Source organism: Parafilimonas sp. (assembly GCF_051953455.1).
Classification (GTDB): domain Bacteria; phylum Bacteroidota; class Bacteroidia; order Chitinophagales; family Chitinophagaceae; genus Parafilimonas.
In genome coordinates, this window is the sequence record NZ_JBQCIT010000055.1 from 57,672 (window position 1) to 173,014 (window position 115,343).

The 115,343-nt window shown below is 40.0% G+C and carries 95 protein-coding genes, 1 tRNA gene and 1 riboswitch (2 of these 97 cut by a window edge); of the genes, 57 read left to right on the forward strand and 39 right to left on the reverse strand.

Features of this window, described 5'->3' with window-relative positions; genetic code table 11:
- On the forward strand, nt 1-1,411 hold the 3' portion of the coding sequence (gene mutS / locus ACTHN6_RS19560; protein ID WP_440437466.1) for a DNA mismatch repair protein MutS. 1,190 nt of this gene lie to the left of the window's left edge; the window shows 1,411 of its 2,601 coding nt (coding positions 1,191-2,601); its start codon lies off the left edge, out of view; it ends in the stop codon at nt 1,409-1,411.
- 34 nt (nt 1,412-1,445) lie between these two features.
- On the opposite strand, the gene ACTHN6_RS19565 is transcribed toward mutS, so the two are convergent.
- Complete coding sequence (locus tag ACTHN6_RS19565; RefSeq protein WP_440437467.1) at nt 1,446-2,081, reverse strand: carboxypeptidase-like regulatory domain-containing protein; 636 nt, start codon at nt 2,079-2,081, stop codon at nt 1,446-1,448.
- 180 nt (nt 2,082-2,261) lie between these two features.
- Here ACTHN6_RS19565 and ACTHN6_RS19570 point away from each other — a divergent pair, with 180 nt between their 5' ends.
- The 7 genes from ACTHN6_RS19570 (at nt 2,262) to ACTHN6_RS19600 (ending at nt 10,679) form a co-directional block, all read left to right on the forward strand.
- Nucleotides 2,262-3,353 (forward strand): Mrp/NBP35 family ATP-binding protein, encoded by a 1,092-nt coding sequence (locus ACTHN6_RS19570; protein WP_440437468.1) that lies wholly within the window; start codon nt 2,262-2,264, stop codon nt 3,351-3,353.
- A gap of 317 nt (nt 3,354-3,670) precedes the next feature.
- Entirely contained in the window at nt 3,671-5,038 is a 1,368-nt protein-coding gene (locus ACTHN6_RS19575; RefSeq protein ID WP_440437469.1) for a glycosyltransferase, read from the forward strand.
- Nucleotides 5,039-5,058: 20 nt separating this feature from the next.
- On the forward strand, nt 5,059-5,742 hold the full coding sequence (locus tag ACTHN6_RS19580) for a hypothetical protein (RefSeq protein ID WP_440437470.1): 684 nt from the start codon (nt 5,059-5,061) through the stop codon (nt 5,740-5,742).
- 254 nt (nt 5,743-5,996) lie between these two features.
- On the forward strand, nt 5,997-7,169 hold the full coding sequence (locus tag ACTHN6_RS19585; RefSeq protein ID WP_440437471.1) for a PepSY-associated TM helix domain-containing protein: 1,173 nt from the start codon (nt 5,997-5,999) through the stop codon (nt 7,167-7,169).
- Between the two features lie 209 nt (nt 7,170-7,378).
- Nucleotides 7,379-8,836, forward strand: coding sequence for a gliding motility-associated C-terminal domain-containing protein (locus tag ACTHN6_RS19590; RefSeq protein ID WP_440437472.1), 1,458 nt, complete (start codon nt 7,379-7,381; stop codon nt 8,834-8,836).
- Nucleotides 8,837-8,863: 27 nt separating this feature from the next.
- A complete protein-coding gene (locus tag ACTHN6_RS19595) occupies nt 8,864-9,289 on the forward strand; it encodes a YybH family protein (RefSeq protein WP_440437473.1) in 426 nt (141 codons plus the stop codon).
- A 202-nt stretch (nt 9,290-9,491) separates the two neighbouring features.
- A complete protein-coding gene (locus ACTHN6_RS19600) occupies nt 9,492-10,679 on the forward strand; it encodes an acetyl-CoA C-acyltransferase (RefSeq protein WP_440437474.1) in 1,188 nt (395 codons plus the stop codon).
- Between the two features lie 515 nt (nt 10,680-11,194).
- Here ACTHN6_RS19600 and ACTHN6_RS19605 read toward each other — a convergent pair.
- Entirely contained in the window at nt 11,195-11,749 is a 555-nt protein-coding gene (locus ACTHN6_RS19605) for an NUDIX domain-containing protein (protein ID WP_440437475.1), read from the reverse strand.
- Nucleotides 11,750-12,255: 506 nt separating this feature from the next.
- Between ACTHN6_RS19605 and ACTHN6_RS19610 the strand changes: the two genes are divergently transcribed.
- From ACTHN6_RS19610 to ACTHN6_RS19620, 3 genes are all read left to right on the forward strand, one after another.
- Entirely contained in the window at nt 12,256-12,693 is a 438-nt protein-coding gene (locus tag ACTHN6_RS19610; protein WP_440437476.1) for a hypothetical protein, read from the forward strand.
- Nucleotides 12,694-12,817: 124 nt separating this feature from the next.
- Nucleotides 12,818-14,506 (forward strand): helix-hairpin-helix domain-containing protein, encoded by a 1,689-nt coding sequence (locus ACTHN6_RS19615; protein ID WP_440437477.1) that lies wholly within the window; start codon nt 12,818-12,820, stop codon nt 14,504-14,506.
- Between the two features lie 67 nt (nt 14,507-14,573).
- Entirely contained in the window at nt 14,574-15,704 is a 1,131-nt protein-coding gene (locus ACTHN6_RS19620) for an alpha/beta hydrolase (protein ID WP_440437478.1), read from the forward strand.
- Nucleotides 15,705-15,800: 96 nt separating this feature from the next.
- Here the strand turns inward: ACTHN6_RS19620 and ACTHN6_RS19625 are convergent, their stop codons facing one another.
- Together ACTHN6_RS19625 and ACTHN6_RS19630 are read right to left on the reverse strand one after the other, a co-directional pair.
- Entirely contained in the window at nt 15,801-16,700 is a 900-nt protein-coding gene (locus tag ACTHN6_RS19625; protein WP_440437479.1) for a ribonuclease Z, read from the reverse strand.
- A 126-nt stretch (nt 16,701-16,826) separates the two neighbouring features.
- Nucleotides 16,827-19,103 (reverse strand): aconitate hydratase, encoded by a 2,277-nt coding sequence (locus tag ACTHN6_RS19630; protein WP_440437480.1) that lies wholly within the window; start codon nt 19,101-19,103, stop codon nt 16,827-16,829.
- A gap of 204 nt (nt 19,104-19,307) precedes the next feature.
- On the opposite strand from ACTHN6_RS19630, the gene ACTHN6_RS19635 reads away from it, so the two are divergent.
- Nucleotides 19,308-19,529: a PspC domain-containing protein gene (locus tag ACTHN6_RS19635; protein ID WP_440437481.1), complete on the forward strand. Its 222-nt coding sequence runs from the start codon at nt 19,308-19,310 to the stop codon at nt 19,527-19,529.
- Here ACTHN6_RS19635 and kdsA read toward each other — a convergent pair.
- On the reverse strand, nt 19,524-20,354 hold the full coding sequence (kdsA, locus tag ACTHN6_RS19640; protein WP_440437482.1) for a 3-deoxy-8-phosphooctulonate synthase: 831 nt from the start codon (nt 20,352-20,354) through the stop codon (nt 19,524-19,526). The genes ACTHN6_RS19635 and kdsA overlap by 6 nt on opposite strands.
- Before the next feature lie 66 nt (nt 20,355-20,420).
- Between kdsA and ACTHN6_RS19645 the strand changes: the two genes are divergently transcribed.
- Nucleotides 20,421-20,493 (forward strand) — tRNA-Thr (locus tag ACTHN6_RS19645).
- Between the two features lie 127 nt (nt 20,494-20,620).
- Here ACTHN6_RS19645 and ACTHN6_RS19650 read toward each other — a convergent pair.
- The 7 genes from ACTHN6_RS19650 to ACTHN6_RS19680 all read right to left on the reverse strand — a co-directional run bounded on the left by ACTHN6_RS19650 (nt 20,621) and on the right by ACTHN6_RS19680 (nt 26,486).
- The gene (locus ACTHN6_RS19650; RefSeq protein WP_440437483.1) at nt 20,621-21,208 is read right to left on the reverse strand and encodes a DUF3109 family protein; all 588 of its coding nucleotides are present in this window, start codon (nt 21,206-21,208) and stop codon (nt 20,621-20,623) included.
- An 89-nt stretch (nt 21,209-21,297) separates the two neighbouring features.
- Nucleotides 21,298-21,939 carry a gliding motility lipoprotein GldD gene (gene gldD / locus ACTHN6_RS19655; RefSeq protein WP_440437484.1) on the reverse strand — a complete coding sequence of 214 codons (642 nt, stop codon included), beginning with the start codon at nt 21,937-21,939 and terminating at the stop codon, nt 21,298-21,300.
- Nucleotides 21,932-23,269, reverse strand: a complete 1,338-nt coding sequence (gene gldE / locus ACTHN6_RS19660) for a gliding motility-associated protein GldE (protein WP_440437485.1) — start codon at nt 23,267-23,269, stop codon at nt 21,932-21,934. Before gldE ends, gldD begins: the two co-directional genes overlap by 8 nt.
- 57 nt (nt 23,270-23,326) lie before the next feature.
- Nucleotides 23,327-23,776, reverse strand: coding sequence for a single-stranded DNA-binding protein (locus ACTHN6_RS19665; protein WP_440437486.1), 450 nt, complete (start codon nt 23,774-23,776; stop codon nt 23,327-23,329).
- Between the two features lie 154 nt (nt 23,777-23,930).
- On the reverse strand, nt 23,931-25,001 hold the full coding sequence (gene mutY / locus ACTHN6_RS19670) for an A/G-specific adenine glycosylase (protein ID WP_440437487.1): 1,071 nt from the start codon (nt 24,999-25,001) through the stop codon (nt 23,931-23,933).
- A gap of 13 nt (nt 25,002-25,014) precedes the next feature.
- Nucleotides 25,015-25,758, reverse strand: a complete 744-nt coding sequence (locus ACTHN6_RS19675; RefSeq protein ID WP_440437488.1) for an MBL fold metallo-hydrolase — start codon at nt 25,756-25,758, stop codon at nt 25,015-25,017.
- 74 nt (nt 25,759-25,832) lie between these two features.
- Nucleotides 25,833-26,486: a hypothetical protein gene (locus ACTHN6_RS19680; RefSeq protein WP_440437489.1), complete on the reverse strand. Its 654-nt coding sequence runs from the start codon at nt 26,484-26,486 to the stop codon at nt 25,833-25,835.
- Between the two features lie 170 nt (nt 26,487-26,656).
- Here ACTHN6_RS19680 and ACTHN6_RS19685 point away from each other — a divergent pair, with 170 nt between their 5' ends.
- A complete protein-coding gene (locus tag ACTHN6_RS19685) occupies nt 26,657-27,358 on the forward strand; it encodes a CoA transferase subunit A (RefSeq protein WP_440437490.1) in 702 nt (233 codons plus the stop codon).
- An 80-nt stretch (nt 27,359-27,438) separates the two neighbouring features.
- On the forward strand, nt 27,439-28,095 hold the full coding sequence (locus ACTHN6_RS19690) for a 3-oxoacid CoA-transferase subunit B (protein ID WP_440437491.1): 657 nt from the start codon (nt 27,439-27,441) through the stop codon (nt 28,093-28,095).
- On the opposite strand, the gene ACTHN6_RS19695 is transcribed toward ACTHN6_RS19690, so the two are convergent.
- On the reverse strand, nt 28,096-30,072 hold the full coding sequence (locus tag ACTHN6_RS19695) for a KUP/HAK/KT family potassium transporter (RefSeq protein WP_440437492.1): 1,977 nt from the start codon (nt 30,070-30,072) through the stop codon (nt 28,096-28,098).
- Between the two features lie 47 nt (nt 30,073-30,119).
- Nucleotides 30,120-32,105: a KUP/HAK/KT family potassium transporter gene (locus ACTHN6_RS19700; protein ID WP_440437493.1), complete on the reverse strand. Its 1,986-nt coding sequence runs from the start codon at nt 32,103-32,105 to the stop codon at nt 30,120-30,122.
- A gap of 157 nt (nt 32,106-32,262) precedes the next feature.
- Here ACTHN6_RS19700 and ACTHN6_RS19705 point away from each other — a divergent pair, with 157 nt between their 5' ends.
- The 7 genes from ACTHN6_RS19705 (at nt 32,263) to ACTHN6_RS19735 (ending at nt 42,925) form a co-directional block, all read left to right on the forward strand.
- Nucleotides 32,263-33,801: a hypothetical protein gene (locus ACTHN6_RS19705; RefSeq protein WP_440437494.1), complete on the forward strand. Its 1,539-nt coding sequence runs from the start codon at nt 32,263-32,265 to the stop codon at nt 33,799-33,801.
- A gap of 9 nt (nt 33,802-33,810) precedes the next feature.
- The gene (locus tag ACTHN6_RS19710) at nt 33,811-34,782 is read left to right on the forward strand and encodes a hypothetical protein (RefSeq protein ID WP_440437495.1); all 972 of its coding nucleotides are present in this window, start codon (nt 33,811-33,813) and stop codon (nt 34,780-34,782) included.
- Between the two features lie 78 nt (nt 34,783-34,860).
- Entirely contained in the window at nt 34,861-35,520 is a 660-nt protein-coding gene (gene purQ, locus ACTHN6_RS19715; RefSeq protein WP_440437496.1) for a phosphoribosylformylglycinamidine synthase subunit PurQ, read from the forward strand.
- 4 nt (nt 35,521-35,524) lie between these two features.
- Nucleotides 35,525-35,983 (forward strand): protein-disulfide reductase DsbD domain-containing protein, encoded by a 459-nt coding sequence (locus ACTHN6_RS19720; RefSeq protein ID WP_440437497.1) that lies wholly within the window; start codon nt 35,525-35,527, stop codon nt 35,981-35,983.
- A 41-nt stretch (nt 35,984-36,024) separates the two neighbouring features.
- On the forward strand, nt 36,025-37,959 hold the full coding sequence (locus ACTHN6_RS19725; RefSeq protein WP_440437498.1) for a protein-disulfide reductase DsbD family protein: 1,935 nt from the start codon (nt 36,025-36,027) through the stop codon (nt 37,957-37,959).
- 269 nt (nt 37,960-38,228) lie between these two features.
- Nucleotides 38,229-41,669 (forward strand): leucine--tRNA ligase, encoded by a 3,441-nt coding sequence (locus ACTHN6_RS19730; RefSeq protein WP_440437499.1) that lies wholly within the window; start codon nt 38,229-38,231, stop codon nt 41,667-41,669.
- Between the two features lie 62 nt (nt 41,670-41,731).
- Entirely contained in the window at nt 41,732-42,925 is a 1,194-nt protein-coding gene (locus ACTHN6_RS19735; RefSeq protein ID WP_440437500.1) for an NAD(P)-dependent oxidoreductase, read from the forward strand.
- 23 nt (nt 42,926-42,948) lie between these two features.
- Here ACTHN6_RS19735 and mtaB read toward each other — a convergent pair whose 3' ends face one another.
- Complete coding sequence (mtaB, locus tag ACTHN6_RS19740; RefSeq protein ID WP_440437501.1) at nt 42,949-44,220, reverse strand: tRNA (N(6)-L-threonylcarbamoyladenosine(37)-C(2))-methylthiotransferase MtaB; 1,272 nt, start codon at nt 44,218-44,220, stop codon at nt 42,949-42,951.
- Between the two features lie 362 nt (nt 44,221-44,582).
- On the opposite strand from mtaB, the gene ACTHN6_RS19745 reads away from it, so the two are divergent.
- From ACTHN6_RS19745 to ACTHN6_RS19770, 6 genes are all read left to right on the forward strand, one after another.
- On the forward strand, nt 44,583-46,979 hold the full coding sequence (locus ACTHN6_RS19745) for an ABC transporter permease (RefSeq protein WP_440437502.1): 2,397 nt from the start codon (nt 44,583-44,585) through the stop codon (nt 46,977-46,979).
- A gap of 75 nt (nt 46,980-47,054) precedes the next feature.
- Nucleotides 47,055-47,687: an FMN-binding negative transcriptional regulator gene (locus ACTHN6_RS19750; protein ID WP_440437503.1), complete on the forward strand. Its 633-nt coding sequence runs from the start codon at nt 47,055-47,057 to the stop codon at nt 47,685-47,687.
- 85 nt (nt 47,688-47,772) lie between these two features.
- Nucleotides 47,773-48,594: an orotidine-5'-phosphate decarboxylase gene (gene pyrF, locus ACTHN6_RS19755; RefSeq protein WP_440437504.1), complete on the forward strand. Its 822-nt coding sequence runs from the start codon at nt 47,773-47,775 to the stop codon at nt 48,592-48,594.
- Between the two features lie 273 nt (nt 48,595-48,867).
- Entirely contained in the window at nt 48,868-49,929 is a 1,062-nt protein-coding gene (locus ACTHN6_RS19760; RefSeq protein ID WP_440437505.1) for a sensor histidine kinase, read from the forward strand.
- Nucleotides 49,926-51,017, forward strand: coding sequence for a sensor histidine kinase (locus ACTHN6_RS19765; protein ID WP_440437506.1), 1,092 nt, complete (start codon nt 49,926-49,928; stop codon nt 51,015-51,017). Before ACTHN6_RS19760 ends, ACTHN6_RS19765 begins: the two co-directional genes overlap by 4 nt.
- Before the next feature lie 16 nt (nt 51,018-51,033).
- Nucleotides 51,034-51,813 carry a LytR/AlgR family response regulator transcription factor gene (locus ACTHN6_RS19770; protein WP_440437507.1) on the forward strand — a complete coding sequence of 260 codons (780 nt, stop codon included), beginning with the start codon at nt 51,034-51,036 and terminating at the stop codon, nt 51,811-51,813.
- A gap of 105 nt (nt 51,814-51,918) precedes the next feature.
- Here the strand turns inward: ACTHN6_RS19770 and ACTHN6_RS19775 are convergent, their stop codons facing one another.
- Together ACTHN6_RS19775 and ACTHN6_RS19780 are read right to left on the reverse strand one after the other, a co-directional pair.
- On the reverse strand, nt 51,919-52,962 hold the full coding sequence (locus ACTHN6_RS19775; RefSeq protein WP_440437508.1) for a sensor histidine kinase: 1,044 nt from the start codon (nt 52,960-52,962) through the stop codon (nt 51,919-51,921).
- A gap of 60 nt (nt 52,963-53,022) precedes the next feature.
- Nucleotides 53,023-53,727, reverse strand: coding sequence for a response regulator transcription factor (locus ACTHN6_RS19780; protein ID WP_440437509.1), 705 nt, complete (start codon nt 53,725-53,727; stop codon nt 53,023-53,025).
- A 155-nt stretch (nt 53,728-53,882) separates the two neighbouring features.
- On the opposite strand from ACTHN6_RS19780, the gene ACTHN6_RS19785 reads away from it, so the two are divergent.
- Nucleotides 53,883-56,072, forward strand: a complete 2,190-nt coding sequence (locus ACTHN6_RS19785; RefSeq protein WP_440437510.1) for a hypothetical protein — start codon at nt 53,883-53,885, stop codon at nt 56,070-56,072.
- A 53-nt stretch (nt 56,073-56,125) separates the two neighbouring features.
- Here ACTHN6_RS19785 and ACTHN6_RS19790 read toward each other — a convergent pair whose 3' ends face one another.
- From ACTHN6_RS19790 to ACTHN6_RS19800, 3 genes are all read right to left on the reverse strand, one after another.
- On the reverse strand, nt 56,126-58,036 hold the full coding sequence (locus ACTHN6_RS19790) for a RecQ family ATP-dependent DNA helicase (protein ID WP_440437511.1): 1,911 nt from the start codon (nt 58,034-58,036) through the stop codon (nt 56,126-56,128).
- 142 nt (nt 58,037-58,178) lie between these two features.
- Complete coding sequence (locus ACTHN6_RS19795) at nt 58,179-60,323, reverse strand: heavy metal translocating P-type ATPase (RefSeq protein WP_440437512.1); 2,145 nt, start codon at nt 60,321-60,323, stop codon at nt 58,179-58,181.
- Between the two features lie 312 nt (nt 60,324-60,635).
- Nucleotides 60,636-61,508, reverse strand: coding sequence for an energy transducer TonB family protein (locus ACTHN6_RS19800; protein WP_440437513.1), 873 nt, complete (start codon nt 61,506-61,508; stop codon nt 60,636-60,638).
- A gap of 231 nt (nt 61,509-61,739) precedes the next feature.
- Between ACTHN6_RS19800 and ACTHN6_RS19805 the strand changes: the two genes are divergently transcribed.
- Nucleotides 61,740-62,846 (forward strand): ABC transporter permease, encoded by a 1,107-nt coding sequence (locus ACTHN6_RS19805; protein WP_440437514.1) that lies wholly within the window; start codon nt 61,740-61,742, stop codon nt 62,844-62,846.
- 17 nt (nt 62,847-62,863) lie between these two features.
- On the opposite strand, the gene ACTHN6_RS19810 is transcribed toward ACTHN6_RS19805, so the two are convergent.
- Nucleotides 62,864-63,076, reverse strand: coding sequence for a hypothetical protein (locus tag ACTHN6_RS19810; protein WP_440437515.1), 213 nt, complete (start codon nt 63,074-63,076; stop codon nt 62,864-62,866).
- Between the two features lie 177 nt (nt 63,077-63,253).
- Between ACTHN6_RS19810 and ACTHN6_RS19815 the strand changes: the two genes are divergently transcribed.
- Nucleotides 63,254-63,700, forward strand: a complete 447-nt coding sequence (locus ACTHN6_RS19815) for a hypothetical protein (protein WP_440437516.1) — start codon at nt 63,254-63,256, stop codon at nt 63,698-63,700.
- Nucleotides 63,701-63,765: 65 nt separating this feature from the next.
- Here the strand turns inward: ACTHN6_RS19815 and ACTHN6_RS19820 are convergent, their stop codons facing one another.
- The gene (locus ACTHN6_RS19820) at nt 63,766-64,851 is read right to left on the reverse strand and encodes an ABC transporter substrate-binding protein (protein ID WP_440437517.1); all 1,086 of its coding nucleotides are present in this window, start codon (nt 64,849-64,851) and stop codon (nt 63,766-63,768) included.
- 326 nt (nt 64,852-65,177) lie between these two features.
- Here ACTHN6_RS19820 and ACTHN6_RS19825 point away from each other — a divergent pair, with 326 nt between their 5' ends.
- The 5 genes from ACTHN6_RS19825 to ACTHN6_RS19845 all read left to right on the forward strand — a co-directional run bounded on the left by ACTHN6_RS19825 (nt 65,178) and on the right by ACTHN6_RS19845 (nt 73,895).
- Nucleotides 65,178-67,325, forward strand: a complete 2,148-nt coding sequence (locus ACTHN6_RS19825; protein ID WP_440437518.1) for a M43 family zinc metalloprotease — start codon at nt 65,178-65,180, stop codon at nt 67,323-67,325.
- A gap of 98 nt (nt 67,326-67,423) precedes the next feature.
- Entirely contained in the window at nt 67,424-69,520 is a 2,097-nt protein-coding gene (locus ACTHN6_RS19830) for a S41 family peptidase (RefSeq protein ID WP_440437519.1), read from the forward strand.
- 83 nt (nt 69,521-69,603) lie between these two features.
- Nucleotides 69,604-70,659: an LIC11966 family surface protein gene (locus ACTHN6_RS19835; RefSeq protein WP_440437520.1), complete on the forward strand. Its 1,056-nt coding sequence runs from the start codon at nt 69,604-69,606 to the stop codon at nt 70,657-70,659.
- Nucleotides 70,660-70,792: 133 nt separating this feature from the next.
- A complete protein-coding gene (bglX, locus tag ACTHN6_RS19840) occupies nt 70,793-73,078 on the forward strand; it encodes a beta-glucosidase BglX (protein WP_440437521.1) in 2,286 nt (761 codons plus the stop codon).
- Nucleotides 73,079-73,190: 112 nt separating this feature from the next.
- Entirely contained in the window at nt 73,191-73,895 is a 705-nt protein-coding gene (locus ACTHN6_RS19845; protein WP_440437522.1) for an ROK family protein, read from the forward strand.
- A gap of 6 nt (nt 73,896-73,901) precedes the next feature.
- Here ACTHN6_RS19845 and ACTHN6_RS19850 read toward each other — a convergent pair whose 3' ends face one another.
- Nucleotides 73,902-75,170: a D-arabinono-1,4-lactone oxidase gene (locus ACTHN6_RS19850; RefSeq protein WP_440437523.1), complete on the reverse strand. Its 1,269-nt coding sequence runs from the start codon at nt 75,168-75,170 to the stop codon at nt 73,902-73,904.
- 111 nt (nt 75,171-75,281) lie between these two features.
- On the opposite strand from ACTHN6_RS19850, the gene ACTHN6_RS19855 reads away from it, so the two are divergent.
- Both ACTHN6_RS19855 and folP read left to right on the forward strand, forming a co-directional pair.
- Nucleotides 75,282-75,833: an AAA family ATPase gene (locus ACTHN6_RS19855; RefSeq protein WP_440437524.1), complete on the forward strand. Its 552-nt coding sequence runs from the start codon at nt 75,282-75,284 to the stop codon at nt 75,831-75,833.
- A 149-nt stretch (nt 75,834-75,982) separates the two neighbouring features.
- Nucleotides 75,983-76,858 carry a dihydropteroate synthase gene (gene folP, locus ACTHN6_RS19860; protein ID WP_440437525.1) on the forward strand — a complete coding sequence of 292 codons (876 nt, stop codon included), beginning with the start codon at nt 75,983-75,985 and terminating at the stop codon, nt 76,856-76,858.
- Here the strand turns inward: folP and clpX are convergent.
- From clpX to ACTHN6_RS19875, 3 genes are all read right to left on the reverse strand, one after another.
- On the reverse strand, nt 76,855-78,090 hold the full coding sequence (gene clpX, locus ACTHN6_RS19865; protein ID WP_440437526.1) for an ATP-dependent Clp protease ATP-binding subunit ClpX: 1,236 nt from the start codon (nt 78,088-78,090) through the stop codon (nt 76,855-76,857). The genes folP and clpX overlap by 4 nt on opposite strands.
- Nucleotides 78,091-78,184: 94 nt before the next feature.
- Nucleotides 78,185-78,817, reverse strand: a complete 633-nt coding sequence (locus ACTHN6_RS19870; RefSeq protein ID WP_440437527.1) for a ClpP family protease — start codon at nt 78,815-78,817, stop codon at nt 78,185-78,187.
- A 51-nt stretch (nt 78,818-78,868) separates the two neighbouring features.
- Entirely contained in the window at nt 78,869-79,558 is a 690-nt protein-coding gene (locus ACTHN6_RS19875) for a ClpP family protease (protein WP_440437528.1), read from the reverse strand.
- 362 nt (nt 79,559-79,920) lie between these two features.
- Between ACTHN6_RS19875 and ACTHN6_RS19880 the strand changes: the two genes are divergently transcribed.
- Together ACTHN6_RS19880 and ACTHN6_RS19885 are read left to right on the forward strand one after the other, a co-directional pair.
- On the forward strand, nt 79,921-80,898 hold the full coding sequence (locus ACTHN6_RS19880; protein ID WP_440437529.1) for a hypothetical protein: 978 nt from the start codon (nt 79,921-79,923) through the stop codon (nt 80,896-80,898).
- Nucleotides 80,899-81,000: 102 nt separating this feature from the next.
- Nucleotides 81,001-81,513 (forward strand): acyl-CoA thioesterase, encoded by a 513-nt coding sequence (locus tag ACTHN6_RS19885; protein WP_440437530.1) that lies wholly within the window; start codon nt 81,001-81,003, stop codon nt 81,511-81,513.
- Between the two features lie 48 nt (nt 81,514-81,561).
- On the opposite strand, the gene pyrH is transcribed toward ACTHN6_RS19885, so the two are convergent.
- A complete protein-coding gene (pyrH, locus tag ACTHN6_RS19890; protein ID WP_440437531.1) occupies nt 81,562-82,281 on the reverse strand; it encodes a UMP kinase in 720 nt (239 codons plus the stop codon).
- 162 nt (nt 82,282-82,443) lie between these two features.
- Here pyrH and ACTHN6_RS19895 point away from each other — a divergent pair, with 162 nt between their 5' ends.
- Entirely contained in the window at nt 82,444-83,526 is a 1,083-nt protein-coding gene (locus ACTHN6_RS19895) for a tryptophan 2,3-dioxygenase family protein (RefSeq protein WP_440437532.1), read from the forward strand.
- Here the strand turns inward: ACTHN6_RS19895 and mnmD are convergent.
- Entirely contained in the window at nt 83,516-84,250 is a 735-nt protein-coding gene (gene mnmD / locus ACTHN6_RS19900) for a tRNA (5-methylaminomethyl-2-thiouridine)(34)-methyltransferase MnmD (protein WP_440437533.1), read from the reverse strand. The genes ACTHN6_RS19895 and mnmD overlap by 11 nt on opposite strands.
- Before the next feature lie 24 nt (nt 84,251-84,274).
- Here mnmD and ACTHN6_RS19905 point away from each other — a divergent pair, with 24 nt between their 5' ends.
- The 7 genes from ACTHN6_RS19905 (at nt 84,275) to ACTHN6_RS19935 (ending at nt 90,705) form a co-directional block, all read left to right on the forward strand.
- Nucleotides 84,275-86,626, forward strand: coding sequence for a M4 family metallopeptidase (locus ACTHN6_RS19905; protein ID WP_440437534.1), 2,352 nt, complete (start codon nt 84,275-84,277; stop codon nt 86,624-86,626).
- Nucleotides 86,627-86,764: 138 nt separating this feature from the next.
- The gene (locus ACTHN6_RS19910; RefSeq protein WP_440437535.1) at nt 86,765-87,352 is read left to right on the forward strand and encodes a cytochrome c oxidase subunit 3; all 588 of its coding nucleotides are present in this window, start codon (nt 86,765-86,767) and stop codon (nt 87,350-87,352) included.
- A 72-nt stretch (nt 87,353-87,424) separates the two neighbouring features.
- Nucleotides 87,425-88,096: a cytochrome c oxidase subunit 3 gene (locus ACTHN6_RS19915; protein WP_440437536.1), complete on the forward strand. Its 672-nt coding sequence runs from the start codon at nt 87,425-87,427 to the stop codon at nt 88,094-88,096.
- A 19-nt stretch (nt 88,097-88,115) separates the two neighbouring features.
- The gene (locus tag ACTHN6_RS19920; RefSeq protein WP_440437537.1) at nt 88,116-88,535 is read left to right on the forward strand and encodes a cytochrome C oxidase subunit IV family protein; all 420 of its coding nucleotides are present in this window, start codon (nt 88,116-88,118) and stop codon (nt 88,533-88,535) included.
- An 89-nt stretch (nt 88,536-88,624) separates the two neighbouring features.
- Nucleotides 88,625-89,464 carry an SCO family protein gene (locus tag ACTHN6_RS19925; RefSeq protein ID WP_440437538.1) on the forward strand — a complete coding sequence of 280 codons (840 nt, stop codon included), beginning with the start codon at nt 88,625-88,627 and terminating at the stop codon, nt 89,462-89,464.
- Nucleotides 89,427-90,020, forward strand: coding sequence for a DUF420 domain-containing protein (locus ACTHN6_RS19930; RefSeq protein WP_440437539.1), 594 nt, complete (start codon nt 89,427-89,429; stop codon nt 90,018-90,020). Before ACTHN6_RS19925 ends, ACTHN6_RS19930 begins: the two co-directional genes overlap by 38 nt.
- A 103-nt stretch (nt 90,021-90,123) precedes the next feature.
- The gene (locus ACTHN6_RS19935; protein ID WP_440437540.1) at nt 90,124-90,705 is read left to right on the forward strand and encodes a nitroreductase family protein; all 582 of its coding nucleotides are present in this window, start codon (nt 90,124-90,126) and stop codon (nt 90,703-90,705) included.
- 10 nt (nt 90,706-90,715) lie between these two features.
- On the opposite strand, the gene ACTHN6_RS19940 is transcribed toward ACTHN6_RS19935, so the two are convergent.
- Nucleotides 90,716-91,588, reverse strand: a complete 873-nt coding sequence (locus tag ACTHN6_RS19940; protein ID WP_440437541.1) for a transglutaminase family protein — start codon at nt 91,586-91,588, stop codon at nt 90,716-90,718.
- A 159-nt stretch (nt 91,589-91,747) separates the two neighbouring features.
- Nucleotides 91,748-91,857, forward strand: a riboswitch (TPP riboswitch).
- Between the two features lie 30 nt (nt 91,858-91,887).
- Between ACTHN6_RS19940 and pnuC the strand changes: the two genes are divergently transcribed.
- Together pnuC and ACTHN6_RS19950 are read left to right on the forward strand one after the other, a co-directional pair.
- Nucleotides 91,888-92,502: a nicotinamide riboside transporter PnuC gene (gene pnuC / locus ACTHN6_RS19945; RefSeq protein ID WP_440437542.1), complete on the forward strand. Its 615-nt coding sequence runs from the start codon at nt 91,888-91,890 to the stop codon at nt 92,500-92,502.
- Nucleotides 92,483-93,574, forward strand: a complete 1,092-nt coding sequence (locus ACTHN6_RS19950) for an acyl-CoA dehydrogenase family protein (protein ID WP_440437543.1) — start codon at nt 92,483-92,485, stop codon at nt 93,572-93,574. Before pnuC ends, ACTHN6_RS19950 begins: the two co-directional genes overlap by 20 nt.
- Nucleotides 93,575-93,587: 13 nt before the next feature.
- Here ACTHN6_RS19950 and topA read toward each other — a convergent pair whose 3' ends face one another.
- On the reverse strand, nt 93,588-95,927 hold the full coding sequence (gene topA, locus ACTHN6_RS19955; RefSeq protein ID WP_440437544.1) for a type I DNA topoisomerase: 2,340 nt from the start codon (nt 95,925-95,927) through the stop codon (nt 93,588-93,590).
- 422 nt (nt 95,928-96,349) lie between these two features.
- On the opposite strand from topA, the gene ACTHN6_RS19960 reads away from it, so the two are divergent.
- Together ACTHN6_RS19960 and ACTHN6_RS19965 are read left to right on the forward strand one after the other, a co-directional pair.
- The gene (locus ACTHN6_RS19960) at nt 96,350-97,663 is read left to right on the forward strand and encodes a Gfo/Idh/MocA family protein (protein WP_440437545.1); all 1,314 of its coding nucleotides are present in this window, start codon (nt 96,350-96,352) and stop codon (nt 97,661-97,663) included.
- A gap of 10 nt (nt 97,664-97,673) precedes the next feature.
- The gene (locus tag ACTHN6_RS19965; protein ID WP_440437546.1) at nt 97,674-98,390 is read left to right on the forward strand and encodes a YqjF family protein; all 717 of its coding nucleotides are present in this window, start codon (nt 97,674-97,676) and stop codon (nt 98,388-98,390) included.
- Nucleotides 98,391-98,590: 200 nt separating this feature from the next.
- Here the strand turns inward: ACTHN6_RS19965 and ACTHN6_RS19970 are convergent, their stop codons facing one another.
- The 6 genes from ACTHN6_RS19970 to ACTHN6_RS19995 form a co-directional block, all read right to left on the reverse strand.
- Nucleotides 98,591-99,193 carry a superoxide dismutase gene (locus ACTHN6_RS19970; RefSeq protein WP_440437547.1) on the reverse strand — a complete coding sequence of 201 codons (603 nt, stop codon included), beginning with the start codon at nt 99,191-99,193 and terminating at the stop codon, nt 98,591-98,593.
- 150 nt (nt 99,194-99,343) lie between these two features.
- The gene (locus ACTHN6_RS19975; protein ID WP_440437548.1) at nt 99,344-99,787 is read right to left on the reverse strand and encodes a nucleoside deaminase; all 444 of its coding nucleotides are present in this window, start codon (nt 99,785-99,787) and stop codon (nt 99,344-99,346) included.
- A gap of 12 nt (nt 99,788-99,799) precedes the next feature.
- Nucleotides 99,800-102,295: an AsmA family protein gene (locus tag ACTHN6_RS19980; protein ID WP_440437549.1), complete on the reverse strand. Its 2,496-nt coding sequence runs from the start codon at nt 102,293-102,295 to the stop codon at nt 99,800-99,802.
- 48 nt (nt 102,296-102,343) lie between these two features.
- Nucleotides 102,344-103,072 carry an esterase family protein gene (locus ACTHN6_RS19985; protein ID WP_440437550.1) on the reverse strand — a complete coding sequence of 243 codons (729 nt, stop codon included), beginning with the start codon at nt 103,070-103,072 and terminating at the stop codon, nt 102,344-102,346.
- 99 nt (nt 103,073-103,171) lie between these two features.
- Nucleotides 103,172-103,909: a ParA family protein gene (locus ACTHN6_RS19990; protein ID WP_440437551.1), complete on the reverse strand. Its 738-nt coding sequence runs from the start codon at nt 103,907-103,909 to the stop codon at nt 103,172-103,174.
- 130 nt (nt 103,910-104,039) lie between these two features.
- Nucleotides 104,040-104,804: an ABC transporter ATP-binding protein gene (locus ACTHN6_RS19995; RefSeq protein WP_440437552.1), complete on the reverse strand. Its 765-nt coding sequence runs from the start codon at nt 104,802-104,804 to the stop codon at nt 104,040-104,042.
- A 78-nt stretch (nt 104,805-104,882) separates the two neighbouring features.
- Here ACTHN6_RS19995 and ACTHN6_RS20000 point away from each other — a divergent pair, with 78 nt between their 5' ends.
- From ACTHN6_RS20000 to ACTHN6_RS20010, 3 genes are read left to right on the forward strand one after another with little or no spacing between them, the layout of a single operon-like run.
- Complete coding sequence (locus ACTHN6_RS20000; protein ID WP_440437553.1) at nt 104,883-105,776, forward strand: sulfotransferase; 894 nt, start codon at nt 104,883-104,885, stop codon at nt 105,774-105,776.
- Nucleotides 105,777-106,538 carry a sulfotransferase gene (locus ACTHN6_RS20005; protein WP_440437554.1) on the forward strand — a complete coding sequence of 254 codons (762 nt, stop codon included), beginning with the start codon at nt 105,777-105,779 and terminating at the stop codon, nt 106,536-106,538.
- A gap of 38 nt (nt 106,539-106,576) precedes the next feature.
- Nucleotides 106,577-107,335 carry a sulfotransferase gene (locus ACTHN6_RS20010; RefSeq protein WP_440437555.1) on the forward strand — a complete coding sequence of 253 codons (759 nt, stop codon included), beginning with the start codon at nt 106,577-106,579 and terminating at the stop codon, nt 107,333-107,335.
- 82 nt (nt 107,336-107,417) lie between these two features.
- Here ACTHN6_RS20010 and ACTHN6_RS20015 read toward each other — a convergent pair whose 3' ends face one another.
- From ACTHN6_RS20015 to ACTHN6_RS20025, 3 genes are all read right to left on the reverse strand, one after another.
- On the reverse strand, nt 107,418-109,868 hold the full coding sequence (locus ACTHN6_RS20015) for an outer membrane beta-barrel protein (protein ID WP_440437556.1): 2,451 nt from the start codon (nt 109,866-109,868) through the stop codon (nt 107,418-107,420).
- A 212-nt stretch (nt 109,869-110,080) separates the two neighbouring features.
- On the reverse strand, nt 110,081-112,132 hold the full coding sequence (locus tag ACTHN6_RS20020) for a putative porin (protein ID WP_440437557.1): 2,052 nt from the start codon (nt 112,130-112,132) through the stop codon (nt 110,081-110,083).
- Nucleotides 112,133-112,259: 127 nt separating this feature from the next.
- On the reverse strand, nt 112,260-113,294 hold the full coding sequence (locus ACTHN6_RS20025) for a 2-oxoacid:ferredoxin oxidoreductase subunit beta (protein ID WP_440437558.1): 1,035 nt from the start codon (nt 113,292-113,294) through the stop codon (nt 112,260-112,262).
- Between the two features lie 117 nt (nt 113,295-113,411).
- Here ACTHN6_RS20025 and gndA point away from each other — a divergent pair, with 117 nt between their 5' ends.
- The gene (gene gndA / locus ACTHN6_RS20030) at nt 113,412-114,887 is read left to right on the forward strand and encodes an NADP-dependent phosphogluconate dehydrogenase (protein WP_440437559.1); all 1,476 of its coding nucleotides are present in this window, start codon (nt 113,412-113,414) and stop codon (nt 114,885-114,887) included.
- A gap of 98 nt (nt 114,888-114,985) precedes the next feature.
- Nucleotides 114,986-115,343 carry the 5' portion of a glucose-6-phosphate dehydrogenase gene (gene zwf, locus ACTHN6_RS20035; RefSeq protein WP_440437560.1) on the forward strand. The gene runs 1,163 nt beyond the window's last position, so 358 of the gene's 1,521 nt are visible here — the first part of the coding sequence; the start codon lies at nt 114,986-114,988; its stop codon lies off the right edge, out of view.

The following is a 115,343-nucleotide window of genomic DNA, read 5'->3' on the forward strand; positions in this document are numbered from 1 at the left end:
ATCAATTAATCCCTGTAATTATATAACTGAAAAAATTTTTAAGGAGATAACGGAAACGCCGCCGGTGGCAGTAAATAAAGGCGGCGCTATAAAAAACGGCGTTAATACAGAACTGGATGAATTGCGCAATATTGCCAGCGGGGGCAAGCAATACCTTATAAATATTCAGCAAAGGGAGACAGAGCAAACCGGTATAACAACTTTAAAAATTGGTTTTAATAATGTGTTTGGCTACTATCTTGAAGTAACCAATTCGCATAAGAACAAAGTGCCTGTTTCCTGGATAAGAAAGCAAACGCTTGCCAATGCTGAACGTTATATAACACCTGAGTTAAAAGAGTATGAAGAGAAGATAACCGGTGCTGAAGATAAAATTCTGCAGCTTGAAACAGCATTGTATGATAAGCTTATAAGCGAACTGCAGGATTTTATTGCGCCTATTCAAAACAACGGGAGTGTTTTGGCGGTTCTTGATTGCCTGTGCTGTTTTGCGCAAAATGCCATTCAATATAACTATAAAAAACCGCAACTGCATGAAGGGCTTGAACTGGAGTTGAAAGCCAGCCGCCATCCTGTTATTGAGCGAAATTTATCTGCAGGTGAGCAATATATTTCAAATGATATTTTGCTTGATCCTTCATTACAGCAGATCATTATCCTTACCGGTCCAAACATGAGTGGTAAAAGTGCCTTGCTGCGGCAAACAGCATTGATCACATTGCTCGCACATATTGGAAGTTTTGTTCCGGCAGATGATGCAAAAATTCCATTGACTGATAAAATTTTTACACGTGTTGGCGCCAGCGATAATTTAAGCGGTGGTGAAAGTACTTTCATGGTAGAGATGAATGAAACGGCAAGTATCATCAATAATATTTCGCAGCGCAGTTTGATATTGCTGGATGAAATCGGCCGCGGAACATCTACGTATGACGGCATTTCCATTGCCTGGAGCATCGCTGAGTTTTTGCATAATTCAGGCTGCGCCCCTAAAACATTGTTCGCTACGCATTATCATGAATTGAATGAACTGGAAGTTAAATTTCCACGCATTAAAAATTATCATATCACCAATAAAGAGGTTGGTAACAAGATCATCTTTTTACGAAAACTTGCACCGGGTGGCAGCACGCATAGTTTTGGTATTCATGTAGCGAAAATGGCCGGTATGCCGCCGCAGCTTATTGACCGCGCCAATGATATTTTAAAACAACTGGAAGCGAAGCAGGAAGGAAGCCATAACATCAACACTAAAAAGATTACAGCGCCTCAAATGCAGCTTTCTATTTTTGATGAACACTCCACCACATTTGCCACCATAAGGGAGCTGCTGGAAAACATCGACATCAATCGTTTAACGCCTGTAGAAGCGCTGATGAAACTGAATGAGATTAAGGGCTTGCTGAAGTAAGAATGCCTTCAATTGAAGCTTCAGTTATTGCCGCCTACTTTCGCTTAAAATCTCCCCGCTTCCAGGCTTGTATAAATTCTGCCCAGGCAACAGGGTTGAATATGTTTTGCGGCTGCAATTGTCCTGAATAATAATAGCGCTGCGCCTGCTGGCGTATTTGTGTATTCATGGCTTCTGTACCGTCAACCGGCAGGGTTAACATTAAGGCTTTGCGGGTTGCTTCATCATTATTGCGGCGGGCAATTTCCAAAGCATCTGCAGGTACATCTGTATTCACAAAATCCCTTTCAAATTGAGAGCGGGTTGGCCTGGGCTTTAGAATGGTGGAAGGCAACCAGGCTGTATCGTTCACCATTAACTGGATAACATAATATTGATTGCTTTTAAGCGTGTCGGGAATGGTAAGCGTTTTATCTTTAAACCCGGTGCTGGAGAACCGGATTTTATCTCCTTTTAAAGCGGCTATGGAAAATACGCCCTGGCTGTTGGTAATAGTGCCGCGGCCGGTACCTTCCACAATAACGCTTGTTGCATCCAAACCACGCAAACTGTCTGCACTCATTACCACACCATAAAACTGAACCACAGAATCCTTGCGGGTTTGAGCCTGTCCTGTAAGTGATAAGAATATCAATATTGCAAAAAGAAAATATGGTAGAAGTTTATTCATGCAATAAATTTAAAACAATCAATTTTTATGCAAATAAAATGATCACTTAACAAATAAACCATAAGCAGGGTTAACTTTGCGGGCCGTACATGGTTTTTAACAAAAAAATGAGATGCACTGTAATATTTTAAAATAAAAGATTACAGCGGCTGATTGTGATAAAGAAAAACGCAAATTAACATGACTGAAAATGATATTCTGAAGGCTTTAAGTAAAGTGAATGAACCCGATTTGGGAAAAGATATTGTAACCCTTAACATGGTAAAAGACCTCTCGGTGAAAGATAATGTGGTTGCTTTTACCATAGTACTTACCACACCAGCCTGCCCGTTAAAAGAGGTGATGCGAACAGATTGCATCAATGCGATTCAGCAATTAGATGAAGGCTTTATTGTAAATGTGAATTTTACTTCACACACAACCAGTAACCGTATTGATCCCAAAACAATTTTGCCCGGCGTAAAAAATATTATTGCTGTTGTAAGCGGTAAAGGTGGCGTTGGCAAAAGCACCGTTGCCGCTAATCTTGCATTGGCTTTAAGCCAGCACAATGCAAAGATTGGTTTGATGGATGCCGATATTTACGGCCCCAGCGTGCCTATTATGTTTGGCATTCGCGGTGAGCGGCCTATGATGCGGGATGTGAATGGCAAGGGCATGATTGTTCCCATTGACCGTTATGGCATGAAGCTTATGAGTATTGGTTTGCTGGTGGATGAAAAAAGCGCTGTGGTTTGGCGCGGGCCAATGGCCAGCAGCGCCATTAAACAATTTGTAACCGATGTTGACTGGGGTGAACTCGATTATCTTGTAATTGATATGCCGCCCGGCACCGGCGATATTCACCTTACCTTAATGCAGACAGTGCCTGTTACCGGCGCCGTGATTGTTACAACGCCGCAAACAGTAGCACTGGCCGATGCCAAGAAAGGTATTGCCATGTTTGCACAGGCGCAGCTCAATGTGCCTATCATTGGCCTGGTGGAAAATATGGCTTACTTCACGCCGGAAGAGTTACCCAACAACAAGTATTATATTTTTGGAAAGGGTGGCGGAAAAAATTTAGCCGAAGAATATGATCTTCCTTTTCTCGGGCAGATACCATTGGTGCAAAGCATTCGCGAAGGCGGCGACCAGGGCGTGCCGGTTATGATGAGTGATGATGCAGTCTCCCGCAAGGCATTTGAAAATTTTGCCAACCTTGCCACCCGCAGTATATCTATGATTAATGCTGATTTTTCTGTGGAAAAAGTAGCCGACGTGGTGGATTGATTTTAGGCAGTTGATAAGATATAATGCTTCATTCTTCTTTTACGTTATTTGATTATTTTGAATAATCAATACGCAAAACATTTTCAGGTTCTTAATTGAACATTGTGTATTGTATTGTTGAATATTGCGTGTTCCTTAAATAACAATATTTGCTTCTTCTTTGTTCACCAGCTTCAACACCGCCCACAAACTATGATTGCTTTTAAACAATTCTTCCTTTAAAAAATACAATTGCCGCATACTGTGCTTGACTTCGCTTTTGTGGTGAAGTAACATTGCCTTGTCAATTTTGAAAAACACCTTCAACACACAAAGCAATGAGAACGGGTATTATTAATACGATGGTAACGAAAGAAATTTTGGCGGCTCAGCCAAAACGCATATTGTTTGCCAACTTTCCGGCCGACGGGCATTTTAATCCTTTAACAGGCCTTGCTGTTTATTTAAAAGAACTGGGTTATGATGTACGCTGGTACACATCGGTTACCTACACTGAAAAATTAAGAAAACTGAATATTCCTCATTACCGTTTTATTAAAGCCAAAGAAGTTATCAATAACAATTTCGATGAGGCTTTTCCTGAACGTACCAAACTCAACAACAATATCAAGAAACTCGTGCATGATATTATTCATGCCTTCATTCTTCGTGCGCCTGAATATTATGAAGACATGCTGGAAATAAGAAAGACGTTTCCGTTTGATATGGTAATATGCGATTGTGCTTTTTCCGCCATTCCTTTTATAAAAGAAAAAATAAATGTTCCGGTGGTGGCTGTAGGCGTAATGCCATTAAATGCTACTTCAAGAGATTTACCGCCATCTGGTTTGGGCTTAACGCCATCCGATAGTTTTTTTGGCAGAAGAAAACAGGCACTATTGCGCTTTGTTGCCAGCAAAATATTATTTGCAAAACCTGATAAGGTAATGCAGCAGCTTTTTACTAAATATGGCATTCATGCAAAAGGCATTAACCTCTTTGATGTATTCATCCGTAAATCAACCGTTGTGCTGCAGAGCGGCACACCAGGCTTTGAATATAAACGCAGCGACCTTGGTAAAAACATTCATTTCATAGGTGCTTTGTTGCCCTTAACGATAAGAGAAGAAAAGCGCTGGTATAACAGCAAGATTATGGAGTATGATAAAATTGTTCTTGTAACACAGGGCACGGTTGAAAAAGATACATCAAAACTGCTGGTGCCAACGCTGGAAGCATTCAGAAATACAAACAGGCTGGTTATTGTAACCACCGGCGGAACCGGTACGCAGGCATTAAGAAAAAAATATCCTGATGATAATTTTATTATCGAAGACTTTATTCCTTTCAACGATGTAATGCCTTATGCCGATGTGTATATAACCAATGGAGGTTATGGCGGCGTTATGCTCGGTATTCAAAATAAGCTGCCGATGGTTGTTGCCGGCGTACATGAAGGAAAGAATGAAATAAATGCACGGGTTGGTTATTTTAAAATAGGCATTAACCTGCGCACCGAAACACCTGTTCCGTCGCAGATAAGGGAAAGTGTTGAACAGGTGCTGCATGATAATACTTATGCAGCAAATGTGAAGATGTTATGCGCCGAATTCAGTCAATATAATACACATAAGCTGTGTGCACAGCATATAGAAAAAATCCTGAACAGCCAGTCCATTTTACAAAAGCAACTTATCTACAATTAAAAATATTTAAAACAAAACTTATGACACGTTACAACACATTCTACCTGATTCATAAAGCGCTTCGCGCCATGTTATATGATACAGCTTTAACGCTGCAGCAAACAGATTTTGCAAATTATGCAGAAGCCAGGGCGGCGCTTGTAAAAATTAATGAGGTGCTTTTTGCTTTCGATAATCATGCACATCATGAAGACAATTTTATTATACCGGCCGTTGAAACCTATGAACCTGCACTGGCTGCATCTTTTGAGAAAGAACACGTGGAAGATTTACGCATTTCCAACCGCTTAAAAAATATTATTGTTATTTACGAAAACACTTTCTTCCCCGAAGAAAGAACCCTTTGCGGTTCTGCTATTACAAGATCGTTTACGGAATTTCTTGTATTTAACCTTGAACACATGGCCAAAGAAGAACTGCTGCTTAACCAGGTTTTGTGGGAACATTATACCGATGAACAGATCATGGCCATACATCAGCAATTAATGGCGGTGATACCGCAGGAACACATTGAGCAATCATCAAAATGGATGATGCGCGCCATAAGCACTGCAGATGCGGCCAACTGGCTGAAGCACGTAAAAGCCACAGCGCCGGAATTTATATTTAACGGCCTTATGAATACAGCTCAGGAAGAGCTTAGCGAAATACGCTTTGCAACAGTATTGGAAATGTTGGAAGAAGAAGAGGCCGCAACAGTTTAGTTTAGGAGAATGGGTATGTGCAATGGGCCCCGCAAATTTTGCGGGGCTTTTATTTTACCTGCAGCTATTGCATCGCATGAGCTGTGTGATACGCATAACTTAAAATCTAATGTTAGAATACAATTATAAATGCATTGCGCGGTCTTAGTTTCCTTATTTCGTAAAGATTTTTCCTGATTAATATAAAATTTTGCGCTTTTTCAAAACATTTTTGCGGCACGGTCAATGGAGAAGCTGGTTGCAAAAAACTAAGAATGGCATTAACATTTAAGAAAATTACAGGAAAAATACATTTATGGCTTGGGCTTGCTTCAGGAATTATTATTGTCTTCCTGGGTATAACAGGATGCATTCTTGCTTTTGAGCAGGAAATAAAGTCGGTTACACAACCATATCTTTATGTGGAAGAAAGCAATCAGCCCGTTTTACCGCCCAGTAAACTGCAGCAGATTGCAATGGCTGCACTTCCCGATAAATTACCACACAGTGTTTCTTACCCCGATAAAGGCAGATCAGCACAGGTTGTGTTTTATAATCCGGAGCCTGAATACTACTATACGGTTTATATCAACCAATATACAGGACAGGTTTTGAAGGTAAAAAACGAAGATGCCGGCTTTTTCAGGGTAGTGCTGATGGGACATTATTATTTATGGCTTCCGCCGGCCATAGGGCAGCCCATTTTGGCCACAGCCACTTTAATCTTTCTTATAATGCTTATAAGCGGCATTGTTTTATGGTGGCCGAAAAATAAAGCAGCCCGTAAACAGCGCTTCTCTGTAAAATGGAATGCCACCTTTAAGCGCAAAAATTACGACCTGCACAATGTGCTCGGTTTTTATGTGAGCTGGATAGCCATCTTTATTGCTGTTACGGGGCTCGTGTGGGGTTTCCAGTGGTTTGCCAAATCATTGTACTGGACCACTTCGGGCGGTAAACAATTAGTGGAATTTTATGAGCCTGTTTCTGAAAAACCAGGCAAGGCTCTTATAAGCGCCAGCGCTCCTGCTATTGATAAAGTATGGCAGAAAATGAATATCGATTATCCCGCTGCCGAAGTAATTGAAGTGCATATTCCCGGTAGCGATGCTGCTGCCATAGAAGCCGTTGCTAACCCTGATGCCGGTACTTACTGGAAAGCCGATTATATTTATTTTGATCAGTATTCTTTAAAAGAAATTGATGTAACCCACCCGTATGGCCGGTATGCCAATGCCGGTGCTGCCGATAAAATAATGCGCATGAATTATGATGTGCATACCGGTGCCGTTTTAGGTATTACAGGTAAAATAATCGCCTTCTTTGCAAGCCTTATTGCGGCAAGCCTGCCCGTAACCGGTTTTCTCATCTGGCGCGGAAGGCATAAAAAGAAAAAAGTTGCCAAACCAGCTATCGTAAAAAAAAGGGAATTGGTTACAGCTGTATAACGCCGGGTTAAATGCCATTTCTGCTAAGAGGCCTGTTTGCATTAAGATTTATGAATAACGGTCAGACGCTTCAGAACGAATCTTAAGTATTAAGCGGCTTCCAAAAGCGTCAGACTGGTAGCCCGGCGATATTTTCTGTTAACTCAAACAGCTTCTGAGAATATCCGTTAAATTGCCTGTTCGTTAAACCAGGCTAATGTTGCAGGCGCATGAATAAAATTTCATTTTTAAAATTCGTACTGTGTACCGGCATTTATTTTTTTCCTTTTAAAATAATTCAATGTCAGGTTTGCACGGGCAGCCTTGGCGACCCTGCCGTAAACATTACGTTCGGAAATAGCGCCGGCAGCGCTTCATCGTATGTGCCCACATCAGGATATACTTATATAGCTTCCGATTGCCCCAACGATGGTTTTTATACAATCACCAAATCAACTTCCGGCTGTTTTGGAAATACCTGGCATACGGTTGCAAAAGATCATACCGGCAACGGCAATTTTATGCTGGTAAATGCTTCCATTGAACCGGGTGATTTTTTCCTTACCAACGTAACCAACCTCTGCCCAAATACCACTTATGAGTTCTCTGCCTGGATCTGTAATGTAATGATGCCGGAAAACAGCATTACGCCGGATGTGGTTTTCACCATAGAACAACCCGATGGAACCATTCTCGGCAGCTACGATTCCGGGCCGATACCTGTTACCCATTCGCCTGAATGGGTAAAGTATGGGCTACTCTTTACAACACCCGCAGATAATGCCACCATTGTATTGCGCATGCGCAATAATTCGCCCGGCGGCTATGGTAATGACCTTGCACTGGATGATATTGGTTTCAGGCCCTGCGGCCCGCAGGTATCGGCATTTATACAGGATAGTGCCGATACCGTAAACCTTTGCGAAGGAGATACCGTGCCCACTTATTATTTCTCCGGCAACGCATCTTCCGCTTACCAAAATCCTTTTTACCAGTGGCAGGAAAGTATCAATGAAGGGGAATCGTGGCAGGATATTGCAGGCGCCACCGGCACAACCTATGCTTCCACGCCGCCATCCGCAGTTGGCAAATACTGGTACCGCCTTACCGTAACAGATGAGGCTTTCGCCGGCACCACTTCCTGCCGCATTGCATCTAACCTGCTTAAAATAACTATACATCCCAAACCTTTGGCAGATGCGGGCGCCGACCGCATTTATATAAAGGATTATCCTCTTACCCTCAACGGCGCCGCCACCGGCGAAGATGTAAGCTTTATGTGGAAACCACCTTTATACATTAACGATGCGGCTTCGCTTACGCCCGTGGTAACGCCGCCGGTTGATATGATTTACACGCTGGCCGTGCAATCCATATATAATTGTAAAAGTTCCGATGAGGTGCAGGTGAAAGTGGCTGACGGCATATTTGTTCCCAATGCTTTTACGCCCAATAATGACGGTCTGAACGATTACTGGAAAATCCCTTACCTCGATATAGGCCTTGGCGCCGATGTAAAAGTATTTAACCGCTGGGGTAAAATGGTTTATCACGTAATAGCAACGCCCGTTTCATGGAATGGCAAGGTAAACGGAATTGACCAGCCATCCGGCACATACGTTTACATGATTACCTTTAAAGACAATAAATTGCCGCAATTAAAAGGAACCTTTACATTGATGCGGTAAATGATCATCTTATTTAAATATATTGATATGAAAACAATAATTGTTGCCTCCTTACTGGTTGCTCTATGCAGTTTCTGTAGCGCCCAAACACCTGCCGATGAAGCGGCTATACGTAAAACAATGGATAAACAAATAGAAGCCTGGAACCGTGGTGATGTAGATGCTTTTATGCAGACTTACTGGAAAAGCGACAGCTTATTATTTGTGAGCAACCCGCCAACCTATGGCTGGCAAACAACACTGGAGCGGTATAAGCAGGCCTATCCCGATACGGCGGCTATGGGCAAGCTTTCTTTCAACCTGCTGCAGTTAAAACCTTTATCGCCCGAATATTATTTTGTGCTGGGTCAATGGCATCTGCAAAGAAGCATTGGCGATGTGGGCGGCTATTTCACCTTATTGTTCAGGAAAATAAATGGCGAATGGCTGATCATAGCGGATCATTCGAGCTGATGTGCCGAATCGTGAATTGTGAGTATTGAGCGTGTAACGTGAATCGTCAAACGTGAATTCTGAGTATAGGGTGTTATTCATTCACCATTCACTACGCACAATTCGCCCGATAATACAATAACTTATAATTAATACACCCTTCTGCATTCCATCTTTCCATGAAACTAACAATTGTTATCTTAGCGCCTTCAATTTATATAGCATGAGCAATAGAACAGTTTACATCGTATCTGCGGTAAGAACGCCCATTGGCAGTTTTGGCGGGGCTTTAAAAGATTTTTCAGCAACACAATTAGGCGCTTTTACCATAAAAGCTGCGGTGGAAAAAGCCGGTATACAACCCCCTGATGTGCAGGAAGTTTTAATGGGCTGCGTGCTGCAGGCCAACCTTGGCCAGGCGCCTGCCCGCCAGGCTGCTATGTTTGCCGGTTTGCCTGATAATGTGGTTGCCACCACAGTAAATAAAGTTTGCGCCAGCGGCATGAAAGCTATTGCGCAGGCGGCTCAGAGCATTATGCTTGGTGATGCGGATATAATTGTTGCCGGTGGCATGGAGAGCATGAGTAATGTGCCTTTTTATTCCCCTAACATGCGCTGGGGCAATAAATACGGGAATGTAAATTTGATTGACGGCCTTGCGAAAGATGGCCTTACCGATGTATATAATAATTATGCTATGGGCAATGCGGCTGAACTTTGTGCGAAGGAATGTAACATAAGCCGGAACGACCAGGATGCTTTTGCCATTGAAAGCTACAAGCGCAGCCAGCAGGCCTGGACTGAAGGTAAATTTGATAATGAAGTGGTGCCGGTTGAAATTCCACAGCGTAAAGGCGAACCCTTACGGTTTACAAAAGACGAAGAGCCGTTTAACGTAAAGTTTGATAAGATACCGGAACTAAAACCTGCCTTTCAGAAAGAAGGAACAGTTACGGCGGCCAATGCCAGCACCATGAACGATGGCGCTGCGGCGCTTGTGTTAATGAGTAAAGAAAAAGCCGAAGCCTTAAACATAAAACCAATAGCCATTATCAGGAGTTATGCCGATGCCGAACAGGCGCCGGAATGGTTTACTACCACACCCTCACTCGCTGTGCCGAAGGCGGTTGAAAAAGCGGGGTTAGCATTAACTGATATCAATTACTTTGAATTGAATGAGGCTTTCTCTGTGGTGGGCATTGCCAATATTCAGAAAATGGGTTTGGATGCGGCGAAGGTTAATGTAAACGGCGGGGCTGTTTCACTAGGCCACCCGCTGGGTTGCAGCGGCGCCAGGATAATAGTTACGCTGATTAACGTGCTGCAACAAAACAATGCAAAGTTTGGCGCTGCCGGCATTTGCAATGGCGGCGGTGGTGCGAGTGCCATGGTGATTGAGAAAGTAAACTGATGCTGCTGGTTATTAAAAGCGGCAGGTGGCGGCTGATATTTGTTGCTGCGGTGTTAGTTCTAAAAATGATTTCCCGGATTTTGTATAATGTAAAGAATATAAACGCTCTTGCACGTCATTTCCCGCCGCGGCGGGGAATTTTGTTTCATGCAGGTGCTGATACCCGGTCAGGCCGGGTGTGATGACGATCTTGCTATGTTTTATTCACGACCCCTAAAATTTTCAAATATGCCTGGTAATGTTTGAAAATTCTGTTTTTAGACTGCTCCTCAGCTTTAAAGTGATTATTTCCAAATTGTAAGATGATTTCCCGGGACAAAGAGATGGCATTTTGCAACTCCCGGATGGCATTCCATAACTCTCAGATGTCATTTCGTAACTCTCAGATGTCATTTCGCAATTCCCAGATAGTATTCCGTGATTCTCAGATGGCATTCCGTAACTCTCAGATGGCATTTCGTAATTCCCGGATGGCATTCCGTAACTCCGAGATGCGTTTCCGTTGTTTCCGGAGCCTATATTTTATTTTCCAGCAGTAATATCCTCGTTTTCAATATTGCGGATACGGTAACTACATCCTTGATTTTTCCTTCCATCACCATATTATAAGCTTCCTCAAACGGAAGTTTTTTTATAATTAACTGTTCCGTTTCGTCGGGCATGGCTTTATGCTGCGTAAGGCCTCTTCCAATAAAAATTATACAGTATTCATCCGTAACGGAATTGCTTAAATACATTTCGCTTATTTTTTGCCAGCGTTCAGCTTTTAAGCCTGTTTCTTCCAGCAGTTCCCTTTGTGCAGCAATAAGCGGGTCTTCATTCAGCCCGCCGCCTTCGGGTATTTCCCAGCTATATTCATCAATGGTAAAGCGGTATTGGCCAACAAGGTAGGTGTTCAAATCATCATCCAGTGGTACAATACCAATGGCCTGGTTTTTAAAATGAACCTTGCCATAAATGCCATTGCCGCCTGAGGGGTTGATAACCTGGTATTCTGTAAGGCTTATCCACGGATTGTCGTAAATATCTTTTTTACTTATAATCTTCCATGGATTTTTGTATACGTTCATGTAAATAAGCTTGGGTAATAAATAAACGGAGACAGCCAAATTTATACTGCATAATGTTATTACCGCAATTTATCTGGTTAAGAAAAGAATCTAAAGCTGAAATACTGTGTAAGGTTGTATAAAAACCAGGTTAGCAACGGCCGAGAGAAACTTCCGGATGAATTTTCATAAAAGGAAAAACTTCCCTGCAAACTCCTGACAATCCAATTCGATAAACCGTTGCAAACAATTAAAATATATCCCGGAAATTAAAACAACCTGCAGCCTGTTTTCATGTTTCACTGCAATATGCATGGGCTTTCACTTTAAAGTAATTGTATTTCCGTTCAATTGTTGTTCGCTTCCGTACAGTGATGGGTTGCCTTGATTTTATTTTCAGCCATTCATCATTTTATAAAACCGCTCAATTGTGATTTTTTACCATTTCGCTTGCAAAAAGCCTTGTGGTACTCGCTTTGAAAATATTCTGGCATAACCAATTTTAAAATACAAAAAACGAACTATATATGACAACAAAATTAATCATCACAGCAACCGCCATCAGCTTTTTAAGCATCATCGGTTTCTTTACTTCCAAAAATATAATGGAAGCAAAAACAGTAAGTAAAAGTATTAATGTAGAAGTGTATAAAACATCCAGCTATGTTGCGCCTGTTTATAAAAACACCACAGCCACGCTTGAAGTAACTGTGTTAAGGGTTAAGCACAATAAAAGGGATACAGTTTGGCAGCATACATTTCAGCCAACCGAACTGAAAGATTTTCCCACCTCAGGCAACCCCATGATGCAGCAAATTTCCATTCCCAATGTGAACGATAAAAGGGAAACGCTTGAAGTATATTATAAGGTTATCTATAATACACAAGGCAATATTTTAAATTCATGGAATTATACAACTATAGGAAGGGGAGAGCAATCGGGGAACTTAAACATACAGATTTAGGCAGTTGATGTATGTTTTAATTGTAAGGCGGCAGCACATGGCCGCCTTTTTTTATGCGCCGGCATTATGCGCATTATTATTATCTTCCTGCCCGTTTTATACGCTAATATCATAAGGTAAAATAATGACTGCAGATAACTCTTTTATTGCTGACCGGTTTTCGCTGCTCGCCAAATTAACCGACGTACATGGCGGCAATAGTTTTAAAGCAAAAGCATACAGCGCTGCCGCTTTTACAATTGACAAGCTGCCGCAGCAGCTTGCTGAAATGCCCGCTGAAAAATATGCCACCATAAAAGGTATCGGTGACTCGGCGGCAAAAAAAATAGTTGAAATATTTGAGAAAGGTGAAATAGCCGATTTAACCAGTCTCATTGAAAAAACACCGCCCGGCATATTGCAGATGATGAACATTAAAGGCATTGGCCCTAAAAAAGTAACGGTTATATGGAAAGAGATGGGCATTGAAACGGTTGGCGAGTTGTTATATGCCTGCAACGAAAACAGGCTTACGCTTTACAAAGGCTTTGGCGAAAAAACACAGAAAAGCATACAGGAAGCCATTGAGTATTTCCTCAATAATATTGGCAGCTATTTATACGCGCAAGTGGAAAAGCTTGCGTATGAACTGGATGATAAGCTGAAAAATAATTTTAGCGATTACAGGTTTTTCATCACCGGTATTTTTCGCAGGCAGATGGAAACGATTGATAAGCTTGAATGGGTTACCAATGCGCCGGCCGCAGTTTTGCAGGAATATTTATTGCAACACAATTTTGTAACGGAAAAGCTTGATGCGGCAACTTCTGTTTTCCAGGGGAAGGAAGAAAATATACTCCTGTATTTTTATCATGCGGAAGAAGAAAAGATATTTCAGCGTTTGTTTGAAACTTCCTGCAGCGATGCTTTCCTGGAAGAATGGAATAAAAAAGAACTTACAGATCAATCATTTTTTTATACTTCAGAAGAAGCAATCTTTGAGCAGGCCCGGCTTCATTACATACCTCCTTATCTAAGAGAAACTTCATCTGTTATTGACAAAGCTGCAACCCATAATCTTCCTGAAGTTATTCAGCCAACGGATATTAAATCTATAATTCATAGTCACTCCAAATGGAGTGATGGCAATAATACCATTGAAGAAATGGCTAATGCCGCCATTAAGTTAGGGCTTGAATACCTCGTGATAAGCGATCACTCTAAAACTGCCGTTTATGCAAATGGCTTAACGGCAGAAAGATTGAAAGCGCAACATGCAGAGATAGATGAATTGAATGAAAAGCTTAAGCCGTTTAAGATTTTTAAAAGCATTGAAAGCGACATACTCGGTGATGGCAGCCTCGATTACGATGATGAAGTGCTTGTTTCCTTTGATATTGTAATTGCATCCGTTCATTCCAATTTAAAAATGAATGAAGAAAAGGCCATGATGCGTTTAATAAATGCGATTAAAAATCCATTCACTTCCATACTTGGTCATTGCACGGGAAGATTATTGTTGAGCCGTGCAGGTTACCCCGTAAACCATACAGCCATTATCGATGCCTGTGCAGCACATAATGTTGTTGTTGAATTAAATGCCAATCCGCGCAGGCTTGATATGGATTGGCGTTACCTTGATTATTGTACTGAGAAAAATGTATTGATATCAATTAATCCCGATGCGCATTCTGTAAACGCTTTTCAGCATACAAAATATGGAGTGCTGGCTGCGCAAAAGGCTGGTATAACGGCTGCACAAAATCTAAGCAGCTTCCCATTAAATGCATTTGAATCATTCTTAAAGATACAACAGGCAAAACGTGGCCGGTAGTTGTTAATTGTATTTAAATTTTATATGCTGTTTGTTTAATATCATCCTATAAATATATTTTGATAGTATGAAGTATTTGATTGGCATTGTTGTTTTCACTTGCTGCACCAGTTTTTTAAGAGCACAATATATGGTACGCATTGTTGTATCTTCTGTAGCAACCAAACCGCAGGATGAAATTTTTATTGCGGGCAATTTTAATGACTGGAACCCTGCAGACTTTAAATCGAAGCTTAAACCTTTTGGCGGTAACCGCCGTGTTCTTGTAATGAATATTGATACGGGGCATTATGAATTTAAGTTTACAAGAGGAAACTGGGATAAAGTTGAAACAACTGCAAAAGGCGATGATATTGATAACAGGATAGCAGATGTAAAAGGCGATACAACCATCAATATCACTATTGCAGGATGGAAAGATGCAGCGCCCGAAAAGCCAAAGCCCAACACGGCTTCAGCGAATGTGCATGTTATAGATACTGCTTTTTTTATGCCGCAGTTAAACCGCTACCGGCGTATATGGATTTATCTGCCGCCATCTTATAATAAGTTAAAAACAAATACTTATCCTGTGTTGTATATGCAGGATGGGCAGAATTTATTCAACGAGCAAACAGCATTTGCCGGTGAGTGGGGCATTGATGAAACGCTTGATTCAATGGCAAAAAAAGGTGACAAAGAATGTATTGTTGTGGGCATTGATAACAGCAGCGATAAACGTATGAATGAATACAATCCTTACGATGATGCGAAGTATGGAAAAGGAGAGGGGAAACAATACATTGAATTTATTGCAACAACCTTAAAACCTTTTATTGATAAAAATTACCGCACGCAAAAAGATGCACGGCACACTTTTATTGCAGGCAGCAGCATGGGTGCTTTAATTTCTTTATATGCATTGGTGCAGTATCCGGATGTATTTGGCGGTGCTGGTGTTCTTTCTCCTTCATTCTGGCTAACACCTCAACTTTATACTGATGTAGCGAATGTAAAATGGCAGAAAAAGTTTCGTATCTATTTATATGCGGGCGAAAAAGAAAGCGCTTCCATTATTCGCGACATGCAAAAAATGTATAACATTCTTAAAGGAAAAAATTGTTGTGAAATGCAGGACATCACTTTTCCTTTAGGCCAGCATAATGAAAAATACTGGCGGCAGGAGTTTCCTGATTTTTACAGATGGCTGCTGCAATAGATGATTATATTATTCTATCGCATGAAGAATTGCTGACTGCATATTCTGTTCACTTCTTTGCTTCTTTCGATAAATGTGTAAAAATTATGTAAGTACTTATATAATAAAAGTTTGCCCTTCCAAAGCCAGTTGTGTATTGGGAAATACAGCCTGTGCCTCTGTTAAAAACTCGTCAAGCGTTTCATAACTGCTGCTGAAATGGCCGATCAATAATTTCTTTACGTGGGAAAGCTTTGCCAGCATGGCCGCCTGTTCACCGGTTGAATGAAACCGGCTTGCCGCTTTTTCCGTTTTATCTTTTAAATAAGTGGCTTCATGGTAAAGCAGGTCGATATCTTTTACTGTTTCAGAAAGGCTTTCGGTATATATCGTATCAGCGCAGAACGCATAACTTTTTGGCGGCCTGTTAGCAAAGGTGAGATCTTCGTTTCTTATAACCTCATCATTCAATACAATATCACTACCTTCTTTCAGTTGGTTGAATAATTCCACCGGAACATTGTAACGTGTTGTTGCTTCAATATTTATTTTCCTTGGCTTCTTTTTCTCACGAAATAAAAATCCCCAGCAATCTATGCGGTGAAATACTTTAAAACATTCAACTGAAAATTTCTCTTCATTCACAATCATCTCTTCTTTTTCCAGGAAATGAAAATGTAATTTATAAGGCAGAATGGTGCTTGCCACATTGAGCTGCATATCAAGGATATCTTTCAATGGCGCAGGCGCGTATAAATGCAAATCGGTAATGCGGCCTAATAATCCGTAACTCGTTATTAAGCCAGGTAAACCGAAATAATGATCACCATGCAAATGCGAGATAAAAATGTGATTGATGCGGCTGCGTTTTATTTTATACAAATTCATTTGCATTTGCGTGCCTTCACCGCAATCAACCAAAAGCAATTGATCGTTTAAACTGATTACCTGTGCTGTGGGGTGCCTGTTATAAGCGGGCAAAGCAGAATTATTTCCAAGAATGGTTACACCAAACATATCAACAAAGTAAACAATAATCCTAAAACATTTTTTACTATAATTCTATTGGAGGCATTAAAACCATTCAAAAAAAATGCCCGGTTGCCCGGGCATGATCGTTACCTACTAAATGCATTAATATGTTTAAACAGCAGAAGCATTAAATTTTTTACGGATAATATTTAATGCAGCGCCGGCTTTAAACCATTCAATCTGCTGTTCGTTATACGTATGATTTACTTCGATGGTTTCAGAAGTGCCATTACTGTGATGAATTGCAACGTGCAGCGGCACACCCGGTGCAAATGATGTTAAACCAATAATATCAAAAGTGTCATCTTCAAGAATCTTATCATAATCATCTTTATTGGCGAATGTAAGACCAAGCATTCCCTGCTTTTTCAGGTTGGTTTCGTGAATACGGGCAAAGCTTTTTACAAGAATGGCCCTTACACCAAGAAAGCGTGGTTCCATAGCGGCATGTTCACGTGAACTGCCTTCGCCATAGTTTTCATCGCCTACCACAACAGTACCGATGCCAGCAGCTTTGTAAGCCCTTTGCGTTGCCGGAACTGAACCATATTCACCGGTTAGCTGGTTCTTTACAGCATCGGTTTGATTATTGAAAAAGTTGATGGCGCCGATTAAAAGATTGTTCGAGATATTATCAAGATGGCCGCGGAATTTTAACCACGGGCCGGCCATTGAAATGTGGTCGGTGGTACATTTTCCTTTGGCTTTGATCAATAATTTCAGGCCTTTCAAATCGGTACCTTCCCATTCTTTAAATGGAGCAAGCAATTGAAGTCTTTGTGAATTTGGATCAACTGCAACCTGAACACTACTGCCGTCTTCAGCAGGCGCCTGGAAGCCCGGGTCATCAACGGCAAAACCTTTGGGGGGGAGTTCGTAACCCCTTGGTTCATTCAGTAAAATATCTTCGCCCTTATCATTTTTTAATTTATCCGTGATGGGGTTAAACGCAATAGTGCCTGCGATGGCCATTGCTGTTACTACTTCAGGTGAGGCAACAAAAGCATGTGTTGAGGCAAGGCCGTCATTACGTTTTGCAAAATTCCTGTTGAAAGAGGTGATGATTGTGTTTTTACGATTCGGGTCATCAATATGCCTTGCCCATTGACCAATACAAGGGCCGCATGCATTGGCTAATACAACGCCGCCCACACTTTCAAAATCGTTGATAAAACCATCCCTTTCTATTGTGAAACGAACCTGTTCTGAACCGGGCGTAATGGTAAACTCGCTGTTTGTTTTCAGGCCTTTGTTCACCGCATCTTTTACAATGGAAGCAGAACGGCTGATGTCTTCATAAGAAGAATTGGTGCAACTTCCAATCAATGCAACTTCGAGCTTTGCAGGCCAGCCATTTTTTTCAACAGCTTCTTTCATTTTGGAAATAGGCGTTGCAAGGTCTGGTGTAAAGGGGCCGTTTACATAGGGCTCCAGCTCACTCAAATTCAATTCAAGCACCTGGTCGTAATATTTTTCAGGATTTTCATATACTTCTGCATCCGGGCGTAAATGTTCTTTGATCCCGTTTGCAAGCTCAGCAATATCTGCCCTGTCTGTTGATTTAAGATAAGCCGCCATCTTTTCATCATAAGCAAACAAAGAACAGGTGGCGCCTATTTCAGCACCCATATTACAAATGGTGCCTTTGCCGGTTGCGCTGAAGCTATCGGCGCCTTCACCAAAATATTCAACAATAGCGCCGGTACCACCTTTAACGGTTAGCTGACCGGCCACCCAGAGAATAATATCTTTTGCACTCGTCCAGCCACTCATTTTACCGGTGAGTTTTATACCGATAAGTTTAGGCCATTTTAATTCCCAGGGTAATCCCGCCATCACATCACAGGCATCGGCGCCGCCAACGCCAATGGCAATCATACCGAGGCCGCCGGCATTGGGGGTGTGGCTGTCTGTCCCAATCATCATACCGCCGGGGAAAGCGTAATTTTCCAATACCACCTGGTGAATGATACCTGCACCGGGCTTCCAGAAACCAATACCATATTTATCAGAAACAGAAGCAAGAAAATCGTAAACCTCTTTGTTTACCTGCAGCGCTGTGGCGAGGTCTTCTTTAGCGCCAACTTTTGCCTGTATTAAATGATCGCAGTGAACGGTGGACGGCACGGCAACCTTTGGCCTGCCCGCCTGCATAAACTGTAGCAAAGCCATCTGTGCTGTTGCATCCTGCATGGCTACGCGGTCCGGTGCAAAATTTACATAATTTTTTCCGCGCTCAAACGCTTCGAGGGCTTGTTCGGGGGAAAGATGAGCAAAGAGGATTTTTTCTGCTAAGGTTAATGGACGGTTAAGAACTTTGCGTGCAGCAGCAATTTTAGCAGGCAATTCGCTGTACACTTTTTTAATCATTTCAATATCAAATGCCATGTGTTATATTTAAAAGATGCTTGAAAAACCTAAAGTACAAGGGAGTGACACAAGGGACGACGCCACAAGGTATCAACTGCCGGGAAATAAAATATTTAATAAGAACCGGGCAAATTTACATTTCAATACCGTAAAACAGAAATGAACAGTTAAAAAGAAAATATTATGCTTTTAAAGGAAAATTATTTTTTCTAAATTGCAAACATGTACAAACTTAAACAGCTTATTGAGTGGCGTGCATTTGGTGTGTGTGAACCTTTAGGCGAACGGCTTGGTATTTCCACGAGCCGCATACGCATGTGGTTTATATACATTTCTTTTTTAACCATGGGCTCGCCGATAATTGTTTATATGGTGATGGCCTTTTGGTTAAACATAAAGAAATATATTTTGTCTGCAAGAAGAAACCCGCTTAAATATTTATAAGCTTACTACGGCTTTTCTCAATTTCACCAGCTTTTCAAGCAGGTCTTCTATTAAATTTAAATGAAGCATATTGGCGCCATCGCTTTTGGCTTTGGCAGGATTAGGATGTGTTTCAATAAACAGTCCCTCGGCGCCGGTGGCGATGGCTGCCTTGGCTATGGTACTTATTAATTGCGGGTTGCCGCCTGTAACGCCGCTTGTTTGGTTGGGCTGCTGAAGACTATGTGTGCAATCCATAACAACGGGTACATTTTGTTCCTGCATCCAGGGAATATTGCGATAATCAACAACGAGATCCTGGTAGCCGAACGTTGTTCCGCGTTCGGTAAGCATGATTTTATTATTGCCGGTTGATTTAATTTTTTCAACTGCAAATTTCATGGAATGCCCGCTTAAAAACTGCCCTTTTTTTACATTCACAATTTTACCGGTTTCGCCGGCTGCAAGTAACAAATCTGTCTGGCGGCATAAGAAAGCGGGGATTTGCAAAACATCAATATATTTTGCAGCCTCGGCTGTTTCATCATGCGCATGTACATCGCTGGTTACCGGCAGGCCGAAATGCTTACCTGTTTTTTGTAAAAGATGCAAAGCATTATCATCGCCAATACCCGTGAACGAATTGGCGCTGGTGCGATTTGCTTTTCGGTAACTTGATTTGAAAATATAAGGAATGCCTAACCGTTTGCAAATACCGGATACTTTATCTGCAACTTCCATTAATAAAGCTTCGTCTTCTACCACGCAAGGGCCTGCGATCAAGAAGAAATTATTTTCGTCGTATTGCTGATTGGCAAAAAGTTCTTTTAAAAAATCTGGTAACATGGCAGCGAATGTACGAAGCGATAATTTTTAATTTCTATTTTTGAGTTTTTATAAAGATATCTACCAGCCAACTTAGCTCAGTTGGTAGAGCAGCACCCTCGTAATGTGCAGGTCGTCGGTTCAAGTCCGATAGTTGGCTCAGGAAATGAATAGTGGATAATGAGCGCTTTTCGTGAGCGTCAATCGTGAAACGTGAACGAGATAACGGATGCATAGATTTTTATCTCAGCGTCTGTGGCAAATTATCTGGTAACTATTAATGGCAGTTATTTATTTGCTTCGGCGTATTGCGCTGCGGCTTCCAGCGCATTGTAAAAATCTTCCCCGTATTTGCGGATGATGGATTCTTTTAAAAAAACATACACGGGAACCTGCAGGTGTTTGCCCAGCTTGCATGCGGCCCTGCATAAATCGGGGCGGGGTTCATAGTTTAAATATTCAAGGTCTTCATCTTCCTTGCTTTTATTTACGCGAATGGGAAACAAATGACAGCTTATGGGCTTTTTCCAGTTGATTTTCCCTTCATTATAGGCCTTTTCGATCCCGCACTTTATAATACCATTTTCATCTTTAAAACCATAAGCGCACATAGCGCCTTTTATGGTGGGCGTAACCCATCCAAACTCCCTGTCGTACACATATTTACCATGCGTTTCAATGGATCGTATGCCGGCTTCTGTGAGGTATGGTTTTACAATCTCATAACTGTGAATCAGTTCATCCAGCTCATTTAACTCCAGCGGAGCGCCTGCATCGCCGTCTTCGCAGCAGCCGCCTTTACATTTCACCAAATCGCACACAAATTGCTTTTCCACTATATCGTCGCTCACTAATTTGTTATCTATTGCAATCATGATTTTAAAATAATTCAAACGGCAAATTTAAACCATAAAACTGTTTAATGTGTAGAGTTTGCGCGTTTATCAATAAATCAGCCATCCAGTTATTTCCACCGGAATGTATTAACCAGGTGTTTCATGTCTTCCACGAGGAAGTTATTTACCGGCCGCAGAGAATCCTGGTTAGGCGTTGCATTAAAATATAAAGCGCCCCTTATAAAGTTTTTTGTTGAATCGGTGAGGAAAAACTGGTCAGCCGTTGCCACATCTCCTTCAACTTTAAAAAAAGTGCCATGAACATTACCAGAAATATGCATGATAGAATCATCAATAAAAGATGCTTTTATGGAATGTTTGTTGGTAAGATTATACGCATCATTCAGGAGGCTGTCTAATTTATACTGCCCAATAATTTTATAGCTTAGATATATGCGGGCATTGAATTGAGGAAAATCCACATTAACCCACCACGGGTTTTCTGTGGAAGAATCAAAAAAAGTGCTGTCTTTTATAACGTTTGCATAAACCGGGTATTCAAATGTGTATGGATAGCCGGGCTTATTAAATTCCTGGTATTTTTTTTCAGGGAAATCAATTTTAAAATAGCCTGTTGGTTTTGGTGTATAAGGAGAATTGCAGCTCAGAAAAGTAAAAAATAAAAAATAGAAAATAAGAATCGGATTCTTTCTGCTATGAACTGCTGTTGACTGTTGACCGTTTAGTGTTACCCGTTTTTCCCTAATCATCCTGTGGCTTAATAGTGATTTTAATTTTTTGCAAACGGTTCTTATTAATTTCCAGGACAATAAATTCAAAATCGCCGCTGGTAATAACCTGGTTTTGCTGCGGAATTTCGCCGGCTATTTCAAGCACAAGCCCTGCAAGTGAATCGCTTTCTCCTTTTACCGGATCGAATGTGTTTGGCGAAAGCTGCATAATGCGGCAGGCATCATAAATCATTATACTCCCTTCAAAAATATAATTGTTGTCGTCAACCCTGGTGTATTCTATGTCTTCTTCATCAAACTCATCGTGTATATCTCCAATTACCTCTTCCAAAATATCTTCGAGCGTTACAATGCCGCTGGTGCCGCCAAATTCGTCAACCACCACGGCGAAATGAATGCGCTTTTGCTGAAATTCATGCAACAGGTCATCAATCAGTTTATGGCTATGCACAAAAGCAATGGGCCTGAGCAAACTGTGCCAGTCAAAATCATCTGCATTGTTTAGGTGCTGCAATAAATCTTTTGTGTTTATCAGGCCTACAATTTCATCGAGGTTATTTTTATATACAGGCAGCCGGCTGTAATGCAGTTCTTCTACCTGTTTTAATAAATCGTTGAAGGATGTGTTATACTCTATGCCGCTTACATGGAGCCTTGTGCGCATTATTTGCTTTACGGCTATGTTGCCAAATTTTACTATGCCTTTAAGAATGTTTTTTTCTTTTTCAGATGCTGCGTTGTTAGTGGTTATATCAATAGCATGGTCAAGTTCCTGCATGCTGTATCTTGATTTGTTTTTATCGGAAAACTTCTTCTCTATAACATCAGAATATTTAATCATCCAGTTACCCATGCCATGAAAGAGATAATAAATGCCCTCGGTAAGCAGGCCAAAATTTTTAAGGAACCTGATGTTATTCTGGTTAGCGTATATCTTGGGAATAACTTCGCAGAACAATACAATAATTGCCAGAACAATAACCAGCTTGGTTAAAAATTGTACAATAAATGCAGGTGGATTATTGAGCTGAAATGCAATATCAAGGAGCTGATTTGATATAATGATAATGGCAATGTTGGAAAAAATATTGGCAATTAATAAAGATGCCAACAGGCCTTTGGGGTCTTCAAGCAAATCAATGATACGTTTGTAATAAGGCTGCTCTTTTGTTTTAAGAAGATTAATTTCTTTAAAGTTAAGAGAGAAAAATGCTACCTCGGCGCCTGATACAACAAATGATAACAGCATGCACGCAATAAGTAAAAAAACAAGTACGGTAGTTGCCTGCGAATCAATAATGGCATGCTGTATCTGCAAAAATGAAAATAGCGGCGATGGGATTTCCAAATTATAAAGTTTTCGTTACGATGCTTTACATCAATCTATATACTTCCTGCAAAATACTTAAAAGGGCAATGTGCCGGTTGGTTCGTCATCTGCCGGCGAATCATTATTTGAATTAAAATCTTCCAGGTTTTCTGAGTCGTGAGGTAATGGGGTAGTAAAGCTGTTGCCGCTATCGCTTCGCTTATCCAGCATTATCAAATTATCGGCAACAATTTCTGTTGCAAATTTTTTATTGCCATCCCTGTCTTCCCAACTGCGTGTGCGCAGGCGCCCTTCTACATAAATAAGGCTTCCTTTGTGAAGATATTTTTGTGCCAGTTCTGCAAGCCCTCGCCACAATACTATGATGTGCCATTCTGTTTGTGAAATAAGTTTGCCGTTTTTGTCTTTGTGTGTTTCGGTGGTAGCAAGCGGAAATTTTGCTACGCTGATATTTTTTTCAAGGCACTGTATTTCCGGATCTTTGCCCAGGTTTCCAATCAGCATTACCCTGTTTACTCCTCGCATAAAATTAAATTTAGTTCAGCGTAATAAATTAATGAATCTAAAAGTACAGAAAAAGTAAGTAATGCAGAAGCAGTTAAACCTCAATAAATTTTTATATGCGAATTTACAATGGCTTTTACAGTTTATATAAATTCTGCATGTATGGTTATTGATCTTAGAGAAACTGCAGTTGAAGATTTTTTTTACCGGTAAACTGGCGTATGAATTGCGGAAAAGCTTTATGCTTTATTTCTTTTTCACTAAGCCAGGCGCCGTTTAATGCTGATGGCAGCGTTTTAAGTTCGGTGAAAATAAAATATCCATGAATAACCTGGTGTGTAAGCACCTGTTTCTTTGCCGGTATAATTACAGCTTCTTTTGAAAGAAGAATATTTTTTTCATGCAGCCAGTGTTTTATTTTTTGATGGCTCCATCCGGGATCGGTTAGAGTTTCTTCGAGGTAAAATTCATAAAGGTTTTGCCAGATATCTTTTGCGGTTCGTTTCTGCACAAAAGTTTTATCCTTATATGAAAAAACGAAATAAGTAAACCATCTTTCCTTTTTCCTGATGCTTTTTTCTTTTACCGGTAAAACACTAACCTTATTTGTATTGAAAGCTATGCAGTGTTTTTGAAGCGGGCATTGCCTGCATGCCGCAACAGGTTTGCACACAGTGGCGCCAAAATCCATAATAGATTGATTGTATTCGCCGGGGCAGGCTGTATCAAGGCATTCCTGGGCCAGTTTTGAAAAAAGTTTTTTACCCTCGGTAGAATCGATTGGAGTTTCGATGCCAAAAAACCTTGAAAGCACCCGGAGCACATTGCCATCAACCACAGCATAAGGCTGGTTAAAACAAAAAGATACAATGGCTGCGGCTGTATAGTTCCCTATACCTTTTAAATTTAAAACAGCATTATAATCAGATGGAAATCTGCCGTTATAATTATCTCTTATAACTCTTGCAGTATACAATAAATTACGGCAGCGTGTATAATAGCCGAGGCCTTCCCAAAGTTTAAAAACGGCTTCATCTTTTGCATTGGCCAATTGAATAACCGTAGGATATTGCTGAATAAATTTTTCGTAATAATTCCACCCTTGTTCCACCCTTGTTTGCTGTAAAATTATTTCGCTCAGCCAAACTTTATAAGCATCTTTTTCGCCTTTCCATGGCATGGTTCTTTTGTTTTCCCAATAATGCCATTTTAATAATAAATTCCTGAACAATTTCTTTTGCTTCATATACTTGCACACATTACCGGCCAACTGTTACAGGCGTTTTTACATCGTGATAAAACAAAAACAACCATCCTTCTTTATTGCCTTCTTCCCACCATTGGCGGCGCAGTTCCATTGCTTTTTTACCATCGTAATCATATTTAGCAACAAACCTGTGTTTCATTTGCTGCAACTGCGGCGCATCATCAGCACCAAAAAATACGGTTTCGTCTCCTTCTTTAATCCAGAATACCTGGTGGTGCGGGCTGTGTGCGCCGGTTATTTTGTAATGAATATAGCCGTCAATATTCCTTTCATCCTCATTTAAAAAAACAACCTGCGAATTATTTTCAAGAATAGAAATTTCTTCTGTCATAAATGAAGGAAAACCTGTATTCATGGCAAAATTATATTCTGCCTGCTGCACATAATAAACTGCATTGGGAAAAGAAAGATGGTAATGGCCGAGACTATCTTTATAACCTATACCGCCGGCATGGTCTTTATGCAAATGCGATAATAAAACTTTGGTTATATCTCCGGGCTTTATATTTTGTTCTTCAAGATTTTTGTGCAATTGCATCTGGTTGTTTTGCATAAAGCCGAGGCCGGTATCCAACAGCAATATGTCTTTTTCGGTTATTACCACAAAAGGCTGCACTTCCACCAGCAGGCTGCCGGTGTTTCTCGCCTGCAATTCATCTTTTTCTTTATCAAAAGGAATAAAAATTTTAGACTTGTCAATTGTAAACTCACCTTCGCTTAACGGGATTATCTGCATGCTGCAAATTAATAAAACCCCCGCATTCCGGTGCAGGGGTTAAAACTTGTAAGTGAATAAATTAAATGAAAAAGTTATTGCCGTTGCCTGCTAAGTTTGATTATAGCAACGCCGCTTATTATGGTATGCTGATCCACGCCTGCAATATTTTCAACCGTATCTTTTTTTATCGGCTGTATAAACGTAAGCAAATCTCCTTTCAGGTCCAGTTTAGCTGCAGAAGGCTTAACCCTGTATTTTGAGCCGGATACGTTGGTAAAACCGCCCTTTCTGAAAAATATGGAGTCTTCGGTTGTCGTCTGGTATGGTGTATAGGAATCTGTGGCGGGAAACGTAGTTTCATAAGGTGTAAGTAACGAGTCTAATAAAACATCATTATGATACCTGTATGTTTTGATAGTGCTGGAGATTTTATAAGTGAGGCCTGTGCAATTCATGGCGGTGTCGCTTATTACAACTGAACCCGCATTGTCTGTAGAAAGATAATCCAAAAAAGTTTCTACCCTTTGGTTAATACTTCCTGTTATTGTTTCGGATGAGCTTTTGGTTTTTGCTTCTATAGAAACAAACTGCCATGTTCCCACAATGGAATTATCACCGCCATTATTTGTGCCGGTCGTATCGGTAACGGGAGGAGGCGTTGTAGTGGTTGTTTTAGTTAACTCCTTCTGGCAGGACAAAACACCAATAGAAGCAAATAATAATAACAGGTAAAATTTCTTATTCATAGAGATACGGTTTTCGAATTTGCACAAATATATAGGTTGATATTTCCGCATAGCGGCAGACTCTGTGAACGTTCAGGATTTATTGGTGAACGATTGTTTTCTGGCTATTAAGGCATTCACCTTTTATCAGCTATTGTTTTTTACCTTGCAGTATCTAACATTGCTTCAATATGAAAAAAGTTTTTGATGATGCGGCCGCCGCCATATCTGATGTTAACGATGGCGCCACTATTATGTTTGGCGGTTTTGGCCTTTGCGGTATTCCCGAAAATTTGATTGCTGCTTTAAAAAAGAAAAACGTAAAACAATTAACCTGCATATCCAACAATGCGGGCGTTGACGATTTTGGCCTGGGCCTGCTGCTTAAAACAAAACAAATAAAAAAGATGATGAGCAGCTATGTTGGCGAAAATGCAGAGTTTGAAAGACAATTGCTGTCTGGCGAACTGGAAGTTGATCTTATTCCGCAGGGCACGCTGGCCACTCGCATACAAATGGCCGGCATGGGCATTCCTGCTTTTTTTACGCCCGCTGGTTATGGTACTGAAGTGGCGGAAGGTAAAGAAGTACGTGTGTTCAATAACAAACATTATCTTATGGAATATGCCCTGCATGCAGATTATGCTTTTGTAAAAGCATGGAAAGGGGATACCATGGGCAACCTTGTTTTCAATAAAACGACAAAAAATTTCTCTACTTCAATGGCTAAAGCCGGCAATATTACAATTGCGGAGGTAGAAGAATTAGTGGAACCTGGCGAACTTGACCCTGATCAAATTAATGTTGCAGGCATTTATGTGCACCGCATATTTAAAGGTATTAATTATGAGAAACGCATTGAAAGAAAAACGGTGAAGATTGAAAAGCCGTAATGTGAGTCGTAAATCGTGATGTGATAACATTAGTTACTGTAAATTATCATTCATCAAATCAAAAATCAGACTTTAAAAATATGGCTTTAGATAAATATGGTATAGCAAAACGCATTGCCGCGGAACTGAAAGATGGCATGTATGTAAACCTTGGCATCGGCATTCCCACCCTCGTTTCCAATTTTATTCCCGAAGGAGTAACAGTGGTATTGCAAAGTGAGAACGGTATCCTGGGCATGGGGCCTTATCCTTCTGAAGAAAATATAGATGCCGACCTGATTAATGCCGGAAAAGAAACAGTAACCGTAATTAAAGGCGGTGCTTTTTTTGACAGTGCAGAAAGTTTTGGAATGATACGCGCCGGTAAAATTGATCTTACTGTTTTAGGTGCAATGGAAGTAAGCGAAAAAGGTGATATAGCCAACTGGAAAATACCCGGCAAAATGGTAAAAGGCATGGGCGGCGCGATGGATTTGGTGGCCAGCGCAAAGAATATAATTGTGGCCATGCAGCATACAAACCCAAAAGGAGAAAGTAAACTTTTACCAAAATGTTCTTTGCCTTTAACAGGCCTTGCATGTGTTAAAAAAGTGGTTACCGAGCTTGCCGTTATTGATATTACACCTGGAGGTTTTTTATTGAAAGAACTTGCACCCGGGGTGAGCGTGGAAGAAGTGAAAGCCAAAACCGCCGGCAAACTATTAATAGATGAAAATGTAAAAACAATGATTATTTAATTAATCCTGCTCATTATAAATTCTTTCCAGTTTTATTGGTGGGGTTGGCGATACAATAAGCGGGAATTTTTCAATAGCCACAAAACTGGGGTCAAGTCCAAAGCCCCGCTCTTCACTCAGGCTGTGTTCCTTCAGCCAAAGGTGAAACTTCATGATTATTTTTTCAAAGAAGGGCAGGTCGTTATCGTTGCTCAGGAATTTTTCCATTACAATAAACTGAAAATCGCCTACAATATTATTTTTTTCCAGGCTTTCATAGCGGCTGGTAATATTCACTTCTTTATTACTCACCAGTTCTTCCAGCACTTTCCGGAACATCAGGTTAATTCTTTGCTGCACGCGGAAACCTAAACGGAATTCCACGCGGATAATATCGTTGGGAATTATATGCTCAACATAATAATCGCAGGTGTACGGATCATCAAGCGTATCTATGTGTATGAACCAGTAAATATCAGCGCGCTTGGGCTTTTTATTCAGTATTGAATAAATGATTTTATGTTCAATTTCTTTATGATTATCAGCACTGGTTAAATACACAAGATGGGTAGCATATTTGGGAATTGATTTATCGTTGCTTAGTTCCTGTATCAGCGGAATATAGTGTTCAAGTTTCACAAATTCCACGTACCGGTTTTTAATTTTCCGGCTTCTGTACCAAACATACATCACTAAAAAAAGCAAGCCGCCTGCCAGTAGCGTAACATAGCCGCCGTGCGGGAACTTTTGAAGATTGGCTGCTAAAAAAGACAGTTCAATGGTTAGATAAACCAATAAATACAAAATAATCCAAAGATTACCGGTTCTTTTTATGGCCATATAATTGGCAAAAAGAATCGACGTGCTTATCATGCAAATGGTAATGGCCAGCCCGTAAGCGGCTTCCATATTACCCGATTTTTGAAAATATAGTACAATGCCGGTGCAGCCAATAAACAGCAATGTATTTATGCCGGGTATAAATAACTGTCCTTTTTCATCGGTTGGATAAACTATTTTCATTTTGGGCCAGAGGTTCAGCCTTTGCGCTTCGGCTATTAAGGTAAACGATCCGGAAATAAGCGCCTGGCTTGCAATGATGGCAGCCACAGTGGCTATAACAATGCCAATCATTTTAAACCAATGCGGCATTATGCCAAAAAAAGCATTAAAAGATTCTGCCAGCTGGCCGGTTATTTCTGCTCCTTTATAATTGGCAAGTAACCATGCGCCCTGACCCAGATAATTTAGAATAAGACAGGTTTTTACAAAAATCCATGAAATACGGATGTTGCCGCGGCCACAATGGCCCATATCAGAATATAAAGCTTCTGCACCGGTGGTACATAAAAAAACAGAGCCCAATATCCAGAAACCCTGCGGATAAAGGGTTAATAATTCAATAGCATAGTGCGGGCTTAGTGCTTTAAAGATGTAAAAGTCATCGGCAATATGCAGCATACCCAACAAGCCAAGCATAGTAAACCAAATGGCCATTATAGGACCAAATAATTTGCCTATGGACATAGTGCCAAACTGTTGCACAAAAAATAAAGCAGCCAGTATTGCCAATACAATTATTACAATGGTGGTTCTGGTTATTTCTGTAAAGAAAGGTATTTGCCGCAACCCTTCAACCGCCGAGGTTATAGAAATAGGAGGGGTTATAATACCATCGGCCAATAAAGCTGCACCACCAATCATGGCAGGCAATACAAGCCATTTTTTTTGCCTTCTTACCAAAGCGTATAAACTAAAAATGCCTCCTTCCCCGTTATTATCGGCTTTTAATGTAAGAATTACGTATTTAACCGTGGTTTGAATGGTTAATGTCCAGATTATACAGGAAAGTGAGCCCAAAACAAGCTCATCACTTATAATCTTGCCATTAACAATTGCATTGAGTACGTAAAGCGGGGAAGTACCTATATCACCGTAAATAATTCCCAGCGCTATTAAAATGCCGGATGCTGTAACCCGGTTGATGTATTTGCTCACATTTAAAAATTAAATCCAAAAATTACAGCAGGCAACGTTACGGGATTTTATTCAATCGGTTCATCGAAAACCCGGCGCAAAGATATCTGTGGAATTTGTGAAATCATTAAAGGGAATTTTTCAACTGTTACAAAACTCGGGTCGAGCCCAAAACCTCTTTCTTCACTAAGGCTCGCTTCCTTCAGCCAGAAATGCAGTTTCATAATTATCTTTTCAAAGAAAGGCAACTCATTATCCTGTGAAAGATATTTTTCCATTACAATGAATTGAAAATCGCCCACCACATTATTACGCTCCAGGCTTTCGTACCGGCTGGTAATATTCACTTCATTATTATTCACCAAATCTTCTACCACTTTCCTGAACATGAGGTTTATTTTTTGCTGCACCCTGAAACCAAGGCGGAATTCAACCCGTATAATATCGTTTGGAATAATGTGGTCAACAATGTATTCGCAGGTATAAGGATCATCAACCGTGTCCACATGCACAAACCAGTAAATATCGGCGCGCTTGGGTTTTTTATTCAGGATGGAATAGATGATTTTATGCTCAATTTCTTTGGGGTTGCCGGCGCTTGTCATGTAAACAAGATGCGTGGCATATTTTGGTACAGATTTATCATTACTTAATTCCTGTATCATGGGAATATAATGTTCCAGCCGCACAAATTCCACATACCTGTTCTTGATCTTGCGGCTCCTGTACCACACATACATGATAATAAAATTCACGGCGGCAATGAGCATAGTGATGTAACCGCCTTCGAGGAATTTATGCGATAAAGCCGCAAGAAAAGTTAGTTCAACGCCCAGATAGAAGATGAGAAAAACATATATCCAGAAAGCTTTTACCCGGTGCAGTACCATAAAGTTGGCAAACAGTATGGTTGTGGCAATCATGGTAACAATAATGGCAAGGCCGTAAGCCGCTTCCATTTTTGATGATTCCCTGAAATACAAAACCACGCCTGTGCAACCCAGGAACATCAGCAGGTTCATGGCGGGAATAAATAACTGGCCCTTTGCCTCAGAAGGATATTTCACTTTCAGCTTTGGCCATAAATTTAGGCGCAACGCTTCGCCAATTAATGTAAATGAACCCGCAATCATTGCCTGGCTGGCAATAATGGCGGCGCTTGTTGCTATTACAACCCCAATAATTACAAACCAGTCGGGCATAAGGTCATAAAAAGCATTCAGGTGCAACTGCTCTTTCAAGGAAGGCGTAATCGTCATGCCTGTTCTGTGTGCCAGCAGGTAAGAGCCCTGCCCGATATAGTTGATGATAAGGCAGGCTTTTACATAAACCCATGAAATGCGGATATTGCCGCGGCCGCAGTGCCCGAGGTCGCTGTAAAGCGCTTCGGCGCCGGTTGTACAGAGAAAAACAGCGCCTAATAAAATAAAAGCACCTTTATAATATATAAGAAACCGGATGGCATAGTATGGATTAATTGCCTTAAAAATACTCAGGTCGTCCATTAAATGCACACAGCCCAAAATGGCAATCATGGTAAACCATATAAACATAATAGGCCCGAACATTTTGCCAATGGAGCCGGTGCCAAACTGCTGCATAAAGAAAAATACCACCAAAATAACAAGTACGATATACATGATGGTATCTACAGAAATGTCATTAAAAGCAGGAATGTTTTTAAGCCCTTCAATGGCAGATGTAATAGAAATAGGCGGCGTAATAATACCATCTGCCAGCAAGGCCGCCCCACCGATTATGGCCGGAATGACCAGCCATTTCCGCCTTCGTCTTACCAGGGCATATAAGGCAAAAGTGCCGCCTTCACCCTTGTTATCGGCGCGCAGTATAAGCATCACATATTTTATGGTTGTTTGAACAGTTATCGTCCAGATGATGCATGAAAGACTGCCAATTACAAGGTCTTCGGTTACCTGCCTGCCAAAAATGATGGAGTTGAAAACATAAAGAGGTGATGTGCCTATGTCTCCATAAATTATCCCTAAAGCTATAAGTAAACCGGCTGCGGAAACTTTGTTAATGCTTTTACTCACTTATAAGTATAAGGTGGTTATTTATTTATTTCGCCACAAATGTATAATGAAATAATCTGAAGCTCGTTGTATATAAGGACTGAAATTTTTAGTCTTTAATTTAAATATCCGATTTTTTTTAAGCCTTACATTTGTTAGTATTAAAGTTTTAAAATTAATGATCCGAAAATATATTACCGCTCTTGTTGCAATGGTTGCTTTTTCCTTTGTTGTAAACGCCCAGGAAATAACCTATTCCCTGCCCGACAGGGACGATGTGCGATCTGTGAATTTTGATATTATTGGCAAAATAGGCGACAGGTACCTTGTATTTAAGCAGGTACGCTCCACCTATAATATTGCTGTTTATGATGATGATATGAAGCTTGTGGATAAACCCAGGATGGATTTTCTGCCAGACAGGCTCATTAATTCTGATATTATTACTTACAGGGATTATTTCTATTTTATATATCAATACCAAAGAAGGAATGTAGTGTATTGCACCGCTGCGAAAATAAACAGCGAGGGTAAATTGGTAGGTGACCCGGTTATTTTAGACACTACTGCAATTAACTTTTTTGCCAATAATAAAATTTACAATATTATTTACAGCGAAGACAAGCAAAAGATTTGTGTGTATAAAATAAACAGTAAGAACGAAACAAATTACTTATTTAACCGCAGTCTTTTCGACGCTTCCCTCAATTTGCTCAACAGGGATGAGGCGCGTATTGCTATTAGGCCGCGTGTTGATTTTCTTACGGAATTTGCTTTGGATAATGATGGCTGGATGGTTTTTGTAAAAGCTTCCGGCAGCGCTGCCAATAACGATAACGGTTCCATACAGAATATGACACTGATGATGAAGCCGCCGAATTATGACAGCATTTCCATTTACCCTATTGATATGCCTAAAGTTTACCTGGATGATATAAGGGTTAAGGTAGATAATGTAAACAAGCATGTTTTAATTGCTGCCTTTTATGCAAAACAAAAACGCGGTAATGTTGACGGTATGTATTGTGCTTTATGGAGCCGGCATACGGATTCATTTTTAAATACCAACCTGCTGGAATTTAATGACCAGCTAAAAAGCAATGCAAAAAGCGAAGGCTCCACCCGCGCTGCATTTAACGATTACTTCCTGCAAAATATCATTTTAAGAAAAGACGGGGGCTTTGCCGTGCTTTCAGAAGCAGCTTACTCTTCAAGCCGCGGCATTTATAATAACCGCTGGAATTATATGTATGGCAGCCCCTACTGGGGTAGTTCAAATTATTATTTATATGGCAGCCCTTTTGGCTATTATTCTTATCCGTGGATGAGCCCCTATGGTTTCGGCGGCCCGCAGATAAACCGTTATTATGCTGATAATATAGCTGTACTATCTTTTGATTCCACTGCCGCAATGGAGTGGGCGAGTATAGTGCCAAAATCGCAATACGACGATAATACAGATAATTTTATAGGCTACGGCACATTCATTACTTCAGACGGGATAAACTTTCTTTTCAATCAGTTTGAAAAAAGAACATTATTGTTGCAGGCGCAAAGCATAGATCCCCAAGGGAAAAGGGCAGAAGCACCTACGCTTAAAAGCCTGGACAGGGGTTACCAGTTTATGCCGCGGTATTTAAAACAAATTGGCAGCCGTTCAGTTTTAGTGCCTTGTCAATACAGAAATTATCTTTGCTTTGCCAAAATTGAATTTTAAGCAACACAAGTGATATCCTTATTTAAAGACAGGTCGGCGGTTTCGGTTTTCTGGCTCATTATTTTCTGTTTTGGGCTGCACACAAGTTCCCTTTTACATGCACCCGAAATTGTAATTTCTCCTGCAGATGGTTATTTTTATTATATACTGCAGCCTTTAAAAAATGCACAGCCTTATTTCGTTTCATTGCTATTCATCCTTCTTATTTTTTTGCTGGCAATGCAGCTGAATTTTATGCTGAATGCATTACACATGTTTCCCAAACAAACGAATACGGCAGCGCTGGCTTTTTTATTGTTTTCAGCATTGTTGCCACAGTTTAATGTGCTAAGCACGGCTTTATTTGCCTGCAACCTTTTTATATGGATATTATACAGCGCCTGCCGTTTATATGCCGCGCCCAACCCTAAAACTTCCATTTATAATTTTGGCATGCTTTGCGGCTTTTCCATGCTTTTGTATTATCCAATGCTTCCGCTTATAATAATAGCCCTGCTGGCATTGGTTATTATGCGGTCTTTTAAAATAAATGAATGGTTCGTGTTGTTTTTTGGTTTAATAACGCCGGCTTATTTTCTGGCAAGCTATCTTTTTATAACAGGCAACTTAAAATTTCTTCCAAAACCGCTGCAGATATTCGATATAATCCGGTTGCCCGTGCCACCCATTATGTTTATTATAACCTTTGCCGTTTCAACGCTTATTATACTCTGGGGTATTTTTTCTGTGCAGAGCTCAGGCATTAATGCTTTGATACAGGTGCGTAAAAGCTGGTCGGTTTTTTTTATTGCCATGCTTCTTTTATTGCCGGCGGTGTTTTTTATAAAAGATGCTTATCCGTTGGTATTATTGCTGGTTGTATTGCCCGGCGCTGCTTATACCGGTTACGCATTTGCCAACAGCCGTAATATTTTGCCTGTAATTTTCTTTTGGGTGCTTTTGGGTCTTTCCATATATAACAACTGGTTTGCAAAGTATTAAGCAAATGTTAGTATTAGGAAGATTAATTTTGTAAAGTTGCATCAGGCATATTCATTTGTAAAAAAAATAAAACTATATATGAAATTTGGCATTGTTGTTTTTCCCGGATCTAATTGCGACAGGGATATGCAGGATGCACTGCAAAACGACATGAATAAAGAGGTAGTAATGCTTTGGCATAAAGATAAAGACCTCAGCATGTTTAGTACCGACGATTGTATAGTGCTGCCTGGCGGGTTTTCTTTTGGCGATTATCTACGTTGCGGCGCCATTGCCCGTTTAAGCCCGATGATGCAAAGCGTAATTGATTTTGCCAATAAAGGCGGCAAAGTGCTGGGCGTTTGTAATGGCTTCCAGATTTTGTGCGAAAGCGGGTTATTACCAGGTGCATTATTGCCCAATGGCAACCAGCAGTTTGTTTGTAAAAACATTCATCTTAAAAATGCTGCCGGCGATATTTTTAAAATCCCTGTAGCCCATGGCGACGGCAGATATTTTGCTGAAGAGAAAGTGCTCGATGAACTTGAAAACAGCAGCCAGGTAATTTATTATTATTGTGATGACAAGGGTAATGTGGACAAAGCTTTTAATCCCAATCATGCTTTAAGAAATATTGCAGGCATTAAAAATAAACAAGGTAATGTTTTTGGTATGATGCCTCACCCGGAACGTGCTGCGTCACCAGCTTTAGGTAATATGGATGGCTTGAAAATTTTTAAGGAATTAGGTTTAAATTAATGATATGATGAAAAGATTTATGTTAACATTTGCTGCTGTACTCATTGTATTATCTGCGCTAAATGCCCAGGTGCAGGACCCCGTGAAATGGAATTATGCTGCCACCAAGAAAACGGATAAAGAATATACCGTAACGCTTTCAGCCACACTTGAACCCAACTGGCATATCTACTCTATGAGCACGCCGGACGGCGGGCCGGTGCCAACAACTGTGACTTTTAAAAAAAACCCACTGGTTACTATTGATGGAAAAACAACGGAGAATGGCAAGCCTAAAACGGTGCATGATGAAATCTTCGGTATTGATGTAAAATATTATGGCGAAACCGTATCATTTGTGCAAACGATAAAATTAAAGTCACCGGTAAAAACAAATCTTTCAGGCTCTGTTAAGTACATGGTATGTAACGATAAAATGTGTTTGCCTCCTAAAACCGTTCCTTTCAATATTCAACTACAATAATGCAAAGCAGCTGCATTAAATGCTTTTTTTTAATTCTTATAATGTGTGCCTGTACGCCAAAGCCGCATGCACAAAATATCCCGGTTCATTTTTCCTTTTCAACAGAAAGAAAAAATGATTCGCTGGTATATCTTAAAGTAAAAGCAGAGCTCGACTCTGGCTTTTTATTATTTTCTGCGAAGCCGCTCAATACAGACGATGCTTTTATATCGCAGCTTAATTTAGACAGCAATGCAGCAAAATATCTTGCTGATACGAGCATCATCCAATCATCCAATCTTCAGTTAATTAACGATGAAAACACTGCTACCATTTTCAGGGCTTTTGCAGATTCGGCCGTAATATCTTATCCTTTAAAAATAAAAAAAGAAGACAGTGCTGTTATTAAAGGTTCGTTTACATGGCTTGGAAAAACCGGCGATGAATTTCCGAGCGGTGAAGAAAAAATAGATGTGGCTGTTGCGCCTGAAAAAGCTTCTATAACAGGTATAAATATTACAGATGAAAAGCCAAAGGGCTGGCTGAATTTTTTCTGGATAGGTTTAATCGCCGGGCTGATTGCCGTTTTTACGCCCTGCCTTTATCCCTTATTCCCGGTAACCATAACTTATTTCATGCATCATTACGGCGGCAAAAAACAAGGCCGTAAAAATGCATTGTTTTATTCGCTCTGCATCATTCTTATTTATGGTATCCCCACTACATTGCTTACATTAATATTCGGTGATACAACTTTATATAAGATTTCAATTCACCCTGTAACCAACCTGATGTTCTTTGCGATTTTCATTGTATTCGCACTTTCATTTTTCGGTTTGTTTGATATCACATTACCATCTTCCTGGTCAACACAAACCGATAAGCTTGCGGGCAAAAAAGGATATATCGGTATTTTTTTCATGGCGCTTACGCTGGTAATTGTTTCTTTTAGCTGCACCGGCATTGTTGCAGGGCAATTATTAAGTTATCTTTCATCAGAAGGCATTGCGGCTGGTCCTATTGCCGGTATGTTTGGGTTTGGTGTTGGGCTTGCTTTACCGTTTACGATATTGGCTTTATTTCCTTCGCTGGTGCATTCACTGCCAAAGAGCGGCGGCTGGCTGAACACCGTTAAAGTAAGCTTTGCTTTTATTGAACTGGCATTGGCATTGAAGTTTTTAAGCAATGTAGATTTGATATATAAATGGCGCCTGCTTGATCGCGAAATTTTTATTGCACTCTGGATTGTGCTCGCCGTATTATTGGGCATTTATTTATTGGGCAAGATCAAATTCTACCATGACAGTGAAGTAAAACATATAACCATTACACGCCTGTTTTTTGCCATTGCCGCTTTTACATTTGCTTTATACCTTTTACCCGGCATGTGGGGTGCGCCATTAAAAGCTTTAAGCGGCTGGCTGCCGCCGGATTATACGCTTGATTTTAATTTATCAAGAGCGCAACTTAGTGCCGGTTCAAATAACGGCGATGAAACAAAATCGGCCGCATTGTCGCCTAAAAAGTTTGCCGATAAAATTTCAGCGCCGCATGGCCTTACAGCTTATTTTGATTTGAATGAAGGCATTGCTGCGGCAAAAGCCTTGCATAAACCCATTATGCTCGATTTTACGGGATATTCCTGTTCCAACTGCCGCAAAATGGAAGCGCAGGTTTGGAGCGATCCTGAAGTGCTGAAACGTATCCGGGAAAACTTCGTGCTTGTGAGTTTATATGTGGATGAGCCAACGGAGTTAGCCGCTGATGAAAAGTATAAGAATGCAAGGGGCGAAAATGTGGAAACGGAAGGCGATAGAAACCTTGATTACGAAATAACCAAATTCGGTTCCAATGCGCAGCCTTTATATATGTTTATTACGGCCGATCAAAAAATATTGAGCAATATTAAGTATGGTTATGACCCTGATATTGACAAGTTCATAAAACATCTTGATGCGGCAAAGGCCACGTTCGAAAGTGAAGCTGCTGCACAATAGGCCGCAATATTTGTTCATAACAAAGCAGCTTTAATATCAGGAAATTTCATTCCCATTTATTTTCTTAGCTTTTACTTAGGTTTGCACCCGTTGTAAAAATTCTTTTACAATGAACGCTTTTAGGCGATAACCGGCTGCAGCAAACGGGGCATCACGGTTGCGTCGCAACACTTGTACTGTGGTACATTATTCAGCTTGTAGCCATACATTTAGAAGTGTCTGCTACAGGCAAAACCTGAATCCGGAATAGGTAAAATTTTAAACTAATTATGGAATATAATTTTAGCGAAATAGAAAAAAAATGGCACGACTGGTGGAATGCCAACGAAATATATAAGGTAAGCAACGATTCATCCAGACCCAAATACTATGTGCTCGATATGTTTCCTTATCCAAGCGGCGCCGGCCTGCATGTTGGCCATCCGCTGGGTTATATCGCCAGCGATATTTATGCACGCTATAAACGACTGAAAGGTTTCAATGTATTGCATCCTATGGGATATGATGCATTTGGTTTACCGGCTGAACAATATGCTATTGAACACGGCATTCACCCCGCGGTATCCACGGCGCAGAATATTCAAAACTTCAGGAAGCAAATGGATAAAATTGCTTTCAGTTTCGACTGGAGCCGCCAGGTAAACACCAGCGACCCGGCTTATTATAAATGGACACAGTGGATTTTCCTGCAGCTTTTCAAATCATTTTACGATCGTCAAACCAAAAAAGCAGAAAGCATTGATGTGCTGGTAGCTTCATTTGAAAAAGACGGGAATAAATATCATCCATTTCCCAACCAGAACTTTCAGTTTAGGCAAATAGTTAACGGCCAACAATCAGCCGATAATATTTTCACTGCTGAAGAATGGAACAGCTTCTCCGAAAAACAACAGCAGGATATTCTTATGGAATACCGCCTGGCTTATTGCGGTTATGGCGAAGTAAACTGGTGCGAAGCATTGGGAACCGTGCTGGCAAATGATGAAGTGGTGAATGGTGTGAGTGAACGCGGCGGTTATCCTGTTGTAAAAAAGAAATTGCGCCAATGGTACCTGCGCATTACGGAATATGCTGACCGTTTGCTGGAAGGCCTGGAAACAGTGGATTTCAGCGAAGCGATGAAGGAAATGCAAACGAACTGGATTGGTAAAAGCTATGGCGCTGAAATTGATTTTGAAATAAGCGATAGTGATAAAAAACTGCGTGTATTTACTACAAGGCCTGATACCATTTTTGGTGTTGACTTTATGGTGGTTGCCCCGGAACATGAACTGGTTGAAGAAATAACAACGCCTGAACAAAAACAGGAAGTTGAAGCATATATTAAGTGGGTTAAAAGCCGCAGTGAGCGGGAGCGCATGGCTGAAAAAGCCATCAGCGGCGCATTTACCGGTGCCTATGCCATTAACCCTTTTGATAACCGCGAAGTGCCTGTTTATATCAGCGAATATGTATTGGCGGGTTATGGCACCGGCGCTATCATGGCTGTACCCTGTGGTGATGAGCGCGACTTTCGTTTTGCCAAACATTTCGATATAGAAATAACCAATATTCTTGGTGAAGCATTTAATGGCAAAGAGGCCAACCCCACAAAAGATGCAGAACTGGAAAACAGTAATTTCCTTACCGGCATGCTGATGCGGGATGCTATAAAAGTGATTGTTCAGGAAATTGAAGACCTTGGTTATGGCAAGGCAAAAGTGAATTATAAAATGCGCGATGCGGCATTCAGTCGCCAGCGTTACTGGGGCGAACCTTTTCCTATAGTTTGGAAAGATGGCATTGCTTATCCTTTGGATGAAAGCGAATTGCCGCTGGAGCTGCCCAAAGTTGAAAATTATAAACCCGGACCTGAGGGCGAAGGGCCGCTGGCGAATGTGAAGGAGTGGGCCCTCATCCCCTTCCCTTCTCCACCTGTGGAGAAGGGTGCCTCTGTGCCTCAGGCTGATAATTCTGAAACAGGGGATTCAAAAAAATCTGACGTTCCTAAATATTCTGTTTATACGCCGATGCAGTATGAACTTGCTAAAGAGATGCGTAAGAATCATACGGAAGCAGAAGGCTTGTTATGGGAAGAATTGCGTAATAATAAGCTTGGTGTAAAATTCAGGAGACAGCATCCTGTTGATGCTTATATAACTGATTTTATTGCTTTGCACGAAAAGCTTATTGTTGAAGTGGATGGCGGCTATCATGAAAATGATGAACAAAAACAATATGACGAAAATAGAGCGAATGTTTTAAAAGAAATCGGCTTTAATATAATTCGCTTCAATAATGATGAGGTAATTAATAACATTAATAAAGTAGTAAAAAGAATAAAAGAAGAACTACAAAAAAATAAACCGTCACAAAAAAAAGCAGAGACGTCGCAAATTCCCCTCTCCACGAGTGGAGAGGGGCTGGGGGTGAGGGAAACCAACACCATGCCCGGTTACGCCGGTTCATCCTGGTATTTCTTGCGTTATATGGACCCGCATAATGATGAAACATTCTGCGATAAAAAAGCCAGCGATTACTGGAACCAGGTGGATGTATATGTTGGCGGCACTGAACATGCCGTTGGTCATTTATTATACAGCCGCATGTGGACGAAATTTTTATTTGATCTTGATTTGATAAGTTTTGATGAACCTTATAAAAAATTGTTGAACCAGGGGATGATACAGGGAAGTTCGAGGTTTGTTTGTCGATTAGATTACTATGAACGTGGAAATGATAACAAAAATTTAGTTGAAGGGAAACAAATCTTTTTATCAAAAGGTACTGTAGATAATGATACGGATACTACTGAAAAAATTGATAGTTTATTAAGATTTGATAAAAATACACTTTCGGCCGAATACAAAAATTTAGCATCTATTAGGGTAAGTTGGTTACATGTCGATGTAAACATCGTTGATGGTGTTGAATTAAATATTGAGAAATTTAAACAGTGGCGTAACGGTGAATATGCCAATGCAGAATTTATTTTGGAAGATGGCAAATACATCTGCGGCGTTGAAACTGAAAAAATGTCCAAATCAAAATTCAACACAGTTGACCCTTCTGACTTGGTAGATAAATATGGCGCTGATACTTTCCGCATGTATGAAATGTTTTTGGGCCCGGTAGAACAAAGCAAACCCTGGGATACAAAAGGCATTGAAGGTGTGCATCGCTTCTTAAGAAAATTCTGGCGTTTATTTTATAAGGAGGGTGCTACAGCTCCCTCTCCTTTGGAGAGGGCGGGGGGAGAGGCCGCCACTGATGCGGAATTAAAAATCCTGCATAAAGCCATCAAAAAAATTGAAGAAGATACAGAGCGTTTTTCTTATAATACGGCTGTTTCTGCTTTCATGGTTTGCACCAACGAACTGGCAGATTTAAAATGTCATAAGAAAGAAATATTGCAGCCATTGGTCATTATGTTATCTTCTTATGCGCCGTTTATTGCAGAAGAATTATACCATGCTTTAGGCAATGAAGGAAGCGTTTTGGATGCCGCATACCCAACTTTTGAAGCAAAGTATTTGGTTGAATCATCGAAAGAATATCCCATCAGCATAAATGGTAAATTGCGCACCACCATCAATATATCTTTGGATGCTTCCCAGAAAGAAGTGGAAGCAATTGTGCTGCAAAACGATGTTGTACAAAAGTGGCTGGATGGTAAAGAACCAAAGAAGATCATCTTTGTAAAAAACAGGATGGTGAATGTTGTTATCTAATTGTGGGCAGCGAATTTTATTAGCGCTTTATTTCTTGTTCGCTGCTTATCAAAACATATTGCATGCCCGTTATAGGTTTAATTCGTGAAGGAAAAGTTCCTGCTGATAATCGTGTTGCACTTACGCCCGCACAATGCCGGTGGCTTTTAAAGAACACTGATTTTAAAATTTTTGTACAACCTTCTTCAACGCGCTGTTTCAGCGACAATGAATATGAGCGTTCGGGCGCTGTGTTACAGGAAGACCTTTCCAACTGCGATCTTTTATTAGGCATTAAAGAAGTGCCGGTAAACATGCTGCTGGCCAATAAAACCTACATGTTTTTTTCCCATACCAAAAAAATGCAACCCTATAATCAAAAGCTTATGCAGGCAATGGTGGAGAAGAAAATTACATTGATTGACTATGAATGCCTTGAGCATGAAGACGGCCAACGTATTATAGGCTTTGGTTTTTTTGCAGGCATTGTGGGTGCGCACAACGGGTTAATGGCTTATGGTGAAAGAACGGGGGCCTATAAATTGGGAAGGGTTTATAAACAGAAAGATTACCTCGAATTAATTCATACGTATTTTGGTTTGAAGCTGCCGCCTGTAAAAATTGCAGTAACAGGCAGCGGCCGTGTAGCACATGGCATTCTCGAAATAATGAATATAGTAGATGTTCAGGAGGTGGAGCCCGATGAATATCTAAGCAAAACTTTTTCCTATCCTGTTTATGTGCATTTAAAGGGCGCAGATTTGTACACGCACAAAGAAAAGAGAACGTATACAAGGGATGATTTTCATGCCAATCCGCAGGCGTATGAATGTTTATTCCGTTCCTATATTTCACAAACGGATATTTTAATGAACGGTATTTACTGGGATACAGCTATTCCGCGCCTGTTTGAAGCAGATGATGTTAAAGCAGAAGATTTTCGCATACAAACCATTGCAGACATCACCGATGATGCGCATGGGAGTATTCCTGTAAACCTTGGCGATTGTTCAATAGACGATCCTGTTTACGGTGTGGATAAAAGCACGCTGCAGCGTACAGCACCTTATTTAAAAACAAGTATTGATATAATGGCTGTTGGCAATTTACCTAATGAATTACCCCGCGATGCAAGCCGTTTCTTTGGCGAGCAATTAATAAAACATGTGTTGAATGATTATATAAAAGGCAGCATCGTTATTGACAATGCAACTATTCTGAAAGATGGGAAACTTACGCCGGGTTTTAAATATTTAAGCGATTATGCTTACAGTTAAATTAATGCAGGCATTGCGGGAAGTTAAATCTTCCACTCCCTAATCTCATTCGCCCATTCATGGCGGTAAGGCGTTGCAATGCGAATGTAGTTATCGGTATAACCTTCCATCATGCCATTTTTATTATGGTCTTCAAACAAAACTTTCCTGGTTTGCCCGGCATGTTGTGTCGTGAAATATTGCAGTTTCTGATAAGACAGGTTGCGCAGAATTTTATTGCGTTCATGCCTTGTATGCACCGGTACAACAGGCTCTATATCCAGCGCCTTGGTATTATCCCTTTCCGAATAAGTGAACACATGCAGGTAAGAAACATCAAGGTTGTGCAGGAATTCAAATGTTTCATTAAAGGCAGCCTCATCTTCCGAAGGAAAGCCAACGATCACATCAACACCAATGGCGCAATGTGGCATAAACTGTTTTATAACCGCTACTTTTTCTGCATACAATTCCCTGCGGTAGCGACGGCGCATCAAACCTAAAATTTTATTGCTGCCGCTTTGCAGCGGGATATGGAAATGCGGCATGAAGCGTTTACTTTCAGCTACAAACTGAATGATCTCGTTCGTTAATAAATTAGGTTCAATAGAAGAGATGCGGTAACGTTCTATGCCTTCCACATTATCTAATTCCTGTATAAGCTGGTAAAAATCCTGCGTGTGTTTTTCACCATTAGGGCCTTTTCCAAAATCGCCGAGGTTTACACCGGTCAATACAATTTCCCTTACACCTTTTGCTGCCAGCGTTTCCGCATTGCGGATAACATTATCAATACTGTCGCTGCGGCTTTTGCCCCGCGCCATAGGAATGGTGCAGAATGAACAATTATAATCGCAGCCATCCTGCACTTTTAAAAAAGTTCTTGTTCTGTCGTTTACAGAAAATGAAGTGTTGAAACCTGTAATGGCTTCAATATCGCAACTGCATATTTTAGCCGAATCATTTTTATGCAGGTCTTTTAAATGTTGTGTGATATTAAATTTTTCGGCGGCGCCCAGCACCAGGTCAACACCGGGTATTTCTGCAATTTCTTTTGGTTTTAGCTGGGCATAACAACCGGTAATTACCACCAAACTTTCCGGCGCTTTGCGCTGAATCCTTCTCACAATCTGCCGGCATTCTTTATCAGCATTATCAGTAACGGAGCAGGTGTTGATAACATACACATCGGCATTATCATCAAAATCTTTTTTCTCAAAACCATCTGCTTCCAATAACCTTGAAAGCGTGGATGTTTCTGAAAAATTCAGCTTGCAGCCCAATGTATGAAATGCTACCGAACGCCGTTTTTGCATAAGCGTGCAAAGATACGGTTTGCATATTTTTGGCAATTACCCCAATTGAATTTAAAGGTTCAGTTTAACAAACACAATGCTTTTGCATGGGTTCAAAAAACTTAATACAGCAGCCTGTAACATTTTTAGGAGCAAGTACGTAACTGTACACAAGGTGTTCATTTTCGAACACTCTGCGTATTTAGTATTTGCTGAAATACTTGCTGCACAAGTATTTTGGCTTTGGCATAGTGGTTGAAAAATAGATAAGCGGCCTATCCAAAACGGAAAGGGTTGTGAGCTGCTACATAATATAAACAACATTAAATAATCACGGTCTAAAAAGTCCTTTCCTCAAGGAGAGGATTCAGGAGAGGCTTCTTATGTTTAGGAATTATTTAAAAATTATCTTCAGAAACTTCAGCAAGAATAAAACGTTTTCGTTTATCAATATTATTGGCCTTACCATAGGCCTTACAAGTTGCCTGCTAATAGCACTATATATACAGCAGCAATTGAGTTTTGATAAATTTCAGAAGAATGGCGACCGCATTGCCCGTGTAATTATGGGATACAGTTTTGAGGGCAGCGATGCGGGTAATAAAGGCAATTACACCAGTGTTCGCGTGCCGGTGGTAATGAAACAAAATTTTCCCGAAGTAAAGGATGCGGTGATAATGACGAACAGTAAAAAGATCATCCGTTATAACAACAGCCTTGTTACGGAAAATAATTTCATGTATGCCGATTCCTCTTTTTTCAACCTGTTCAGTTTTGATTTATTAGAGGGCAATAAGAACACGGCGCTGACGGAGCCTTACAGTGTTGTGCTCACGCAATCAAGCGCAAAAAAATATTTTGGTAATGCAGACCCGGTGGGTAAAACGTTGCAGCTTTCAGGCGACAGTAATTTCTATAAAATAACGGGCCTGGTTGCCGACTGCCCGGCCAATTCGCAAATACAGTTTGACTTTATTGCTTCTTTTTCAACGTTCGGCATGTCGAAGGAGTATTATAGCACTTACTGGAACGCCAATTATACAACCTATCTTCTTTTGCATGATAAAAAATCCATTAGCACATTGCAGGCCAAGCTGCCTGCATTTATGAAAAAAGAAATGGAAGGCCAGCATGCTACTGTAAATTTTTATCTCGAACCTTTCAATAAAATTCATCTTTATTCCCCGTACGATGCTTTTGCACCCAATGTGAGTATAACTTACATATATATATTAGCCGGCGTGGCCCTGCTTATTTTGGTTATTGCCTGCTTTACTTATATCAATCTCAGCACAGCAAGATCGGTTGAACGTGCCAAAGAAGTAAGCATACGTAAAGTGGCCGGCGCACAAAAAAATCAAATATTCTGGCAGTTTATTGGCGAATCGGCGGTTGTATGTTGTATTGCTGTTTTGCTGGGTTTAACCTGTGCCGCTTTGTTGCTGCCTTCTTTCAGCCAGCTTACCAATCAGCAGTTGCAACTATCTTCATTATTATCCTGGCCTATACTTGCGGTTGCGGTGCTCATTATTGCCGTTGTAAGTTTTGCCGCGGGCAGTTATCCTGCGCTGGTTTTATCATCTTTTCAGCCGGCAAGGGTTTTAAAAGGCGCTTTTAAAAACGCAGCATCGGGTCAATGGTTAAGAAAATCGCTGATTATTTTCCAGTTTGTAATTTCTGTTTTCCTGATCGTGTCCACATTCATTATTCAGCAGCAATTATATTATATCCAGCATAAAAAACTGGGTTACGACCGGGAGCATGTTTTGGTACTTCCGGTTAGTTATGGCCCTAAAAATGTTGATTTAATTAAAACTGAATTTAAGCAGAACATAGATGTAAAAAACGTTTCACTTTGCTACAATACGCCGGTAAGCATTTTGGGCGGTTATAACATGAGCAAGCCTGAAATGCCTGAAAATGCACAGATAGCCGTAACTGCCAACCCGGTTGATAACGAGTTTATACCTGCAGCAGGTTTACAGTTAATTGCCGGGGAAAACCTTACAACGCAGGACTTAAAAGATGTGTCGGATGAAGATGAGGATGCGCAGCCAGTCTTTCATTTCATAATAAATGAATCAGCTGCAAAGCAGTTAGGCTGGACGCCGCAGGAAGCTGTTGGCAAAAAAATGTTTCTCGACAAATCGAGGCCGGGTTATGTGAGAGGTGTGGTAAAGGATTTTAATTTTCAATCACTGCGTAACCCTATCAAACCCGTGGTACTTTTTCCAAGCCCTTATGGCAATACTTTAATGGTGAAGATAACCGGCAACCACATTCCGCAAACGATTTCCTTTTTGCAGGAAAAATGGAAAACGCTTGTGCCCGACAGACCTTTTGAATACAGGTTTTTAGACGATGATTACAACAAGCTTTATCAAAATGAATTAAGGCTTGGAAAGATAATGAACATATTTGCCTCCATAGCCATTATACTTGCCTGCATTGGCCTGTTTGGATTGTCGGCTTATTCCGCACAGCAGCGGGTTAAGGAAATTGGCGTGCGTAAAGTGCTTGGTGCAACGGTAAGTAACATTGTTTTTGTGTTATCAAAAGATTTTATAAAGCTTGCGTTCATTGCTGCATTGATTGCTTTTCCTATTGCATGGTGGGCTATGCATAGCTGGCTGCAGCGTTATGAATACCGCATCAGCATTGAATGGTGGGTATTTGTTGTTACAGCCCTGGCAACATTATTAATAGCATTGTTAACGGTAAGTTTTCAGGCTGTGAAAGCCGCGTTGAGCAACCCGGTGAAGAATTTGAGAACGGAATAGATGGCGCGGCTCCAAAGAGGCTATTTTCCTTATGTAATTATAAACTTCACATAGGTTGTTTATCTTTAAACGCTTATGTACAATGTTCCATATTTCAAGGCGGCAAACCATAAAGATATAACTGATTTTATGCACGCACATCCTTTTATTATTTTGTGCGGTTGCAATAAAAATAACCAGCCCGCTGCCACACACATTCCCGTATTAATAGAAGAAAGAGATGGTAAAATATTTTTGCAGGCGCATGTAATGCGTAAACAGAAACATACATTGGCTTTTGAAGAAAATTCCAATGTGCTGGCTATATTTTCAGGCGCCCATAGTTATGTAAGTGCGAGCTGGTATGAAAAAAAAGATGTTGCCAGCACCTGGAATTACCAGGCTGTACATGCCGGCGGCATACTGCATTGGAAGGATGATAAATTTCTTTATACACTGCTTGAAAAGCTTACCGCGAATTTTGAAGCAAATCCGCATTCGCCGGCGCTGGTTGGAAAGATAGATGAAGGATATATGCATACCATGATGAAAGCCATCGTGTCTTTTGAAATAGAAATAACATCAGTTGAACATATATTTAAGCTGAGCCAGAACCGCGATGAAAAAAGTTATGAAAATATAATAGGACGTTTAAGCGATGGCGATTCTGATGCAAAAGCAATTGCTGAAAGAATGAAAGAAAATAAAGCCAATGTTTTCAGGAAATAAAATCAACAACAGTAATCATGCCCTGTAATATTTACACATATACCAGCAATGCAATCAATCATCAATAAAAATTAATTTTGCTTTAATGAACCGCACTCAACTCATCGAACAAGTCAAAGCAAAACAATCTTATTTATGTGTTGGCCTCGATACTGATGTTGCAAAAATCCCCGGGCATCTTCAAGCGCAGCCGGAGGCCGTATTGCAATTCAATAAAGCCATTATTAATGCTACAAAAAACTATTGCGTTGCCTATAAAATAAATACCGCCTTTTATGAAGTATATGGCTTGAAAGGCTGGGAAATACTGGAAGAAACGCTGGCCTATATTCCATCAACACATTTCACCATTGCTGATGCAAAGCGCGGTGATATTGGCAATACCTCTGCCCAGTACGCCAGAACTTTTTTTGAAACGTACAGGTTTGATGCGGTAACCGTTGCGCCTTATATGGGTGAAGACAGCATCCGGCCTTTTCTTGAATATAAAGATAAATTCACCATTGTGCTTGGCCTCACTTCCAATAAAGGTGCCGGCGATTTCGAGTATCTTAAAACCAGTGCAGGCAATTATTTTTATGAGGAGGTGATCAGCAAAATTTCAACCTGGGGCACACAGGAAAATTTAATGTTTGTAGTGGGTGCCACGCAGGCAAAGGAACTGGAAAAAATACGTAAGATTATTCCTGGTAATTTTTTACTGATACCTGGTGTTGGCGCGCAGGGGGGTAGCCTGGAAGATGTAAGCAAATATGGGATGAATAAAGACTGCGGGTTGCTTGTGAATGTTGGCCGGTCAATCCTTTATGCTTCAGCGCAGGAAGATTTTTCCGAAGCTGCAACCACTATTTCCAGAGAATACCAGCAGCAAATGGCGGATTACCTGGAAACTTATTTATCAGTTTAAATACGCTGTGGCCTGATAGTTTCGATTGTTGCTATCGGTCTGACGCTTTGAAGCGTCTGGCTGCGTTATATAATTTTTTGCCTGCTGCTGCAATTCATACATCAAAATCATCAATTCATAACAACTGCGGGGCAATTTGTGTTACTGCCGGCAACGGAGTAATATAAAAGATGGTAATTTGTATAAATGAAACCGGGCATGATGATTTCCTCACACACGGAGAATGTATATAGCGAGGTTCCATGATACCATTGAAAAATCAAACTTGTGCGAATGAAAATTACACTGCCGTATTATACCAGCAAAGACTACGTAATTATGACGTGGACAATGCTGCCGTTTGTGGTGGTATTAAACATCCTCATTTTTGGTAAGCAGTATTTTAGTGGTATTGGCATCTTCTTTCTTGCAACGCTTATTTCAAGTTGCGTAATTTGTATAGATTTTATTATATGCGGCAGCATTGCGGTAATGCTCAAGCGAAGGCTTCCGCTTGATGTACAGGTTAAAAAAAGGCTTGCTATCATGATAATTGTTTTTATCATTATTTCAGGCCTGGTTCTTTATGCGCTTTTTTCCGGTTATGAGCTTATTCATTTTTATGGATACAGGTTTAACCAAAGCGGTTTTACCCTGGCTTATATATGTATGGGCATTTTAAATATTTTTCTCACGCTTTTGCACGAAGGAGTGGCCAGGTTTGAAAAATGGAGGGCCAGTATTCTTGAAACAGAGACCTTAAAAAAAACAGTAAAGCAGGGCCAGCTCTTAGGCTTGAAAAGCCAGGTAAACCCACATTTTTTGTTTAACTGCCTTAACTCTTTATCAAGCCTTATTAATGAAGAGGGCAATGAGGCTGAAGTTTTTTTAAACGAGATGACGAAAGTATATCGTTATATGCTGCGCAACGATGAAGACCTGCTTGTATCGCTTAAAAAAGAATTGGGTTTTATTGAATCATATTACGTGTTGTTGAAAGCAAGATACGGCGATGGTATAGCCGTATCCATACGTGTAACTAAAGAAGCCGAGAAGTGTTTACTGCCGCCACTGAGCCTGCAGGCCATATTTGAAAATGCACTCAGCCGGAATATTATTCAGAAAACATCACCTTTAAAAATAACCATACAGGCAAATGATAACAGGCAGCTTATCATTAAAAATAATATCCAGCTTAGAACGGTAACGAATGCATTTGATTATGAGTCTGGGCTGGATAACCTGGTAAGTAAATACAGGCTGCTTAACCAGGGCGATTTGATTATTGCAGATATGGCGAATGAACGCATGATACAATTGCCTCTAATTAACAGTGAAGCGGAGGTAATGGCATGAGCATTTATGCACCAACACGAAGGGAATGGAGGAGTTTTTTTATACTCATGCCTGTAATTGATATAATTACGCTTTACATAATGTATGGCGAAAGTATATGGATGCGATATGATGCATTCGCAGTTGTTTTCTGTATTAATTTTTTAATAGGAACGGCTACTTTTTGGCTGAATGTGATTGTGATGCATGAAATTCAGTTGGCGTTGCCCGATTTGAAACAAACCGTTAAGCGGGTTGCATTTATTGTAGGCGCACACATTATTATAGCCATAGCTGTTTATACACTTGTGTTTAATGTGTATGATGCTTTTTCGCTGTTTGGATTTGAGAAAGATTTACAGCAGCTAAACCTGTCTATATGGATTGTAATTGCGCTGGTAATGCTTTCGGATACGTTATGGGAATCAGATTTTATTTATAAAAAATATAAAGAAAGCATTATTGAAAAAGAGGAAATGCAGCAGTTGAATATTCAGCAGGAGTTTGATGCATTGAAAAGCCAGGTAAACCCGCATTTCCTTTTTAATTGTTTCAATACTTTATCATCTTTAATTAATGAAGACAGGCCGCAGGCCGAAGTTTTTTTGAATGAGTTGAGCAAGGTTTACCGTTATTTATTACGCAATAATGAAGACAGCTTATCAACATTAAAAGATGAACTTAATTTTATTCAGTCGTTCTATAAGCTTTTAAAAACGAGGCACGGCGATGCTATTGAATTACAGGTAGAGGTTGACCGGAAATACTATAATTATTTACTGCCTTCGCTGAGCCTGCAATTGCTGGTGGAAAATGCCGTGAAGCATAATATCGTGTCGAAAAGCCAGCCACTGGTTATAAATGTTTTCAGTACGGAAGGCAACCGGCTTGCTATTCATAACAACCTTCAGCCCAAGAATATCAAAATGCCTTCCAATAAAATAGGACTGGCAAATATCAGGTCGAAATATGAGCTATTAAATATCAGCGGTTATGAAGTATTGCACGACGGAAAAAATTTTACGGTAGTGTTGCCGTTGATATGGAATAATACAGGCGATATGAAATTTAGTTTTATAAACAGAAGCAGTAAAACAAATATTGATTAACTAAAAAATGAATAACATGAAAATATTGATAGTGGAAGATGAAGAACTTGCCGTTAAAAAATTAAAGAAAACATTAAGTGATGTAGATGACGGTGCAGAAGTTGTTGGCATTGCCGACAGCATAAACGGTACGGTTGAATGGCTGCAAAATAACCCTGCGCCGGACCTTATTTTAATGGATATTGAACTGAGCGATGGCCAAAGTTTTGAAATATTCAGCCGGGCAGAAGTGAGAAGCGCCGTTGTATTTACAACCTCTTATGATGAATATGCCTTAAAAGCCTTTAAAGTAAACAGTATAGATTACCTGCTGAAACCCATACAGAAAGAAGACCTTGCATCTGCATTAAAAAAATACAGGCAGATGAAGCAACTGTATAAAGATGACGATACAAAGCCAGCTTTAAGCGTGGATGCCCTGGTAAAAGAATTGCAGCAAAAGCTGCAGCCTAAAGAATATCGGAAAAGGTTTTTGGTAAAGCATGGCCAAAAGCTTGTTTCAATTGATGTGGATGAGATTGCTTACTTTTTCAGCGACGGCAGGCTGAACTTTTTTAAAACAGATGATAACCGCAAATTTGTGGTGGACTATACAATGGATGAACTGGAAGATATGCTCGACCCTCAACAATTCTTTCGCATAAGCCGTGCCTTTTATGTTGCTGTAAAAAGCATAAGCCAGATACATGATTACTTTGGTAACCGTTTGTTGCTGCAGTTAAAACCTGCTGTTGATAAAGAAGCTATTGTAAGCCGCGAAAAAGTTTCAGATTTTAAAAGATGGATGGGGAAATAATCAATCAATATTGTTTCAGTTAAGAATACTCAATTTTCAATAGACTGGTTAATATTATAAACGTATTGGCTCAACAATCAATAATTATAAAATACCAATCAGTTGTTATCCTTTATTGAGTGTAAAACCAATGGTCGTTCCCACATCTTCTTTACTGCGCACATGAATACTTTGGCCATGCGCTTCAATAATATGTTTGCATATAGCAAGCCCTAACCCGGTACCACCGGCATTACGGCTGCGGCCTGTATCCGTTCTGTAAAAGCGTTCAAAAATCCTTGATAAATGTTGTTCGGCTATACCAATGCCATCGTCTGAAATTTCAATCAATACATGCTGTTCATCTGTATTATAAATGCCGGCCGTTACATGCCCGTCGGTCTTTCCGTATTTAATTGCATTATCAATAAGGTTAATTAAAACACGAACAATTTTTTCTTTATCGGCAAATACTTCAACCGGTTGCTCACATCCTTTTTTAATGCTGCAATGAATATTTTTTTCACCGGCTTTTCTTGAAAGCGTTTCAAACGCTTCGCGTATAATTTCCTGTATAATAAATTTCTTTTTATGCAATAACTGTTCGCCGCTTTCGAGTTTTGTTATTTCGTCAAGATCATGCATCAGGTCAACCATGCGGCTTACATTCCGGGAAGTGTTTTCAAGAAATCTTTTGGTTACAGAAGGGTTTTCCAATGCGCCGTTAAGCAGGGTATCAACATAACCCTGTATGGCAAATATTGGCGTTTTTATTTCGTGCGCGAGGTTTTGTAAAAATTCGCGGCGGTAACGTTCATTGTTTTTAAGATCATCTATTACTGCTGCCTGCTGTTCCGCCCATTTTTCAACATCGCTGTTTACTTCTTCAATACTTTTTTTAGGCAGGATATATTTCTGATAAATCTCTTCCCGTTTATTGGCTTTTGTTTGATAGATATATTTATAAATAACTTTTATTTTCCTGTAAATAAATTTATTTAAAACAAAGCGGATAAGAAAGAACGAAAGTATAAATATAATTACCAGTGCAATAAGGGCATCTATCCATTTTAAACTGATGATGTAAAAAGCAACGCCTACCGGAACTGATAAACATACAGCCGTGAAAAAAGAAAGATTATCCGGCGAAATATTTTTGGTATTAAACATGCATTATCACCTTTTCTTTTTCAAAGGTACACATTGGGTAGCAGGCCTCAGGCGGGGATATTATATTTTGCTCAGGCTGGGTTCCGGCTCGTATTCAAATTTATAACCCACGCCTTTAATTGTGCTGATACAGTTCACGCCAAGCTTCTGCCGTATTTTTCTTATGTGCACATCAATGGTTCTGTCGCCCACAATTACGTCGTTACCCCACACCTGTTCCAGTATTTCATTGCGCAGGAAAACCCTTCCCGGTTTGGTTGCAAGCAGGTGCAGTAATTCAAATTCTTTTTTAGCGAGTATTACAGAAACGCCGTTTACAGCAACCGTATATTTTGTGGCATCAATGGTAATGTTGCCTGCGGTTATAATATTGTTTTCTTCTGTTTGTGTTCTCCTGAATAAAGCGCTTACCCTGCTCAATAAAATTTTAGGGCTTACGGGTTTGGTTATAAAATCATCAGCGCCTGAATCAAGCCCTTTAATATGTGAGCCTTCGTCGCTTAATGCCGTTAACAAAATTATAGGAGAGTCTTTAAACTTCGGTTGTGAACGCAATGCCCTGCAAACTTCAATTCCATTTTTATAAGGCATCATAATATCCAGTATAAACAAATCAGGATTTACCAGCTTTGCTTTTTCCAATGCATCATTTCCGTCCTTTGCCGCATAAACAGTGTAGCCTTCTTTTGTGAGATTATAAGAGATTATTTCAAGAATATCCGGCTCGTCATCGGCTATTAAAATAATTCTGTCTTTCGGGTCCATTAACACAAAGTTTACACAAAAATAACCTGCACTTTCACAATCTGGCGCATTTACATTATTATCTTATTGTTAAGGGTATGGCATAATATTAGCCATAAATTTGCATAATTCACTTTAATAAATATTACGGCTGTTTAAGGGATATGAAAATGAGTATGATTAAACTGAAAAAAGCTTACCTGCTTTTAATTTTCGTTTTTGGATTGTCGGGTTTTGCGGTTGCACAATCTGCTGCCAGGCCAGATATTCCGCTGGTACGGGTTTATTTTCATGAGAAGATTGACAGCACGCAAAAGCTGATAAGAAAACTGGATGGCAAAAATGATGAATTTTTTAAACCCGCAGATAATGAAGACCTGAATAACCGGCTTGACAAGGCATTGACTGAACGGGTTGATTCCATACAAGACGCAATAGAATCCAGTAAGATTGCGGATAACAATGATAAAATACGTTACCTGCGCGGGCTGAATGAAGCATTGCAGCGTTTTTACATTGGGTTCAAATATCAAACGGTTAAATCGCCTGTTTTGCTGGAAGTAGTATCTGGTTATAAAAACTGCATGGTGCTGGATCAGAAGAAGCAATCCATCTTCCCGGAAATAAAAAGGCACAGTTACGATGCCGGCGATATATTAGTGAACGCTTATGCTTTTAATAACAATGAGGGATTGCAGGCATCGAAAGATTTTTTAACGCTGAAGGTTTGTCATGAACATCCGGATCGCATGATGACGATACTCAGCAAGAACCCCGATTTTCCATATACCGACAGTTTAATAGTAGTAGCCGCCCACACCCGGCCCGATGACTTATATACATATGCTGCTGCCTATAATAAATTTGCAGAACGCATTCGTAACAGCCCTGATAGCCTTGTTCAGCTTATTGTGCGTATTTCCAAAATGCCCACAGGCCGAATGTTTTTTCCTTTTCTTGATAACCTTTCTAAGAATAAAATAAGTTTTGATGAAGTTGAAACTGCTTTAAAGGATGATGAAAAATATTATTCGCTGCTTGTAAAAACTGAAATTGATTATGCTGACCGGGTGCGCCGCCGCGATACGCCGCTTTCCATTATTGCATTAAGACGCAAACTTGCTGATAAAGCTTCGGAAGTGTATGTAAATGTTATTAATGGTTTGCATGAATCGCCTGATAACATTCGTTTTCGCAAAATTGCAAATCTTTCACCGGAGGAATTGTATTATCTCGCCGTAATGACGGAAGATGTGATTTATACGAGCAGTTATACGCATGGTGTTTATCCGTTTATCTGGAAAAAAATGAAGACGGCCAAAGGCGGCGACAGCCTTTTGTTGAGCGTGAAGTTTGACTATTTCAGGAAGTGGGTTAAGATGGCTGCCAATTATAACACGCTTGATGATTTTTTAAAACGGATGGATAAGGGCAATGCCCAAATTTTAATGAAGGCTTTTGTGAATGGGCTTGAAAAATCTGCAACGCTTGAAGACGCGGTAGATGTGGCCGATTCTTATGCCAGTATTAATGATAAAGCCATACAGAGCCTTGTTATGAACCAGGTAAAAAATAACCTGCTGCAGGCAAATCAAACGGGCAATAAAAAAGCAGAAAATATTTATGATATTTTAAATACACTGTTCCTCTCTATCGATTCATCCAATCATATTGACCTTTCTGAAAGGTTAGGCATTCCGCCCATATATTTTATGCCGAATAAAGATATGCGGGATGCAAAGGGACGGATTATAATACAGCAGTTTTTTTACGGCGATGAAGACGGAAGAACATTCTTCCCGATGTTTATAAACAGCTTCAGAAATGTCAACTGGAAAATGCAATCCAATAACCAGTGGGTAACCATATCTTCCACCAAAGGCGTTCCTGTAACGATTTATACAAACAAACCTTTGGATGAGAAGCAGGGGCTTGATGCACAGGCGCAGGGAGCATTAAACCAGTATTTGTATGATAATGATTTAAACCCCACGATGGTTATTCATCGCGGGCACAGTTATTGGCTGCCTTCCACATTAGATCAGTTAAATGATTCTGCGAGGCTGGTTATGCTTGGCAGTTGCGGTGCTTATCAAAACCTGAGTAAGGTATTGCAGATTTGCCCGACAGCCCAAATTATTTCCTCAAAGCAAACGGGTGCAGGCAATATAAACCAGCCAATGATCAATACTATTATTGATGAATTAAGACAAGGCAAAGACCTTAACTGGCCGGTGATATGGAAACGTTTCGGCGTTTTATTTAATCACGGGGATTTATTTAATGATTATATACCACCTTACAGAAACCTTGGCGCCGTATTTATTATGGCTTACCAGAAAGAAGTGATGAATGAAGAAGATTAAAAAGCTTGTTCGTTAAGTCGCTTAATGCTTCAGTGTTTTTGTGGTTGAAAAATTTAACCAGGACGAGGCATTGATGCATTTCCATCAGCGCCAATTGTAATAATCCGCTCACTTTGCAGGTAATTAAGCACAAACCACAGCTTTTCTTTTTTTATATGCCGGTGATTGTCCAGGATATTTTGAATAGAAGTGCCGCCGTTATTAATGGTGCTTAATATCTTTTCTTTAATTAAAATAAATTCCTGTTCGTTTATTTCGCCGGATTTTCGTTTCAAGCAATTATCGCAAATTCCGCAATCGTTTATTTCAACATCGCCAAAATAACTGCCAATAAATTTGCTCCTGCATACTTGCGTTTCCCTCATAAACAGCAGCATTGTTTCAACGCGTTTTGTAAAATCGGTTTTGCGCTGTTTATATCTTTCATAGTCTATAACAAGATATTGCGCCGGCGCTCTGTTTGTAATAAAATATATTTGCGGTGTATCTTTTTGCGGCGTATAATCAATTATATGAAAAGACTGAAGCTGTTGTAATTGCTGCTTTACATCTTCAACCGAAGTTTTGGTAAGCCTTGCAACTAATTTTTCACTGATGGAAACTTTATTATCATAAATGCCTTCATACGTTCTCAGCAAACATTTGATTACGGGCTCTAGTTGCGGATGCATATTTTCAAAATCAAACAATAATTCTTTTGGTGCAATAAATTCAATGGTTGAAGCAATAAAAACTGTTTCATTAAAGTTTATGTAACCTTCCTGTTCCAGCATTTTCAACGTGCTCGTGGCAGCGAATGCATCAAGCTGAAAATTCTTAATGAATTCATTTAAATTGAAATTATAATAATTGCCTTCGCCAATGCCAACGGGTATTTGCAGGTAATCAACAAGGCATTGATAAATTCTTTTAATTTCTTTTATAGGCGGGAAATGCAGTTCCGGCAAATGTTTCAGCTCTTTTTCGTCTTCCGGGCTATACAATAAAACGGCATACGATTTTTTGCCATCACGCCCTGCACGGCCTGCTTCCTGGTAATAGCTTTCCAAACAATCAGGCATATTGTAATGAATAACAGTCCGCACATCAGGCTTATCAATACCCATCCCAAAAGCATTAGTGCAAACCATTACACGAATGTTGTTATCTATCCAGGCCTGTTGCTTTTCACTGCGCATTTCATACGATAAACCGGCGTGATAAAAATCTGCATTAATATTTTGGAGGCGTAGCAGTTCCGTAATTTTCTTTGTGAGTTTGCGGCTCTTGCAATACACAATGCCGCTGCCTTTTACATTGTTTAAAACCTCCATGGCTTTGTTTATTTTGCTGTCAACCTTAAATACAGAATAAGAAAGATTGTTACGGTGAAATGACTGCCTGTAGATTAATGCATCTTTTAATTTCAGTTTATCTTTTATGTCTTCCAAAACTGCAGGCGTAGCCGATGCTGTTAAGGCAAGTAAAGGCGCGTCTATAATTTCCCTTAATGCTGCAACCCGTAAATAAGATGGCCGGAAATCATAGCCCCATTGCGATATGCAATGTGCTTCATCAACAGCAATTAAATTGATGTTTAATGCCGGCAAAAATTCTTTAAAGAACCTGCTTTGCAAACGCTCGGGTGAAACATACAGGAATTTATAATCGCCATGGACAGCATGCTGCAAGGCTTGTTTTACTTCTGAAAAAGTTAAACCGCTGTGCAAGGCAAATGCGGGGATATTTTTCTTTTCAAGATTAGCTGCCTGGTCTTTCATTAAGGCTATCAGCGGGCTTATTACGAGGCATAGACCTTCATTCATCAATGCGGGAATTTGATAGCATACTGATTTGCCGCCGCCGGTTGGCAATAAAGCAATTGTATCTTTTTTGTTTAAAACAGCTTGAATGATGGCTTCCTGCTGCGGGCGAAAAGATTCATAGTGCCAGTATTGCTGAAGGATAGAAAGGGGAGAAGGCATGTGCATTTAATAAGCTTCATCATCAAGGCCAATTATTGTAAAGACGACAGGGTTGTAGTAACTTAAATCAAGAATACGTCTATCGCAAACAAACCCTGAAAGAATATTGGCCATGCAGATTATTTTTTTAAAATTACTCAAATCACACAACTTTCTTCCAGTTCAGCCTTACGGAGTTTATGGCCAGCACCACATCGCTTAAGCCCATTACCAACGCCCCGAATGTTGGCGTTAAAAAACCAAACGCAGCCACCGGAATAGCAACAACATTATATAAAAATGCCCAGAATAAATTTTGCTTGATGGTAATGTAAGTATGTTTCCCTAAACCTAATGATAACGGTAAATTTTTCAACCCGTTATTCATTAAAACCACCTGTGCGCTTTGCACGGCAATGTGTGAGGCATCGCTTAATGATATACCCACAGATGCCTTTGCCAATGCCGGTGCATCATTAATGCCATCGCCCACCATTGCAGTGGGTGCAATGGCATTCAGTTTTGCAACGCATTCTGATTTTTGTTCCGGCGTTTGCTCTGCAATCACTTCATCAATGCCTAATTGAGCTCCCACGGCTTCGGTTTTATCTTTCCCGTCACCGCTTAATAAAATTGTTTTTATATTTTTTGAATGCAGCATTGCAATTACATCTTTCGCTTCCTGTCTTATTTCATCAGCTACATCAATCCATCCTATGAGTTCATTATTGCGAATGATATAAACATTATGCGAAGCGTCGTTTGTTAAATGCTTTGCTGTATTATAAGAACCTGCAATATAGGTGCTGCCATTAAGCCCGGCTGCCTTCATACCTAAACCTTTCACTTCATCAATATTGCTCCACTTTATCTCATTAGGTGTTTTCCATAATGCACTTATGCTTTTTGCAATAGGATGATTGGAGAATTTTTCCAGCGAATAGGCTATGCGTTTGCCCTGTTCCTCATCAATGAAAAATTTATACCTGGTAATGGTGAATTTACCGGTTGTGAGCGTGCCGGTTTTATCAAATATTACCTGTCGAATATTGTTAAACACTTCCAGGCTTCTTGCATTTTTAAACAATACACCGTTGCGTGCTGCCCTGCCCAGGCCCACAGCAATGGCTGCGGGCGTGGCCAAACCCATTGCGCAAGGGCAGGCAATAACCAATACGGCGATGCTTCTTAATAAACTTGCACTTGCTGCGTGATTGCCTAAAAAATAATTGGCTAAAAATGTAATAACGGCAATGCTTAAAACCACGGGCACGAATACAGCGCTTATTTTATCAGCAAGCTGTTGCACAGGTGGCTTTTCTGTTTGCGCATCCCGCACCATTCTTAAAATGTTACTCAATACAGTGTCTTTGCCAACGGCTGTAATCTTTGCTTTGAGCGTTCCGCTTTCAACAGAGCTTCCGCCAATTAATTTATCATGAAGGTTCTTCTCCACAGGTACACTTTCACCAGTAAGCAAAGCTTCGTTTACACTCGCTTCGCCCCAGGTAATAAGAGCATCCATTGGCACAGGTTCTCCTGTTTTTATTAATACAGTATCGCCCACTTTAAGCTGCGTGTTTTCTATATGAATGGTCTGTTCCTGCCCGCTTTCATCCCGCACAATTTTATTAGCCATTGTTTTTTGGGTAATGGCGAGCTTTTTAAGAGCTGACTGTGTTGTTTGAACAGATTTATCTTCCAGCCAGTTGCCCATAAAAACAAGTGTGATAATAGTGGCCGTGGTTTCATAAAACATAAACTGTCCAGGCTGCCCTGTTATCGTGCCATATAAGCTATAAGCGAATGATGCAATGGAACCAATGGAAACCAATACATCCATGTTCGGTACGCCGCCCAGCAAGCTCCTTATGCCGCTTTTACCAAAATATAACATGCCCACAATGAAAACCGGCAACGTCAATCCTAATTGCACATATTCATTCATTAAAAAAGATATATGCACGCCAAGCATGTGCAGGAATAGAGGCGCTGCAAATACGAGGCAGAAAATAAAACGCCGGAAATTATTGCCAAGCAATTTTTTGGACTTGTCTTCATGCATATGCATGTGATCATGTTCTTCATGCATATGGTGATGCTCTTCAGGCACCACTTCGTAACCCAGGCGTTCTATGCCCCTTTTTATTTTTTCTTTCGGGATGCTGGCATCTTTATCAAAGCTCACGTCTCCGCCTATAAAATTCACCTTTATATTTTGCAAGCCTTCCTTTTCGAGGTATTTATTAATGGACAGGGCGCAATTGGTGCAGCTCATCCCCTTTATTTTCATGTTCACTGTTTCCATACAAAAATTTATATAAGCACTTATACATTGCAAAATTACCAAGCTTGCTTTTCATCATAAAAAATATAAAATCAACCATGTTGCATTTTGAAGTTGGATAAAGGGCCGGCACTTGCATTTTACAAGTTGTATAAAGTAAACCGTTGGCAAACGAATGCAGGGTAATGGAAAGAGATTGTATTACAAGAAGCTGCATGAATTATTCACGATGCAGCCTTGCTGACAAATCTTTAAAAATCCATTCAACATTTTCACCGGTATCTACAATTGAATTTAGCGCTTAGGTGTTGCGCATCCTGCAGAAAGGCTTGTTTAGCCCTTTGGATTTTGAAAAACTATCGTAATCGTGCCAGTTTGTACAGCAGTTCCTTTATTGAATTTAAGCTGGTATGCACGTTTTACGGCAATGCTGTTTAAATCGGCAAAGGGGCTGCCGGGTTTAACTTTTGCGTTGGTAACAGTGCCGTTTTCATCCACAGTAACATCCACAGAAACTTTACCGCCGTATTTATACTGGTCCTGGAAACGTGCCCCGCCAGCCAGCCGCCTGCCCTGCAGGCCCCTGCTTATGCTTATACCAGCGCTGCCGGTTCCGCCATTGCCGGTGTAGCTGTCGCTGTTTACATTGCCGTTAGCTTTACCCTGGTCGCCTTTGCCGCCGGCAATACCCTGGTTACTGCTTTTGGTATAACTGTCCGCATTATTGCCGCCACTGTTTTTGCTGCTGCCACCTGCATATACAGCCTTTGGTTTGGGTGGCGCCGGTGTTGGGTTTGTGACCGGTTTTGTTGCGGCCTTTTTAACAGGGTTGTTAACCTTTGCAACTTCCTTTTTCTTTTCGGGTTTGGGGGAAGTATGAATTACGGGTGCATCTTTTTCATCGTTGTCAGCTACTTCAGCCTGTGTTTCCGCTTCGGCCTGCTGCGATGGCGGCGGGTTATAATTGGTTTGCTGTTCTTCTGCCGGTGGGCCGGGAATCTGGGGCGGCACATCACCAAGGCCTTGATCACTGTTGCCGAGGTTTACTTCCACCCCTGTATCAGCAACCGGCTTTTGCATAACCGGCACCGACCAGCGCCATAAAACAAACAGCAAAAATAAAATGACAATTATACCAGCCGTATAAGCTAACGCCCTGATATTTTTATTTCTTTCAAAATTTAATTCTGCAATAGTTGTATGCATGTAACAAATTTATTTACAGTAAGCTTAAGCCCTTGTTATAAAGATGCTAACAGTATGTGGATTACGCAGGCCATTAATTGCTTTGATAACGCATAAATGCCCGATGAATTTTATGCTGCCTGTTAATTTTGCAGTGTAAAATTCTCTATCTACTATTCTACCTGCATTTATAAATAAAAAATTGTGAGGTCTTTATAAATGATGAGATAGTTTTGCGGCCAATATTTTTATATGCACATAAGATATAGCCAGTTTAAAGCCATGCTTGCTATTTCAAAAGCGAGTTTCCGGTCGATGCTCAGGAGCCCTTCCACGGTAATTTTCAGCATAGTATTTCCATTGGTGTTTATACTGGTGTTTGGGTTTATTGGTGGAAACAATGGCATTTCACTGGATGTGGCTTTAAATAAAAATGCAGATACATCGAATATTATTTATACGTCTATAAAAAACATTGGTAGTATTCATATTGTGCAGGAAGATAGCCTGTTGTTAAAAGAAGACCTTGAAAAGGGAAACATTACCGCCATTGTCAACATCGTTAAAAATACTTCTGAAAACCCTGAATATATAATTGAGTTGAAAAGCTCTGAAGCGGTAAACCCGCAGAATATCCAGGTGCTGCAGTCGATACTTAAAAATATCATCAGTAATATCAATGCAGAAAAATACCCGCAGGCCGAAACAATAGCCGCCGTAAGTAACACAATTGAAAAAATTCCCGGCCGTGAATACCGCCGCATAGATTTTATTTTGCCGGGCCAGTTAGGTTTTTCCCTTTTAAGCGCCGGTGTATTTGGTGTAGCTTTTTCCTTTTTTAATTTAAGACAGCAGCTTATTTTAAAACGCTTCTTTGCAACACCTATACGCCGCACCTTTATTGTTTTGGGGGAAACGCTTAGCCGGGTAATTTTTCAAATGATGACCGCCATTATTATTATAGGATTGGGCGTTTTTGCTTTTAAATTCACACTGGTAAAAGGGTTTATAACTTTTATGGAGATCATGCTGCTAAGCTTTATCTCACTTGTTGTTTTTATGGGTTTTGGGTTTATTGTAAGCAGTGTGGCCAAAAATGAAAGCGCTATTCCGCCGTTTGCCAATATGTTTACCTTGCCGCAGTTTTTGCTGGCGGGCACATTTTTCCCGATAAGTGTTTTCCCAAAATGGCTGCAGGTTTTTTGCAATATTCTGCCGCTTACGCATTTTAATAATGCCATGCGCAATATATCTTTTGAAGGGGCAAGCTTTATTAGTTGCTGGCCCGATATAGGGGTTCTTTTATTGTGGGGTATTTTAATTTATGCGGCTGCCATTAAAGTGTTCCGTTGGGAATAAATGGTGCCGGTATTGATTTAATAGCCGCCGCTGTTATAGTCTGAATGGCCGTTGCCGCAGGAGTGCCCTGAACCATTTTGGTCACCAGATTGTGAAGAAGTATTCGTGGTAGTTGTAGTAGTTGTTGTATTAGTGCGGGAAATCTTGGCTGGAGTTTTTACGTCTTTGGAACAACTGGTTGCAGCCAGGAAAAAAATAGACAGCAGGCAAATTGTAGATGTTTTTTTCATAGTAGTAAATTTTAATTATTCATAATAGAAACGGGCGGATTAAAAGAAAGGTTGCCAAGGTTTAATCTTTGTGCCGGTTGAAAAAATATTTTCAAGTGATGGTAACGGGCTGATGGTTATAATTTTTTTATATAAAAATTCGATTTAATAAAATCTGAAACTTTCTAACAGGAAATTATGAGAAATGAAGACACTACAGGCGCTGCGTCATCTGTTGTTATTGAACCAACCGAAACCCAAAACTATGTTATACCGCTGCGTTACCGGCAAATGGAAAACCTGCACATCGTTTTCTGGCTGTTTAAAGACATAAGCTGGTGCCTTATATGGAAACCGCTCGGGATTATCATGATAGTGCCCACCTTTATTATATCGCTGGTAATTGCCTGGAGAACGCGGCAGTATATGTCTGAATTATGCCATAACATTGCCATCAGCGTTTGGATTGCCGCCAACAGTTACTGGATGATCAGCGAGTTTTTTGAATTTGATTCAAAAATTGTTGTAGGCGAAATAACCTATAAGCATCTTGCCTTAATACCATTTTTTACCGGCGTGCTCATTCTTGCCTATTATTATATTTACTGGAAGCCGCTGCATAAAAATGAACCGGAGACAATGTAGCTGCTTTAAATTGGCAGGTGTTTAAACTTGTTATTAATAATATATGCCGATTACATTCGGCGTAATTATTTTGAGTCGATATTATCCGCAATGTTAATAGCAGCAGGTTTTATCTCCTTTGGAATAAAACTGCGGTTTACAAGTTCGTTGATTGGTATCTGCTTTTTCAGGAATCCAAGCTTTATGCCCATGTCTTCAATGCTTTGCAGGTCTTCGTCGGTAGGGTTTAAACTTATATATTTTACACGTTCAGGAGAGGAGGTAAGCACATAATTCAGCACCTTTTCGTTTTGATGAAAATAAGGCGCTACAAGCTTTGCCGCTGAAGCACGGTTGTTTTCAGCCCAAAGGCCAGATGCGGCTATACCGCTTACCAGGTCTTTTACCACATCAGGATTACTTTTTATGAGGTCTTCATGCACCACCAGCGCGCAGGAAATAAAATTGGGCCATATATCCCTTGAATAATAAAGAATGCGGCCGGTGCCGTCAAGCTCTGCCTTGGCGCAAAAAGGTTCGCCCACAAAGTAGGCATCAATGGCGCCGGCTGCCAAAGAGGTTGGCATATCAGGCGGCGGAAGAATGATAAAAGTAATATCGTCTTTTTTCATTCCATAATCTTCCATCAGCTTATGAATAACAAAATTCTGGTTACTGAAAAAGCTGGGCAGCGCCAGTTTCTTTCCTTTCAAATCCTTCAGGCTCCTGATAGGGCCGTTTTTGGCTACCACAATTTCAGAGCCATCACGGTGGCCGAGATAGCATATCTGAACGGGCACCCCCTGTTCACGCAGCTTCATTGCCAGCGGCACAATCATAAAAGTTGCCTGTATCTGCTTGGCCTCCATGGCGCTTACCACCGTAGGAAAATCGGTGAACAGCCTCGAATTAAAATTGGTATTGGTTGTGGTATTTTTTGAAGCAAAATCTGTAACCGGACAGGTAAGATGGCAGGTTACCGGCAGAAAACCTACGGTAAGTTCCCGCGTTGCTTTTTTATTGCCGCCTTCATGAATCACATTGTCAGCAGTTGCCATATTATTATCGCTACTGTTGTTATTGCTGCGTTCCCACGGTTTGAAGCGGAGAACCGCAAGGCTGATAACTGTAAAACATGCTATGGCAATAAGCCGTGTTGCTTTTGATTTCATATTAAATTAAAAATTACCTGCACGGTTAAATAAAATTAATTGATTTTTTATTTTGTCTTTTTGTAAGCATACAATTAAGACGCCTGCCCGTTCACAAAATCTTTAAAGGAAGAGCCGGCAACTTAACCAATTTTCCTGTGAATAAAGATAACATAAAAGCGTAAATAGGCCACAGGACGGGTTGCTTTGCAGAGTTGATTTACTTAAGTCAATGCAACCAGCAGGAACTTTTGTGTTAGTGCGCCGGGTAATCGGTATAAATTTATATTGCATAATCTTACAGCAGAAAGATTAGTTTTATCGAAGAAATCCAAAACAAACATCGAATGTATAACCCCCGATTTTTTTTATGCCTGCTCGCATTCATGGTTTTTTATATAACATCATCAGCACAGGAAAAGAACAAAGTTGTGCCGGAAAAATGTGGCGCCATGCAGCGGCTTGAAATAAAATTTCAGAACAACCCCGCATTCAAAAAACGATTTGAACAAAAGCGCGAAGCTTTTAATGGTGCCGTTAAAAGCGGTTATTACAAATTGCTTAAAAGCCGCAGCAGGCTTGAATCTGTCGCTACTATCCCGGTGGTGTTTCATATTGTATTAAAAAACCCGGACGCTGTAACGGATGAACAAATAAGGCAACAGCTTGATGTATTGAACAAAGATTTTGCGGGCATGAATGCAGATTCCACCAACATTCCTTCTTACTTTAAATCGCTGTACGGAAAATCGAATATTCAATTTTGCCTGGCGCAGCGTACACCAACGGGCGACAATACCAGCGGCATTGAGCGTATTGTTACCACAAAGAATTCGTTCGGCACCAATGATGGTGTAAAATATGCTTCATCGGGCGGCGCCAATATTTGGGATGATGATAAATATTTCAATGTATGGATTTGCGTTTTATCCAACAGTGTGTTGGGCTATGCTACTTTTCCTGAAGACAGTTCGGTTGATGCGGAAGGCGTGGTTATAGATTATCGCAGCCTGCCCGGTGGTTCTTATGCTGTGTACAATGGTGGCAAAACATTAACGCACGAAACAGGTCATTACTTTAATCTTTACCATATATGGGGCGATGATAAAGGCGCCTGCACCGGCACAGATTACATTGATGATACGCCCAACCAGGCAGATGCCAGTTCAGGCTGTTATACAGGCGTCATAATTGATAACTGCACTACGGGTGGCAATGGTATTATGTATCAGAATTATATGGATTACAGTAACGATGATTGCCTTGTTTTGTTTACAACAGAACAGGTTGAACGCATGGAAGACGCCGTATTGGCGTACCGTTCTTCACTCTTAACTTCCGATGGTTGCCAGCCGCCTGTGCAATATGCCTACAATGCAGCACTGCAATCAATTGATGCACCGGCAGCAAGAATATGCAGCAGCAGCTTAACGCCTGCCGTTACTATACAAAATGCAGGTACGCAGGTATTAACCAGCTTAAACATAACTGTATTAATTGATGGTAAAAGCAGTTCAACCTATAGCTGGAATGGTGCATTGGCACATAATGCAACTGCACAGGTGCAATTGAATGATTTAACAATAGCAGATGGCATTCACACCATTGCTGTTTATACTTCAGGCCCTAACAATAAACCCGATGAGGTGACGGATAATGATACGCTTACATCTGCTTTTCAATACTATTCAGCCGTGGCAACCGTTTCGGAAGGTTTTGAAAACACAACATTCCCGCCAACGGCCTGGGATATTGTAAACCCTGACGGTTATATTACATGGCGCCGCACTACCAATGCAGCAAGATCGGGCAATGCCAGCGTTATGATCAATAATTTTAATTATAACGCCAACGATCAAAAAGATTACCTGCGTTTTCCTGATATCAATATTGCTGATGTGGATTCTGCCTTTCTTTCGTTTTATGTTGCGGCTGCAACTTATACAGATATTAATACAGCTAACAATGTCTGGGATACGCTGGAAGTGCTTGTAAGCAAAGATTGCGGCGCAACTTATACCAGCATTTATAAAAAATATGGAAGCGACCTTGTAACAAGAACAACGCCAACAACCACCGAATTTGTACCTACTTCATCTGAATGGCGTAAAGACTCTATCAATCTCGCAGATTATATAAACGCGGGCAACATTATGTTAGCTTTCAGGAACACGGAAGAATATGAAAATAATATTTATTTGGATGATGTTAATCTCAGAACAGTTACTATCAATCCAAATTTAAAGGCGCAGGGTTTTTTGGTAACGCCCAACCCGGCCACCCACAACGTGGCAGTACAGTTTTATCCGCCGCCATCTAATCTTAAGGCGATAGTTGTATATAGCATGATGGGACAAAAAATCATCCAGGTTAATATAAACGGCGAAGCCGGCACTTATTATGATATTGATCTCAGCCGCTGCGCCGCAGGCATGTATATTGTACAAGCAATCTTCTCAGATAAGGTGTTGACGAAGAAGATTATCAAATTATAATTTTCAGTAAGCGATTCAAGAACGCAAAGTGCTAAGTTGGCTAGGCATAAAATAAATAACTTAACTATTGCTATAAATCAAATACAATTTACAACTCAATGGCCCGGTATTTCTATTTAGTTAAAACTGCTTTTATTACGGCTTTATTTTTAATTTCAGAAGTTTCATTTGCACAAACTTTTAATCAAGCTGCTAACAATGCTTTTATTGTTTCAAGAATGGTTGATAAACTGCATGTACAACCCAGGGATTTAAATGATAGTTTATCCGGGGATTTTTTTAACCAGTTCCTGAAACAGCTCGATGAAGAACATGTCTACTTTAATAAAGAAGACATTCAGCAATTGGCTGTATATCGTTTGCAACTTGATGATGAGGTAAAACAAAAGCGATCGGTTTTTCTGACACTGGTTAAAAATCTATATTCCAAAAGATTGCAGCAAGCCGATACTATTATTGATGCAGTAAGCAGGCAGCCTTTTGATTTTTCCAAACCGGAAAAATTTACACTTGCTGAGGACACATCGTATCCAGCCAGTGTTGTCGCCATGCATAGTAAATTGTACAAAAAAATCAAGCTTGAAACATTATATCACCTTCTTGATATAAATGACGAATTGAGTGAAAATGATAAGAAAAAATACAGGTATGAATTTGATAGTGCAGCCATTGATCTTCAGAAGAAAACCATATCGGCCTATAAAAGAAACATACTAAGAATTATGCAATCTCCCGGCGGGTTGGATCAGTTTATTGCAAACAATTATTGTAGTGCGCTTGCTTGTTGCTACGATCCGCATACAGAATTTTTTCCTTTAACCGAAGCCGAGAATTTTGCGGGTGAATTGGGCAGCCAGTCTTTCCGTTTTGGTTTTGCCATAAAAGATAATGCCGGTGGTGGCGTAATAATTAATGAGCTTGAGCCTGGCAGTTCCGCCTTTAAAAGCGGTATGCTAAATAAAGGCGATAAATTTCAAATCTTACAATGGGAAAAACAGAGCGCCATTGACGTGTCTGATGCAAGCGCTGTTGAAATCAGCCGTATTCTTTCACAAAGCAATCACGACAGGCTAACAATAACTGTTAAAAAGGCGGACGGAAGTTTAAGGACGTTGACATTAGTGAAGACACCGGTTGATCCCGATGACGACGCCAAAGTAAAAAGCTTTATACTGAAAGGCAATAAAACTTTTGGTTACATTTCACTGCCGGCATTTTACAATGATGGTGATGAAACGATGACTGGCAGCGGTTGTGCCAATGATGTAGCGAAAGAAATCATAAAGCTTAAAAAAGAAAACATCAGCGGTTTAATATTAGACCTGCGTTATAATGGCGGTGGTTCTGTGCATGAAGCTGCAGAACTTGCCGGTATTTTCATTGATGCCGGCCCTGTGGCCCAGATCAAGAGTAGCTATGAAGAAAAAATATTTACATTAAAAGATGTAAACCGGGGCACTATATATGATGGGCCGCTGATCGTTTTGGTTAATGGTTACAGCGCATCTGCATCAGAAATGCTGGCGGCCGCCCTGCAGGACTATAACCGTGCGTTGATTGTAGGTTCGCCAACGTTTGGCAAAGCTACAGGGCAGCTTGTATTGCCGCTTGATACTTCAATAAACATACGTGAATATGCCGGTGATAAAAAGACAGATTATTATCTTAAGCTCACCACTATTAAACTGTATAGGGTAAATGGAACCACTGCACAATTTAACGGCGTAAAACCAGATATTATTTTGCCTGATTTTTTGCAGGCCAGGGCGGAACGTGAAGCAAGCGAACCCTTTGCTTTACCACCAACTATTATTGATGCCAATAAATATTACAGGCCATATGCTGCTTTACAGGTTGATACCTTAAAAACGGTGGCGGCGCAGGATATGGATACGATGTCTTATTTCAAACGGCTGGCTGCATATATTCAAAAATACAGGGAGGAAATTAAGCCTGCCGATGTTTCGCTTAACTGGGCAGATGCGATAGCTTTAAACAAAAAAGATCCTGCTGCACAGCCTGCTGTTGGCAATGATTATTCAAACAATTATACAATCAGTAATAATGCTTATGATATGGAAAAACTGAAAGTGGACGCGTCTTCCGGAGATTTAAATGAATCTTTTAAAAAGTTTTTGTTGCACGATCCTTATATTAAAATCACTTTCGATGTGCTTGAAGTAATGAACAAATAAACTGCCTGGAATTTTTACGCCATTTCAAAAAAATGTATTTATTTGCTGTGCTTTTTTAACTGCTTATTCAAATCAAATATACAATGAAACGCAAATTTACCCTCCCCTTGCAAACAGGCTTTGCTATAGCCTTATTGCTCCTGTTTTCTTTTCAACTTACTGCCCAGGACATTGATAACCCCGGTGGTTACATGACTGCTATTTCCAGTGCGGAACGGGTTATGAGTAAAACATACCTTGACTATATAAGCGCTGTAGCACACAGCGGCAAAGCGAGAAAAGTAGAAAAGAAGCGGCAACAAACGCTTGAAAGCATACAGAATTGCAAGTACAAAATTTCAGACCTGCCATATTATAAAGGCGATAATTCCCTGCGCAAAAGCAGCATGGAATATATTGACATGTGCTATAAGGTTTTTAATGAAGACTATGCCCATATTGTGAACATGGAAGAGATTGCAGACCAGAGCATTGATGGAATGCAGTTTTATATTTTAACCATGGAGAAAACAAATGAAAAACTGCATGACGCGTTTGCAAAAGTGGAACAAGCCCAGAAAGATTTTGCTGCAAAATATAACGTTACTATTGTAGATACTAAAGACCGGCTGTCTGATAATATGGAAATCACTTCAAAGGTTAATCATTACAAAGACCAGTTGTATCTCATATTCTTTAAATGCAATTGGCAGGATGAACAAATAACAAAAGCCATCAATGCAAAAAAATTAACTGGGATTGAAGAATCCAGGAATGCACTGGCTGCTTACGCCAAAGAAGGATTGCTTGCATTAGACAGCCTGGATAATTTTGACGGTGATCACTCACTTGCACAGAGCTGCAGACAGGCTTTGATGTTTTATCAAAAACATGCTGAGGTTGATTTGCCCAGGGTTACGGACTTCTTTTTGAAAGAAGAAGCCTTTAATAAATTAAAAAAATCAATGGATATCAAAGGCCAGGATAATTTAACCAAACAGGATGTGGATGCATACAATAAGGCTGTAAAAGATTATAATGCCACTATTAATGAATACAATCAGCTAAATAATAATGTGAACACTTCAAAAAGCCAGATGATTAATAACTGGAACAATGCCAATATGCAATTTATGGATGCACACATTCCACGTGTATAAACCACTTTAAACTCGTTCAATAAAAAACCTGTTGTGCTTGCCGCAACGGGTTTTTTATTGCCGGTTTGAAATTTGTTGTTTGAACATTGCATTCAGTTTCCCTGTTTATATTTGAATAAGTAAATTCCTTGCTATGAAAAAAATCAGCCTGTTCATTCTTTTTACAATAACTGCTGCCTCGTTCTTATCTGCCCAGCAAACTTATCAGCAGGAACAAAAGATGAATGCTTTTGTGAAAGACCTTATAGGCAAAATGACACTGGACGAAAAGATAGGCCAGCTTAACCTTGTTACGCCCGGAGGTGCTGTTACGGGATCAGTGGTTAGCACTGATGTAGATAGTAAAATCCGTAACGGGCAGGTTGGCGGATTGTTTGGTATAAACGGCCCGGATCAAATCCGTAAGGCTCAGGACATCGCGGTAAAAAATTCACGCCTTAAAATCCCGCTGATGTTTGGTTTGGATGTTATTCATGGCCATCGTACCATATTCCCCATTCCACTCGGTTTATCCTGTTCATGGGATATGCCGCTGATTGAACAAAGTGCACGCATTGCGGCAACAGAAGCTGCAGCTGATGGTTTAAACTGGGTGTATTCACCAATGGTTGATATAGCCCGTGATCCGCGCTGGGGGCGCATTGCGGAAGGTTCGGGTGAAGATCCTTATCTCGGTTCAAAAATCGCCGCTGCCATGGTGCGTGGCTACCAGGGAAAAGACATGGCAGCAAAGGATGCCGTAATGGCTTGTGTAAAACATTATGCATTATATGGCGCTGCAGAGGCAGGCCGGGATTATAATACGGTTGATATGAGCCGTATAAGAATGTATCAATATTATCTGCCACCTTACAAAGCGGCCGTTGATGCAGGCGTTGGCAGTGTGATGAGCTCTTTTAATGAAGTAGATGGTATTCCCGCCACCGGTAATACATTTTTATTGACTGATGTGTTGCGCAACCAGTGGGGCTTTAAAGGTTTTGTGGTGAGTGATTATACTTCAGTAAGTGAAATGATTAATCATGGCGTTGGTGATCTGCAGCAGGTATCGGCACAATCGTTAAAAGCCGGTTTGGATATGGATATGGTAGCGGAAGGGTTTTTAACCACATTAAAAAAATCATTGCAGGAAGGTAAGGTTACACAAAAAGAAATTGATGATGCCTGCAGAAGGGTGCTTGAGGCAAAATATAAAATGGGTTTGTTTAATGATCCCTATAATCATTGTGATGAAACGCTTGCAAAAACAGCCATTCTTACTGATGCCAACAGGCTGGCCGTGCGTAATGCAGCGGAACATTCTTTTGTATTGCTAAAGAACGCGAATAATGTTTTGCCTTTAAAAAAATCCGGAACAATTGCTTTGATTGGGCCGCTGGCAGATAATCAACGTAATATGCTCGGCACATGGAATATACGCGGCGAATACAATGAAGATATTACAGTAATGCAGGGCATTAAGAATATTGCCGGCAGCGATGTAAATGTGTTGTATGCAAAAGGCGCCAACATAAGCGATGATTCTATGATCGTTAAAAACATCAATGATTTTGCACCGGAAATTGATGTTGATACAAGAACGCCGCAGCAAATGATTGATGAAGCAGTTACTACAGCCAAGAAAGCAGATGTTGTTGTGGCCTGCCTCGGTGAAGCTGCAGACTTTACAGGAGAAGCGGCCAGCATGACTGATATCAGTTTACAGCAAAGCCAGAAAAATTTATTAGCCGCACTCATTGCAACAGGCAAGCCGGTTGTGATTGTATTATTTAATGGAAGACCAATGACATTAACCTGGGAAGATAAAAATGCCGCTGCTATTTTAGATGTTTGGTTTCCCGGCACCGAAGCCGGCAATGCCATTGCCAATGTGTTGTTTGGCAACTATAATCCTTCGGGAAAACTTACTACTACCTTTCCGCAGAATGTTGGCCAGATTCCGCTTTACTATAATCACAAAAACACAGGCAGGCCCTTAAATCCGGGCGATGGCCATAAATTCAAATCTGATTATTTGGATGTAAGCAACGATCCTTTATATCCGTTTGGTTATGGCTTAAGCTATGCAAGTTTCAGCTATAGCGATCCTGTTTTAAGTAAAACCAACATTAGCGGAACAGAAGGGTTGACGGTAACTGTTAACGTAAGCAATACAGGTAATTATGATGGTGAAGAAGTTGTGCAATTGTATTTGCATGATAAAGTAGCCAGCATTACACCGGCTGTAAAAGAGTTGAAAGGATTTCAGAAAATATTTTTGAAAAAAGGCGAAAGCAAACAGGTAGTATTCAATATTAATCATAGTGACCTGATGTTTTATGATTCAGATTTAAAACTCATTGCAGAGCCCGGCGAATTTGAAGTGATGACAGGGCCAAATTCAAGAGATGTAAAAAAAGTATCTTTCTGGCTGAAGTAAATGTTTGAAGTTTGAAATATAAAGTTTAAAGTTGGGCAGCAAGTAATGAATGAAAACGGGTTATTGGAGAACAGGTAGCAGTAATAAAATTCATCAAAAAATTTACAGGTATATGAATGAAGGAAATATATTAACGATAGATATTGGCGGATCGCACATCAAAGCTATTTTATTAAATAAGGAAGGGGAGCCTGTTTCAGAATATGTAAAAATACCAACGCCGCAACCTTCTACACCCACTAATATATTAGATGGTATTAAAGAGCTGGTAAAGGGCCTTAAAGAATATGATAAAATAGCTGTAGGATTTCCCGGTTATATTAAAAATGGTGTTGTTAAAACGGCGCCCAATCTTGGCACTGATGACTGGAAAGATTTTGACCTGCAGAATTTTCTCGGCAAACTCCTGCGAAAGCCCGCCAGGGTAGTGAACGATGCAGACCTCCAGGGGGTAGGTATTGTAAGTGGCAAAGGCCTTGAAATGGTAATAACGCTGGGCACGGGCTTTGGTACTGCCCTGCTGCTTGATGGTAAGTTACTGCCACATTTTGAAATTGCACACCACCCTGTAAAAACCGATAAAGATTATGATGAGTATGTTGGAGAAAAAGCCTACAATCAAAAAGGAAAAGAACAATGGAACCGCAGGATGGAAAAAGTATTTAAGATTTTAAAAACAGTATTTAATTATGATCGCTTGTATATAAGTGGCGGCAATGCCAGGAACTTAACCATGCCGCTGGATGATAATATGATTATCGCCAATAACAAAGAGGGCATTAGGGGAGGAGCGAGGCTGTGGAAAGATGATAAATGATTCCTGCTAATCAAGAAAAATATTACGGTTTAGAAAATCATTCCTGAATTTTCCTTTAGTATCATATTCTTTAACCAGGCTTTTAAACGCATCCATTTTTTCATACCTGTTTTGTAACTGGATGCCTGTCATCGAAAATAATTTTCCCCAATGAGGCTTTGCATTATAGGTTGCTAAAGTTGCTTCAATTAAAGGCAATAACTTTTGTACTGCGGGCCAGTTTTGTTTCCAGGTAAAATGGATAGCCGTGGAGTTTTGTTTATAGCAAGGGCTAAGCCAGAGTTCATCTGCTGCAATACTCCTTATTTCTGAAATCAATAAATGGGGGCTTATTTTATCAGTAAGCTTCTGAACCGCCATGATGGCATCAACGGCATGTTCATCCGCCACAAAATATTCTGATTGCAATTCTTCGCCACTGCTTGGTGTAAAACCCATTTTAAAATGCGGCAAACGATCATGCCATGCGCCGGTTACACCCATTTGTTCTGTACAATGCACTGCTGAAATTGATGCAATAGGATGCAGGTTTTGTGTTGCAGGTATTGCATCAAAAAATGCTTTCATACTTGCCTCTTGCTCACTCAATTTCTGTTTTACCCAAACTTCATTTATATCATTTGTCCAGTCGGTAAACAGGCTTACACTGTAACCGGCGCCCATAATAGCTTTAAAATTTTCTTTCATTGTATTAAAAGAGAGATGCTCAAAAACAAATTGCCGCATATTATAGGTTGGTTCTGCCTGCAGAGCGATGCTTGTTATAATACCGGCTGCGCCAAGGTTTACTACAAGCCCGTTAAACTTTTCACCGTCTTTTTCTTTTGATAAATGATGAAGCCCGCCTTCTGCATCAATAAATTCAAAGGCCGTAACAGCGGCTGATAAATTTTTATTATGAATTCCTGATCCATGTGTTGCCGTAATACAGGCGCCCGCAACTGAAATATGCGGCAACGAAGCAAGGTTGTGCAGCGCCAATCCTTTGCTGTTGATCAATGGCGCCAATTCTCCATATTTCATGCCAGCCTGCATTGTAACTGTACGGTTGGTTTCATCAATGTGCAACAGTTTATTCATCGGCAATAATGAAATAAAATTATGCCGGCTGTCGGCAATGGTATTAAAGCAGTGCCTGGTGCCTAAGGCTTTAATATTCGTATGTTTTGCGATAATATCCTGCGCTTCATTTACGGAAGTAGCCTCGTATAATTTATTGCTGTTGTAAGTAACATTGCCTGCCCAGTTTTTGAGCAGATTGTGAGATGTTTCCATTAAATGCAGAGTTATACAAAATAACCTTATCACGATATTTGCGTTGCATATTTCTCACAAATTCCAATTGAATAAAAAATTATATTCATTCGATAAAATCAATTTTTGCAAATGCATAAACCATTATTAACTGTTATTACGGGCAGGCCTGCATCAGGAAAAACTACCCTGGCACACCGGCTTTCACAGGAAATAAATTGTCCTGTTATTTCAAGGGATGCGCTTAAAGAAGGATATATAAATACTATCGGCGATACGCATAACAAGCCGGGTAACGAAGCGGACTGGCATATTTATAACACGTTTTTTGAAGTAATAGGTTTTCTCATTTCGAAAAATATATCATTCATTGCTGAGGCTGCTTTTCAACATAAGTCGTGGGAAGAAAAGCTTTTGAATTTTTCTCATAGGGCTGCTATAAAAATAATTATCTGCGAAGCACCTCTTGGTATAACCCGGCAACGCTTTCAACAAAGACTCGCAGATGATTCTTCAAGAGAAAAGTTTCACAACGACAGGTTTGTAAATGAAGAAGGAGAACTGAAGGTGTTGCTTACAGATGAATATAAACCGGTTAATATAAACCTGCCGACTTTAAAAGTTGATACCAAAGAAGGATATGATCCGGGGTTGAAAGAGATCATTAATTTTATCAGGTTATAGGTAGCTGAATAAAACAAAGTATGCATTCAGTAATAATAACGAATGCCTGCGAAAATTGAAATACGTCCCGATATTTGTACTGTATATTTCCCGGGTAAAATTTGAGTATAGAATTATGCAGAATCGATAAATACAAACAATTCCTGCCAATGCCTGCATCTGAAAAAACAGTTTTATTTACGCTTAACTGCAATGGAAAGTTGCTCGTTATTGATGAGCCTGTAATAATGGGTATCATGAATATTACGCCTGATTCTTTTTATGCAGGAAGCCGTGTACAAACAGAAGATAAAATATTACAAACGGCTTCGGAAATGATTGCAGCAGGTGCTGCTATATTGGATATGGGCGGGCAAAGCACAAGGCCGGGCAGTACAAGATTATCAGCAACAGAAGAGGAGGAAAGGTTGTTGCCCGCTATTGAGTTAATTCATAAAAATTTTCCTGATATTATTATTTCCGCCGATACCTACCATGCTTCTGTTACGGAAACAGTGATTGAAGCAGGCGCTTCCATTATTAATGATATAAGCGGTGGAATGATGGATGATAACATGTTGGCAACGGTTGGAAAATTCCCGGTGCCTTATATCTGCATGCATATGCAGGGCAGGCCGGAAACCATGCAGGTGAATCCTGTTTATGAGGATGTGGTGCAGGAAGTGCTGGATTTTTTTATTCGTCAAACAGAAAAATGCCGGCAGCATAACATTAAAGATGTGATCATTGACCCGGGATTTGGTTTTGGCAAAACCATCAGCCATAATTTTCAGCTATTAAAAAACCTTACTGTTTTCAAAATGCTTGACAGGCCTGTGCTTGCAGGCCTGTCAAGAAAAGGAGCTATTTATAAAACATTGAATGTTACAGCAGAGGATGCATTGAATGGAACGACAGCGGTAAACATGATCGCTTTATTGAACGGCGCATCCATTTTACGCGTACACGATGTAAAAGAAGCCGCAGAAGCTATAAAATTATTTGAAGCATACAATAATGCTGAAGCAGCATTGCAGCAAGCTTAAGCAACTTTGAGTTTATTAAGCTTGCTTTTTTCAAATTTGGTAGCAGCATATTCAAGCGTTACATGCAGGTCTTTTTTATTACTGCCGGGCAGCTCAAACATGGCATCAGTAAGAATATGCTCGCAAATACTTCTTAAACCTCTTGCCCCCAGCTTAAATTCAAGCGCTTTTTGCACCATGAAATCAAGCGCATCCAAATCAATTGTAAGTTTTATGCCTTCCATTTCAAACAACCTGGTATATTGTTTTATCAGGCTGTTTTTAGGTTCAGTAAGAATAGCACGCAATGTTTCTGCATCCAGGGGGTTGAGGTAAGTAATGATAGGCAGGCGGCCTAATAATTCGGGTATTAAACCAAAAGAGCGAATATCCTGCGCATTTACAAACTGCAATAAATTCTTACGCTGGTCTTCCTGCTCATCTTTATTTACATTAAACCCAATGGCATTTGTATTAATGCGGCGAGCAATTATTTTATCAACGCCGTCAAAAGCCCCGCCGCAAATGAAGAGGATATTGGTGGTGTTTACTTTTATCATTTTTTGTTCAGGATGTTTCCTGCCGCCTTGTGGGGGAACAAGCACTTCTGTGCCTTCCAGCATTTTCAGTAAGCCCTGCTGCACGCCTTCGCCGCTTACATCGCGGGTTATAGAAGGATTATCGCCTTTGCGTGCTATTTTATCAATTTCATCTATAAAAACAATTCCTTTTTCGGCAGCGGCAACATCGTAATTGCATGCCTGCAATAAACGTGTAAGCATGCTTTCCACATCTTCACCCACATAACCGGCTTCAGTAAACACTGTGGCATCAACTATGGCAAAAGGAACATTTAAAAGTTTGGCTATTGTTTTGGCAAGAAGCGTTTTACCTGTGCCGGTTTCGCCAACCATAATGATGTTGCTCTTTTCAATTTCAACATCATCCTGCTGCTGTTTGCGGGTAATTCTTTTATAATGATTGTAAACGGCTACCGACAAGATCTTTTTGGCATCATCCTGCCCGATTACATATTGATCGAGATAATTCTTTATTTCTAATGGTTTGCGGATATTGAATTTATATTGCGTAGTGCGGGTTTCGTCCCTTACCTGCAATTCCTGCATAATTATTTCCTGAGCATGCTCAACACAGTTCTCACAAATATGCCCTTCCTGGCCGGCGATAAGAATCTTCACTTCATCACGGCTGCGGCCACAAAAAGAACAATGCAGGTTTGACTGTTTTGCCATCGTAATAAAAATAAATAAAAATTTGATTAAAAAAGAAAGCAAAGGTAAAACGTATTTATTAAACCTTTGCTTTATTATATCCTAATAATTGAGCTTATAGTTTCTCAACTATTTCATCTGCAATGCCGTATTCAACTGCCTCTTTGGCATCCATCCAGTAATCGCGGTCAAAATCTTTTATAATCCGGTCAAAAGATTTGCCTGTATTTTTTGCCAGGATGTTTGCACTTATTTCCTTGGTGCGCTGCATTTGTTTTGCATGAATTTCAATATCGGCGCTTGTTGCCTGGAAATAACCGCCAATGCTTGGCTGGTGGATCATTACTTCCCCGTGGGGGTATATATATCTTTTACCTTTAACGCCACCGCTCAATAAGATGGAGCCCATGCTGGCAGCAAGGCCCATACAGATGGTGCTTACGGGCGATTGGATCATTTGCATGGTATCGTATATAACCATGCCGCTTGTAACCACTCCACCGGGGCTGTTGATATAAAATTTTATTTCCTTGCCGGGTTTATCAGCATCCAGCAGTAACAGTTTGCTTACAACATCGCGGGCAGATTTATCTTCTACCGCGCCCCAGAGGTAAACAGACCTGTTCTTCAAAAACAGTTGCTCCATTTTTTTCATGAGGTAAGAAGATTGTTCCGGCTTTTCTTCTTTCTGCGGTTCGTCTTCGTCTTCATTCAATCTTAATGGGCTTATATTTTTCAAATTGATCATATTATTTAATTTGATATGGTTATTTGATTGCTTGTAAATTTTCTTTCTAAACTATTTTTTTTCCTTTCTTGGATTTGTTACCAGTACTTCATCCACCACACCATAGGCCTTGCTTTCATCAGCAGTCATCCAGAAATCGCGGTCACAATCTTCTTCTACTTTTTTAATGTCTTTTTCTGTATGATGGGCGATGATGGCGTATAATTCGTGCTTTATTTTTTGAATTTCTTTTGCGGTGATTGCAATATCGGTTGCCTGCCCGCCAATAGCGCCAAAGGGCTGATGCAGCATAATCCGGCTATGTTTCAATGCGCTGCGCTTTCCTTTTACGCCGGCGCACATTAAGATGGCACCCATACTGGCAGCCATGCCCGTGCATATAGTGGAAACATCGGGGCTTACAAATTGCATGGTATCGTAAATGCCAAGCCCGGCATACACACTGCCGCCGGGGCTGTTGATATACATTTGAATATCCCTTGTGCGGTCTGTGCTGTCTAAAAACAACAATTGTGCGGTTACAATATTGGCTACATAATCATCAATCGGCTCACCCAGGAATATAATGCGGTCCATCATCAGACGGCTGAAAACGTCCATGCTGGCAACGTTCAGCGGGCGTTCTTCAATTATATAAGGTGTAAGATTAGTGATTGTGTGCTGCTTAAATCCATGAATTGTGTTTGAACTTATTCCCCTGTGCTTAACTGCGTATTTTTCAAATTCCTTTCCAAAATCCATAATTATTATTTTAAAGCGTTGAAGATAAATAGAATCGATATTGAACCAAATTCTGTGCAAAATAAAAATTGAGACAAAAGGGCAGAAAATTTAAGAAAATTTGATGTGATATTAAAAAATACTATACCTTTGCGCCGCTGATTGATATTTAAGGAACAAATTAGACTAATTACATACTGTTTTAGCCCCATTAGCAAGTAACAATTGATCGAAAAAAAATTCTGAAAAGCAAATTATCGAAAGTCCAATTAATCATTATTCTGAAAAGCCGAATTTTCCAGGGGGATAGCTATATCTAAGAACAAAGCAACCGACTGTTCCAAACACAATCAGAATGTATTGTCATCAATATCTATTAATAAATGAACGCCCCGAAAGTGTCCTATTTATTGCTGGCGCTATGCATTGCTGCGTCATGCAAAAAAGAAACCCAACCCCTTAAAACTGAAACTTCCGGCACTGCTGCAGAATTATATTCTTCGCAGGCAGTACTGCAAACAACCCATGGCCTGCTTGTTGCCAAAGGAGGATTTGACGCTACAGCAGAGCAGCTTGATTATGCAGATATTAAGCTCACGCGTCTTAATATTTTTCTTTCTGAAAAAACAAAGAGCGGAGTTATTGACAAGTATTTGAAAAACGGGTACCATGTACAGGTAAATCTAAACTGGGCAAACGTAGCTTTTGGCCCCCAGCCATTTCCCACCAACATCGAAAATGTAAAAAAGAGAGCGGAGGAATTTTTTAAATATTATGCCCCTCAAAAAGACCAGATACCTGTGGTGGTTGTGGAAAATGAATGGGATAATATTCTTTATCACAAAGGCAGTATAGACCATTACCTGAATGAGCTTGCTGCCATTACAGAAGTAGGCCATAAATACGGTTTTAAAATTGCCGATGCGGGCATAACTTCCACCGGCCTGCGCAGGTGGGCTTATACCCAATTTTCTGAGGAAGAAGCAGCCGAATGGTTTGAACAATATTGGGTGGGGGGCAAATTGGATAATTTTAATTTGCTTATAAAAACCGTAAACTATTATACGGCATCAATCCGCAATATTCCCATTGATTACCTTAATGTGCACTGGTATAATATTGACGGCTGTTTTGATGGTTTTGACAAATGCACGGAAGCTTACAAAAAAGCGGCTAACAAAACCAGCCTTATATGCAACGAATTTGGCATTAAATTAAACTCGGAAGAATTATTTGATGCAACCGTGAATGAATTAAGCGGCAAGGTGGCTTATGCAATTGCCTACAGCGGTACAGGCACAGGTGATGGAAAATCGGCCGTGCGGATAACAGAACGAATGCTGGAAGGTTTAAGAAAATAAAAGATGTAATAAAGAACTTTCTTCACACGAGGGCAGTTCTTTATAAATACAGTAATAAAATATAATCGCACAGCGCAAATTATATTTGCGCAAAATTGTGCAATGGAAAGTAAGAAAGTTAGTGAAAGTGTAACTGTAATGAACGAATTGGTATTGCCAAACGATACCAATGTTTTTGGAAATTTGATGGGGGGAAGGTTAATGTACTGGATGGATATTGCCGCTGCAATGACTGCCAGTAAACATTGCAACGCGCCCTGCATGACGGTAAGCGTGGATAATATCAGTTTTAAAAATCCAATTAAACTTGGCAATGTGGTGCATATTGAAGCAAGAATTACACGGGCATTTCATACTTCAATGGAAATACATTTAATGGTTTGGGGAGAAGATAACCTGCATCAATACAGGTATGAAAGCAATGAAGCCTATTTTACATTTGTTGCACTTGACCCTAACAACAAGCCAAGGGAGGTGCCTGCTGTTTTACCGGAAAGCGAACAGGAAAAATCCTTGTACGACGGGGCTTTGAGGCGCAGGCAGCTTCGCCTGATATTAAGCGGTAAAATGAAACCCAATGATGCCAACGAATTAAAAGCGTTCTTAAATAGCTGATACAAAAAAGCAGGTTGTAAACCTGCTTTTTTTATTTAAATAGCTTTATTAATTCACCAATGTGCCAACATTCAATCCTTCTACTACTTTTAACAGGTTGCCCGGTTTATTCATGTCAAAAACAATAATGGGAAGGTTATTTTCCATGCAAAGTGTAAAGGCCGTCATATCCATTACTTTCAGGTTTTTTAAAATGCATTCCTGATAGGTAATGGTTTCATATTTGATTGCCGTGATATCTTTTTCCGGATCTGCGGTATAAATGCCATCCACACGCGTGCCCTTTAAAATTACATCGGCCTTAATTTCCAATGCCCTTAAAGAGCCGGCTGTGTCTGTAGTAAAATATGGATTTCCTGTGCCAGCAGCAAAAATTACAACACGCCCTTTTTCGAGGTGGCGAATAGCCCGGCGGCGAATATAAGGCTCTGCCACCTGTTCCATTTTTATAGCACTTAAAAGACGGGTATCAACGCCTATACGCTCAAGCATGGCCTGCATTGCCATGCCGTTAATGCTTGTAGCCAGCATTCCCATATAATCACCATGAGCGCGTTCAATGCCGGTTTCAATTTCATTAGCGCCGCGGTAAATGTTGCCGCCGCCAATTACAAGCGCCACCTGCACCCCAAGATCAGTAATGGTCCTGATTTCATTTGCATATTGCTCAATTACCGGCGCATTAAAGGGTTCAAAGCCATCAGTGCCATTTCCCATTAAAGATTCTCCGGAAAGTTTCAATACGATTCTTTTGTATCTTGGTAACATGCGGTTAATTTCAGATTTGATTATGAATGGCTGCAAAATAAGCGAAAAGTCAAATAGAAAAATCCCTGTTTGCAGGCTGGCAGGAAAATTTGAAAAAACAATTAAAAGCTGTTTGAATTATTTGGTTAAGATTGTTTATGAATAATACTAAATAATGCATTAATGAAAGATACCTTGTACTATAGCGATTACCTGCATCTTGATAAAATATTAGGGAGCCAGCAGCCGGAAAGCTTTAAAGAAGGTAATTACCCGGCGCACGATGAAATGCTTTTCATTATTATACACCAGGCTTATGAGTTGTGGTTTAAACAAATTTTATTTGAGCTTGATTATGTATTGAAAATATTCAGCAAAGAAATTATTAATGATAATTCCGAAGACCTTAACCTCGTATTGCACCGTTTGCGGCGCATTATAAAGATCCTGGAATTATTAAACCAGCAGGTAAGTATCCTGGATACGATGACGCCGCTTGATTTTTTGGAGTTCAGGAATTTGCTCACGCCTTCTTCCGGTTTTCAGAGTGCGCAGTTCCGGCTGATAGAATCGGTGCTGGGTTTGCAATTGGAAAACCGTCATCAGAAAGATTATTACAAGCGCGTAAATGAAGGTGGTTTTACGCAGGAAGATTATGCACGTATCACAGAAAAAGAACAACACCAAAACCTTTTGAAACTTATTAACCGCTGGCTGGAAAGAATGCCATTTTTTGAAGAACTATTCTGGAAAAATTATACACCGCTTTCCGCAGAAAGTGCAACAGAACATGTATTCTGGAATGATTACAGGTATATTTATAAAACCGGATTAACACAAAGGGAAGCCAATAAAATCATTGATTTTGATTACGTTTTCTTGAACATTATTCCTGAAGGTGTTACGCCCGAAGCGCTCAGTAATTGGAGAAGCAGTTTTTCTGCACAGGCTTTACGAGCTGCTTTGTTTATTATGCTGTACAGGGATTTTCCGGTATTCCAGACATCTTATCAAATACTCGACGCATTAATTGAAATTGATCATTTAATGAGCAACTGGCGGCATAAACATTTAATAATGGTGCGCCGCATGATTGGCATGCGGGTGGGCACGGGTAATACATCAGGCTCCGGTTACCTGGAAGGCGCATTAAACAAACACTATGTTTACAAGGATATTTCGGGCCTTTCAACCTATTTAATTGAAAGAAGAAATTTGCCCAGGCTGCCTGAAGAACTCATAAAACACCTGAGCTTTAATGTATAGGTTTTATTGCCCTTATTACTTCCCGCTTTCCGGGCGGGCCTTTTAATTTTTGTACAATAAAACCGGAAGCTTTCATTGCCCTTTGTACGGCGCCTTTGCTGCAATAGGTTACCAAAATTCCATTGTTATGCAGTATGTCAAACATTTCTTTAAACATTGCATTTGTCCATAATTCCGGCTGTGCATTGGGGTCAAAGGCATCAAAGTAAATAAGGTTGAATTGTTGTGTGGTATTGAAATCCAGTATATCAATATTTGTTTTTATAAAAGAAAAATATTCATTCAAACTAATTACTTCATTCCATGTTGCATGATGAATGGCTGATAAACGCACATTGTTATCTTCCAAAAGATTATCATAATTCAAACCCTCGGCTTCCTGTTTTGTTAGCGGGTATAATTCCACAGTATGATAAAAAATCTTTTGTTTTAATAATATTGCCTGCTGCCAAGTGAGCAATGCATTTAAGCCTGTGCCCAGGCCCATTTCAAAAACACTGATGGTTTTATTTGCATCAGCATAATTATTTATAAAATATTTCAGCCCGCTGTTAATAAAAATATGCCGGCTTTCCTGCAATGCACCATGCGTGCTGTGATAAGTAATTTTTTTTGAAGGAATAACCACGGTATGAGAGCCGTCTTCTGTAGTTTTTATAAGCCGCATATTATTCACTTCATAAAAATATTTCGCAGAAAAGATAACATCTGTTAGATTTAACATTCTTTTTAACTAATTAATTCAAACATGAAAACACGTTTACTCTCGCTTGTAATGCTCGGCCTTGCATTGCAGGGCTTTTCTCAAAACAATTTAAAAGCGCTTATCAGGGGCGAAAATGGTACCACCAAACATTTTGTAAAGCTGGCGCAGGATCAGCAACTGCCGTTTAACACTTTGCAGGCAGCTAAAATGCTTGGTTTAAGCGATAAGAGTTCGCTTGTGCTGAAAAGCACTGAAAAAGATAACCTTGGCTTTGTACATTACCGCTTTCAGCAAACTTACCAGGGCATCCCGGTTAATCATTCCATGTACATTGTAAACACTAAAAACGGAAAGGTTGTTTCTTTGTCGGGCACTGTTATTATAGATTTTAATGAAAGTGCCACTGCCACTGCTGCAGCTAAAATAAGCCCGGCACAGGCAATAGCCTATGCACTTAGAAATGTGGCTGCCACCAAATATATGTGGCAGGATAAAGGCATGGAAGCCGCTTTAAAAGCACAGTTCAAAAATTCATCCGCAACCTATTATCCCGCTGCAGAAAAATGTTGGTTTTCTGAAGTAGGCAGCGTTAACCCGGCCGATCTTAAGCTGGCTTATAAAATAGATGTATATGCTGCCGAGCCCTATAGCCGTGCATATTATTATATAGATGCTGCTACCGGAAAATTACTGGGCCGTGAAGAACGCATTCATACGGCTGATGTAACGGGAACGGCTAATACTTTATACAGTGGCACGCAAACCATTCACTCCGAACAAACGGGCGCTAATGCTTACCGGCTGCACGATCTTTCAAGAGGCAATGGCGTGATTACTTTAAGAGTGGGGGGCGATGATTTTACCAGCACTTCAGCCAACTGGAATTTGTCCCTGCCAGATCAAAACGCTTTGGACGCACATTGGGGCGTTGAAATGACTTATGACTTTTATAAGGAAATTTTCAATCGCAACAGCATTGATAATAATGGCTACACCTTATACAGCTATGTAAACAGAAAAAGCTTTTTATACAGAGATAATGCTTCCTGGAGTGGAACGGCCATGAATTATGGCATCCGGTCCGGAAGCTCGCAAAAAGGCGTTACGGGTATTGATGTAACAGGGCATGAGCTTACGCACGGCGTTACGCAATATACAAGCGGGCTGGTTTATCAGAACGAGTCCGGCGCTATGAATGAAAGCATGAGTGACATTATGGGTAAATCAGTTCAGTTCTGGGCAAAGCCAAATGATATTGACTGGCGCCTGAGCAATGACATGAACTGGTTTATAAGAGATATGAGCAACCCTAATGCTTACCAACAGCCGGATACCTATAAAGGCACTTACTGGGCTAATGGCGGCAGCGATAATGGCGGCGTGCATACAAACAGTGGCGTTGGCAACTTTATGTATTACCTGCTCGTTACCGGCGGCAGCGGCACCAACGATAATGGCGATGCTTATAACGTACAGGGCATCGGTATTGAAAAAGCTGAACAGATTATATACCGTACAGAAACTGCTTATCTTACAAGCACTTCCGTTTATGCAGATTGGAGGGAAGCCAGTGTAAATGCAGCGGCAGATTTATATGGCGCTTCATCCAACGAAGTAGCACAGGTAAAAAATGCCTGGGATGCTGTGGGCGTATATGGAGAAGATGAACCTGCTTATTGCGTTTCAAAAGGATTAAGTACAGCCAATGAATATATTAATCTTGTGAATTTTAACGGCAGTGATTATGTAAGTGGTGATAATGGCGGTTATGGTGATTTTACTTCGGTAGTTTCTGATGCGGTTGCAGGCCAGAACGCGACTATACAGGTTAGGGCAGGCTTTCCCGGTGTTGTGCGTAAAGAAGGCTGGACCATGTATATTGATTATAATGGAGATGGCGATTTTAATGATGCCGGCGAGAAGGTCGGGTCTGCTACGGTTAAATCTGCTGCTATCCTTTCAAAATCATTCAAGGTACCGGCTACGGCTAAGGTTGGCCTTACACGCATGCGCATTCAAATGCATTATAATACGGCCATTACAGATCCCTGCGCCACATTTGATCAGGGCGAAGTGGAAGATTACAGCGTAAACATTATTGCGGCCGGTGCTGCTGCCGAAACATTGATAAGCGATATTTCGGTATATCCAAATCCTGTGGTATCGTCATCAGTAAAACTGAATTACACGCTTGTAAACAGCGGCAAAGTAACTTTCAGGCTGGCCGATGCAATGGGCGTAAGCAAGAACAGTTATGAAGCAGGTGTTCAAGCAAAAGGTAAAAACAATTTTACATTAAACAATCTTTCTACCCTGCATAATGGTTACTATTATGTGGCTGTTGAGCAGGACGGCGTGATTATCGGGAAAATAACCTTGCTTGTTGCACATTAATCAACATGTTGATAGTTAAAAGGCTGCCGGTATGCCGGCAGCCTTTTTTTATGCCAGCATTAATATTATAATATTCACAGAGGTTAAGCTGGTTGCAATGTTGTAATTTCGCACCGCTTTTTAAAAGCAAGTTTTATAATGAAAGCAGTAACAATGCCATCCACAGTAAGTAATGAAAGAAAAAGAATCCATCCGCATAAGTTTACGCTTTGGGTTGCCCTGGGAAGTATTGTAATGATGTTTGCAGGGTTAACGAGCGCTTATATTGTGCGCAAAGCTGCAGCCAACTGGCTGGAGTTTGAATTCCCTTCGGTATTCTGGGTTTCCACCGTAGTCATATTATTAAGCAGTTTAACCATACATCTTGCCCTTAAATCATTTAAAGTAAGAGAAATGCGGCGCTACCGCATGCTCATAACCATTACAGCTGTATTGGGCGTTCTGTTTGGCGTTTTGCAATACTTCGGTTTCTCTTATTTATATAATCATGGCGTAAAAATTTTTGGTATAGGGAGCAATCCCTCTGCATCTTTTCTTGGTATAATTGTTGGCCTGCACCTGTTGCACGTATTAGGTGGTGTTATAGCACTGCTCATTATTTTCTTCAGGGCATACAGTTTAAAAACCAAGAATTATAATACCACAGCTATTGAGATCGTAAGCACGTATTGGCATTTTGTGGATATACTCTGGATATATCTTTTTATTTTCTTAAAATGGTTTTAAGAAAAAACAGCAACGATTTTATTTTTTAAACCGTAGCCAATACCTTTGCCACCATACAAGTTTTAAATACACATGAACACAACTGTTACAACTACCGGAATGTGGAAGGGCGGAAGAAGTCCTTTTAATGTTGAGTATGGCAAGCTGATGATGTGGTATTTTTTGATGAGTGATGCTTTTACTTTCGGCGCATTTCTTATTGCTTATGGCACTACCCGCTTTGCAACCAATGGCTGGCCTGATCCCAACACGGTATTCCGCACTTATCCTTTTGGCGGAGAAACACATGCCCCGCTTGTGTTTGTAAGTATTATGACCTTTATCCTCATCATCAGTTCTGTAACAATGGTGCTTGCCGTGCATGAAGGGCATGCCATGAACAAAAAAGGTGTTGCAAAATATATGGTGCTTACCATTTTGGGCGGCCTTGCTTTTCTGGGTTGTCAGGCATGGGAATGGACACACCTTTATCACGAAGGTGCATGGTGGGGCAGAAACCCTTTTCCAAATGCAGACGGAACTATCAGCACAACCAACTTTACCAATTTCTTCTTTACAATAACGGGCTTTCATGGCTTTCATGTGTTCTCCGGCGTAGTAATAAACTGCATTATGCTTATAATGGTTTTGCGGGGCGTATTTGAAAGAAGAGGCCATTATCTTATGATTGAAAAGGCCGGCTTATACTGGCATTTTGTTGATCTTGTTTGGGTATTTGTATTCACCTGCTTTTATCTTATTTAATTAAATAATAATTATACTAATGGATCATTCTATAGAATCTTTAGCTGAAGAAAGGCATGCAGGCGGAGGTGTAAAGGAAATATGGAGAGTTACTATTATCCTTTCTGTTCTTACAATTGTGGAGCTTGCATTAGGGTTTTCAATGATAGGGATGGATGAGCAAAGTTTAACGCGCCATATAATAAAAGGTGTAATTGTTATTCTTATGCTTGCAAAGGCTTTTTATATCGTTGCTTATTTCATGCACCTTAAGCATGAAATGCGTAATATGATAATGACCATTGTGGTGCCGCTTGGTTTATTTATATGGTTTATCACGGCTTTTCTTGCAGATGGAAATTCGTTTAAGAATTATAAGAATAAATGGGATCGAAACCATCTTGAACACAGCAAAGAAAAGATGCCTGTGCAGGAAGAAGGCACGCATCACCTCGAATAAAATTTTGTGAAACACTTTATATTAATAAAATACCATCGCACCTTTGCGGTGGTTTTTTATTTCGGCATTGCCGGGCAATATTTTTGAGCATGACTAAAAAAGCTTTACTGGCAGTAGCAATAGCTGTATTAATTCCACTGGTAAGTTATTTATGGCTTAAACAGGCAAGTGATAATGCAACAGTAATGCCTGCCCATTACCTGCCTGATACTGTTATAAATCACGTGGAAAAAGGCCAGATGATAAATGACACGGTCTGGCATCGTGTTGCTAATTTCCATCTGGTAAATCAATTGGGCGATACGGTAAGCCTGTATGATTTGCAGGGCAAACTGATAGTGATGGATTTCTTCTTCACGTCATGCGGATCTATTTGCCCGCTGCTTACAAAGAATATGTTGACAATGCAGCGCTCCTTTGCAAGAGGCGGCGACGTTATGTCTGCACCGGATTCATCTATTGTGCAGTTTATTTCATTCAGCATTGATCCCGAAACAGATTCTGTTGCAAAATTGAAGAAATATGCCGACCATTTTGGAATAGATCCCGGCAACTGGTGGCTGTTAACGGGCAACCGCGATACCATATATAATTATGCTTTTGAGCAATTAAAGGTTGATAAGTTTGATACAGTTCCCATCAACCCCGATTTTGTGCACACTACAAGGTTTGTGCTGATTGATAAAAACTTTAATGTTCGCGGTTATTATAATGGCCTGGATTCAACCTCGCTTAACAAGCTCTCCAAAGATATTGGGTTATTGATGCTGGCTGCAGATGACAATCCGCAGAAACTTCCATTCGATCCTGCTTTAATGGCTATATTTTTTGTTATAGCAGTTGTGGCAACTATACTAGTAACGCGTTTAATATTCCGTAAAAAAAATACAGATGAACCAACTACCTCAGCCGGTAATACACAAAAATGATAAAAAAGCAACCTGGCTTATCATTACATTTTCTATTGTAATATTTGCTGCTGTCAGCTTTTTGGCAAAGTTTAAAATTGATGTTGATTTAGGGTTTGATATTCACATTTTTGCCCTGGCCAATGCTGTCATTAATTCTATCATCGCTGTATTGCTCTTAATTGCTTTGATTGCTGTAAAAAGCTCAAACTATATTTTGCACAAACGGCTTATGCTCGCAGCGCTTATTTTATCTGTAGTGTTTTTGGTTTCCTATATAGCGCATCATTTATTGGCCGGAGAAGCCATTTATGGCGATGCAGATCATAATGGTATTTTAAGTGATGCCGAGAAAGCTGCTGTAAGTGATTCAAGACCCTATTATCTTATCATCCTTTTAACGCATATATTTTTAGCGGGCATTATTTTGCCGTTTATTTTGTTTACGGCTTATCGTGCTCTAACAGCAGAGTATCCCAAACATAAAAAACTTGCCCGTATCACCTGGCCCTTGTGGTTTTATGTGGCAGTTTCAGGACCGGTAGTTTACTGGATGATACAGCCATATTACACCTGATATAGTTTACACCCACTTATATATTGAATGCATTTAATTTACGAATTGCAGAAATTAACGCCTGCATAAAATTATCTTATTATCAAGCCGCTATTTTCGTTGTATGAATTTTGAAATAATAGAAAACATTATAAAAAACAGGCGCAGTTGCAAACCCATGCTGATGAATGGAAAAAAGATTGATGATGCTGTTATCAATGATTTATTAAAGCTCGCCGATTGGGCACCTACACACGCCCACACAGAACCCTGGCGCTTTGTTGTTTTTGCAGGCAATGCCGTGCAGCAATTTTGTAAAGACCATGCAGATCTATATAAAACAAATGTGCCTGCTGGAAAATTTGAAACAGCGAAGTATGAAAAGATATTGCATAACGGCGATCACTGCTCGCATATAATTGCTGTTTATATGAAGCGTGGCAACAATCCGAAAATTACAAGGGTTGAAGAAATATGCGCTGTTGCTGCTGCCGTGCAAAATCTTTTGCTTGGTGCTGCTTCTTTAAATATCGCGGCTTTATGGAGCACCGGCGGCATTACATTTCATGATGCTATGAAAACTTTTTTAGGCTTACAGGCCGAAGACCAGATGATTGGCTTAATCTATCTTGGTTATACCGATAGTGATATAAAAAAAGGTAGCCGCATCATTCCTTTGGAAGAAAAAATTGTTTGGAAAAACTAAGACTTATCTTTTATTCAGACAACAAATCGGAGAGCTGAAGCAACTCATTATGTTTATACATTTTGGCCGGTTCATCAAAGCAACGGGCCAGTTCTTCAAGTAAAACCTGTATTACACGAACAGCATTCATAGGCTTAAAATAAGAAGGTGCCGGCGGCACACTCATACGCTTGAAATAGTTCTCAATATCCTTGTGCGTAAAAGGCTGGCCGGAAGTGGCGTCTACATAAAAATGTATTTTCTTTTGCGGGTTGCCATTGTAAGTGCCGGCATCATAATCTTCATTAAAAAAAGCAAGTACAAACTGTTGCGGGATATTAATGGCTTTTACAGGAATAGCAAGTAATTCGGCCAGTACAAGATATAATATGCCGTTTGAAAGAGTGTTGCCTTTCCGTGTTTGCAACACTTTATGCATAAAGAAATCGTCGGGATTTTTATAGGCAATTTCTGCGCCTTTCAGGTTATAATAATTATAAACGATGCTTGAAATTACATTGGCCTGCTCCAGCGGCGTGAGAAAACTATTCAATTCAAGCCATACATTGCGCCTTATTTTTTCTATCTCCTGGATCACAGGTGAAGTTTGAAGATCCGGATATTGAAAGCGTGCAACCAGCAATGCACCAAACAGAAGATCATGATACGCGCTATCACGCCATTCGGTTAAATCACGTACAAGGTCTGAGTAGTGCAGCTTATGAATAATCATTTCAATACGTTCCTGCACAGCCTCACTTAATGTATTTTCCCAAAGATTTTCAAGATTGGGTATAATACCTTTTCCATAATGTACAATGCGTGTGCTCACCGTAGAAAAAACTTCTTCATCGGGATCATCAATCAATGTGAGCAATGCAGATATTTCAGCGTTTTGATGCATAAATCAGGCACAAACTAACATCGCTAACTTTAATTTAAAGATAAAATAAATAACATCTGTGTATAAATTAAAAAACAATATTCTTCTTATATAATATAACAGTTTGCGGATTGAAAAAATTGTATGCCGGGCCATTCTGTTTATCATTTATATTCGTGCCTCATCACTACGGGGTGCCTTCGGTTTAACCGGATAATTACAGGCTGAGATTATACCCATTGAACCTGATACGGGTAATGCCGGCGCAGGGAATAGAATCGTCTGTTATTGTATGCATTCCTGTATAACCAAACAGATGTATGAATTTAATTCAATGGCTTAATATTTTGTGGGAGCAGATAAAACAAACAGGCTGGCTTGAATGGCTGGGTGTTGGTTTTGGCGTAGCTGAAGTTTTGTTTGCAAAAGCTAATAAAATATGGTTGTATCCTGCGGGTATTATTTCTGTAATAATTACTATTTATCTTTTTTACACGGTTGGCTTATATGCTGAAAGTGCTTTAAATATTTATTATCTCATTATGAGTACCTGGGGCTGGTGGCTATGGATTTACAGGAAAGATAAACCGCCGTTGCCTGTTACAACATCAAATGCAAAAGATAAAAAAATAACAGTCGCTATTGTTATAGCAGCATTCATCTTCCTTTATCTCATCCTTAAAAATTTTACCGATTCACAGGTACCTTTATTTGATGCGTGGGTAAGTGCTACAGCATGGGCAGGCATGTGGCTGCTTGCAAAACGAAAGCTTGAAAACTGGATATGGCTTAATATAAGCAATGTCTTTGCCATACCACTTTTGTTTTATAAAGAATTACCGCTTTATGCATTGCTTACGGTTTTTCTTTTTGTAATTGCCATACAAGGATATTTTAAATGGAAAAAGATAATCAATGAAGAACAAAGCATTTGATAAAAAAACAATCGCAGCGTTAAGAAAGTATGCTGCTGTTGCAGATAAAAAAAGTGCATTGCAGCCGGAACAATTAAGCCTTATTTATAAATATGAATGGTTTAAAATTTTTGTTTCGAAAGAATATGGCGGCCTTGAATTGAGTTTGCCCGATGCTTTGCTTTTGGAAGAGCAGCTTGCATATATTGATGGCAGTCTTGGCTGGACGGTTACCTTATGTGCCGGCGCCAATTTATTTGTTGGTTATATTGATAAAAAAATAGCAAAACAAATATTCAGCAAACAAAAAGTTTGCTTTGGCGGCAGTGGTGCTGCAACCGGCAAGGCAGCTATTACAGATGATGGTTATATAATAAACGGTTATTGGAAATATGCAACCGGAGCACCGCATCTTACACATTTTACTGCTAATTGCATTATTGATAAAGATGGTAAGCCGGTATTGGATAAAAATAATCAGCACTTAATTCAATCATTTTTTTTTAAAAGAAGTGAAGTAAAGGTTATTGAAGACTGGCATACGCCCGGCCTTAAAGCAACGGCAGGCCATAGTTTTTCTGTTGAAAATTTATATGTGCCGAATGAAAGATCATTTATTATTAATGCTGAAACAGTCACACATAACGATGCTGTTTTTCTATTCCCTTTTTTGCAGTTCGCAGAATTAACGCTTGCCGTAAATACGCTTGGAATGACAAGTCATTTGTTAGAAGAAGCAAATGCCGTCATAAATAAAAGACGGCAATTAAAAAAGATTACAATAAGGCAGTATGATTATTCAAATAAATTAATTGGAGATGCCAGCAACAAGATTGAAATGCTTCGCACAAAATTCTATGAAACTGCTGCAACTGCGTGGAATGAGCTTTTGATAAAGAAAAATATCCCGGTAAAAACGCTAAATAATATTAGTAACCTAAGCGCCCGGCTTGTAAAAGAATGCCGGGCCCGCGTTGCCGCTGTTTATCCTTATTGCGGGTTATCTGCAATAAACGGTAAAACAGAAATAGAAAGAATCTTCAGGGATGTATTTACGGCAAGCCAGCACAGTTTGCTGAATTATACCGGATAGAATGACCGTAAAACTATTTCTTCTTTTTTCTCGCAGATTTCTTTGGCGGGTTAGCTTTTAATTCTTCAATAATCTTTTTGGCTTCTTCAACCGTTAAATCTGCGGCGCGTTCCTGCTGCTCTTTGGTAAGCTTATAATTACGCAATCCCACTTTTAAATAAGGACCGTAAGGGCCACGCAGCACCTGTATCTTTTCTTTTTCAAAAACCTTTATCGTACGTTCTTCTTTTGCCTGCCGCTTCTCTTTTATAATAGGAATGGCTTCTTCCAGTGTTATACTGTAAGGATCGTACTCCTTACTTAAAGAATAGAATTTTTTATTGTGCGCAACAAAAGGCCCAAACCTGCCGATGTTTACCGTTACATCTTCATTTTCAAACTGTCCTAAATTTCTAGGTAGCTTGAATAACTCCATCGCTTCATCAAAGCTGATGGTTTCAATACTTTGCGTGGGCTTTAGTTTTGCAAAGCGAGGTTTATCTTCATCGTTCACATCGCCAATCTGTACCATTGGCCCATAACGCCCCATACGTGCAACCACTTTTTTTCCGGATGCTTCATCCACGCCTAATTCTCTTTCACCTTTTATGCGTTCTGCATTTTCAAGTGTGTGTTCAACATCTTTTTTAAATGGTTTATAAAAGCCATCAATAGTTTTTTCCCATTGCTTTTTACCTTCTGCAATTTCATCAAACTCATCTTCCAACTTTGCAGTAAAGCCGTAATCCATTATGTCAGAAAAATACTCCACCAAAAAATCTGTTATTACCAAACCAAGATCAGTGGGAAATAATTTAGAACGTTCTGCGCCGGTGGTTTCACTTTCTGTTTTCTTGCTGATATTATCCTGCTTTAAAACCAATACACGGTAATTCCTCAAAACGCCTTCTTTGTCGCGCTTCTCCACATAACCGCGTTTTAAGATAGTTGATATTGTGGGCGCATAAGTAGAAGGCCGGCCAATGCCCAGCTCTTCCAGCTTCTTTACAAGCGAAGCCTCCGTATATCTTGGTGCTGGCCTTGTAAAACGTTCAATGGCCTGCATTTGATTAAGCGTTAACGACTGGCCCACGCTAAGTTGCGGCAACATGCCTTCCGCATCTTCTTCCGTTACATCTTCTTCATCCTTGTCTTCCATGTAAACTTTAAGAAAGCCGTCAAATTTCAACACTTCACCTTGCGCCGACAATTCCTGGTTATTGGTTGATATAGCAATCTTTGCTGTTGTTTTTTCAAGTTCGGCATCACTCATCTGGCTGGCGATAGTGCGCTTCCATATTAATTCATACAAACGTTTTGTATCACTATCGTCAACACTTGTATTTTCCATATAGGTCGGCCTGATCGCCTCATGCGCTTCCTGCGCACTTTCATTCTTATTCCTGAATTTGCGTGGTTGCAAATATTTATCGCCATATTGTTTGCTGATGTTTGAATGAATATCATTCAATGCAGTGTCACTTAAATTCACACTGTCCGTACGCATATAAGTAATATTACCGCTTTCATATAGTTTTTGGGCGAGCAGCATTGTTTTGCTCACGCTGTAACCCAGTTTACGGCTTGCTTCCTGTTGCAGAGTGGATGTGGTGAATGGCGCCGCGGGAGATTTTTTTGCGGGCTTCACCTGTATATCACTTACCTTATAATTGGCGCCTACACAGCTTTGCAAAAACGTTTCAGCATCTTCTGCATTTTTCTGGCGGCTGCCTTCAGCTTTAAAACTTACATTTTTATTATTGATATCCTGCCCGCTAAAAACAGCTTCAATTTTAAAGCTGCTTACCGGTTCAAAAGCATTTATTTCCCTTTCCCTTTCAGCAATTAAACGCACGGCCACACTTTGTACACGGCCCGCGCTTAAAGAATTGCGCATACTCATTTTGCGCCATAATACAGGGCTTATTTCAAAACCAACAATGCGGTCTAAAATTCTTCTTGCCTGTTGCGCATCCACTAAATTCATATCCACCGTGCGCGGATGCTGCACCGCCCTTTGAATGGCGGGTTTTGTTATTTCATGAAAAACGATGCGCTTTGTTTTTACAGGATCCAGTCCAAGTACTTCGCATAAATGCCAGCTTATCGCTTCCCCTTCACGGTCCTCATCCGTTGCCAGCCAAACTTCACCGGCTTTTTTTGCAACAGATTTTAATTCCTTTACAACTTTTTGTTTGTCTTCCGGAATAATATAACGGGGGGAATAATTATGTTTTATATCAATACCCATGTCATCTTTTTCAAGGTCACGGATATGCCCATATGAGCTCTTTACCTCGAAATCGCTGCCAAGGTATTTTTCAATGGTTTTGGCCTTTGCCGGACTTTCCACTATCAATAAATTCTTTGCCATTCACTTTTATTTTTTGTTGACCAGCAACCTAACGCTACAGTCTTTTATTCATTCAGGGCCTGACAGATGCATTATGAATTTCATTTTTTTATTATTCTGAGGATGTTTTCTGCATTGGCCTGAAACGGTGCAATATTAAAACAAACAAATTAAAGGCATGAAACATTGAGTTAAAACCGGTTTTTAAAGAGCGATTTCTGGCTGCAAGTTTCATTTATTAAATTGTTTTTAGAAAAATGTTCAATATTCAACAAAACAATACGCCTGTTCAATTATAAAACCATTGCAGGTTGAGCATTGTATATTGAACATGGAGTATTGAATATTACATTTCAAACCACGCATTACTAATCACTTATCAACCGATCCTCTTCTTGCCATCTATCAACTGTTCATTATCTTTAGCGCATAAGCTTGCAATTATGAACAGAAGAAAATTTATCAAAAACACATCTGCCGCTGCTGCAGGAATTACTATTTTAAACTTCCCGGTATTTGGAAAAAATGCACCCAGTAATAAAGTTGTTTTAGCCGTAATGGGCGTTAACAGCCGGGGCAGTTATCTTGCAAAATCGTTTGCTTCATTGCCTAATGTTGAAGTGGCTTATATATGTGATGTGGAAGATGGCGCCATTAAAAACGGCCTTGATGCGTTAAAAGATGCACCGCGCAAACCCACTGTTATAAAAGATATCAGGAAGCTGCTTAAGCAAAATGATTTTGATGCGCTGGCAGTAGCTGCACCCGATCACTGGCATACGCCGGCGGCAATTTTAGGCGTACAAAATGGTAAACATGTGTATGTTGAAAAACCTTGTGGCCAAAACCCGCATGAAGGCGAGCTGATATCACAGGCATATTCAAAATATGGCAAACATATCCAGATGGGCAACCAGCGCCGCTCTATGCCTACATTGATAGAAGCGGCAAAGCTTATACAAGAAGGTATTATCGGTAAGGCATATTTCGCAAAAGCATGGTACGCCAATAACCGTGCGTCTATTGGTGTTGGAAAAGTTATTCCTGTGCCTTCAACACTGGATTGGGATTTATGGCAGGGGCCTGCGCCGCGCAAACAATTTAAAGATAACATAGTGCATTATAACTGGCATTGGTTCTGGAACTGGGGCACGGGCGAAGCCTGCAATAATGGTACGCATGAAATTGATTGCTGTCGCTGGTTTTTAGAACTTGATTATCCTACAAAAGTTACATCCGGCGGAGGCCGTTATGCATTTAAAGATGATTGGGAAACGACTGACACGCAGGTAGCCTCATTTGAATTTGGCGATGAAAAAGCAATAACATGGGAAAGCCGCAGTTGTAATAACTATCCTGTTGAAGGTGAAAGCCGCGGCTTTATTATTTATGGTGATGGCGGAACATTGGTGAATGATGGTGGCGGCGGTTATAAAATATTCGATACAAAAAATAAACTGGTAAAAGAAGGTAAAACAGATGTTGCTGCAGAAGCCAATAATCTTGTAAGCTCAACGGGCAATCTTGATTTATATCATTTTCAAAATTTTGTTGATACGGTTAGGGGAGAAGCAAAGCTCAATTCGCCTGTTGATGAAGGCAGCAAATCTGTGTTGCTTTGCCATTTGGCAAATATTGCACAGCGTACCGGTGGTGTATTGCATTGTGACCCTTCCAATGGCCATATTCTTAATAATACTGAAGCCATGAAGTTATGGCAAAGGGAATATGAAAAAGGCTGGAAGCCTGTTATATAATCGTAGTATCATGCAGAAAACATTTCTTACTGCGGCATGGCGAAACCTTGTAATGGCAAATTATAGAATTGACCCGTTATTGCTGCATCCATATCTTCCTTATAAAACTGAACTTGATACATTTAACGGAAAGTATTTTGTAAGTCTTGTTGGCTTTATGTTCCAGGACGTGAGAGTGATGGGAATATCATTTCCTTTTCATACAAGCTTTGAAGAAATAAACCTGCGTTTTTATGTCCGCTATAAACAAAACAATGAACGGAGGCGCGGCGTTGTGTTTATAAAAGAAATTGTATCAAAGCGCATGATAAGTTTTGTGGCAAATACTTTATATGGAGAAAATTATAGTACGCTTCCAACAAAACACACATGGAGCAGGAATAATGATGATTTAAGTATTGGATATGAATGGAAAGTTGGCAAACAATGGAATCATATAAATTGTATTGCATCAGGCGAGTCCGAAATCATTACTGAAAATTCGGCTGAAGAATTTATTACCGAACATTATTGGGGCTATACCTGCATTAATAAAACATGCGCCGGTGCTTACGAAGTTCAGCATCCAAAGTGGAAGGTGCATAAAGTAAAGTCTTATGATATTATTTGCAGTGCAAAAGAATTGTATGGACAGGCATTTTATGAAACGTTAAACCATCCACCTGAATCTGTATTTCTTGCAGAAGGTTCTGCTATAAAAGTATTAAAAGGTGAGAAGCTTTTTTAATTAATAAACTGTAGAAAGCGGTGCTTTTTGCTGCTCAGAATGCAGTGATGGTGCAGGTTCGGCCGCTCATCATTTAAAGCAGTTTAGTCCGAAAAACCGGGACAGGAACATGGGCTGCCATTAAATATCAATGCGGTAACAACAAAATAAAAAAGCTTCGCTCATGCGAAGCTTTTTAAAATTATATAAGTACTTATATATTATTTAGCCTTATCAAAATTTTCCTGCACTTTTTTCCAGTTGATAACATTCCAGATCGCAGCTAAATAATCAGGGCGTTTGTTTTGATATTTTAAATAATAAGCGTGCTCCCAAACATCAACACCAAGAATGGGTGTGCCCTTTACTTCAGCCACATCCATTAACGGGTTATCCTGGTTAGGCGTTGAAGTAACTTCAAGCTTACCATCTTTTACAATAAGCCAGGCCCAGCCACTTCCAAAACGGGTGGCGCCTGCAGTATTAAACTTTGTTTTAAATTCATCAAAAGAACCAAAAGTGCTGTTAATAGCCTCAGCCAAACTGCCCGAAGGTGCACCGCTATCAGCAGATAAAATATCCCAGAAGAAAGTGTGATTCCAGTGGCCGCCGCCATTGTTGCGAACAGCGGGTGAAATTTTACCGGCATTAGCAATCAGGTCTTCAAGTGATTTATTTTCATGTTCCGTTCCGGCAATTGCTTTATTAAGGTTATCTACGTACGCCTGGTGATGTTTGTCGTGGTGAATCTTCATTGTTTGCTCATCGATGTGCGGCTCTAATGCATTGTATGCATACGGCAGCGGAGGTAATGTGAATGCCATAGTTATAAAATTTTAGATTTCTGATTGTAGATTTCTGCTTTTACAGAAATACAATTATTGTTTATAAAGGACAACAAATTTAATGCGAGGCTGGCAAAAACAGGTTAATTCTTTCTTATATCGAAAATAAGCCTTGCTTTATTAAGCTTTTCAGCGCTTTTGCTGAAAGAAAGTTTTCATAAGCAAGGCGCAATCTTCCGCCAAAACACCACTGCGTATTTTGGTTTTTGGATGAAACGGAAAATTGGGCGATGTTACGCGGCGATGACCATTCTTTTCATCAGCCGCACCCCAAACCACGCGTTGCAATTTACTCCAGTATAAAGCGCCCGTGCACATTAAACAAGGTTCAATTGTTACATATAAAGTTGCATCGGGTAAATATTTGGTGCCTAGAAAATTATAAGCTGAAGTAAGCGCCAGTATTTCTGCATGCGCGGTTGAATCATTCAGCTGTTCCGTCATATTATGCGCCCTTGCAATAATCTTTTGATTGATAACAATTACAGCACCAATGGGAATTTCATCTTCTTCATAAGCTTTTTCTGCTTCGCGCAGCGCATGCTGCATATAGTATTCATCATTCAATATCATTGATACAAATTGCTATTCTTTATCTTTTTCTCTTTGTTTACGCCGCTTTTCCTTTTTATATTTATTGAAAAGGTCAAGGCTTATTTTAACCTGGCCGTCGTCCCCATCCCTTGCCCTTAAGTTAATGCTTCTGCCGGGGTCATCCATTTTTGCCCGGTCTATCTTTTTAAAATCTTTATCGCCGGGCTTATTCGTTAAGGATGACATTGGAACCTGTATTAAAATATCGGTACGGTTGGCCGTACTGTAAACACCTTCGATATACATGGTAATTGCCGACGATTGAACGGGCATTCTCCGTATGTATATATCTCCATTTTTTATATCAAAAGTATCTTTTAATTCTGCGAACTGCACATTATTCAAATCCCTGTTTTTAAAAACATATTGCTGAATATTAAGCAGCGGTTTAAAATTTATTAAAGCTGCATTTTTTATAGAGAAATAGAGTTTGCCGTTCAGGGTGTTTGCAAGCAGTTTGCCGGAGTTATTGATACCAACGGTTAAATTCGTTTTGGCATTCATAATGCCCTGCAGATTACCGGAAGTAATGGTCGTTTGTCCGAAATTGTCAAATGCATAAAATAATTTCTTCACATTAATATGACTGAGATCTGCGTTCACCACAGCCTGGTGATAATTATTATTTACCTGGTGCACTTTAGCAGAAAGATTAAACGAACCATCGGCGTGCTGCAATGATGCTTTTTGAATGCCCCAGTCGTTGTTTTCAAACAACATATTTGCATTTACATTGGTTGCTTTAAAATTATGTAATGCAACTTTGCCCGCCTTCAGGTTTACATGCATATCGCCGTTTTCTAGCGCATCATCCACTGAGGTTATAACAGAGCCAACGCCACCTTTCTTTTTTGTTTTTGCAGCATCCTTGTTGCCAAATAAAGTTTTAAAATCATTCAGATCAACAGAAGGAGAATAAACACTGCAGTTCATGCTTGCCTTCCCGGCTTCCTTTTTTGAATACCGGTTTAAGTTGCTGCCCTTAATATTTACGGTAAACTGGCTGGCATTTACATTGCATTTAAAGTTATTCATCGTCAAAGTATTACCCGCAATGGCGATAGCGCCGTTGCACGAGGAGAAAGTAATATTTCTCGGCACATATACCATCGTTCCATTCTCAATTTCGATTTTAGCATTCAACTGGTTTAGCAAAGAAGGGTCGGGAATTAAAGAGCCGTTATAAGCGAGGTATAATTTGGCGCTGCCTTCGGTAAAATCGAATGTTTCAGATAACAGTGTTTCATCTAACTGGGCCATTGTGCATGCCGTATTAAATTCAAATTGTATAGTTGGGTTTGATAAATTGGTTATGGCAATTGTGGGTGTGTTCATTTTTATCTGTCCCCAATTGCTCGTAAAACCGGTAACAATAATTTGGGAGTTAGAATCATTTGGTGCAATGCTTGGATTAACCTGGTTGGAATAATTTCCTTTAAAGCTGCAGCTTGTTAAATTTACAACGGGCGTTGTAATATTATTTTCTGTTGTAACAAAATTAACCTTAACAGCAGGGTCACCTTTTTTAGATAATGGCCCTGTTAGCGATACATTCACATCCACCGGCTCCGTAAGATTTATGCTGCCTAATTTGGTTCTTGTTTTAGGCTTTAAAATTGTTAGCGCCGAAGCATATTTAATACCCTCCGTTGAGGCCTCTATATGAAATTGTGATTTTCTTTTGAAATCAAATTTGCCCTTAATAAGAAAGGGCTGGCCCTGTATTTTAACCTTGGATTTGTTTATAGTAAGCACGCCGCTGGTATCATATACAAATTTCCATTTGGCCTGTATGCGCTGATTTTCCAGCCAGTAACCCTGCGGCAAATTAAAACCAAGCCCCCGTAACATTAAATCTTCATCAAAAGTTATGTGATACTTTGAACCTGTTAAACGCATGTCAATATTTGCATCGTCAATTCTTCCCGCATATCTTTTTTTACGTATAACATCTTCCAAAACAATGGTTACATTTTCAAGATTAAAATTTCTAAGAACGATTAGTTTTTTATTCCTCGCTGTACTCACAGTATCTTTTTTATGCGGCATCAGCACGTAGTTGTTTGAATAACCATTTACATCGGTGAAACTGTGCAGCACCGCATTTTTCACCGTTACAGAGCCAATTTTTAATTTATTGCCAAGCAACCCCATAAAGCCTGCCCTGGCGGTAATTTGTTCAGCTTTAATAAAAGGCCTGTGATAAAACGAATCGCTGACCGTTACATTTTCAAGCGTAATGCCAATATCGGGAAATGTTCTCCATATAGTTATGTCGGCATTATTGATTTTTAATTCCCCCAAAATGGTTTCTTTCATTTTTGCATTAAGAAACCCAAGCAGTCTTTCTTTTGAAGATGATACATAAATGCTAAGGCTTACCAGCAATAAAACATATAAGCCAAGTATTACGGCAACAACACGCACAAAACGCCGCCGCCATTTTCCGGGCACATGAAACCTGCTTTTCTTCTTTTCTTCCTCCATAGCTTAACTGTATTGCACAAGAAACGCTGTTCTGCAACAGCGTTTTTACTAAAACTTATTTTGAATGATATAAGGAAGCATGTTAAGCCATGTGGGCCAGTCGTGCGTCCATCCTTCCCAAATGCTGAAATCGTGCCATATACCTTTATCCCAAAGCACTTGTGAAAACCTGCGGTTGGCATCAGGATCTTCATAAGCGCCACCACCCGTATAAATGTGAATATGATGACTGGCGTGTATTTTATTAAGGTACCATTCATCTGTTAAATTGGGAATATAATGTATGGGGCTGTTAAAGTAAACCTGGTCGTCCCAGAATCCTTTTGAATATTCTGTAAGATCATACACGCCGCTCATGCTTATAACACCGTTAATAATATCGGGCCGCTTTAAAAATAAATTCATGGCATGCAATGCGCCAAATGATGCACCGCATGTATAAATCATCGTTTCATTACTTGAACTGTTGCGGATAAATGGTATTACTTCGTTATGTACGTAATAGTTAAACTCATTTTGGCGAATGGCTTTGTGCGGCGGGTACATTTCATTATTCAGCCAGCTTTCATTATTAATGCTGTTAATGCTATAAACTTTTAGTTTGCCGGCATCAATAAAAGGCGCCAATGCATCTATCAGTTTAAACCGTTCATATTCGAGGTAATCAGCGGCGGCAGTTGGCACCAATAACAATGCAAACCCGTAATGGCCATACGTTACTATTGGCATTTCTTTATTGAGTGAGGGGCTATACCAGGATGTAATTTCTCTTTGCATATAACGGTTTAATTTAGGTGAGATACAATTGGTCTGAAAGTCAGAAAGCCGAATATTCGAAAGAAAATTTATAATACAAATTTTCTGCCTGCGAACTTATTATAAACATACCTTCTTCACTTCGTGCCATAAGTCGCGGTAGCATTGGGCTGCATAACTGCTGTTGGCATATTCAAATAGGGGCTGCTGGTTAATGCCCATTTTTTCTACATCGCTTAAATAAGGGATATAATTTTTAAAGAACAGTTTGTCTCTGTAAAACTGTTGCATCACTTCATGATGCAAATTTTTCCTGTGGTCAACCATGCTGAAGAAGCATTTTAACCTGCTTTTATCAAGGCTGTTATCATCAAAATAAGCGCTCACCATTTCAAAGGAATTAATGGAAAGCGTTGTGGGGATATTCGGCATCAAAATATAATCCGCCGCGTTAAAAATGTTTTCGTGTAATAAAGAGATGCCGGGTGGGCAATCGAGTATTACAATATCATATCCCTTAAGGTTTGCCAGCAGCGATCTTAATTTTCTTTTACTGTGTTTTATATCACTGAGCAATGTATCAATGTTGCGTGCAGACATGTCCGCCGGAATTATCCAAAGGTTTTCAAACGTCGAATCCTGCACGGCATCTTTTACATCCAGTTCGTTTGCAAACAATTTTTTTGTCACGTTCTTATTGTTTGCCTGAACATTAATGTAAAATGATGATGAGCCCTGTGGATCAAGGTCCCATACCAGTGTTTTATAACCATCAGCAGCGGCGAGATAGGCCAGGTTTATAGCAGCGGCAGTTTTGCCCACGCCGCCTTTAAGATTGTATAGAGCAAAGACTGTCATACATCTAAAATACAAATTAAAACAGCCCATCCCAAACCCTTCCCAAAGGAAAAGTTTTTCGGGCCCTCAAAATATTTTAGGTAAAGTGGTATAAAGTCCTCTCCACCGGAGGGGATTAAGGGAAATACCGCTATTCTTCCCTCAACTGTTTTCCTGTAAGATGAATAAAAACATCTTCAAGGTTAGCCTGTTTTACTTCTTTGGGTTTTTCAAAGCCTGATTCAACAAGATCATCTATCAATTTATCAGGCGAAGCCATCGCAATTATTTTGCCCGAATCAATAATAGCAACACGATCGCATAAAATCTCCGCTTCATCCATATAATGCGTGGTGATAATAACCGTGGTGCCATTGCTTCTTATATCTTTTATCAAATCCCAGAGGTTGCGCCTTGCCTGTGGATCGAGGCCTGTTGTTGGCTCATCCAGAAAAATAATCTTTGGCCTGTTAATTAATGTGGTCGCGATGGAGAATCGCTGTTTCTGGCCGCCGCTCAGCTCCTTAAATTTTGCTTTGGCTTTATCACGAAGATTTACTGTATCGAGCAAATCCATCGGGTTTACTTTACCGTTATATAAGCCTGCAAAAAGCTGGATAAGTTCCACGAGGTTCAGGCCCGGATAATAACCCGAGCTTTGCAACTGAACGCCAATCAGTTTTTTTATTTCATTGGGTGAGTTATCAAGGTTAAAGCCGCCCACCATTATTTCACCGCTTGTTTTTTCACGCAGCGTTTCAATAATCTCAAGCGTGGTAGATTTTCCGGCACCATTGGGACCAAGCAGGCCAAAAATTTCACCTTCATACACATCAAAGCTTATACCTTTTACTGCTTTAAAATCGCCATAATGTTTAACGAGTTCTTTTACTGAAATAATTGGTTTCTGATGCATATAAATGATATAAGAAAGTATTATAAAGAAATTTATATACTTATTTATTTTGCAGCAAATATCTTTGAACACCTTTACATGCAAGAAAAATTAACTGTTATTTACATAATATCCGACAGACGTTCCGGCTCTACGCTGCTTGAAAACATGCTTTCAAAGTCACGGGAAGTTTTATCAGTTGGCGAACTGGCCATGCTGAAAGGTCATATTTATAAAGAGGGGCCCGGCGAATTATGGAACTGGAACTGCAGTTGTGGTAAACCTGTTATGCAATGCGAATTCTGGAGCAAAGTGCTTAATGGTATTTATGATGATAATTTTGAAACCAAGATAACATGGCCATATAAGTCTATGAAAATACTGTTTTCATCTTTTACATCTGTCAATAGCAAAAGCATATTGCAAAAATTCATCAATACAAAAAAGAATAAACAAACAGTTTGGGCACTGAATGAAATTTATAAAGCTTTAGGTAATACATCAGATAAAAAATTTATTGTTGATTCTTCAAAAGATCCCATACAGGCATTGGCCATTACAAAATGCGCAGACATTAATGTGAAACTTATCTGGCTTACAAGAGACTTGCGCGCCATTACTTTTTCAAAACTGAAAAGATGGAAACAAAACAAGCGTTCTGAAAAAAAACCTTTGGAAACTTTAATTGACAGTTTCAGGTATAAAAAAGTTTGTAATGCAGTTATGAAAAATGCTGCGCCCGAAAACGTCATTAAAATAAGTTATGAAGCGCTGGCCGAAAAGCCGCAGCAGCAATTAGATAACATCTGCGCCAGGTTTGGTTTGGTTAATTACCAGGCGCCTGCGTATATGGAACTCAATAACGATCATACTATTGCAGGCACGCCCGGCAGGTTTGAAAGAAAGGTAATCGCTGCCGATAATTCATGGAAAGATTTTTATAAACAACATGCCATGCTGAACGCATTGGGCAAAGTTTTTAATGCGTTATAAATGGAGAAAGACAAAAAAGATTTTTTTATCCTGACAGCGCCAAGAAGCGGCTCCACGGTGCTTACAAGAACGCTGGATCAGCATCCGCAAATATTTTGCGCAGGAGAAATTTTTCATCCGTCTGGTGAAACTTACCATCCCGAATGGCAGTTTCCATTCATTGGCAAAAAAAATAAACAAGGGGTTTCAAGAACGCTGTTTACATTAACCAATTATATAAAAGGCTATTTAACCGGGGCTGCCCATATAAACCGGTTTTACAAAACCCGCGATACAAAACAGCTACGCGGGTTTAAATTAATGAACAGGCATGTTACAGATTTTCCAACTGTTTGGAAATACCTGTTGCAAAACGATAAGAAAGTAATCGTGCTTGTAAGAACAAACACTTTTCGTGAAGCACTTTCAAGTTTCAGGGCAAGAAAGATTGGCGTATTTCATTCGAGTGAAGATGCTTCGCTTGCAGCAAAGAAAGTGCATGTAAATGCAGCGCAATTAAAAAAACGTGTGGATGAACTGGAGGCCATCAACAGTAATATTTTAAAACTTGGCAAAAACTTTAATCATATTGTGCTTACATATGAAGAATTTGAGCACTGGCAGGAAATGCTGAATAAGGTTTTTGATTTTCTTGAAGTGGAAAAAATAAATATGCCGGCGCAGTTAAGAAAGATAAGCGCAATCAACTGGCGCGACGGCGTAGAAAATTACGAAGAAGTTGAAACTATAATGAAAGGCACATACGCACATTTTATAAACTGATTATAACTGCTTAAAATAACCAAACGCCAAACCAGCAAATGACAAAATTTGTGATCTTCACTTTACCGCGAACAGGTTCTACCTTGCTAAGCAAATCGCTTAACAGGCATCCTGAAATTTTTTGTGATGATGAAATATTTCATTTTAGCTTTCGCGATTACTTCAGCCCTAATCAATTCAGGTTTTTAAAAATTCCTTTCCTTCCTAACAAAATAAATTATGTAATTAACTACCCCGTCACTTACCTGCGTTTGCCATCTTTCCTGAAAAAATACTTTACGAATAAAAAAGATGAAAATTTTAAGGCGCGGGGTTTTAAGCTTATGTATTATCAAACCCTTTACATGCCGGGCTTAATAAATTACCTGAAGAAGAATAATATTAAAGTGATATTGCTTTTGCGTGAAAATATTTTGCGCAACGCACTAAGCGATTTGCGGGCTCGTGCCACGGGCATATACCATAACCAGGATGATAATGAAGCACAGCGTTCCGGCATGGCGAAACTGAATGTTGATATAAATACCTTGCAACAAAAAATGAATGATATTATACGGCAAAATAAACAACTGGAAAATATTGTAAGCGATATGGATTATATAAAAATCCGCTATGAAGATTTTGCAGAATGGGATGCCACTATGAATAAAATTGCATCGTTCCTGCATGTTTCCCAAACTACAGTAACTGCTGGTGCCAAAAAATTGAACCCTGATGCATTGCAGGATATGATTGAAAATTATACCGAAGTGGAAATGTGGCTTAAGCAAAATAATTATGCCGAGTTTACAGCATAAAACGTTTGCACATCCGGGCATAAAAAGGGCCCGGAAAGAATTCCAGGCCCGCTTATTTATTCATCACCTAAAAACGAGAAAACTAATTTAATCCACCGCCCTGCGTGCCCACACGTTTGCTTTCATCTTCTGCACCTGTTTTACGCTGGCGCGCTGCTTTTACCTGGTTGCTGCCAAAACGGTAAGTAACGCTTAATCTTAATTGCCGGCTTTCATTGCCACCTTTTACTTTCAGGTATTGACCTGCAAAATCGCTTTTACCAGTCCAGCGGAGCGTTTGAAATATATCCGTCACGCTTGCTTTTGCTGTTGCCTTGCCTTTAAAAAAGGTTTGCTGAATGCCGCCATCCACACTCCATAATGCACCGCTTTTAAATGTGCCCTGCCATATAGTTGGCGAAGTATAAAAGCCGCTTACTTCAATCGTTGTTGCCTTTGCCACTTTAAATGTTTGCTGTGCATATACGTTTACAGCAAATACATCAAGGTCTATATTCCTGCCTGCACCAAAATTGGCTTTGTAATGAGAGTAGTAAGAATTCACATTCGCAAACACGCTATACCATTTATATTGAAAAGGCATACTGATATTCAAGCTTACCAAATCCTGATCTGCAAGATTTTTCTTTGTAATAAATGCCTTTGATTTATCGGCCGTATCTATAATTTGGGAAAACACATCATTAACGTGACTGTACGTTAACTTGGTTGTTAACCTGTACCAAAGTGTGTTGGTTAATGAGATACTGTTAGTGTACTGCGGCCTCAACTGTGTATTACCTTTCTGATAAGTATATTCATCCAGTTTAAATTCAAAAGGATTCAAATCCTGGTAAGCCGGCCTGTCAATCCTCCTGCTGTAAGCAAGGCTCCACTGGTTCTTTGGATTTTTATTGAACGTGATGGCTGCACTTGGGAACAAATCAGTATAATTTCTTTTGAAAGAAGAATCGTAAGGCTGGTAGCCGCCGTTCCAGTTATACCCGTTAGACAAGCCTTTTGAATTGGTGTTTTCTGCACGCAGGCCTGCCTGTATCATAATGCCATTTTTAAACTGGCGGTTATAATTAATATAGGCTGCATTTACATTCTCTTTATAATTAAAATCGTTGCTGCGCAAAGTGTCTAAAAACTTGTCATCTGAATACACATTATACCTTTCAAAATTGTTTACCGATTTTACGTAAGAAAATTTAGCGCCATAACCTAACCTGCCTTTTAAAAAGTTTTGTTCATAATCAGCCTTTACTGAATAGATATCAATCTTTGTTGGCGCTATCATATTATATATGTATTGATTTTGCAGCACTGTGCCGCTTGGATCGTAATAATAATTCGGCTGAAACTGATCGCTCTTAAGATCATAATAGCCATAATCAGCATCAACATTTAACTCATGCCCCGATGTATCGGCAAAATGATAATTAAGATTAGCATTCAGGTTGTTTCTTTTCATGGCACTTGCATTATCAGCCTTCAGAATCTTATTCACATCACCTGTGGGTTTATAAGATATTATTGTATTGCTTTTGTTTGAAACATCTATATCTCCAAGATTGCCATTCACCATTACACCAACTGTATTGCGGTTGTTGATGAAGTAATCCATACCTGCTTTAAAATTGTGGCTTTTATTATCAAAACGCATTTTTGAGTGCTGGTCAAAAACCGTATCCAGCTGAATGCGGTAGAGGTTCATGAAACCTTCATTCCTGTTGTCGTTATAATTATAATTACCAAAAAGATTTACTTTTTTATTACGGTGATTGAGAGAAATGCCGCCGTTATATTTTGGATAAATACCAATATTATAACCGGCATTTACAGAACCATTGGTACCAAAAGATTTATTCTTTTTTAAGCGGATATTAATAATGCCCGCGTTGCCTGCCGCTTCGTATTTGGCGGATGGATTGGTGATTAATTCAATTGATTCTATTTGTGATGACTGCAATGTTTTCAAATAGTTGGCAAGATCTGAACCGGTTAGCGGCGATGGTTTACCATCAATATAAACCTGCACGCCGTTCTTGCCTGCAAGGCTTATATTTTCATCTTTATCCACCACTACACCAGGAGATTTGCGCAACAGTTCCAAAGCATCGCTGCCGGTTGCATTAATGGTGTTTTCAACATTCAAAATGGTTTTATCTGCCTTTACTTCTACAATTGGTTTTCTTGCAGTAACCACAACATCTTTCAGGTCATTGTTGGCTTTTGAAAGCGAAACAGCAGTAAGGTTTACATCACCGCTGCCTGCCACTTCAAATACCGGCGAATAGCTGGCTGCATAACCAATAAAAGTTGTGTTGGTCAGATATTTTCCTTCCTTAATATTCTGAAACTGGTATTGTCCCGCAGTATTGGTAACTGCAATTTTTACAACGGATGAATCTTTTGCATTCAATAAGGAGATGCTTGCATTGGATAATGTTTTTCCGTCAGCATCTTTTACAACACCCTTAATATTTTGTGCAAACGTGGTTAGCGATAAAAGTATAAGCGCACTTAGTATTGATAAAATCTTCTTCATAAGTTTATTCATTTTTCAAAATTGATAATTGCAGCAGTTACTGCATACACTTGTTTTATTAATGGCACAAAGAAACTTATGAACGGAAATGCAGGCAATCGTTAATCGGCGAAGCAAATAATAAAGCGGTTGAATTGTAATTTTTATGTAGCGGGCAGTAACTGCGCGTCGGCGAAAAAATAAAAAATCGGTAAATGGTATGTTAACATAGGTTAATTAACAAAGCTCCACCATATGCCGATGCGCAACCATAAACCTCTTTCAGGATAACCCGGCGCGCTGTAATTATATTTGGTGAAAGCAAAGCCATTGGCAAAATCAACGGTGTTTAAATTTTCAAGCCGAACAAACCCTTTAAAACCTTTTATGCGCATATTAAGATAAATATCCACGTCAGGCCGGTTAGTAATGGTTAATGTGTCCTGGTAAACAAACTGGCCGTTTAGCGGTGAATAATCATCTGCTTTATATGGCGTGTTATACCTCACTTCAAAACCGGTTGAAAGAAAGAGGTTTTTGAAGAAATTGCCTTCAAACGCAAACCGTGTACGGCCTAATACCAGCGGCACATTCACCGGTGCATTGCCCGCTATTTGCTGCACATTACCCTGTAGGTACCAGCTTAAATGTTTGGCCACTTTAATCTTTTTATAGGCGCCAATATTCAGCACATTAAAAACAGAAGAAGCCTGGGCGGGCGTGTATAAACCGCTGAAATATGCAAGGTTGGTTACGAGGTAATAGTCGCCGGTTAATTGTAAAGCCGCAGGCGGCACGTTTACTACGGCAAATATCCGCGTAATATTTTCTTTTTTAAAACTCTCGCTGGGATATGAAGGAAATGAGCTGAGTGAATAACGGTTGCCTGAAGCATAAGTATTATACTCACTCATAATAAATGAAGGCGTGCGGTTTACATTTTGAAAGCCCACCTGTATGGAACCAACATTTTTCCTGAGTGAACGTATAAAACTTATGTAAGCCGAATAATCGCCTGCATAATGCCCCGTTACATATAATTTGCCCGCAGCTTCTATATCATATAACTGGTTGCGGGTTCGGTTACGGTATTCTGCACCGGTATAAATATTATTATACTGTGTTGAAAGATAGGTTTGACCTTTTATATTTTCATAACCTGCATTTAACTTCAAAAACTGGTTCAGGTTATTTTTTTGAGGATAAGAAATGATAGCAAGATCGTTGATAAGTGTTTGCCAGCTATCGTTGAATTTAAGTGAATCCGTGGTAAACGGAAACACAGTGTACTGCATAAAATTTGAATAGTCTGAAGGTTCCAGCGCGTTATCATGATATTCATATCGTTTGTTTGAATATTGCAGTGTATGCTGAAAACGCAGGCGCGGGTAAAACAATTTAATGGTGGAAGAATCTGTTACAATGGAATCTTTCTGGCCAAAATCATAACTATGCCGTAATACGAATGTAAGATCGTTGTACTGTGTGCCTATGCCAATGGTTACGCCGAAAATACTGCGTGTTGTAAGCAAAGCCGAGCCCAGCTTCGTTAGAGCGCTGGTAGGATTATTCATGAAAAGGCTGTCAACATTCTGATTGGGCTGAAGACCGCCATTTTCAGAAGAAAGAATTTTATTGGCAATGAAAATTATATTATTAGTATAACGCTTATTGCTTGTTTGAAAAAAAGTGTTAACACGTGTATTGCTTATGTTGGTGCTTTGGTTTCTATAGGTGCCCGGCGAATTGATAACCCTGAAATCCAATCCTATGTTAAAATTGCTTTTACGGTTTTGCGTATGAAACAGGTTAATCATTTGTTCGGACCGGCTTCCCAATAAATAAGCCGTTTCTGAATATGGCCGCGTGGTTTGAAAAAACCGCGTGTTTTCCGGCGTGTACATATATACGTCATACGCATGAAAACCGGCATCGAACCCCGGCCTCATTAAAGGCTGAAAAATATAAGATTTAGCGGCGCTTCCAAAATTGCCCATGTCGTAATACTTCCATGAAACGGGAAACCGCGTATAAAAATCATCAATAGAAGAATCTATTTTATTGTTGCGGGTAGAATCCCAGTAATGAAATGAAAGGGTAATGGAATCTTCATATTGATCACGGTGCTGTAAGGTTTGATTGGTAGTATCTTTTTTGCCGGTTATCCTGCCCTGGCTGTCGTATCGATAACGGCTTGTATCCTGCGTTACCTGTCCATGCGCAATTGCAGAAAGCGTTATTAACAATACCAATAAAAGAAGGCGTTTTACTTTATTCTGATACATCGTTCAGGCAAAGATGCAAAGTAATCTGAAAGCTGTGAATGAAAAGGTAATTTGATGTGGTAATTATACTATCAGTACAATATTAGTTTGCTTTCGGGTTCTGTAAATACTTGAATTCTTATCAGCCCTAATTTATCTCCCATACTTCTCTTCCCCTTAACAGCCTGTCCAAATCACCTTTGCCCTTTGCAGCAATGGTTTCTTCCACCTGCAGGTTTAAAATATCTTCATAGCAGGCGCGTTCAGTTTCATAAAACACGCCAAACGGGCGGGGCAGATGATTCTCAAGACGAGGGTCATCAAACATACGGATTAATATCTGGGCTTTATAAAAATCAAATTCATCATGCACCCAAATATCATCAACAGATGCATCCACGCCAATTTCTACAACCACCGGCTTAAAGCCATCGAGTTTAATACCCTTGTTTTTGGTTGGGCCAAACAGTAAAGGCTTGCCATGTTCCAGGAACAGCGTTTCATTCGGTTTGGTTGATTTTTCGGTGAATATTTCAAAAGCGCCGTCATTAAAAATGTTACAGTTCTGGTATATTTCCAAAAAAGATGCGCCTTTATGTTTATGAGAACGCGTAAGCATTTCCTGCAGGTGTTTCGGATCGCGGTCCATGCTGCGGGCTATAAAAGTTGCATCAGCGCCCATAGCTAGTGCCGACGGGTTAAACGGATGATCGATACTTCCAAACGGCGTGCTTTTGGTAACCTTATGCGCTTCTGATGTGGGCGAATATTGTCCCTTCGTTAAACCATATATCTGGTTATTGAAAAGCAGGATATTCACATCAAAATTCCGGCGCAGCAAATGAATGGTGTGGTTGCCGCCAATGCTCAGGCTGTCGCCGTCGCCGGTAACAATCCAGATGCTTAATTCCGGCCTTGTGGCTTTTAAACCGCTGGCAATGGCAGTGGCGCGGCCATGAATGGAATGCATGCCATACGTATTCATGTAATAAGGAAAACGGCTGCTGCAGCCAATTCCGCTTATAATAACAATGTTTTCTTTGGGAACACCAATGGTTGGCATTACTTTCTGCACCTGTGCCAAAATAGAATAATCACCACAGCCCGGGCACCAGCGTACTTCCTGGTCAGTTGCAAAATCTTTCGCAGTTAAAGCGGGCAAACCGTTCGCTACATCGCTCATATCATTAAATTTCGGGCGCAAAGGTAGTTAAAATAGTCAACAGGTTATAGTTCCTGACACGCGGTTGACAGTTAACAATAGACTATTTCTTATCTTGCGCCCTCCACAAAAAAGCTTATGGAAGATACATTCTATGATTTTGGGATGATAGGCCTTGGTGTAATGGGAAGCAATTTTTTACTGAATATGGCGGATAAAGGTTATAAAGCCATCGGTTTTGACCTTGATGCTGCCAAAGCAAAAAAACTGGAAGAAGAAGCTACGCCGGGCACCACAGTAAAAGGTGTGAATACTTTGGAGGAAATGGTTAACCTTTTAGATAAGCCCCGCAGGATAATGATGCTGGTGCCGGCCGGCAAACCCGTTGACGCTGTAATTCAAAATCTATTGCCGCTTGTTGATAAGGGAGATATTATAATCGATGGCGGTAACTCGCACTATGTTGATACTTTAAGAAGGCTTGAAGAATTAAAAGATAAAGGCATTCATTTTATGGGCATGGGCGTAAGCGGCGGCGAAGAGGGCGCCCGCAAAGGCCCGAGCATTATGCCCGGCGGCGATTTTGCTGCCTGGAAACGGGTGCAGCCCGTGCTGGAAGCTGTTTCCGCCAAAGTTAATAATGAACCCTGCGTGGCATATATGGGCAAAGATGCCGCCGGCCACTATGTAAAAATGGTGCACAATGGCATTGAATACGCCATTATGCAATTAATAAGTGAAGCTTATGATTTAATGAAACGTGTGCTTGGCTTAAGCAATACTGAGCTGGCAGAAGTGTTTAAAAAGTGGAATGAAGAAGAACTGGAATCTTTTCTTATTGAAATTACCGGTAAAATATTGCTGCGTAAAGACGAAGACACAGGAAAAGAGATTGTAGATATTATTTTAGATGAAGCGGGTTCAAAAGGCACCGGCAAATGGACTTCACAGGATTCCATGGACCTGCCAGTTTCTGTGCCTACAATTGATATTGCTGTTGCCATGCGCATTATTTCTGATTATAAAGAAGAAAGGCTTGCTGCTGCTGCGTTATATCAAACCACAATAAAACCTTTCAAAGGCAATAAGGAAACCGAAATAAAAAAGATAAAAGATGCTTTGTATTTCTCCACGCTTATTGCTTATGCCCAGGGATTAAACATGCTGCATAAAGCTTCAACAGAATTAGATATGGATATTCCTTTAGCAGATGTAGTGAAAATATGGCGCGGCGGGTGCATCATTCGTTCATCGCTGCTGGAAGTGTTTTATAAAGTGTACAAAAAAGATAAAACGCTTTCTAACATCTTGTTAAATAAAATCATTGCAAGACTTGTGAAGAAAGCCGAAAAAAATGCAAGGGCTGTGGCTAAGCTGGCAATGCAAAACAAAATTCCGGTTACGGCTTTAACCAGTACGATCGGCTATTTTGATGCTTATTGCTCCGCCAATATGCCCACGAATTTAATCCAGGCACAACGGGATTTCTTTGGTGCACACACGTACCAGCGCATTGATAAGGAAGGCATCTTTCATACAGAGTGGAATGAAGAAGTGGTGCAGGCTGATAAGCATCATGCTACAACAGAAAATGCTCAAACACCAACCGCTTAAATAACAGTTTAAGAACAGGTGTTATTGAAAATATTTAAAATACAAACAACATTTATAACTTGAAATCCTTTCAGGAAATACAGGAAAAACAATAATACATGGCTTCAAATAATAACAACAGGAAACCAAAAGCTTCGGTAATATTTATTTTTGGAGGAAGCGGCGATTTAAACCAGCGTAAGCTTACTCCGGCTTTATATAATCTTTTTATTGATGGCTGGATGCCGGAAAAATTTGCCATCGTTGGCCTGGGCAGAACACAGTATTCCGATGATAAATTCAGGGAGCATTTGTCCAAAGGCATACAGGAATTCAGCCGCCGCAAAGAAAAGAACGGTATATGGAAAGATTTTTCACAACGCATCAGCTATATGCCTATGGATGCAGAAGATGAAGCATCTTACAAACTGCTGTCTGACCGCGTTAAAGAATATGAAAAAGACTGGGGCGTTAATC

Coding starts and splice junctions, on each gene's coding strand:
- ACTHN6_RS19565 (WP_440437467.1), bottom strand. CDS start 2,081: ATGAATAAACTTCTACCATATTTTCTTTTTGCAATATTGATATTCTTA.
- ACTHN6_RS19570 (WP_440437468.1), top strand. CDS start 2,262: ATGACTGAAAATGATATTCTGAAGGCTTTAAGTAAAGTGAATGAACCC.
- ACTHN6_RS19575 (WP_440437469.1), top strand. CDS start 3,671: ATGAGAACGGGTATTATTAATACGATGGTAACGAAAGAAATTTTGGCG.
- ACTHN6_RS19580 (WP_440437470.1), top strand. CDS start 5,059: ATGACACGTTACAACACATTCTACCTGATTCATAAAGCGCTTCGCGCC.
- ACTHN6_RS19585 (WP_440437471.1), top strand. CDS start 5,997: ATGGCATTAACATTTAAGAAAATTACAGGAAAAATACATTTATGGCTT.
- ACTHN6_RS19590 (WP_440437472.1), top strand. CDS start 7,379: ATGAATAAAATTTCATTTTTAAAATTCGTACTGTGTACCGGCATTTAT.
- ACTHN6_RS19595 (WP_440437473.1), top strand. CDS start 8,864: ATGAAAACAATAATTGTTGCCTCCTTACTGGTTGCTCTATGCAGTTTC.
- ACTHN6_RS19600 (WP_440437474.1), top strand. CDS start 9,492: ATGAGCAATAGAACAGTTTACATCGTATCTGCGGTAAGAACGCCCATT.
- ACTHN6_RS19605 (WP_440437475.1), bottom strand. CDS start 11,749: ATGAACGTATACAAAAATCCATGGAAGATTATAAGTAAAAAAGATATT.
- ACTHN6_RS19610 (WP_440437476.1), top strand. CDS start 12,256: ATGACAACAAAATTAATCATCACAGCAACCGCCATCAGCTTTTTAAGC.
- ACTHN6_RS19615 (WP_440437477.1), top strand. CDS start 12,818: ATGACTGCAGATAACTCTTTTATTGCTGACCGGTTTTCGCTGCTCGCC.
- ACTHN6_RS19620 (WP_440437478.1), top strand. CDS start 14,574: ATGAAGTATTTGATTGGCATTGTTGTTTTCACTTGCTGCACCAGTTTT.
- ACTHN6_RS19625 (WP_440437479.1), bottom strand. CDS start 16,700: ATGTTTGGTGTAACCATTCTTGGAAATAATTCTGCTTTGCCCGCTTAT.
- ACTHN6_RS19630 (WP_440437480.1), bottom strand. CDS start 19,103: ATGGCATTTGATATTGAAATGATTAAAAAAGTGTACAGCGAATTGCCT.
- ACTHN6_RS19635 (WP_440437481.1), top strand. CDS start 19,308: ATGTACAAACTTAAACAGCTTATTGAGTGGCGTGCATTTGGTGTGTGT.
- kdsA (WP_440437482.1), bottom strand. CDS start 20,354: ATGTTACCAGATTTTTTAAAAGAACTTTTTGCCAATCAGCAATACGAC.
- ACTHN6_RS19650 (WP_440437483.1), bottom strand. CDS start 21,208: ATGATTGCAATAGATAACAAATTAGTGAGCGACGATATAGTGGAAAAG.
- gldD (WP_440437484.1), bottom strand. CDS start 21,939: ATGATTAGGGAAAAACGGGTAACACTAAACGGTCAACAGTCAACAGCA.
- ACTHN6_RS19665 (WP_440437486.1), bottom strand. CDS start 23,776: ATGCGAGGAGTAAACAGGGTAATGCTGATTGGAAACCTGGGCAAAGAT.
- mutY (WP_440437487.1), bottom strand. CDS start 25,001: ATGAAGCAAAAGAAATTGTTCAGGAATTTATTATTAAAATGGCATTAT.
- ACTHN6_RS19675 (WP_440437488.1), bottom strand. CDS start 25,758: ATGCAGATAATCCCGTTAAGCGAAGGTGAGTTTACAATTGACAAGTCT.
- ACTHN6_RS19680 (WP_440437489.1), bottom strand. CDS start 26,486: ATGAATAAGAAATTTTACCTGTTATTATTATTTGCTTCTATTGGTGTT.
- ACTHN6_RS19685 (WP_440437490.1), top strand. CDS start 26,657: ATGAAAAAAGTTTTTGATGATGCGGCCGCCGCCATATCTGATGTTAAC.
- ACTHN6_RS19690 (WP_440437491.1), top strand. CDS start 27,439: ATGGCTTTAGATAAATATGGTATAGCAAAACGCATTGCCGCGGAACTG.
- ACTHN6_RS19705 (WP_440437494.1), top strand. CDS start 32,263: ATGATCCGAAAATATATTACCGCTCTTGTTGCAATGGTTGCTTTTTCC.
- purQ (WP_440437496.1), top strand. CDS start 34,861: ATGAAATTTGGCATTGTTGTTTTTCCCGGATCTAATTGCGACAGGGAT.
- ACTHN6_RS19720 (WP_440437497.1), top strand. CDS start 35,525: ATGATGAAAAGATTTATGTTAACATTTGCTGCTGTACTCATTGTATTA.
- ACTHN6_RS19725 (WP_440437498.1), top strand. CDS start 36,025: ATGTGTGCCTGTACGCCAAAGCCGCATGCACAAAATATCCCGGTTCAT.
- ACTHN6_RS19730 (WP_440437499.1), top strand. CDS start 38,229: ATGGAATATAATTTTAGCGAAATAGAAAAAAAATGGCACGACTGGTGG.
- ACTHN6_RS19735 (WP_440437500.1), top strand. CDS start 41,732: ATGCCCGTTATAGGTTTAATTCGTGAAGGAAAAGTTCCTGCTGATAAT.
- mtaB (WP_440437501.1), bottom strand. CDS start 44,220: ATGCAAAAACGGCGTTCGGTAGCATTTCATACATTGGGCTGCAAGCTG.
- ACTHN6_RS19745 (WP_440437502.1), top strand. CDS start 44,583: ATGTTTAGGAATTATTTAAAAATTATCTTCAGAAACTTCAGCAAGAAT.
- ACTHN6_RS19750 (WP_440437503.1), top strand. CDS start 47,055: ATGTACAATGTTCCATATTTCAAGGCGGCAAACCATAAAGATATAACT.
- pyrF (WP_440437504.1), top strand. CDS start 47,773: ATGAACCGCACTCAACTCATCGAACAAGTCAAAGCAAAACAATCTTAT.
- ACTHN6_RS19760 (WP_440437505.1), top strand. CDS start 48,868: ATGAAAATTACACTGCCGTATTATACCAGCAAAGACTACGTAATTATG.
- ACTHN6_RS19765 (WP_440437506.1), top strand. CDS start 49,926: ATGAGCATTTATGCACCAACACGAAGGGAATGGAGGAGTTTTTTTATA.
- ACTHN6_RS19770 (WP_440437507.1), top strand. CDS start 51,034: ATGAAAATATTGATAGTGGAAGATGAAGAACTTGCCGTTAAAAAATTA.
- ACTHN6_RS19775 (WP_440437508.1), bottom strand. CDS start 52,962: ATGTTTAATACCAAAAATATTTCGCCGGATAATCTTTCTTTTTTCACG.
- ACTHN6_RS19780 (WP_440437509.1), bottom strand. CDS start 53,727: ATGGACCCGAAAGACAGAATTATTTTAATAGCCGATGACGAGCCGGAT.
- ACTHN6_RS19785 (WP_440437510.1), top strand. CDS start 53,883: ATGATTAAACTGAAAAAAGCTTACCTGCTTTTAATTTTCGTTTTTGGA.
- ACTHN6_RS19790 (WP_440437511.1), bottom strand. CDS start 58,036: ATGCCTTCTCCCCTTTCTATCCTTCAGCAATACTGGCACTATGAATCT.
- ACTHN6_RS19795 (WP_440437512.1), bottom strand. CDS start 60,323: ATGGAAACAGTGAACATGAAAATAAAGGGGATGAGCTGCACCAATTGC.
- ACTHN6_RS19800 (WP_440437513.1), bottom strand. CDS start 61,508: ATGCATACAACTATTGCAGAATTAAATTTTGAAAGAAATAAAAATATC.
- ACTHN6_RS19805 (WP_440437514.1), top strand. CDS start 61,740: ATGCACATAAGATATAGCCAGTTTAAAGCCATGCTTGCTATTTCAAAA.
- ACTHN6_RS19810 (WP_440437515.1), bottom strand. CDS start 63,076: ATGAAAAAAACATCTACAATTTGCCTGCTGTCTATTTTTTTCCTGGCT.
- ACTHN6_RS19815 (WP_440437516.1), top strand. CDS start 63,254: ATGAGAAATGAAGACACTACAGGCGCTGCGTCATCTGTTGTTATTGAA.
- ACTHN6_RS19820 (WP_440437517.1), bottom strand. CDS start 64,851: ATGAAATCAAAAGCAACACGGCTTATTGCCATAGCATGTTTTACAGTT.
- ACTHN6_RS19825 (WP_440437518.1), top strand. CDS start 65,178: ATGTATAACCCCCGATTTTTTTTATGCCTGCTCGCATTCATGGTTTTT.
- ACTHN6_RS19830 (WP_440437519.1), top strand. CDS start 67,424: ATGGCCCGGTATTTCTATTTAGTTAAAACTGCTTTTATTACGGCTTTA.
- ACTHN6_RS19835 (WP_440437520.1), top strand. CDS start 69,604: ATGAAACGCAAATTTACCCTCCCCTTGCAAACAGGCTTTGCTATAGCC.
- bglX (WP_440437521.1), top strand. CDS start 70,793: ATGAAAAAAATCAGCCTGTTCATTCTTTTTACAATAACTGCTGCCTCG.
- ACTHN6_RS19845 (WP_440437522.1), top strand. CDS start 73,191: ATGAATGAAGGAAATATATTAACGATAGATATTGGCGGATCGCACATC.
- ACTHN6_RS19850 (WP_440437523.1), bottom strand. CDS start 75,170: ATGGAAACATCTCACAATCTGCTCAAAAACTGGGCAGGCAATGTTACT.
- ACTHN6_RS19855 (WP_440437524.1), top strand. CDS start 75,282: ATGCATAAACCATTATTAACTGTTATTACGGGCAGGCCTGCATCAGGA.
- folP (WP_440437525.1), top strand. CDS start 75,983: ATGCCTGCATCTGAAAAAACAGTTTTATTTACGCTTAACTGCAATGGA.
- clpX (WP_440437526.1), bottom strand. CDS start 78,090: ATGGCAAAACAGTCAAACCTGCATTGTTCTTTTTGTGGCCGCAGCCGT.
- ACTHN6_RS19870 (WP_440437527.1), bottom strand. CDS start 78,817: ATGATCAATTTGAAAAATATAAGCCCATTAAGATTGAATGAAGACGAA.
- ACTHN6_RS19875 (WP_440437528.1), bottom strand. CDS start 79,558: ATGGATTTTGGAAAGGAATTTGAAAAATACGCAGTTAAGCACAGGGGA.
- ACTHN6_RS19880 (WP_440437529.1), top strand. CDS start 79,921: ATGAACGCCCCGAAAGTGTCCTATTTATTGCTGGCGCTATGCATTGCT.
- ACTHN6_RS19885 (WP_440437530.1), top strand. CDS start 81,001: ATGGAAAGTAAGAAAGTTAGTGAAAGTGTAACTGTAATGAACGAATTG.
- pyrH (WP_440437531.1), bottom strand. CDS start 82,281: ATGTTACCAAGATACAAAAGAATCGTATTGAAACTTTCCGGAGAATCT.
- ACTHN6_RS19895 (WP_440437532.1), top strand. CDS start 82,444: ATGAAAGATACCTTGTACTATAGCGATTACCTGCATCTTGATAAAATA.
- mnmD (WP_440437533.1), bottom strand. CDS start 84,250: ATGTTAAATCTAACAGATGTTATCTTTTCTGCGAAATATTTTTATGAA.
- ACTHN6_RS19905 (WP_440437534.1), top strand. CDS start 84,275: ATGAAAACACGTTTACTCTCGCTTGTAATGCTCGGCCTTGCATTGCAG.
- ACTHN6_RS19910 (WP_440437535.1), top strand. CDS start 86,765: ATGAAAGCAGTAACAATGCCATCCACAGTAAGTAATGAAAGAAAAAGA.
- ACTHN6_RS19915 (WP_440437536.1), top strand. CDS start 87,425: ATGAACACAACTGTTACAACTACCGGAATGTGGAAGGGCGGAAGAAGT.
- ACTHN6_RS19920 (WP_440437537.1), top strand. CDS start 88,116: ATGGATCATTCTATAGAATCTTTAGCTGAAGAAAGGCATGCAGGCGGA.
- ACTHN6_RS19925 (WP_440437538.1), top strand. CDS start 88,625: ATGACTAAAAAAGCTTTACTGGCAGTAGCAATAGCTGTATTAATTCCA.
- ACTHN6_RS19930 (WP_440437539.1), top strand. CDS start 89,427: ATGAACCAACTACCTCAGCCGGTAATACACAAAAATGATAAAAAAGCA.
- ACTHN6_RS19935 (WP_440437540.1), top strand. CDS start 90,124: ATGAATTTTGAAATAATAGAAAACATTATAAAAAACAGGCGCAGTTGC.
- ACTHN6_RS19940 (WP_440437541.1), bottom strand. CDS start 91,588: ATGCATCAAAACGCTGAAATATCTGCATTGCTCACATTGATTGATGAT.
- pnuC (WP_440437542.1), top strand. CDS start 91,888: ATGAATTTAATTCAATGGCTTAATATTTTGTGGGAGCAGATAAAACAA.
- ACTHN6_RS19950 (WP_440437543.1), top strand. CDS start 92,483: ATGAAGAACAAAGCATTTGATAAAAAAACAATCGCAGCGTTAAGAAAG.
- topA (WP_440437544.1), bottom strand. CDS start 95,927: ATGGCAAAGAATTTATTGATAGTGGAAAGTCCGGCAAAGGCCAAAACC.
- ACTHN6_RS19960 (WP_440437545.1), top strand. CDS start 96,350: ATGAACAGAAGAAAATTTATCAAAAACACATCTGCCGCTGCTGCAGGA.
- ACTHN6_RS19965 (WP_440437546.1), top strand. CDS start 97,674: ATGCAGAAAACATTTCTTACTGCGGCATGGCGAAACCTTGTAATGGCA.
- ACTHN6_RS19970 (WP_440437547.1), bottom strand. CDS start 99,193: ATGGCATTCACATTACCTCCGCTGCCGTATGCATACAATGCATTAGAG.
- ACTHN6_RS19975 (WP_440437548.1), bottom strand. CDS start 99,787: ATGATATTGAATGATGAATACTATATGCAGCATGCGCTGCGCGAAGCA.
- ACTHN6_RS19980 (WP_440437549.1), bottom strand. CDS start 102,295: ATGGAGGAAGAAAAGAAGAAAAGCAGGTTTCATGTGCCCGGAAAATGG.
- ACTHN6_RS19985 (WP_440437550.1), bottom strand. CDS start 103,072: ATGCAAAGAGAAATTACATCCTGGTATAGCCCCTCACTCAATAAAGAA.
- ACTHN6_RS19990 (WP_440437551.1), bottom strand. CDS start 103,909: ATGACAGTCTTTGCTCTATACAATCTTAAAGGCGGCGTGGGCAAAACT.
- ACTHN6_RS19995 (WP_440437552.1), bottom strand. CDS start 104,804: ATGCATCAGAAACCAATTATTTCAGTAAAAGAACTCGTTAAACATTAT.
- ACTHN6_RS20000 (WP_440437553.1), top strand. CDS start 104,883: ATGCAAGAAAAATTAACTGTTATTTACATAATATCCGACAGACGTTCC.
- ACTHN6_RS20005 (WP_440437554.1), top strand. CDS start 105,777: ATGGAGAAAGACAAAAAAGATTTTTTTATCCTGACAGCGCCAAGAAGC.
- ACTHN6_RS20010 (WP_440437555.1), top strand. CDS start 106,577: ATGACAAAATTTGTGATCTTCACTTTACCGCGAACAGGTTCTACCTTG.
- ACTHN6_RS20015 (WP_440437556.1), bottom strand. CDS start 109,868: ATGAAGAAGATTTTATCAATACTAAGTGCGCTTATACTTTTATCGCTA.
- ACTHN6_RS20020 (WP_440437557.1), bottom strand. CDS start 112,132: ATGTATCAGAATAAAGTAAAACGCCTTCTTTTATTGGTATTGTTAATA.
- ACTHN6_RS20025 (WP_440437558.1), bottom strand. CDS start 113,294: ATGAGCGATGTAGCGAACGGTTTGCCCGCTTTAACTGCGAAAGATTTT.
- gndA (WP_440437559.1), top strand. CDS start 113,412: ATGGAAGATACATTCTATGATTTTGGGATGATAGGCCTTGGTGTAATG.